This is a genomic window from Mycolicibacterium sp. P4_G11, assembly GCF_056555145.1.
In genome coordinates this window covers 1-107,641 of the sequence record NZ_JBFUJW010000014.1, presented here as the reverse complement: position 1 = coordinate 107,641, position 107,641 = coordinate 1, and the positions used below count along the sequence as shown (strand labels likewise).

General features: G+C 67.2%; 110 protein-coding genes and 1 pseudogene. 53 read left to right on the top strand and 58 right to left on the bottom strand.

Features of this window, described 5'->3' with window-relative positions; translation table 11 throughout:
* Nucleotides 1–109, top strand: a 109-nt coding sequence (locus tag AC1U2B_RS26325; RefSeq protein ID WP_480217911.1) for an IS3 family transposase, incomplete at its 5' end; no start/stop codon positions are given.
* Nucleotides 110–186: 77 nt separating this feature from the next.
* On the opposite strand, the gene AC1U2B_RS26320 is transcribed toward AC1U2B_RS26325, so the two are convergent.
* From AC1U2B_RS26320 to AC1U2B_RS26310, 3 genes are read right to left on the bottom strand one after another with little or no spacing between them, the layout of a single operon-like run.
* Nucleotides 187–1,329 carry a sulfotransferase family protein gene (locus tag AC1U2B_RS26320; RefSeq protein ID WP_480219100.1) on the bottom strand — a complete coding sequence of 381 codons (1,143 nt, stop codon included), beginning with the start codon at nt 1,327–1,329 and terminating at the stop codon, nt 187–189.
* Entirely contained in the window at nt 1,326–2,108 is a 783-nt protein-coding gene (locus AC1U2B_RS26315) for an SDR family oxidoreductase (RefSeq protein WP_071285647.1), read from the bottom strand. The genes AC1U2B_RS26320 and AC1U2B_RS26315 overlap by 4 nt, the downstream gene beginning before the upstream one ends.
* 2 nt (nt 2,109–2,110) lie before the next feature.
* Nucleotides 2,111–3,238: a hypothetical protein gene (locus tag AC1U2B_RS26310; RefSeq protein WP_480219099.1), complete on the bottom strand. Its 1,128-nt coding sequence runs from the start codon at nt 3,236–3,238 to the stop codon at nt 2,111–2,113.
* A 160-nt stretch (nt 3,239–3,398) separates the two neighbouring features.
* Here AC1U2B_RS26310 and AC1U2B_RS26305 point away from each other — a divergent pair, with 160 nt between their 5' ends.
* Nucleotides 3,399–4,295: an IclR family transcriptional regulator gene (locus AC1U2B_RS26305; protein ID WP_480219098.1), complete on the top strand. Its 897-nt coding sequence runs from the start codon at nt 3,399–3,401 to the stop codon at nt 4,293–4,295.
* 59 nt (nt 4,296–4,354) lie between these two features.
* Here AC1U2B_RS26305 and AC1U2B_RS26300 read toward each other — a convergent pair whose 3' ends face one another.
* On the bottom strand, nt 4,355–4,879 hold the full coding sequence (locus AC1U2B_RS26300; RefSeq protein ID WP_480219097.1) for a hemophore-related protein: 525 nt from the start codon (nt 4,877–4,879) through the stop codon (nt 4,355–4,357).
* A 165-nt stretch (nt 4,880–5,044) separates the two neighbouring features.
* On the opposite strand from AC1U2B_RS26300, the gene AC1U2B_RS26295 reads away from it, so the two are divergent.
* Complete coding sequence (locus AC1U2B_RS26295; RefSeq protein WP_480219096.1) at nt 5,045–5,695, top strand: GNAT family N-acetyltransferase; 651 nt, start codon at nt 5,045–5,047, stop codon at nt 5,693–5,695.
* 8 nt (nt 5,696–5,703) lie between these two features.
* On the opposite strand, the gene AC1U2B_RS26290 is transcribed toward AC1U2B_RS26295, so the two are convergent.
* From AC1U2B_RS26290 to AC1U2B_RS26270, 5 genes are read right to left on the bottom strand one after another with little or no spacing between them, the layout of a single operon-like run.
* Nucleotides 5,704–7,803, bottom strand: coding sequence for a RecQ family ATP-dependent DNA helicase (locus tag AC1U2B_RS26290; protein WP_480219095.1), 2,100 nt, complete (start codon nt 7,801–7,803; stop codon nt 5,704–5,706).
* The gene (locus AC1U2B_RS26285; RefSeq protein ID WP_480219094.1) at nt 7,760–8,425 is read right to left on the bottom strand and encodes a TIGR03943 family putative permease subunit; all 666 of its coding nucleotides are present in this window, start codon (nt 8,423–8,425) and stop codon (nt 7,760–7,762) included. Before AC1U2B_RS26285 ends, AC1U2B_RS26290 begins: the two co-directional genes overlap by 44 nt.
* Nucleotides 8,422–9,423: a permease gene (locus AC1U2B_RS26280; protein WP_480219093.1), complete on the bottom strand. Its 1,002-nt coding sequence runs from the start codon at nt 9,421–9,423 to the stop codon at nt 8,422–8,424. The genes AC1U2B_RS26285 and AC1U2B_RS26280 overlap by 4 nt, the downstream gene beginning before the upstream one ends.
* Nucleotides 9,424–9,460: 37 nt before the next feature.
* A complete protein-coding gene (locus AC1U2B_RS26275) occupies nt 9,461–10,216 on the bottom strand; it encodes a glucose 1-dehydrogenase (RefSeq protein WP_480219092.1) in 756 nt (251 codons plus the stop codon).
* Between the two features lie 2 nt (nt 10,217–10,218).
* Nucleotides 10,219–11,016 (bottom strand): SDR family NAD(P)-dependent oxidoreductase, encoded by a 798-nt coding sequence (locus tag AC1U2B_RS26270; protein ID WP_480219091.1) that lies wholly within the window; start codon nt 11,014–11,016, stop codon nt 10,219–10,221.
* A 184-nt stretch (nt 11,017–11,200) separates the two neighbouring features.
* On the opposite strand from AC1U2B_RS26270, the gene AC1U2B_RS26265 reads away from it, so the two are divergent.
* On the top strand, nt 11,201–12,610 hold the full coding sequence (locus AC1U2B_RS26265; RefSeq protein WP_480219090.1) for a wax ester/triacylglycerol synthase family O-acyltransferase: 1,410 nt from the start codon (nt 11,201–11,203) through the stop codon (nt 12,608–12,610).
* 63 nt (nt 12,611–12,673) lie between these two features.
* On the opposite strand, the gene dmpG is transcribed toward AC1U2B_RS26265, so the two are convergent.
* Genes dmpG through AC1U2B_RS26250 form a run of 3 tightly spaced genes read right to left on the bottom strand, consistent with a single transcriptional unit; the run spans nt 12,674 to nt 15,466 of the window.
* Entirely contained in the window at nt 12,674–13,738 is a 1,065-nt protein-coding gene (gene dmpG, locus AC1U2B_RS26260; protein WP_043984584.1) for a 4-hydroxy-2-oxovalerate aldolase, read from the bottom strand.
* Entirely contained in the window at nt 13,735–14,652 is a 918-nt protein-coding gene (locus tag AC1U2B_RS26255; RefSeq protein WP_043398321.1) for an acetaldehyde dehydrogenase (acetylating), read from the bottom strand. Before AC1U2B_RS26255 ends, dmpG begins: the two co-directional genes overlap by 4 nt.
* Nucleotides 14,653–14,680: 28 nt before the next feature.
* Nucleotides 14,681–15,466 (bottom strand): 2-keto-4-pentenoate hydratase, encoded by a 786-nt coding sequence (locus AC1U2B_RS26250; RefSeq protein ID WP_043984583.1) that lies wholly within the window; start codon nt 15,464–15,466, stop codon nt 14,681–14,683.
* A 71-nt stretch (nt 15,467–15,537) separates the two neighbouring features.
* Between AC1U2B_RS26250 and kstD the strand changes: the two genes are divergently transcribed.
* The 3 genes from kstD (at nt 15,538) to AC1U2B_RS26235 (ending at nt 19,380) form a co-directional block, all read left to right on the top strand.
* Nucleotides 15,538–17,220, top strand: a complete 1,683-nt coding sequence (gene kstD, locus AC1U2B_RS26245) for a 3-oxosteroid 1-dehydrogenase (RefSeq protein WP_480219089.1) — start codon at nt 15,538–15,540, stop codon at nt 17,218–17,220.
* A gap of 1 nt (nt 17,221) precedes the next feature.
* Entirely contained in the window at nt 17,222–18,073 is an 852-nt protein-coding gene (locus tag AC1U2B_RS26240; RefSeq protein WP_480219088.1) for an enoyl-CoA hydratase ChsH3, read from the top strand.
* A 113-nt stretch (nt 18,074–18,186) separates the two neighbouring features.
* On the top strand, nt 18,187–19,380 hold the full coding sequence (locus AC1U2B_RS26235) for a DUF1942 domain-containing protein (protein WP_480219087.1): 1,194 nt from the start codon (nt 18,187–18,189) through the stop codon (nt 19,378–19,380).
* Nucleotides 19,381–19,460: 80 nt separating this feature from the next.
* On the opposite strand, the gene AC1U2B_RS26230 is transcribed toward AC1U2B_RS26235, so the two are convergent.
* The 9 genes from AC1U2B_RS26230 to AC1U2B_RS26190 form a co-directional block, all read right to left on the bottom strand.
* Nucleotides 19,461–20,219, bottom strand: a complete 759-nt coding sequence (locus tag AC1U2B_RS26230) for a hypothetical protein (RefSeq protein ID WP_480219086.1) — start codon at nt 20,217–20,219, stop codon at nt 19,461–19,463.
* 16 nt (nt 20,220–20,235) lie between these two features.
* Nucleotides 20,236–21,360 carry a hypothetical protein gene (locus tag AC1U2B_RS26225; protein WP_260936484.1) on the bottom strand — a complete coding sequence of 375 codons (1,125 nt, stop codon included), beginning with the start codon at nt 21,358–21,360 and terminating at the stop codon, nt 20,236–20,238.
* Nucleotides 21,361–21,464: 104 nt separating this feature from the next.
* Nucleotides 21,465–23,288 carry a DUF2339 domain-containing protein gene (locus AC1U2B_RS26220; protein ID WP_480219085.1) on the bottom strand — a complete coding sequence of 608 codons (1,824 nt, stop codon included), beginning with the start codon at nt 23,286–23,288 and terminating at the stop codon, nt 21,465–21,467.
* Between the two features lie 131 nt (nt 23,289–23,419).
* On the bottom strand, nt 23,420–24,574 hold the full coding sequence (locus AC1U2B_RS26215) for a 17-hydroxy-3-oxo-4-pregnene-20-carboxyl-CoA lyase (RefSeq protein WP_192830173.1): 1,155 nt from the start codon (nt 24,572–24,574) through the stop codon (nt 23,420–23,422).
* Between the two features lie 2 nt (nt 24,575–24,576).
* Nucleotides 24,577–24,999 carry a MaoC family dehydratase gene (locus AC1U2B_RS26210; protein ID WP_480219084.1) on the bottom strand — a complete coding sequence of 141 codons (423 nt, stop codon included), beginning with the start codon at nt 24,997–24,999 and terminating at the stop codon, nt 24,577–24,579.
* Nucleotides 24,981–25,946, bottom strand: a complete 966-nt coding sequence (locus AC1U2B_RS26205) for a bifunctional MaoC family dehydratase N-terminal/OB-fold nucleic acid binding domain-containing protein (protein WP_480219083.1) — start codon at nt 25,944–25,946, stop codon at nt 24,981–24,983. The genes AC1U2B_RS26210 and AC1U2B_RS26205 overlap by 19 nt, the downstream gene beginning before the upstream one ends.
* 12 nt (nt 25,947–25,958) lie before the next feature.
* Complete coding sequence (gene fadE29, locus AC1U2B_RS26200; RefSeq protein ID WP_480219082.1) at nt 25,959–27,122, bottom strand: acyl-CoA dehydrogenase FadE29; 1,164 nt, start codon at nt 27,120–27,122, stop codon at nt 25,959–25,961.
* On the bottom strand, nt 27,122–28,126 hold the full coding sequence (locus AC1U2B_RS26195; protein ID WP_043400293.1) for an acyl-CoA dehydrogenase family protein: 1,005 nt from the start codon (nt 28,124–28,126) through the stop codon (nt 27,122–27,124). Before AC1U2B_RS26195 ends, fadE29 begins: the two co-directional genes overlap by 1 nt.
* A 47-nt stretch (nt 28,127–28,173) precedes the next feature.
* The gene (locus AC1U2B_RS26190; RefSeq protein ID WP_043400296.1) at nt 28,174–29,421 is read right to left on the bottom strand and encodes a cytochrome P450; all 1,248 of its coding nucleotides are present in this window, start codon (nt 29,419–29,421) and stop codon (nt 28,174–28,176) included.
* 156 nt (nt 29,422–29,577) lie between these two features.
* Here AC1U2B_RS26190 and AC1U2B_RS26185 point away from each other — a divergent pair, with 156 nt between their 5' ends.
* The 4 genes from AC1U2B_RS26185 to AC1U2B_RS26170 all read left to right on the top strand — a co-directional run bounded on the left by AC1U2B_RS26185 (nt 29,578) and on the right by AC1U2B_RS26170 (nt 33,190).
* Complete coding sequence (locus AC1U2B_RS26185) at nt 29,578–30,729, top strand: steroid 3-ketoacyl-CoA thiolase (protein ID WP_480219081.1); 1,152 nt, start codon at nt 29,578–29,580, stop codon at nt 30,727–30,729.
* Between the two features lie 16 nt (nt 30,730–30,745).
* A complete protein-coding gene (locus tag AC1U2B_RS26180; protein ID WP_043400301.1) occupies nt 30,746–31,240 on the top strand; it encodes a nitroreductase family deazaflavin-dependent oxidoreductase in 495 nt (164 codons plus the stop codon).
* Nucleotides 31,241–31,377: 137 nt separating this feature from the next.
* Nucleotides 31,378–31,662: a transporter family protein gene (locus AC1U2B_RS26175; RefSeq protein WP_480219080.1), complete on the top strand. Its 285-nt coding sequence runs from the start codon at nt 31,378–31,380 to the stop codon at nt 31,660–31,662.
* Nucleotides 31,663–31,810: 148 nt separating this feature from the next.
* Nucleotides 31,811–33,190, top strand: coding sequence for a histidine phosphatase family protein (locus AC1U2B_RS26170; protein WP_480219079.1), 1,380 nt, complete (start codon nt 31,811–31,813; stop codon nt 33,188–33,190).
* A 198-nt stretch (nt 33,191–33,388) separates the two neighbouring features.
* Here the strand turns inward: AC1U2B_RS26170 and AC1U2B_RS26165 are convergent, their stop codons facing one another.
* Nucleotides 33,389–34,294: an SDR family oxidoreductase gene (locus AC1U2B_RS26165; protein WP_043400312.1), complete on the bottom strand. Its 906-nt coding sequence runs from the start codon at nt 34,292–34,294 to the stop codon at nt 33,389–33,391.
* Nucleotides 34,295–34,334: 40 nt separating this feature from the next.
* Nucleotides 34,335–35,099 carry an SDR family oxidoreductase gene (locus AC1U2B_RS26160; protein WP_480219078.1) on the bottom strand — a complete coding sequence of 255 codons (765 nt, stop codon included), beginning with the start codon at nt 35,097–35,099 and terminating at the stop codon, nt 34,335–34,337.
* 57 nt (nt 35,100–35,156) lie between these two features.
* On the opposite strand from AC1U2B_RS26160, the gene echA20 reads away from it, so the two are divergent.
* The 7 genes from echA20 (at nt 35,157) to AC1U2B_RS26125 (ending at nt 40,988) form a co-directional block, all read left to right on the top strand.
* Entirely contained in the window at nt 35,157–35,912 is a 756-nt protein-coding gene (gene echA20, locus AC1U2B_RS26155; protein WP_043400318.1) for a (7aS)-7a-methyl-1,5-dioxo-2,3,5,6,7,7a-hexahydro-1H-indene-carboxyl-CoA hydrolase, read from the top strand.
* Between the two features lies 1 nt (nt 35,913).
* Nucleotides 35,914–36,813, top strand: a complete 900-nt coding sequence (locus AC1U2B_RS26150) for a CoA transferase subunit A (protein ID WP_260936458.1) — start codon at nt 35,914–35,916, stop codon at nt 36,811–36,813.
* Nucleotides 36,810–37,559, top strand: a complete 750-nt coding sequence (gene ipdB, locus AC1U2B_RS26145; RefSeq protein ID WP_480219077.1) for a cholesterol ring-cleaving hydrolase subunit IpdB — start codon at nt 36,810–36,812, stop codon at nt 37,557–37,559. The genes AC1U2B_RS26150 and ipdB overlap by 4 nt, the downstream gene beginning before the upstream one ends.
* 3 nt (nt 37,560–37,562) lie before the next feature.
* Nucleotides 37,563–38,633 carry a (3aS,4S,5R,7aS)-5-hydroxy-7a-methyl-1-oxo-octahydro-1H-indene-4-carboxyl-CoA dehydrogenase gene (ipdC, locus tag AC1U2B_RS26140; protein ID WP_043400327.1) on the top strand — a complete coding sequence of 357 codons (1,071 nt, stop codon included), beginning with the start codon at nt 37,563–37,565 and terminating at the stop codon, nt 38,631–38,633.
* Nucleotides 38,634–38,930: 297 nt separating this feature from the next.
* The gene (locus AC1U2B_RS26135; RefSeq protein ID WP_260936443.1) at nt 38,931–39,065 is read left to right on the top strand and encodes a hypothetical protein; all 135 of its coding nucleotides are present in this window, start codon (nt 38,931–38,933) and stop codon (nt 39,063–39,065) included.
* Nucleotides 39,062–39,895, top strand: coding sequence for a lysophospholipid acyltransferase family protein (locus AC1U2B_RS26130; RefSeq protein ID WP_480219076.1), 834 nt, complete (start codon nt 39,062–39,064; stop codon nt 39,893–39,895). Before AC1U2B_RS26135 ends, AC1U2B_RS26130 begins: the two co-directional genes overlap by 4 nt.
* A 100-nt stretch (nt 39,896–39,995) precedes the next feature.
* Nucleotides 39,996–40,988, top strand: coding sequence for an FUSC family protein (locus AC1U2B_RS26125; protein ID WP_480219075.1), 993 nt, complete (start codon nt 39,996–39,998; stop codon nt 40,986–40,988).
* A gap of 34 nt (nt 40,989–41,022) precedes the next feature.
* Here the strand turns inward: AC1U2B_RS26125 and AC1U2B_RS26120 are convergent, their stop codons facing one another.
* Both AC1U2B_RS26120 and AC1U2B_RS26115 read right to left on the bottom strand, forming a co-directional pair.
* The gene (locus tag AC1U2B_RS26120) at nt 41,023–42,282 is read right to left on the bottom strand and encodes an HNH endonuclease signature motif containing protein (protein ID WP_480219074.1); all 1,260 of its coding nucleotides are present in this window, start codon (nt 42,280–42,282) and stop codon (nt 41,023–41,025) included.
* A gap of 83 nt (nt 42,283–42,365) precedes the next feature.
* On the bottom strand, nt 42,366–44,669 hold the full coding sequence (locus AC1U2B_RS26115; RefSeq protein WP_480219073.1) for an FdhF/YdeP family oxidoreductase: 2,304 nt from the start codon (nt 44,667–44,669) through the stop codon (nt 42,366–42,368).
* 93 nt (nt 44,670–44,762) lie between these two features.
* Here AC1U2B_RS26115 and AC1U2B_RS26110 point away from each other — a divergent pair, with 93 nt between their 5' ends.
* The gene (locus tag AC1U2B_RS26110) at nt 44,763–45,659 is read left to right on the top strand and encodes a LysR family transcriptional regulator (RefSeq protein ID WP_480219072.1); all 897 of its coding nucleotides are present in this window, start codon (nt 44,763–44,765) and stop codon (nt 45,657–45,659) included.
* Here AC1U2B_RS26110 and AC1U2B_RS26105 read toward each other — a convergent pair.
* Genes AC1U2B_RS26105 through AC1U2B_RS26095 form a run of 3 tightly spaced genes read right to left on the bottom strand, consistent with a single transcriptional unit; the run spans nt 45,656 to nt 48,984 of the window.
* On the bottom strand, nt 45,656–46,618 hold the full coding sequence (locus AC1U2B_RS26105) for a cation diffusion facilitator family transporter (protein WP_480219071.1): 963 nt from the start codon (nt 46,616–46,618) through the stop codon (nt 45,656–45,658). The genes AC1U2B_RS26110 and AC1U2B_RS26105 overlap by 4 nt on opposite strands.
* A 20-nt stretch (nt 46,619–46,638) precedes the next feature.
* Nucleotides 46,639–48,171, bottom strand: a complete 1,533-nt coding sequence (locus AC1U2B_RS26100; protein ID WP_480219070.1) for a WS/DGAT/MGAT family O-acyltransferase — start codon at nt 48,169–48,171, stop codon at nt 46,639–46,641.
* Between the two features lie 30 nt (nt 48,172–48,201).
* Nucleotides 48,202–48,984: an SDR family NAD(P)-dependent oxidoreductase gene (locus tag AC1U2B_RS26095; protein ID WP_480219069.1), complete on the bottom strand. Its 783-nt coding sequence runs from the start codon at nt 48,982–48,984 to the stop codon at nt 48,202–48,204.
* Nucleotides 48,985–49,121: 137 nt separating this feature from the next.
* Between AC1U2B_RS26095 and AC1U2B_RS26090 the strand changes: the two genes are divergently transcribed.
* Both AC1U2B_RS26090 and AC1U2B_RS26085 read left to right on the top strand, forming a co-directional pair.
* Entirely contained in the window at nt 49,122–49,697 is a 576-nt protein-coding gene (locus tag AC1U2B_RS26090) for a QsdR family transcriptional regulator (protein ID WP_051955136.1), read from the top strand.
* 65 nt (nt 49,698–49,762) lie between these two features.
* A complete protein-coding gene (locus AC1U2B_RS26085; RefSeq protein WP_480219068.1) occupies nt 49,763–50,002 on the top strand; it encodes a hypothetical protein in 240 nt (79 codons plus the stop codon).
* A gap of 79 nt (nt 50,003–50,081) precedes the next feature.
* Here the strand turns inward: AC1U2B_RS26085 and fadA6 are convergent, their stop codons facing one another.
* On the bottom strand, nt 50,082–51,236 hold the full coding sequence (gene fadA6 / locus AC1U2B_RS26080; RefSeq protein WP_043984562.1) for a steroid 3-ketoacyl-CoA thiolase FadA6: 1,155 nt from the start codon (nt 51,234–51,236) through the stop codon (nt 50,082–50,084).
* A 44-nt stretch (nt 51,237–51,280) separates the two neighbouring features.
* Complete coding sequence (locus tag AC1U2B_RS26075) at nt 51,281–51,883, bottom strand: TetR/AcrR family transcriptional regulator (RefSeq protein WP_260936413.1); 603 nt, start codon at nt 51,881–51,883, stop codon at nt 51,281–51,283.
* A 197-nt stretch (nt 51,884–52,080) separates the two neighbouring features.
* Between AC1U2B_RS26075 and AC1U2B_RS26070 the strand changes: the two genes are divergently transcribed.
* Nucleotides 52,081–52,680, top strand: a complete 600-nt coding sequence (locus AC1U2B_RS26070; RefSeq protein WP_480219067.1) for a hypothetical protein — start codon at nt 52,081–52,083, stop codon at nt 52,678–52,680.
* Here the strand turns inward: AC1U2B_RS26070 and AC1U2B_RS26065 are convergent.
* Genes AC1U2B_RS26065 through AC1U2B_RS26055 form a run of 3 tightly spaced genes read right to left on the bottom strand, consistent with a single transcriptional unit; the run spans nt 52,677 to nt 55,881 of the window.
* Complete coding sequence (locus AC1U2B_RS26065; RefSeq protein ID WP_480219066.1) at nt 52,677–54,200, bottom strand: DUF4153 domain-containing protein; 1,524 nt, start codon at nt 54,198–54,200, stop codon at nt 52,677–52,679. The two genes, AC1U2B_RS26070 and AC1U2B_RS26065, sit on opposite strands and share 4 nt — an antisense overlap.
* Nucleotides 54,197–55,219 (bottom strand): HAMP domain-containing sensor histidine kinase, encoded by a 1,023-nt coding sequence (locus AC1U2B_RS26060; RefSeq protein ID WP_480219065.1) that lies wholly within the window; start codon nt 55,217–55,219, stop codon nt 54,197–54,199. The genes AC1U2B_RS26065 and AC1U2B_RS26060 overlap by 4 nt, the downstream gene beginning before the upstream one ends.
* Entirely contained in the window at nt 55,216–55,881 is a 666-nt protein-coding gene (locus AC1U2B_RS26055) for a response regulator transcription factor (protein WP_480219064.1), read from the bottom strand. Before AC1U2B_RS26055 ends, AC1U2B_RS26060 begins: the two co-directional genes overlap by 4 nt.
* Nucleotides 55,882–56,229: 348 nt before the next feature.
* Here AC1U2B_RS26055 and AC1U2B_RS26050 point away from each other — a divergent pair, with 348 nt between their 5' ends.
* Entirely contained in the window at nt 56,230–57,471 is a 1,242-nt protein-coding gene (locus AC1U2B_RS26050) for a CaiB/BaiF CoA transferase family protein (protein ID WP_043399966.1), read from the top strand.
* Between the two features lie 136 nt (nt 57,472–57,607).
* Here the strand turns inward: AC1U2B_RS26050 and ipdF are convergent, their stop codons facing one another.
* Together ipdF and ipdE1 are read right to left on the bottom strand one after the other, a co-directional pair.
* Complete coding sequence (gene ipdF / locus AC1U2B_RS26045) at nt 57,608–58,396, bottom strand: (5R,7aS)-5-hydroxy-7a-methyl-1-oxo-2,3,5,6,7,7a-hexahydro-1H-indene-carboxyl-CoA reductase (RefSeq protein WP_480219063.1); 789 nt, start codon at nt 58,394–58,396, stop codon at nt 57,608–57,610.
* Complete coding sequence (gene ipdE1, locus AC1U2B_RS26040; RefSeq protein ID WP_043399972.1) at nt 58,396–59,544, bottom strand: acyl-CoA dehydrogenase IpdE1; 1,149 nt, start codon at nt 59,542–59,544, stop codon at nt 58,396–58,398. Before ipdE1 ends, ipdF begins: the two co-directional genes overlap by 1 nt.
* 191 nt (nt 59,545–59,735) lie before the next feature.
* Here ipdE1 and AC1U2B_RS26035 point away from each other — a divergent pair, with 191 nt between their 5' ends.
* From AC1U2B_RS26035 to AC1U2B_RS26015, 5 genes are all read left to right on the top strand, one after another.
* Nucleotides 59,736–60,860 (top strand): acyl-CoA dehydrogenase family protein, encoded by a 1,125-nt coding sequence (locus AC1U2B_RS26035; protein WP_480219062.1) that lies wholly within the window; start codon nt 59,736–59,738, stop codon nt 60,858–60,860.
* Nucleotides 60,861–60,874: 14 nt separating this feature from the next.
* Nucleotides 60,875–61,840, top strand: coding sequence for an acyl-CoA dehydrogenase family protein (locus tag AC1U2B_RS26030; protein ID WP_480219061.1), 966 nt, complete (start codon nt 60,875–60,877; stop codon nt 61,838–61,840).
* A 2-nt stretch (nt 61,841–61,842) separates the two neighbouring features.
* On the top strand, nt 61,843–62,781 hold the full coding sequence (gene ipdE2 / locus AC1U2B_RS26025; protein ID WP_480219060.1) for an acyl-CoA dehydrogenase IpdE2: 939 nt from the start codon (nt 61,843–61,845) through the stop codon (nt 62,779–62,781).
* Between the two features lie 25 nt (nt 62,782–62,806).
* Entirely contained in the window at nt 62,807–63,973 is a 1,167-nt protein-coding gene (locus tag AC1U2B_RS26020) for a pyridoxal phosphate-dependent aminotransferase (protein ID WP_480219059.1), read from the top strand.
* 78 nt (nt 63,974–64,051) lie between these two features.
* Nucleotides 64,052–64,867 (top strand): Abi-alpha family protein, encoded by an 816-nt coding sequence (locus tag AC1U2B_RS26015; protein ID WP_110788953.1) that lies wholly within the window; start codon nt 64,052–64,054, stop codon nt 64,865–64,867.
* 1 nt (nt 64,868) lies between these two features.
* Here AC1U2B_RS26015 and AC1U2B_RS26010 read toward each other — a convergent pair whose 3' ends face one another.
* Genes AC1U2B_RS26010 through hsaA form a run of 4 tightly spaced genes read right to left on the bottom strand, consistent with a single transcriptional unit; the run spans nt 64,869 to nt 68,929 of the window.
* Nucleotides 64,869–66,200, bottom strand: coding sequence for an MFS transporter (locus AC1U2B_RS26010; protein WP_043399982.1), 1,332 nt, complete (start codon nt 66,198–66,200; stop codon nt 64,869–64,871).
* 7 nt (nt 66,201–66,207) lie between these two features.
* Nucleotides 66,208–66,774, bottom strand: a complete 567-nt coding sequence (hsaB, locus tag AC1U2B_RS26005) for a 3-hydroxy-9,10-secoandrosta-1,3,5(10)-triene-9,17-dione monooxygenase reductase subunit (protein WP_043399985.1) — start codon at nt 66,772–66,774, stop codon at nt 66,208–66,210.
* A 46-nt stretch (nt 66,775–66,820) separates the two neighbouring features.
* Nucleotides 66,821–67,723, bottom strand: coding sequence for an iron-dependent extradiol dioxygenase HsaC (hsaC, locus tag AC1U2B_RS26000; RefSeq protein ID WP_480219058.1), 903 nt, complete (start codon nt 67,721–67,723; stop codon nt 66,821–66,823).
* Between the two features lie 15 nt (nt 67,724–67,738).
* Nucleotides 67,739–68,929, bottom strand: coding sequence for a 3-hydroxy-9,10-secoandrosta-1,3,5(10)-triene-9,17-dione monooxygenase oxygenase subunit (gene hsaA / locus AC1U2B_RS25995; RefSeq protein ID WP_133763993.1), 1,191 nt, complete (start codon nt 68,927–68,929; stop codon nt 67,739–67,741).
* A 154-nt stretch (nt 68,930–69,083) separates the two neighbouring features.
* On the opposite strand from hsaA, the gene AC1U2B_RS25990 reads away from it, so the two are divergent.
* On the top strand, nt 69,084–70,145 hold the full coding sequence (locus AC1U2B_RS25990) for a 2Fe-2S iron-sulfur cluster-binding protein (RefSeq protein ID WP_480219057.1): 1,062 nt from the start codon (nt 69,084–69,086) through the stop codon (nt 70,143–70,145).
* A 22-nt stretch (nt 70,146–70,167) separates the two neighbouring features.
* On the top strand, nt 70,168–70,740 hold the full coding sequence (locus AC1U2B_RS25985) for a hypothetical protein (RefSeq protein WP_260971764.1): 573 nt from the start codon (nt 70,168–70,170) through the stop codon (nt 70,738–70,740).
* Nucleotides 70,741–70,793: 53 nt separating this feature from the next.
* Here the strand turns inward: AC1U2B_RS25985 and AC1U2B_RS25980 are convergent, their stop codons facing one another.
* On the bottom strand, nt 70,794–71,252 hold the full coding sequence (locus AC1U2B_RS25980; protein ID WP_480219056.1) for a MarR family winged helix-turn-helix transcriptional regulator: 459 nt from the start codon (nt 71,250–71,252) through the stop codon (nt 70,794–70,796).
* Between the two features lie 37 nt (nt 71,253–71,289).
* Between AC1U2B_RS25980 and AC1U2B_RS25975 the strand changes: the two genes are divergently transcribed.
* The gene (locus AC1U2B_RS25975) at nt 71,290–72,102 is read left to right on the top strand and encodes an amidohydrolase family protein (RefSeq protein WP_480219055.1); all 813 of its coding nucleotides are present in this window, start codon (nt 71,290–71,292) and stop codon (nt 72,100–72,102) included.
* On the opposite strand, the gene AC1U2B_RS25970 is transcribed toward AC1U2B_RS25975, so the two are convergent.
* Entirely contained in the window at nt 72,063–72,551 is a 489-nt protein-coding gene (locus tag AC1U2B_RS25970) for an Rv1443c family protein (protein WP_480219054.1), read from the bottom strand. The genes AC1U2B_RS25975 and AC1U2B_RS25970 overlap by 40 nt on opposite strands.
* Before the next feature lie 83 nt (nt 72,552–72,634).
* Between AC1U2B_RS25970 and AC1U2B_RS25965 the strand changes: the two genes are divergently transcribed.
* Nucleotides 72,635–73,252 (top strand): TetR/AcrR family transcriptional regulator, encoded by a 618-nt coding sequence (locus AC1U2B_RS25965; protein WP_480219053.1) that lies wholly within the window; start codon nt 72,635–72,637, stop codon nt 73,250–73,252.
* A gap of 10 nt (nt 73,253–73,262) precedes the next feature.
* Here AC1U2B_RS25965 and AC1U2B_RS25960 read toward each other — a convergent pair whose 3' ends face one another.
* A complete protein-coding gene (locus tag AC1U2B_RS25960) occupies nt 73,263–74,267 on the bottom strand; it encodes a bile acid:sodium symporter family protein (protein WP_480219052.1) in 1,005 nt (334 codons plus the stop codon).
* Nucleotides 74,268–74,338: 71 nt separating this feature from the next.
* Between AC1U2B_RS25960 and AC1U2B_RS25955 the strand changes: the two genes are divergently transcribed.
* Nucleotides 74,339–75,193 (top strand): LysR substrate-binding domain-containing protein, encoded by an 855-nt coding sequence (locus AC1U2B_RS25955; protein WP_480219051.1) that lies wholly within the window; start codon nt 74,339–74,341, stop codon nt 75,191–75,193.
* A 75-nt stretch (nt 75,194–75,268) separates the two neighbouring features.
* On the opposite strand, the gene AC1U2B_RS25950 is transcribed toward AC1U2B_RS25955, so the two are convergent.
* Nucleotides 75,269–76,612 (bottom strand): hypothetical protein, encoded by a 1,344-nt coding sequence (locus AC1U2B_RS25950; RefSeq protein ID WP_480219050.1) that lies wholly within the window; start codon nt 76,610–76,612, stop codon nt 75,269–75,271.
* A 208-nt stretch (nt 76,613–76,820) separates the two neighbouring features.
* Between AC1U2B_RS25950 and AC1U2B_RS25945 the strand changes: the two genes are divergently transcribed.
* Entirely contained in the window at nt 76,821–77,675 is an 855-nt protein-coding gene (locus tag AC1U2B_RS25945; protein ID WP_480219049.1) for a helix-turn-helix domain-containing protein, read from the top strand.
* Between the two features lie 107 nt (nt 77,676–77,782).
* Nucleotides 77,783–78,772, top strand: a complete 990-nt coding sequence (locus tag AC1U2B_RS25940) for an IS481 family transposase (protein ID WP_029119209.1) — start codon at nt 77,783–77,785, stop codon at nt 78,770–78,772.
* On the opposite strand, the gene AC1U2B_RS25935 is transcribed toward AC1U2B_RS25940, so the two are convergent.
* Nucleotides 78,769–80,886: an acyl-CoA dehydrogenase family protein gene (locus tag AC1U2B_RS25935; RefSeq protein WP_480219048.1), complete on the bottom strand. Its 2,118-nt coding sequence runs from the start codon at nt 80,884–80,886 to the stop codon at nt 78,769–78,771. The two genes, AC1U2B_RS25940 and AC1U2B_RS25935, sit on opposite strands and share 4 nt — an antisense overlap.
* Before the next feature lie 195 nt (nt 80,887–81,081).
* Here AC1U2B_RS25935 and kstR point away from each other — a divergent pair, with 195 nt between their 5' ends.
* Complete coding sequence (gene kstR, locus AC1U2B_RS25930) at nt 81,082–81,747, top strand: cholesterol catabolism transcriptional regulator KstR (RefSeq protein ID WP_043400021.1); 666 nt, start codon at nt 81,082–81,084, stop codon at nt 81,745–81,747.
* A 3-nt stretch (nt 81,748–81,750) separates the two neighbouring features.
* Nucleotides 81,751–82,494, top strand: a complete 744-nt coding sequence (otsB, locus tag AC1U2B_RS25925; protein WP_480219047.1) for a trehalose-phosphatase — start codon at nt 81,751–81,753, stop codon at nt 82,492–82,494.
* On the opposite strand, the gene AC1U2B_RS25920 is transcribed toward otsB, so the two are convergent.
* Complete coding sequence (locus AC1U2B_RS25920) at nt 82,491–83,591, bottom strand: Rv3575c family transcriptional regulator (RefSeq protein ID WP_480219046.1); 1,101 nt, start codon at nt 83,589–83,591, stop codon at nt 82,491–82,493. The two genes, otsB and AC1U2B_RS25920, sit on opposite strands and share 4 nt — an antisense overlap.
* Before the next feature lie 97 nt (nt 83,592–83,688).
* Between AC1U2B_RS25920 and AC1U2B_RS25915 the strand changes: the two genes are divergently transcribed.
* Genes AC1U2B_RS25915 through AC1U2B_RS25905 form a run of 3 tightly spaced genes read left to right on the top strand, consistent with a single transcriptional unit; the run spans nt 83,689 to nt 86,256 of the window.
* Nucleotides 83,689–84,588 (top strand): metal ABC transporter solute-binding protein, Zn/Mn family, encoded by a 900-nt coding sequence (locus tag AC1U2B_RS25915; RefSeq protein ID WP_480219045.1) that lies wholly within the window; start codon nt 83,689–83,691, stop codon nt 84,586–84,588.
* 20 nt (nt 84,589–84,608) lie between these two features.
* A complete protein-coding gene (locus AC1U2B_RS25910) occupies nt 84,609–85,421 on the top strand; it encodes a metal ABC transporter ATP-binding protein (protein ID WP_480219044.1) in 813 nt (270 codons plus the stop codon).
* Nucleotides 85,414–86,256 (top strand): metal ABC transporter permease, encoded by an 843-nt coding sequence (locus tag AC1U2B_RS25905; RefSeq protein ID WP_480219043.1) that lies wholly within the window; start codon nt 85,414–85,416, stop codon nt 86,254–86,256. The genes AC1U2B_RS25910 and AC1U2B_RS25905 overlap by 8 nt, the downstream gene beginning before the upstream one ends.
* On the opposite strand, the gene AC1U2B_RS25900 is transcribed toward AC1U2B_RS25905, so the two are convergent.
* A complete protein-coding gene (locus AC1U2B_RS25900) occupies nt 86,243–87,046 on the bottom strand; it encodes a sulfurtransferase (RefSeq protein WP_480219042.1) in 804 nt (267 codons plus the stop codon). The two genes, AC1U2B_RS25905 and AC1U2B_RS25900, sit on opposite strands and share 14 nt — an antisense overlap.
* A gap of 24 nt (nt 87,047–87,070) precedes the next feature.
* Between AC1U2B_RS25900 and AC1U2B_RS25895 the strand changes: the two genes are divergently transcribed.
* From AC1U2B_RS25895 to AC1U2B_RS25875, 5 genes and pseudogenes are all read left to right on the top strand, one after another.
* Nucleotides 87,071–87,829 (top strand): LamB/YcsF family protein, encoded by a 759-nt coding sequence (locus AC1U2B_RS25895; protein ID WP_480219041.1) that lies wholly within the window; start codon nt 87,071–87,073, stop codon nt 87,827–87,829.
* Nucleotides 87,829–88,764: an MBL fold metallo-hydrolase gene (locus tag AC1U2B_RS25890; RefSeq protein WP_480219040.1), complete on the top strand. Its 936-nt coding sequence runs from the start codon at nt 87,829–87,831 to the stop codon at nt 88,762–88,764. Before AC1U2B_RS25895 ends, AC1U2B_RS25890 begins: the two co-directional genes overlap by 1 nt.
* Nucleotides 88,704–89,885, top strand: a pseudogene (locus tag AC1U2B_RS25885) (SLC13 family permease); the annotation flags it as partial. The gene AC1U2B_RS25890 and the pseudogene AC1U2B_RS25885, both read left to right, overlap by 61 nt.
* Nucleotides 89,886–89,908: 23 nt before the next feature.
* Nucleotides 89,909–90,316 (top strand): nitroreductase family deazaflavin-dependent oxidoreductase, encoded by a 408-nt coding sequence (locus AC1U2B_RS25880; protein ID WP_480219039.1) that lies wholly within the window; start codon nt 89,909–89,911, stop codon nt 90,314–90,316.
* Between the two features lie 90 nt (nt 90,317–90,406).
* Nucleotides 90,407–91,963, top strand: coding sequence for a purple acid phosphatase family protein (locus AC1U2B_RS25875; protein WP_480219038.1), 1,557 nt, complete (start codon nt 90,407–90,409; stop codon nt 91,961–91,963).
* On the opposite strand, the gene rlmB is transcribed toward AC1U2B_RS25875, so the two are convergent.
* The 4 genes from rlmB to carD are packed head-to-tail and all read right to left on the bottom strand — an operon-like array spanning nt 91,960 to nt 95,315.
* Nucleotides 91,960–92,901, bottom strand: a complete 942-nt coding sequence (gene rlmB, locus AC1U2B_RS25870) for a 23S rRNA (guanosine(2251)-2'-O)-methyltransferase RlmB (protein ID WP_260936306.1) — start codon at nt 92,899–92,901, stop codon at nt 91,960–91,962. The two genes, AC1U2B_RS25875 and rlmB, sit on opposite strands and share 4 nt — an antisense overlap.
* A gap of 2 nt (nt 92,902–92,903) precedes the next feature.
* A complete protein-coding gene (gene cysS, locus AC1U2B_RS25865; protein WP_480219101.1) occupies nt 92,904–94,337 on the bottom strand; it encodes a cysteine--tRNA ligase in 1,434 nt (477 codons plus the stop codon).
* On the bottom strand, nt 94,333–94,806 hold the full coding sequence (gene ispF, locus AC1U2B_RS25860; RefSeq protein ID WP_480219037.1) for a 2-C-methyl-D-erythritol 2,4-cyclodiphosphate synthase: 474 nt from the start codon (nt 94,804–94,806) through the stop codon (nt 94,333–94,335). The genes cysS and ispF overlap by 5 nt, the downstream gene beginning before the upstream one ends.
* 20 nt (nt 94,807–94,826) lie before the next feature.
* Nucleotides 94,827–95,315 (bottom strand): RNA polymerase-binding transcription factor CarD, encoded by a 489-nt coding sequence (carD, locus tag AC1U2B_RS25855; protein ID WP_043400059.1) that lies wholly within the window; start codon nt 95,313–95,315, stop codon nt 94,827–94,829.
* A 358-nt stretch (nt 95,316–95,673) separates the two neighbouring features.
* Here carD and AC1U2B_RS25850 point away from each other — a divergent pair, with 358 nt between their 5' ends.
* From AC1U2B_RS25850 to disA, 3 genes are all read left to right on the top strand, one after another.
* Entirely contained in the window at nt 95,674–96,267 is a 594-nt protein-coding gene (locus AC1U2B_RS25850) for a copper chaperone PCu(A)C domain-containing protein (RefSeq protein WP_204354825.1), read from the top strand.
* A 100-nt stretch (nt 96,268–96,367) separates the two neighbouring features.
* Complete coding sequence (gene radA / locus AC1U2B_RS25845) at nt 96,368–97,762, top strand: DNA repair protein RadA (RefSeq protein WP_043400064.1); 1,395 nt, start codon at nt 96,368–96,370, stop codon at nt 97,760–97,762.
* Between the two features lie 30 nt (nt 97,763–97,792).
* Nucleotides 97,793–98,914: a DNA integrity scanning diadenylate cyclase DisA gene (gene disA, locus AC1U2B_RS25840; RefSeq protein WP_480219036.1), complete on the top strand. Its 1,122-nt coding sequence runs from the start codon at nt 97,793–97,795 to the stop codon at nt 98,912–98,914.
* A 2-nt stretch (nt 98,915–98,916) separates the two neighbouring features.
* Here disA and AC1U2B_RS25835 read toward each other — a convergent pair whose 3' ends face one another.
* Together AC1U2B_RS25835 and AC1U2B_RS25830 are read right to left on the bottom strand one after the other, a co-directional pair.
* Entirely contained in the window at nt 98,917–99,714 is a 798-nt protein-coding gene (locus AC1U2B_RS25835; RefSeq protein ID WP_260936290.1) for a hypothetical protein, read from the bottom strand.
* A gap of 95 nt (nt 99,715–99,809) precedes the next feature.
* Nucleotides 99,810–100,427, bottom strand: coding sequence for a carbonic anhydrase (locus AC1U2B_RS25830; protein WP_043400125.1), 618 nt, complete (start codon nt 100,425–100,427; stop codon nt 99,810–99,812).
* Nucleotides 100,428–100,464: 37 nt separating this feature from the next.
* Here AC1U2B_RS25830 and AC1U2B_RS25825 point away from each other — a divergent pair, with 37 nt between their 5' ends.
* The gene (locus AC1U2B_RS25825; protein WP_480219035.1) at nt 100,465–101,352 is read left to right on the top strand and encodes an iron-sulfur binding domain-containing protein; all 888 of its coding nucleotides are present in this window, start codon (nt 100,465–100,467) and stop codon (nt 101,350–101,352) included.
* Between the two features lie 104 nt (nt 101,353–101,456).
* Nucleotides 101,457–101,807: a hypothetical protein gene (locus AC1U2B_RS25820; RefSeq protein ID WP_260936283.1), complete on the top strand. Its 351-nt coding sequence runs from the start codon at nt 101,457–101,459 to the stop codon at nt 101,805–101,807.
* Here the strand turns inward: AC1U2B_RS25820 and AC1U2B_RS25815 are convergent.
* On the bottom strand, nt 101,804–102,778 hold the full coding sequence (locus tag AC1U2B_RS25815) for a helix-turn-helix domain-containing protein (protein WP_043984530.1): 975 nt from the start codon (nt 102,776–102,778) through the stop codon (nt 101,804–101,806). The two genes, AC1U2B_RS25820 and AC1U2B_RS25815, sit on opposite strands and share 4 nt — an antisense overlap.
* 72 nt (nt 102,779–102,850) lie before the next feature.
* Here AC1U2B_RS25815 and AC1U2B_RS25810 point away from each other — a divergent pair, with 72 nt between their 5' ends.
* Nucleotides 102,851–103,051, top strand: a complete 201-nt coding sequence (locus AC1U2B_RS25810) for a hypothetical protein (RefSeq protein WP_480219034.1) — start codon at nt 102,851–102,853, stop codon at nt 103,049–103,051.
* Here AC1U2B_RS25810 and AC1U2B_RS25805 read toward each other — a convergent pair whose 3' ends face one another.
* On the bottom strand, nt 103,052–103,810 hold the full coding sequence (locus AC1U2B_RS25805) for an alpha/beta fold hydrolase (protein ID WP_480219033.1): 759 nt from the start codon (nt 103,808–103,810) through the stop codon (nt 103,052–103,054).
* A gap of 87 nt (nt 103,811–103,897) precedes the next feature.
* On the opposite strand from AC1U2B_RS25805, the gene mhuD reads away from it, so the two are divergent.
* Both mhuD and AC1U2B_RS25795 read left to right on the top strand, forming a co-directional pair.
* Nucleotides 103,898–104,215 (top strand): mycobilin-forming heme oxygenase MhuD, encoded by a 318-nt coding sequence (gene mhuD / locus AC1U2B_RS25800; RefSeq protein WP_043400081.1) that lies wholly within the window; start codon nt 103,898–103,900, stop codon nt 104,213–104,215.
* The gene (locus AC1U2B_RS25795) at nt 104,190–105,539 is read left to right on the top strand and encodes a serine hydrolase (protein ID WP_480219032.1); all 1,350 of its coding nucleotides are present in this window, start codon (nt 104,190–104,192) and stop codon (nt 105,537–105,539) included. The genes mhuD and AC1U2B_RS25795 overlap by 26 nt, the downstream gene beginning before the upstream one ends.
* Here AC1U2B_RS25795 and AC1U2B_RS25790 read toward each other — a convergent pair.
* The 4 genes from AC1U2B_RS25790 to AC1U2B_RS25775 form a co-directional block, all read right to left on the bottom strand.
* Complete coding sequence (locus tag AC1U2B_RS25790) at nt 105,523–106,179, bottom strand: (2Fe-2S)-binding protein (protein ID WP_480219031.1); 657 nt, start codon at nt 106,177–106,179, stop codon at nt 105,523–105,525. The two genes, AC1U2B_RS25795 and AC1U2B_RS25790, sit on opposite strands and share 17 nt — an antisense overlap.
* On the bottom strand, nt 106,176–106,727 hold the full coding sequence (locus AC1U2B_RS25785) for a TetR/AcrR family transcriptional regulator (RefSeq protein ID WP_480219030.1): 552 nt from the start codon (nt 106,725–106,727) through the stop codon (nt 106,176–106,178). Before AC1U2B_RS25785 ends, AC1U2B_RS25790 begins: the two co-directional genes overlap by 4 nt.
* 65 nt (nt 106,728–106,792) lie before the next feature.
* Nucleotides 106,793–107,260, bottom strand: coding sequence for a DUF4334 domain-containing protein (locus tag AC1U2B_RS25780; protein ID WP_043400090.1), 468 nt, complete (start codon nt 107,258–107,260; stop codon nt 106,793–106,795).
* Nucleotides 107,261–107,346: 86 nt separating this feature from the next.
* Nucleotides 107,347–107,641 (bottom strand): mycobacterial-type methylenetetrahydrofolate reductase (locus tag AC1U2B_RS25775; RefSeq protein ID WP_480219029.1); only part of this gene is annotated, 295 nt, incomplete at its 5' end.

Sequence of the window (107,641 nt, the reverse complement as noted above, 5' to 3'; positions counted from 1 at the left end):
CACCACCGCGCTCGAGGGCTACATCCGCTGGTACAACACCGAACGCATCTCGACAAAACTCAAGGGCCTGAGCCCGGTCCAATACCGGGCCCAGGCCCTTAAGTCCTAAGCTCCCAAAGTCAGAGTCCAACTTTCGGGGACCACTTCAATCAAGCGATTTAGGGGGTTTTCACGACTGGTCGGCCACTACAGGTTGACGAAGCGCTCCTTGACCTGCTCCTCGGTCAGCCCGTAGTCGGACAGCGAGTAGGTGTGCTTCGGCGCCCGCGGGCCCTGCTGGCTCTGGGCGTGGCTGTCGACCATCGCCTGCCGCGCGGCGTCGGTGAACTCCAGATCGAAGGTGCGGTAGATGCCTTCGACGGCGCCGACCGGGTCCTTGATGAACTCGAAGTAGTCGACGTCGCAGAACTGTTTGGGATCATGCTTGGCCCGCTCGGCGTCGAACAGTTCCAGTCCGCGCGACCAGGTTTCGAGCGCGTCGTCGCCGATCACCTTGCCGGTGAAGGAGTTCGACCAGCCGGCCGTGGTGTGCTGCGACAGCGAGCACATGGACGCCAGGATGGTCTCCGCCGGCCGGTGGCACTGCACGACGAGCGCGTCGGGGTACACCTTGAACAGCGCCTCGAGGGCGAACAAGTGGCTGGGATTCTTGAGCACCCAACGCTTCTCGGGCTCATTGAGTCCGATCAACTGCAGATTCTGGCGGTGCCGCTGGTAGGACTTGGTCCAGTCCTGACGGGCCAGCCACTGGGCGTACGACGGGACGTGCGCCAGCGTCTCGTACGACACCGAATGCAACGACTGCCGCAGCAGCTGCCAGCATTCCTCGACCTCGTCAGCGGTCATGAAATGCAACCCGGTGTAGTCCGGGTTCTCCTCGTGCGCTTGCTTGAATCGGGCATCCAGCGCACTGAAAACCGGGTTTTCCGACCAGGTTTCACGCGGCGGCCGCGGCTGCGGGAACTCGGCCAGCCACATCTCCAGGCCCTGGTGGGCCGGGTCCGCGGTCAGCAGCCGGTGGATCACCGTGGTGCCGGTGCGCGGCAGGCCCGTGACGAAGATGGGCCGTTCGATCGGCACATCGGCGTGCTGCGGGTACTGCTTGAACGCGGCGTTGGACACCAGCCGCGCCACCAGGGCGTTGCGGGTGAAGAACCGCTGCATCTTGCTGCCGAGCTCGGTCAGGTCGGCTTCGCACTGGTAGGCATCCAGCAGCACGCCAAGGGCTTCCAGGTAGTTGTCGTCGTCGCCGCCGAAATCCTCCAGCCCACAGGCCTTCACGGCCGAGGCGTGCAGGTCCTCGATGGTGCCCACATTGGTGCGTGTCATGCCTTGTACTCCCCGCAGTTCACATCCAGCGCCTGGCCGGTGATGCCGCTGGACAGGTCGCTGGCCATGAACAGGATGGCAGAGGCCACCTCGTCCTCGGTCGGCAGCCGCTTGAGATCGGAGCCGGCGGCCGATGCAGCGTAGATCTGCTCGACGGTGGTGCCGTACTTCTGCGCCTGGTGGCCGAAGTAGCCCTCCAGGGTCTCGCCCCAGATGTAGCCGGGCAGCACCGAGTTGACCCGGATGCCCTTCTCGCCCAGCTCGGTCGAGAGGGTCTGGGACATGGCCAGCAGCGCCGACTTCGCCATCTTGTAGGCGCCGTACTTGGCCTGCGAATGCCGGACGACCATCGAGTTCACGTTCACCACAGAGCCTTTGGCAGCTTCCAGCGCCGGGGTGAAGCCCTGGGTCATGCGCAGCGCACCGAACACCGTCAGCTCGATCGCATCCCGCATGTGCTCGAACGTGGTGTTGGCGAATGGCTTCATGGACGGCACCCGGAACGCGTTGTTGATCAACACGTCTGCCTTGCCGAACTCCTCCTCGGTGCGAGCCACCACGTTGGCGACCTGCTCGTCGTCGGTGATGTCGGTGCCCACAACCAGTGCGCGACGACCCAGCGCCGTCACCTGCTTGGCGACGAGCTCCAGCCGCTCCACGGTGCGGGCGGCCAACACGAGGTCGGCACCGTTCTCCGCACATCGGCGGGCCAGCGTCGTCCCGAGCCCGGGCCCGACACCGCTGATCACCACTACCTTGCCATCGAGCAGTCCGCTCACGGTCAGCCCACCATCCTCTCGCCAATAAGCTTCTGCCGCAGCGCAATCCGCGCGCGCCAATCTTCGTCGGAAATCTTGTTGCTCTCGTAGAAGGGCAGCTTCGACGCCACCTCATCCAGGGTGACGACCTCGCACGTCGGGCCGTCCTCGGCCGTCAGCTCGCGGGACACCCGCTGCCAGCGGAACTGCAGGTAGCCCTTGGCGTGGCCCAGCGTCTCGCACCAGTTGGTCACGCCGGGATTGTTCTCGGACACCACGATCCGGATCTTGCCGTCCGGATCCGCCTGCGCCTGAGTGCCGTTCAGCGACGTCTGGTGATTGATGTAATCCAGCGAGATGTACCAGAGGCTGCCCAGCTGGAAGCCCAGGTACGGCGCGTCCGTCACCGGAAGCGTGATGACCATCGCCTGGTCGGGTGTCATGTCGTAGTGCCCGACAGCCGAGTACTGCGTCGCAAGTCCACCCGGGGTCAGTCGCGGCGCGGTCAGGGTGTTGACCGGCAGGTTGTCGTAGAACCACTTCGGGAACTGCAGCCAGGTCTTGACCCGCTGCACCAGTTGCTTACCGGCGACGGCGTACCGCTTCTCGATCAGCTCACGGGTCAACGGGTCCGGCGCGGTCCCCGCGGTGTCGGTCCGGGAGATGGCGAACGAACCGCGCTGCGCCGACCAGTCGTTGTAGACCTCGCGGATCACCAGCTGCGCCGGGGTGGCCGGCGTGAACCGCCACTCGAACGTGCCGTCGGCGGCGATGTCGAGCTTGCGGTCGTCGAACGCCGTCTCGCTGTCCGGCACGTTGGCGTCGGTGTACTCGCCGCCGAGCAGCTGGAAGCTGACGTCGGTGGTGGTGCCGCGACGCCCGGTGACGACGTATTCATGTCCGGGCTGCACGCGGGTGCCGAAGTACATGGTGTCGGGGTTGTCGAGGCCCATCTTCTCGAAGGGGCCCGTGCCGCTGTGCAGGAACGGATGGTCCTTGTCGAAGTCGAACGCGACGTGCGTGCACGACGCGATACAGCCGGCGAGGTACTGCAGGCCTTCGAGCAGGTCGGCCTCGGTTTCGATGAACAGCGCGGCGGCGACGAGGCGCTCCGCCTCGGCGACGGCGTCGATGAACGACTGCGTAAACATTCGGTAGCACCCTTCCGTTCCAATATTGGAACGTATCGGTAGATATTCCGAATGAAGAGTAGAACGCGTTGCAGTTGTCGTCAATGCCGCGCAGGTCAACAGGCCGACCAAACTCCCTGACACCGGTCCATATTTGGACCGGTGTCGTACATTCCTTGCCATGACTGACATCGGCCGCGCGTCGCCGCCCACCGCCCGCGTCGTGGCGGTGCTGGACTTCCTGGCCCGTCATCCCCAGGAACAATTCGGGCTGTCCGAATTGGCGCGCCGGCTCGACCTCAGCAAGCCCACCTGTCTGGGCATCGTCACCACGCTGGCCGAGGCCGGCTATCTGGTGCGCGACGCGGCCGAGAAGACCTACCGGCTGGGCCCGCGTTTGATCACCCTTGGCCATACCGCTCAGGAGTCCATGCGGATCAGCCCGGCCGCGCGGGCAGAACTGCGTCGGCTGTCGGAGACGTTCAATGCCACAGCGGCGCTGTCGGCGGTGATCGACGACCGCATCACGCTGCTGGAACTCGTTGCGCCGCCGGGCAGTCCGGAACCGGTACAGGTCGGGCAGAGCTACCCGTTCGCCCCGCCGGTCGGCCTCATGTTCGTGCTGTGGGACGAGCGTGCGGTCCGTGATTGGCTGGGCAAGGACCCGACGATCCCCCTGCGCACCGACAGTGCGCGGCTGGAGCGGGTGATTGCCGAGTGCCGCGAATCGGGCTACCTCGTCGAGCGGCTGACGCCCGGTGGCCGGCGGCTGTACGCCATGATGGCCGGCATGTCGAGCAACCTGCCCGACGAATTGCGGGTCCTGCTGGGCGAACTCGTCTCCGACATCGGCGAACGCGTGTACCTGCCCAGTGAGTCGGGCGGGCGATCCAAGCACGACATCAGCGTCATCGCCGCGCCGGTGTTCGACCATCACCAGCGTCAGGTCATGGTGCTGTCACTGCAGATCGGCCGTGCGCTGACCGATGCCGAGATCAGTAAACGCGCCCGTGGGCTGGTGGCCGCGGCCGCGACGCTGACGACACAGCTCGGCGGATCTCAGCCCGGCCGAACGTGAGCTTGTGTGCGAAATCCGTTGGTGGATTGACACATTCGCTCACGTTCGGCGAGTGAGAGCTAGATGCCGTTGAGCACCGCGAGCGCGTCGGTCGGCGCGACCTGCAGGCCGCAGCGATCCTTGAAGGCGGCCAGCGGAGCCTGGATGCCGCGCAGCGCGTCGGCCTGGTCCGGGTGCTCCTTGAAGTAGTTGTCGAACTGGCTCATCGCGGTGAACGCCGGTTGACGGGTGGCGTCGAGCAGCGAGCTGTCGGCATCCGGGTGCGCGGCGAAGTAGTCCGACAGCTGCAGGGTGACCGAACTGATGGTCTTGGCCAGCGTCGCGGTGCTGCAGTCGGCGACGGTCGCGGCCGGCGCCACGGTGGTCGTCGTGGTCGTCGTCGGCGCCGCGGTGGCGGATGTGGTGGACGCGGCCGAGGTGGTCGGCGCAGCCGTCGCAGACGTGGTCGGTGCGGCTGTCGTGGACGGCGTGGGCGTCACCGGCGTCGGATCCGCCGACGCGCGGGGCACGACGAGCGCTGCACAGGCAGCGCCCAGGGCGATGAAGCCGAGGGTGGAACGGCCGAAGGTAACGGCACGAGTCATGGAATCCTCCTTGGTTCTGGCCGCATCCTTCTTCCCCGGCCTCTGGGGGTATTTCGCTCGCTGCGGTACTGCTGTTACACAAGCGCTCAAAGTTGCAGGTCAGCGCGGCTCTGTACAGCAAATATTCGCTTTCCTGGATTAGCTCGGCTGTGTTGCTATTGGGGCATGCAGTATTCGTCCTGGCCGCTGGCGGAACTGGAGGTGATCACTCCGGTCCTGCGGTTGTGCCATGTGACCGATGGCCTGGCCGACGAGCTCGCCCGCCTGGCCGACGAGGGCATCCACGATCCGGCCACCATGCCGTTCGCGGTGCCGTGGACCGACGCGGTCTCCCCCGAACTGGAGCGCAACACCGTCCAGTACTTCCAACAGACCCGCGCCGAGGTATCGACAGAGCATTGGGACGTGCCGATGGCCGTCATCGTCGGCGACGACACCGTGGGCGTGTGCACGGTGACGGCCGACGGCTTCCCGGCCCGACGGACCGTGTCGACCGGCTCCTGGCTGGGCCGTCGTCACCAGGGCCGCGGGTTGGGTCGGGAAATGCGCGCCGCGGCGCTGCAGCTGATCTTCGCCGGATTCGACGCCGAGGTCGCCCGCACCGCCGCGTGGCACGACAACGCGGCGTCACTCGGTGTCACCCGGTCGCTGCCCTATGTGCAGACCGGGTCGTCCCGGCAATCGCGGCGCGGTGTCTTCGACACCATGCTGGAATTCACCATGACCCGCGCACAGTGGGACACCATGCGCCGCAGCGATATCGAACTGCGTGGCGTGGATGCGGCGATCGACCAGCTGGGGCTGCGCCGGAGCTGAGTGACCCGTCAGCTGACGGACGCGATCCCGAACGGCAGCACTGCGGGCGCCCCGGCGGCGCGCAGCACCTGGGTCGCCATGGTCAGGGTCCAGCCGGTATCGACGAGATCGTCCACCAGCAGCACCGGACCGCTGACGTCCAGGTCGGGGACCTCCCACGAATCCACCAGCGCCGCAACCCGATACGCCGAGTTGGCCGCGGTCACCGGGCGCCGCTGTGGCCGATAGTGCAGCGTGCCGAGGTTCTGCAGCCGGCCGAGTTCGGCCAGCCGGGTCACCAACGAGCCGATCAACTGCGGGTGGCTGTCGGAGTCCAGGCCCATCACCGCTACCGGCCGGGTATCCCAGTTCCAGGCCTTCAGCACCGCAACCGCGGCCTGTACCACCTCGTCGGGCGCCTCGCCGTCAGGCCCGTCCAGCAGCTGCCGAAGCCTCGCACCCCAGCCGAGGTCGGTCAGGCGCCCGATCACCCGACCCGGCTCGGCTCCGCCGGAAATCCGTCCGGACAACTCAATTCCCAAGGAACGCAGGCCTGTCGGCCACTGCTTTCGGGTAGCGAGCTCGACGCCGGGTCGCATCAGTTGGTCCCGTACCGCCGACGCGGCGCCGGCGTCGACGTCCGCGGTGTAGTGCGCACCCGCGCAGTTGTCGCAGCGGCCGCAGCCTTGGCCGTCGAGTTCGGGATCGTCGAGTTGGCTGCGCAAGAACACCATCCGGCACTCGGTCGTCGATTGGTAATCCCGCATGGCCTGCTGTTCACGCTGCCGCGCGGCGTCCAGATTCCGGTAGCGCTCCTCGTCGTACGACCACGGTTCGCCGGTACTGATCCAGCCGCCCTTGACGCGACGCACCGCACCGTCGACGTCGAGCACCTTGAGCACCATCTCGAGCCGTGACCGGTTCAGGTCCACCAGCGGTTCCAGCGCCGCGGTCGACAGCGCCCGGTCCATCTCGAGTTCGCCGATCACCTTGCGCACCAAGGCTTCCGACGGGAACGCGACCGAGGCGAAGTACCGCCAGATGTCGGCATCCTCCTTACCCGGCAGCAGGATCACCTCGGCGCTCGAGGTGGCACGGCCGGCACGGCCCACCTGCTGGTAGTACGCGATGGGCGACGACGGGGCACCCAGGTGCACGACGAAGCCCAGGTCCGGTTTGTCGAACCCCATGCCGAGCGCCGAGGTGGCGATGAGCGCCTTGACCCGGTTGTTCAGCAGGTCGGCTTCCAGCTGTTCGCGTTCGGCGGCGTCGGTGGAACCGGTGTAGGAGGCGACGGGATGCCCCTGCTCACGCAGCAGCGCGGCGATGTCATGCGCCTGCGACACCGTCAAGGTGTAGACGATGCCGGAGCCGGGCAGCGAATCAAGGTGCGCCGCAAGCCAAGCCGCGCGTTGCGCCGGTCCCCCGGCGTGCACCACCGACAGCCGCAGCGACTCCCGGTCCAGCCCGCCGCGCAACACCAAGGTGTCGCCGCCGCCGACGCCCAGCTGCGCGGCGACGTCCTGCACCACGCGGTCGTTGGCGGTCGCGGTGGTGGCGAGAACCGGTATGCCCGAACCCAACTCACCGATCAGAGTGCGAATGCGCCGATAGTCCGGCCGGAAGTCGTGGCCCCAGTCGGAGACGCAGTGCGCCTCGTCGACCACGACCAGCCCGGCATCGGCGGCCAATGCCGGCAACACGGTGTCGCGAAAGTCCGGATTGTTCAACCGCTCCGGGCTGACGAGCAGGACGTCGAGGTCGCCCGCGGAGACTCGCTGGTGCACCTCGTCCCATTCGGTGACGTTACTGGAGTTGATCGTGGCAGCGCGGACGCCCGCTCGTTCGGCAGCAGCCACCTGGTTGCGCATCAGCGCCAGCAGTGGCGAGACGATGACCGTCGGGCCGCGGCCGGCCGCCCGCAGCAGCTTGGCGGCGATGAAGTACACCGCGGACTTGCCCCACCCGGTGCGCTGCACCACCAGCGCCCGGCGGCCCTGAACCACCAGTGCCTCGATGGCCACCCACTGGTCGTCACGCAGCACGGCGCCGGGACCGGCGAGCTGTTCGAGTAGCGCCTGTGCGTCAGTACGCGTAGGTGTTGCGGGGCTTGGGGATTGGGTCGGCACTGGTCACTTCCATGGTCGGGACGAAATTCGTGGACGGGCTGGACGTCCCGGGTATCACCTTGCCCTGCACCTTCAGCCAGGTGTCATCCGGGTGCGGACCGACGGCGCCGGTCAGGTGGACGCGGGCCAATTGCGCGTCGGCGGCGCAACACACGATCACGACCCGGGCCAGATCGCCGCCCATCGTGAATCCGGTGACGGTGATGGTCCGTCCCTCAAGACTTTTCGTGGAGTCGGCCGCGGCCCGCAGCACCACCTCCGGCAGCGATACCGCGCCGTCGGCCGGGAGCGGGGGAAACGCCCGCTTCGGCGGGGCCACCGCCGCGGTGACCGTCTCGGCGCCGACCGGGCTCATCGGCGGCACGGCGACGAACGCAGTCAATGCCACCGGCACGAGCAGCAGCCACGCCAGCAGGCCCCGGTGGTGATGCCCGCCCGGCGGCCCGTGGCGCAGGTCCCGCACCAGACACACCAGAGCCAGCGCCACCAGCAGGACGGCGGCCACCAGCAGCCACGGGAACAGCGCCGGTTTCACGAAATTCAGGTAGGTGCCCTTGACTGCGATCAACCCCGTGCTCAGCCCGATCAGCAGCACCAGGATGTTCTGCGTTTCCCGGCTCATCGCACGTCCCCGAGCACCAGCAGCCCGACGGCCGTGGCGCACGCCGCGGCCACCACCAGGGTCACGGGTGCGAATCGCACCGCGAACGGCCGGCCGAACACGCCGGCCTGCATCGCGAACAACTTGACGTCCACCGCCGGACCGACCACCAGGAACACCAGTCGCGGCACCAGCGGGACCATCGTCAGACTGGCCGCGACGAACGCGTCGGCCTCGGAGCACAGCGCCAGCACCACGGCCAAGAGCGCCATCGTCACCACACCGACTGCCAGGTTGCCGGCGACATGCTCGAACACCCACGGCGGCACCGCCGCCCGCAGCACGGCCGCCGCGCCGGCGCCGATCACCAGATAGGCCGCGGACTGCAGGAAGTCGTGCCGGGCCGCCTCGGTGAACACGGTGAATCGGGACGCACCCTCGTCGTGGTGGGTGGGCAGTGTGCGGGTCACCCATTCGGCGCGGCCCCAGCGCTGCCATAGCAGGCCCATCACCACCGCCGTCAGCAGCGACGCCACACACCGGGCCACCACCATCTGCGGCTGGCCGGGAAACGCAACAGCTGTCGCCACCAGCACCACGGGGTTGATCGCCGGCGCCGACAACATGAAGGTCAGGGCGGCCCCGGCCGTCTCGCCGCTGAACAGCCGGCGCGCCACGGGCACCGACCCGCATTCACATCCCGGCAGCGCGGCACCCCCGACACCGGCCACCGCGACGGCGAGCGCGGGCCGGCGCGGCAGCAGGCGGGCCAGCCGTTCCGGGGTGAGATACGCAGCCACCAGGCCACTGACGATGACGCCCAGCACCAGGAACGGCAGGGCCTGCACAAAAACCCCGCAGAACACCGTGGCCGCGGTGGCCAGGCGGGCGTGGTCGGTCAGCAGGCCGCTGACCCAGGAACCCGACAGCGCCAGACCGGCGAGGCCGACGAGCAACAGCTCCATCGACCCGGCCCGCCGTCGGCGCTCCGGCGCCAGCGTTGATTCGTCCTCGGCCATGCGCCCATCTTGCCGGGGAAGTCTGACAAGTCGCTCGCTACGTCGGGACGACCGGGATTCGGCCCGCGCTCGCACCGCCGTCGACCGCCAGATCCGCGCCCGTCATGTACGACGACGCGTCGGACGCCAGGAACGCCACCACCTCGGCTACTTCCTCGGGGGCACCGACCCGGGTCAGCGGTGCGCCCGGGTGTCCGCCGAGGCCACGTTCGATCGGCAGGTGCGCCACCATCGGGGTGTCGATCATCCCGGGGTAGACGGTGTTGACGCGAATTCCCATGGGGCCCAATTCGATTGCTGCGACCTTGGTGAAGCCGCGCAGGCCCCACTTGGAGGCGCCGTAGGCGCTGTACCCGGCCAGCCCCTGCAGCCCGGCCTGCGACGAGATGTTGATGATCGATCCGCCGCCGCTCGCGCGCATGGGCTCGACGACAGCCTGGGTGCCGAGGAACGGCCCGATCAGGTTGACGCGCAGCTGCCGCTCCCACGACTGCGCGGTGTGGTCCATCAGGGGTTCGACGGTGCAGATCGCCGCGTTGTTGACCAGCGCGTCGATCCGGCCGAACTCGCTCAGCGCCAGCTCGACCGTTGTCAGCCAATCACTTTCGCTGCCGACGTCGTGTCGCTGGAAGCGGGCGGCGTCGCCGATCGACGCGGCGACCGCCTCCCCCTCCTCGACCAGGACGTCGGTGAGGACGACCTTCGCGCCGCGGGCGGCGAACAGCCGCGCCTCGGCCTCACCCTGACCGCGCGCCGCGCCCGTGATGATCGCGACCTTGCCGGTCAGGTCCATAGCTAGTCGCTGTCCTGGTCGATACCGGTCAGCATCAGCTCGGAAACCCGGCGCGGGGTCTCCGTGAGGTAGGCCATCGCCGCGATGCGCTTGGGCAGGATGACGTGCTTCTTCTCGTGCTCGACCGCGTTCGCGATGGCCTCGGCGACCATGTCGGCGTCCAGCGGCTCCTGCGGGATCATCCGGAACTTGAGCGACCGCTCGATGGTGCGGCGAGCCGGCCCGAACGACCGGATGTGGTCGATCATGTCGGTCTTGACCTCACCGATCTGCACCAGCGTGGTGTTGACCGGCTTCTGGCGCAGCTCGGAGCGGATGCCGGCGGTGAAATGACTGAGCCCGGCCTTGGAGGCGCCGTACAGGGTGACGCCCGGTCCGGTCGAGATGGCGCCCATCGAGGACACGTTGACGATGTGGCCACGGCCCCGCTTGATCATCCGCGGCATCACCTGACGACACAGCTCCATCGGCGCAATCAGGTTGACCTGCAACAGGTCTCGCACATCCTGCGACGACGCCTCGTAGAAGCGGCCGACCCGGTCGACACCGGCGTTGTTGATGATGACGTCGATGGGACCGTCGGCCTCCACCCGGTCGATCAGCGCTTCGACGGCTGCGGGGTCCATCAGGTCGGTCGGATATGCCTTGCCGCCGAGCTCCTTGGCGAGCTCTTCGAGCTGGTCAGCATTCCGGGCAACCAGCGCGACGTCGGCGCCGCGGCGAGCCATCGCCTGCGCGATGTTCTTGCCCAGACCACGGCTGGCACCGGTGACCAGAACTCGGCTGTTCCTCAGTTGCATATCCCTACTCCATTCAAAAAGCGTGCAGACACGGACCGGCAAAGCCCCCTCCAGCTCCGCGTCGCGACGCCGAGTCAGCTCATGGTGTGCACGCTAAACGGGGTGCGAGCCGAAATTCAGAGGTAGTTCCCAATCAACGAGACAACATGTCCGCTGGCTCACATTTTTGGCCTCATAGTGATGTATGCGACGTTTATCGGGCGAGGACAACAGCTTCCTGGCGTGGGAAAGTGCCGTCCAGCCGCAGCACACCATCAAGGCCGTCGTGCTCGATCCGGCACAGGGCCATGAACCCATCACCTTCGAAGCTGTCCGGGCGGCACTGCCCGGCCTCGTCGACCGCGTCGAGCCCCTGCAGTGGCAGCTGATGTCGCCGCGGTTCGGTGCCGGCCGGCCGTGGTGGGTCACCCGCCCCCGGGGCGACTTGAACTACCACATGAAGCGCGCCACCGCCGCCGCTCCCGGCACCGACCGAGAGCTGGGCGCGGAGATCGCGAAACTCTTCGAAGAGCCCCTCGAGCGGGACCGCCCGGCGTGGCAGATGTGGTACATCGACGGCCTGGCCGACGGCCGCGTCGCCCTCGTGCTCAAAATCCACCACGCCGTCGCCGACGGCATGGCGTCGCTGAACCTGCTCGAGCAGTTCTACAGCCAGGACCCCGCCGACCGGCTGCCCGAGCCGTCGGCCCGCCCGGCGGCCGACGAGCACCGCCCGCCGGCTGCCGAATGGCTGCCGATGGTGGCACGGCAGCAGGTCAAGTCGCTGACCAAATTCCCGAAGGTCGTGGCACGTACGGCCAAGGTCACCCGCACCATCCAGGACCGGCAGAAGTCGGGCAAGCCCGGCTATGCCGAGGCCTTCATCCCGCCGGCTCTGCCGTTCAACGAGCCGCTGACCGCCAACCGCGGATTCGCATTCGTCAACGTCGAGATAGACCAGATCAAGCGGGTGACGAAGGCGTTCGGCGTCAGCGTCAACGACGTCTTCCTGGCCATGTGCAGCACCGTCCTTCGCGAGTACCAGGCCTCGCGCGGCCCGGTCGGCGACGACACCATGACCGCCGTGGTGCCGGTGTCGATGCGCCCGCAGGACGGCGACCGCTGGGGCAACAAGGTGGCCCGCTGGAACGTCGAGCTCGCCACCAACATCGCCGATCCGGTGGAGCGGTTGACGGCAATCTCGGCGAACACCGCCACCGCCCGCGAGGTGCAGAGCGAGCGCGATGCCTGGCTGCAGCACGACTGGATGGAGTACTGGCCGCTGTTCAAGGTCTACTCGCGGGTGCTGCCGACCATCGGGGCGCAGGTCAAGAAGCGTCCGATGTTCAGCATGATCGCGTCGAACATGCGCGGCCCGCAGCAGACGCTGTACTTCGGCGGCGCCCCGGTCGAGAAGCTGATCTCGACCGGCCCGCTGGTCTTCCCGATGGGCATGAACATCACCGGCTGGAGCTACCAAGGCGGCATGCAGATCTGCGTGCTCACCTGCACCGACCAGGTCGAGGATCCGCACGGCATCGCCGACCGTCTGCCGGCGGCGCTGGCCGAGCTGGTCGCACGCTGCGAGACCGCGGCGGACTCCGTCAACAGCTGACCCGGCTACGCAAAACGCCGGCCGCCCCTTTCGGGACGGCCGGCGTTTTCGTGTCTCGGTCGGTCAGGCCTTGCCCTCGGCCCGCTCCCGCTGAATCTCGAGCGCGATGTCGATCAGCTGGTCCTCCTGGCCACCGATCAGCTTGCGCTGGCCGACGCGGAGCAGCAGCTCGTGGGCGGGCACGCCGTAGCGCTCGCCCTGGCGCACCGCGTGCTTGAGGAAGCTGGAGTACACGCCCGCGTACCCCATCACCAGTGCGTTGCGGTCCAGCAGGCACTCGGCCGGCATCGCCGGGGCGACGACCTCTTCGGCCGCGTCGGCGATGTCGAAGAAGTCGATGCCGGTCTTGACGCCGATCTTGTCGAACACCCCGACCAGCGCCTCAACCGGTGCATTACCCGCACCGGCGCCGAACCGGCGGCAGGAGCCGTCGATCTGCTTGGCCCCGGCACGCACGGCCTCGACCGAATTGGCAACGCCCAGACCGAGATTCTCGTGTCCGTGGAAACCCACCTGCGCGTCGTTGCCGAGTTCGGCGACCAGTGCGGCCACGCGGTCGGCGACACCTTCGAGCACCAGCGCGCCCGCGGAGTCCACCACGTAGATGCACTGGCAGCCGGCGTCGGCCATGATGCGGGCCTGCGCGGCCAGCTTCTCCGGGGAGATGGTGTGGCTCATCATCAGGAAGCCGACGGTCTCGAGACCGAGCTCGCGGGCGAAGCCGAAGTGCTGGATCGCGACGTCGGCCTCGGTGCAGTGGGTGGCGATGCGGCAGATCGAGCCGCCGTTGCCCTGCGCGATGCGGATGTCTTCCTTCGTGCCGACGCCCGGCAGCATCAGGAAGGCAATCTTGGCGGTCTTCGCGGTCTCGGCCGCGATGGTGATGAGTTCCTGCTCCGGGGTCTTCGAGAACCCGTAGTTGAAGCTCGAACCACCGAGCCCGTCACCGTGCGTGACCTCGATGACCGGAACGCCGGCGTTGTCGAGCGCACCGACGATCGCGCGGACCTCGTCACCGGTGAACTGGTGGCGTTTGTGGTGCGAGCCGTCACGCAGCGAGGTGTCCGTCATCCGGACGTCCCACGCGGCGTCGAAGAAGATGTCTCCGGGTTCAAGTGCGGTGCTCATGCGTTCGCTCCCACGATTTCCTTGGCAATCTCTTCGCCCACCTTGGTGGCCGCGGCGGTCATGATGTCCAGATTTCCAGCGTAGGTCGGCAGGTAGTCGCCGGCACCCTCCACCTCGACGAAGATGCTGACGACGTGCTGGCCGCCGTTGACCACCGACGGCTCGTCGAACTGCGGCTCGTTGAGCAGCCGGTAGCCCGGTACGTAGGTCTGCACGTCGGCGACCACGTCCTTGACCGACTGGGTGATGGCGGCGTGGTCCGCATCTTCGGGGATGGCGCAGAAGATGGTGTCGCGCATGATCATTGGCGGATCGGCCGGGTTCAGGATGATGATGGCCTTGCCGTCACGAGCCCCACCGATGTTGCGCACACCGGCGCTGGTGGTCTTGGTGAACTCATCGATGTTGGCCCTGGTGCCGGGGCCTGCCGAAGCCGACGACACCGACGCCACGATCTCGGCGTAGGGCACGCCGCCCTGTGCCTCGACGGCACGGGCCACCGCGTAGACCATCGGGATGGTGGCCTGGCCGCCGCAGGTGACCATGTTGACGTTCATCGAATCCAGGTGCGCCCGCAGGTTGGCCGGCGGGATCACGCCCGGGCCGACGGCGGCCGGGGTCAGGTCGATGGCCCGGATGCCGGCTTCCTCGTACCGCGGCGCGTACGCCTTGTGCACGTAGGCGCTGGTGGCCTCGAAGATGAAGTCCGGCTTCTCGCTCTGGGCCAGCAGCCAGTCCGCCCCTTCGGCACTGGTCTCCAGCCCGAGCTTGCGGGCGCGGGCCAGACCCTCGCTCTCCGGGTCGATACCGATCATCCAGCGCGGCTCGAGCCAGTCCGACCGCAGCAGCTTGTACAGCAGGTCAGTACTGATGTTTCCCGAGCCGACGATCGCGACGCTCGCTTTTGACGGCATGCTCACTCCTCTTTTGAAACTTTGGGTATTAGGCGAAAGACAGGTGGACGGAACCCAATCCGGCGAATTCGGCGACGAAGTCGTCGCCCGGCTTGGCATCGAACGCCCGCATGCAGGCGCCGGGCAGCACCACGTCACCGGCCTTCAGGCGCACGCCGAACTGGTCGACCTTGCGGGCCAGCCACGCCACCGCGGTGACCGGGTTGCCGAGCACCGCGTCGCTGCGGCCCTCGCCGAGCACCTCGCCGTTGCACCGCAGGACGGCCGGAATGGCTGTGATATCCACGTCCTTCGGGGACACCCGCTCCTTACCCAGCACCCAGCCGGCCGAGGACGCGTTGTCGGCGATGGTGTCGCACAACTTGACCTGCCAGTTGGTGATGCGGGTGTCGATCAGCTCGATGGCCGGGGCGAAAGCAGCGGTGGCGGCCAGCACGTCGTCCTCGGTGCAGCCGGCCCCGGGCAGATCGTCGGCCAGTACGAACCCGACCTCGACCTCGACCCGCGGCAACAGGTACTTCGAGGTCAGCACGGGCTGGTCCTCGAATACCTGCATGTCGTCGAGGAGGTGCCCGTAATCGGGTTCATCCACATTCATCATTTTCTGCATGGCCTCGCTGGACAGGCCAACCTTGTGTCCCACCACGCGGGCACCTTCTGCGACACGCTGACGAATGTTGAGCAGCTGAATCTCGTACGCGTCGACGACGTCGATGTCGGTGTACGTGTCGGTCATCGGCGACATCGCGACCCGGCTGCGCTCAGCTTGAGCCAGCGAGGCGGCGAGCTCGGCACGCACGTTGTCGGACAGCATTCGTGAATTCCCCTAACTTCATGGACCGGCGCAGTTGTCCACAGGCCGGGCAATTCTATAACGTGTTCTACATGACTGGACAGGAGTACGACGTTGTCGTCGTCGGCAGCGGTGCAGCCGGTATGGTCGCCGCCCTCACCGCGGCCCATCAGGGCCTTTCGACAGTAGTCGTTGAAAAGGCCCCACACTATGGAGGTTCCACTGCGCGGTCAGGTGGCGGCGTCTGGATCCCGAACAATGAGATTCTGCAGCGTGCGGGGGTCAAGGACACCCCAGAAGCGGCCCGCACCTACCTGCACAAGATCGTCGGCGACGTGGTGCCCGCAGAGAAGATCGACACCTATCTGCAGCGCGGCCCCGAGATGCTGTCGTTCGTGCTCAAGAACTCGCCACTGAAGCTGTGCTGGGTGCCCAACTACTCCGATTACTACCCGGAGACCGAGGGCGGCCGCGCCGGCGGACGGTCCGTCGAGCCCAAGCCGTTCAACGCCAAGAAGCTCGGGGTTGACGAGAAGGGCCTGGAGCCGGCATACGGCAAGGTGCCGCTGAACATGGTTGTGATGCAACAGGATTACGTCCGGCTCAACCAGCTCAAGCGCCACCCGCGCGGCGTGCTGCGCAGCCTGAAGGTCGGCATCCGCGCCACCTTCGCCGGCATCACGGGCAAGAACCTGGTGGGCATGGGCCGCGCCCTGATCGCGCCGCTGCGCATCGGCCTGCAGAAGGCCGGCGTCCCCGTCGAACTCAACACCGCGCTGACCGACCTCTACTACGAGGACGGCCGGGTTGCGGGCATCTATGTCCGTGACACGAATGCGCCGGAAAGCGCTGAACCGCAACTGATCCGGGCCCGCAAGGCGGTCATCCTGGGCAGCGGTGGCTTCGAGAAGAACCAGGAGATGCGCACCAAGTACCAGCGTCAGCCGATCACCACCGACTGGACCGTTGGCGCCAAGGCCAACACCGGCGACGGCATCCTGGCCGCCGAAAAGCTCGGTGCGGCACTGGAAATCATGGAAGACGCGTGGTGGGGCCCGACAGTGCCGCTGCCCGACAACCCGTGGTTCGCCCTGTCGGAGCGCAACTCCCCCGGCTCGATCATCGTGAACCTGAACGGCAAGCGGTTCATGAACGAGTCCATGCCGTATGTCGAGGCCTGCCACCACATGTACGGCGGCCAGTACGGCCAGGGCGAGGGCCCGGGCGAGAACGTGCCGGCCTGGCTGCTCTTCGACCAGCAGTACCGCAACCGCTATATCTTCGCGGGTCTGCAGCCGGGACAACGCATTCCGAAGAAGTGGACCGAGGCCGGTGTCGTCGTCAAGGCCGACACCATCGAAGAGTTGGCAGAGCTCACCAACCTGCCCGTCGACGAGCTCAAGGCCACCATCGAGCGGTTCAACGGCTTCGCCCGCGGCGGCGTCGACGAGGACTTCGGCCGTGGCAACAGCGCCTACGACCGCTACTACGGCGACCCCACCAACAAGCCGAACCCGAACCTGGGCGAGATCAAGCACGGCCCGTTCTACGCGGCCAAGATGGTGCCCGGCGACCTGGGTACCAAGGGCGGCATCGTCACCGACATCCACGGCCGCGCACTGCGTGAGGACGGCTCGGTGATCGAGGGGCTGTACGCGTCGGGCAACGCCAGCGGACCGGTGATGGGCCACACCTACCCCGGCCCCGGTGGGACCATCGGCCCCGCCATGACCTTCGGATACCTCGCGGCACTGCACGTGGCAGGAAAGGACTGACATGCCGATCAATCTCGATGAGGCCATCGGAGCCGAACTCGCACCCGTCGAATTCTCGTGGAGCAGCAGCGATGTGCAGCTGTACCACCTGGGCCTGGGCGCCGGCGCCGATCCCATGAGCGAGCGCGAGCTGCGCTACCTGATCGACGACAAGCCGCAGGTCCTGCCGACGTTCGGCAACGTGGCGCAGAGCTTCCACGAGACCAAGGCGCCGTCGGTCAAGTTCCCGGGCATCGACATCGAGCTGAGCCGGGTGCTGCATGCCAGCGAGGCGATCTACACCGACGCTCCGATCCCGCCGTCGGGCACGGGCCGCGCCGTCACCCGGTTCACCGAGATCTGGGACAAGGGCAAGGCGGCGGTCATCTGGTCGGAGACCACGGTGACCACCTTGGACGGCGCTCCGCTGTGGAAGCAGAAGCGGTCCATCTTCGCCCGCGGCGAGGGCGGTTTCGGTGGCGACCGGGGTCCGTCGACCTCGGCGACCGAGCCCGACCGGGCACCGGACCTGCAGATCTCCCTGCCCACGCTGCCGCAGCAGGCGCTGCTGTACCGGCTGTGCGGCGACCGTAACCCGCTGCACTCGGACCCGGCGTTCGCCAAGGCCGCCGGCTTCGACCGCCCGATCCTGCACGGCCTGTGCACCTACGGCATCGGCTGCAAGGCCATCGTCGACAACGTGCTCGACGGCGACGCCGGCCGGGTCCGGTCCTACGGCGCGCGCTTCGCGGGCACCGTGATTCCGGGTGAAACCTTGCAGGCCAACCTTTGGCGCCCAAACGGCGGCCGATTCCGGCAAACTAGGGGCAGCGGCCGGGTCACCGCTGCGGCGTCTGCCTGCATCCACAGCTGACGCTTAACCTGCTAGCTTGCGTAGTAGTCAGTATTTATCCGACTACACGAGACTCAACTTCCGTGGGGGAAGCCGCCCGTCGGACGACTTGGAGACAGAGGAGCCACATCACCATGAATACCCGCAAGATCACCATCGCTGTCGGCGCAGCCGCCGCATTCGGCCTGATCGCCACACCGTTCGCGCTGGCAGACTCCACTCAGCCCGCAGGTGTCGCGCCCGCCCCCACCACTGTGGCATTCGGCGCGGACGGCAAGCTCGTCAACGGAAACACCGTCGGGGAATGGGAGATCAGCAACCTCAAGCCCAGCACCGATGTCCTGTCGGAGCACCTCAACGGCACCCTGTGGGAAGCGACGGCGGAGTACACGGCTGAGCGCGGCAACTCGCAGCCGTTCGTGCCGAACCTGAACGCCCGCACCGCAAGCGGTGACAACTACCGCGTGCTGTGGGGCGTTGCCTCCCCGCAGGGCATCAACCCCGCCGGACTCTCCGAAGGTCAGGAATCCAAGGGCAAGATCTACTTCGACGTGACGGGCGCTGCTCCGACCAGCGTCGTGTACACCGACGGCGACCGCGAAGTGATCAAGTGGCAGGGCACTGAAGCCCCCGCTGCTGCCGCTCCGGGCACCGCACCGGCCCGTGGCGCCACCCCGGTCACCGCCGCGACTCCGGCTGCTGCGCCCACCGCCGCTCCCGCTGCCACCCCGGCAGCTGCTCCCGCCGGCCTCGGCAGCGCCGTGCCCGGCGCCACCCCGGCGGGCACTGTTCCCGCCGCCACGGGTGCGCAGCCCACGGCCGGCACCACCACCGGTGCGGTTCCGGCGGCGACGCCGAACGGTGAGACCCCTGCTGCCACCCCGGCCGGTACCCCGGTTCCTGCCGGTACCCCGGTTCCTGCCGGTACCCCGGTTCCTGCCGGTACCCCGGTTCCCGCTGGCACCCCGGCTCCGGCCGGCACCCCGGCGGTTGCCCCGGCTCCGGCGGGCACCCCGGCGGCTGACGCTCCGGCCCCGGCCGGCGCCCAGGTTCCGGCGGGCACCCCGGCCACGGCTCCGGTCGCGGGCCAGGCTCCGGAAGCTGCTCCGGTTCCCACCGCCGCCGAAAGCGGCCCGGGCACCGCTGCCACTGCCGGTGGCGCCGTTTCGCAGGCTCCGCTGACCCCGGCTCCGGCCCCGGCTCCGAGCCAGGCCATCGCCGGCCAGCCCGCGTCCAGCGCGGGTCAGGGCACCGCCGCCCCGGCCGGCAACCAGCAGGCCGCTCCGGCTGCTGCCCCGGTCATCCCGACCCCGGCACCGGCGTCCTAACGGTCGAACATCGAATTGGGGCCAGTCGCGATCATCGCGACTGGCCCCAATTTCTTTGTCTGGCTTGTTGTTTGGCGTAACTACATCTGACGGCTGACGTCACCGCCACGCTGCGGCGGCGGAGCCACCGGGGCGATCGGCGCGGGTCCCGGGTTGGACGTGCCCGCGCTGGGGCCGGCCGCCGGCGGCTGGACCGGAGCGGACGTGTGCCGACGGGATTCGCGGGCATCCTGCTGGGCCTCGCGCCGATCCTGCTGCGACTGCCGGTTGTCCTGCTGCTGTTGCCGGTTGTCCTGCTGGGATTGCCGGTCGTTCTGCTGGTTCTCCCGGGCGTCCTGCTGCGCTTGACGCTGTTCCGGGGACATCGGTGCGCCGCCGCCGGCCGGGCCACCGGGCTGACCTTCCGAGGGTTCCCCGCCCGGCATGCCGCCTTCCTTGCCGCCGCCCTTGCCCATGGCCTGCTGGATCATCTGGCCGAACTGACCGGCCTGCTGGCCCATCTGTCCCATGCCGCCGCCCTGGCCGGCCATCTGACCCGCCTGCTGACCCATCTGACCGAGCTGGCCGAGCATCTGACCCAGCTGACCGACGCCCTGTCCGCCCTGACTGTCGCCCTTGTCGTATGCCGATTGGGCGGCGTCGACCTTGCCGGAGAACATGCCCTCCTTGGCCTGCAACGAGGCCACGTTGGCGGTCATGTCAGCGGCCATGGCCGGCAGCACGGCAGCGATGGTCGCGCTCATGGCGTCCTCGCCGGGCTGGATCATCGGCATGTCAGGCAGCTCGACGGACGCCGCATTCCAGCTGATGTTGTCCGGTGTCTGCAACGGTGAACCCATCAGATATCCCCCCTAATCACCAGTCGTCGTCGACGTCTTCGTCATATGAGCCATGGTCCAGCGCTTCTGGCACGGCCAGCTGGTTGATCCGACCGCCGCCACCACCACCTTCGCGGTGCCCCATGCCGCCCATGGCACCCATCGCGCCGCCGGCACCAGCGGCGGCTGCGACCGGGGCCAGGCCCCCGGCACCCATGCCGCCTGCCACGCCCGCGGGCATGACTCCGGGTCCGCCAGCACCGGGACCGACCATCTTGGCGAGCAGCGGCGTCTGCACGGAGGCCGCGCCGACACCGCCGCCACCGCCGCCGGGCATGCCGCCCTTCATCAAGCCGGCGCCGGTCGCCGCACCGGAACCGCCGGCCAACGGGTGGTTCGAGAACGCGCCGAACGGCGAGGCGCCGAGTCCGGCCTTGCCTTGGCCACCGCCGGAGAACAGGGAAGTCAACTGCTGCAGCGGCTGCGAAAGTTGTTGCAGCGGCTGCATGGCCTGCTGCGGCAGCTGCCCGAGCATCTGCGGGAGCTGTCCGGCCATCTGCATCATCTGGCCCATCATCTGGCCCATCTGGTCGCCACCCTTGGACGCCGACTCCGCGGTCTTCTGCGCTGTCTCCGCGACCTGCGGCGGCACGCCGGGCGTCGGGATGCTCGGGGGTGCGCCGACGAAGTTGGCCACCTCGGTGGCGCTGGCCGTCACGGCGGCGATGTTCTGGGACAGGCCCATCTTGATCCGGCTCTGGATCAGCTCCTGCACGTTCGGGAACGGCGCCGCTGACAGGGCCATGCACTCCGCCTGGACTTCCTCTGCGGTGGCGTTGACCAGGTTCTTGGTCTTGATGACCGCGGCCACCATGGACTGCAGCTTGGCGGCGATGGCCGCCGCCTGCGCGCCGTTGGCCTCGTGACCGCCGATGATGGTGCCGGCCTCACCTGCCGCCGCCGCAGAAGCCGCGCCCATCCACTGGCCGGTGAGATTCATCAGCTGGCTGGTCTGCTGCGGCACCACTGATCCGGTGATCTTGGTGGCCAGCTTCGTATAGTGCGCGGCCGCTTCTTCGAGCTGCTCCTCATTGACGTTGGGCCACCCCGGCCCCGTCACCGTCTGCGATCCGAACGGACTGCTGTCCGGCTGAATCCCCATAGACACGGCCCCCTTCCCCAGACATACCGCGTCCGTTCGAGCCTACCGCCCTTACGGGCACCTACCCGACGCAAAATGACGGTGTGGTCGTTTGCGCGGGCTGCCTACGGGTTCGGCTGATCCTGTCGGGCGAGCAGCCGGGCGTAGCCGGTCCCCATGGCCAGCAGCACCAGGCCCACGACGATGAACACCGCCACCCGGAACATGCCGTTCAGGGTGCCGAGATCGAACAGGAAGAGCTTGGCCATCGCCGCGGCCACCAATGCCAAGCCGCCGCCGATCGGCAGTGACCGCTGCGCCTTCTGTTGGCGCGCCGCGTACCCGAACAGCGCTGCCGCCACCGCGATCCAGCCGATCGTCGCGACCATGTGGCCGGCGAAGAATCCGCCCTTCACGCCGCCGATCAGTACGCCGGCGGTGACGGTCAGCATGGTGGACGCGTAGGCGGCGACCACGACCGCGCCGGCCCACATCAGCCGGACTTCATCATCGTCACGCTTGCCGGCCCACGACCACACCACTGCCACCACCGCAGCCACGGCCAAGACGCTGGAGATGATCGTGGAAATCGCGCTGCGCGTGCTCAGTTCCACCGCGCGGAACAACAACTCGGGCGGAGAGTAACCGAGGTAGACGGCACCGCCGACGGCGCCGAACCCGGCAGCCACCCAGCGGGCGATCGCGTCACGACGGCCTGCGACGGCCACCACGACGGACATCGCGAGCAGCACCGCGCCGCCGGTCCTGCCGTCGAAGGCCACCAGCACCGCGACCAGCGCGCACACCGCCGACACCGCCGACCAGATCCGTTGCACCACACCGGCGAGCCCGGGCAACCGGTTGCCGGCCAGCACGACCGCGAGGAACAGGGCCGCCACCGCGGCGATGATCGACGCGGCGATCATCGGGCGGACCACCCCGGAGATGAACAGCACCGGCAGCGCACCGCCCGCGGTGGCCAGGGCCAGCAGTGTGCGGTTGGTGGTCTTGGGCAACAGGATCAGCGCGCCGGCGACGGCCAGGACGGCTGCGGCTGCGCAGGCGCCCGCGAGTCCCGGACTGCGGTTGGTGCCGAATGAGGCCGAGGCCAGCGCCAGCAGCAATGGGAAGGTGCAGACCACGGTCCGCGCCACGTACATCCAGACCCAGTCCTTGCCGATTTGCACCGGCAGCGACGCCGCGGACAGCGCCAGCATGAATCCGATCAGCAACAGCGAGACACCGTCGGCCACCACCGGCGCCAGCACAGCCAAGGGCACCAGCACCAACAGCGCGAGCTGCTGGGAGTCCCAGCGCCGGGCCAGGGTGAGACCACCGCCGCCGATCACCGCCGCCAAGACCAAACCGACTGGCGCAGAAAGCCATTCATAGACCGTCGTGACCGCGACGACGTCGATGTACGCGGCGGCGATACCGGTGGCGGCCAGGGCAACAGCTCCCACCGTCCCACCGGGCCGCGTCTTCAGCCGGATCGCCCCGACCACCAGACCGGCGGCCAGCACCGCCCCCGCGCCGACACGGAACTCGGGCCGCAACAGCCCGGCCTGCGCGGCCAGTACCAAAAGCAGGGCGACGCCGATCAGCGTCACCGCGACACCAGCGGCGGCCAGCACCTTGCCGATCCAGCCCTCCGAGCGCTCGGGCCGCGGCCGGGATGGCTGCTGTGGCTGGGGTTGTGGGTACGGCACCGCCGTCGGCGGCTGCGGCTGAGGTGCCGGCTGCGGCGCCGGTGCCGTGACCGGCGCGGCCTGCGCCGGCTGCCAATACTGCTGCGGTGCGGCGTACGCGACGGGCTGCGGCGTCGGCTGCTGGTGCGCCATCGACCGATCGAGTTCGGTGAGGCAGGCCGACACCCAGGCCAAGTGATGGGACATCGCTGCGACATCCTGGGAAAGCCGGGCAACCATCGCCCGCTGCGGTTCGGTCATCGTGACATCATCGCGCCGAGTGACCCCGATCCGGATGAGTAGGACTACCCGACTACCTATTCGTGACCAGACACAAAACTGCCCCTCTTCCGTAGAAGAGGGGCAGTTTTGTGTCTGCTCGTGAAGGGGACTCAGCCCAGGATGAGGCCCGACGTCGGGACGCCGGTGCCTGCGGTGACGAGCACGTGCTCGACATCGGGCACCTGGTTCACCGAAGTGCCGCGCAGCTGGCGGACGCCCTCGGCGATGCCGTTCATACCGTGGATGTACGCCTCACCGAGCTGACCGCCGTGCGTGTTGATCGGCAGCTTGCCACCGAGCTCGATCGCGCCACCCGCGATGAAGTCCTTGGCCTCGCCCCGGCCGCAGAAGCCGAGCTCTTCGAGCTGCAGCAGCGTGTACGGGGTGAAGTGGTCGTAGATCACCGCGGTCTGAATGTCATTGGGCGTCAAGCCACTCTGGCCCCACAGCTGCTTGCCGACCAGGCCCATCTCGGGCAGGCCGAGCTCGTCGCGGTAGTACGAGTACATGGTGAACTGGTCCTCGCCGGCAGCCTGCGCCGCCGCCTCGACGACGACCGGACGCTGCTTGAGGTCCTTGGCGCGCTCGGGCGTGGTGACGACGATCGCGACGCCACCGTCGGTCTCCTGGCAGCAGTCCAGCAGGCGCAGCGGCTCGGCGATCCACCGCGAGTTCTGGTGGTCCTCGATGGTGATCGGCTTGCCGTAGAAGTGCGCCTTCGGGTTGGTCGCCGCGTGCTTGCGGTCGGCCACCGACACCGCGCCGAAATCGGCACTGGTAGCGCCGTATTCGTGCATGTAGCGCTGCGCGACCATGGCCACCGAGGCGGCCGGGGTGCTGAGCCCGTGCGGGTAGGACCAGCTGTACTCGACACCGCGGGAGTCGGCGTTGACCGTCAGACCCGTCATCACCTGGCCGAAGCGGAACTCCGAACGCTCGTTGAAAGCCCGATATGCGACAACGACTTCCGCGATACCGGATGCCACCGCCAGCACGGCCTGCTGGACAGTCGCGGCCGCGGCACCGCCGCCGTAGCCGATCTGGCTGAAGAACTTGAGCTCGCCGATACCGGTGGAGCGGGCCACCGCGGTCTCCAGGTTGGAGTCCATGGTGAAGGTCACCAGTCCGTCGACGTCCTTGGGCGACAAGCCCGCATCGTTCAGGGCGTCGGTGACCGCCTCGGCGGCCAGCCGCAGTTCGCTGCGGCCGGAGTTCTTGGAGAAGTCGGTGGCGCCGATACCGGCGATGACCGCCTTGCCGGAGATGCTCACTGCGCGGCTCCCATCGTGAGCGTGGACGTGGCGATGACGTGATCGCCAAGACTGTTGCTGCCCACCACTTTCAGCGTCACCAGGTCGCCTTCGACAGCGGTGACCTCACCGCGGAAGGTGATGGTGTCGTAGGCGTACCACGGCACACCGAGGCGCAGCTTGATCGACTTGATGATGGCGTTCGGGCCGGCCCAGTCGGTGACGTAACGCCCCACCAGACCGGTGTCGGTCAGGATGTTGACGAAAATGTCCTTGGAGCCCTTGGCCTGTGCCTTGTCCCGGTCGTGGTGCACGTCCTGGTAGTCCCGGGTGGCGATGGCCGTCGAGACGATGAAGGTCGGGTCACCGTAGATGGAGAGCTCGGGCAGCTTGGTGCCCACGGTGGTGCTGACAGTGGCGGTCACTTTGCGGCCTCCCATGCGTACAGGGTCCAGGCCGGACTGATGTCGCTGTCCGGGAAGTCGATAAACGTGGCGGAGACCGGCATTCCGATCTTCACGTCGTCATGCTCGACGCCGCGCAGCTCACCGAGCATGCGCACGCCCTCCTCCAGCTCGACGAGCGCGATGATGAACGGCAGGCTGCGGCCGGGCACCTTCGGTGCGTGGTGCACGACGTAACTGAACACGGTGCCCTGGCCCGACGAGACGACGTAGTCGATCGGGGCGTCCTTGTCCTGCCAGATTGCGGGCACCGGCGGGTGCTGCAGCGAGCCGTCGGGCCGCTTCTGGAGCCGCAGTTCGTGAGCGTTGACGCCGTCCCAGAAGAACTGGGTGTCCCGCGACGACGATGGACGCATCAGCTTGTCCGGGTCCAGATCTGCTGGGATCGAACCGGTTTCGGCAGCGTCCTTGCCCTGCTTGTTGGCGGGCAGGAACTTCATGATGCGCCAGTCCATGTCGGCGACTTCCTCGTCACCGACATGCCAGCGGATCTTCTGGTTGACGAAGTAGCCCTCGCCCAGCGCGGTCTGCTTCGGGCCCACCACATCGGTGACCTCGGCGCTGATGCTGACGCGCTCTCCCGGCTGCAGATAGCGCTGGTAGGTCTGGTCGCAGTTGGTGGCGACGACGCCGACGTACCCGGCGTCGTCGAACAACTTCATGATCCGGGCCAGCGGATCGTCGTCGGACCGGGTGCGGCCCAGGCCCATCATGGTCCAGACCTGGATCATGGCCGGCGGCGCCACGATGCCGGGGTGCCCGGCAGCTTTGGCGGCCTCCTCGTCGACGTAGATCGGGTTCTTGTCGCCGATCGCATCGGTCCAGTGGTGAATCATGGGCTGGTTCACCGGATCTCGGCTCAGGGTCGGCTTGCTGCGCCCGGCGGCGACGATCTCGTCGATGCCGGCCTGAAGATCACTCATCGCTTGTCTCCCTTACCGCGAAACCCGCGGCACCTTGAGGCCCGATGCCGCGATCATCTCGCGCATGACCTCATTGACCCCGCCACCGAAAGTGATGACCAGGTTGCGCTTGGTCATCTTGTCCAGCCACACGAGCAGGTGCGCGGTGTCCGCGTCAGCCGGGTTGCCGTAGCGGCCGACGATCTCCTCGGCCAGCCGTCCGACTTCCTGAATGCGTTCGGTGGAAAAGACTTTCGTGGCCGCCGCGTCGGCGACGGCGATGGTCTCGCCGGAAGACGCGACCTGCCAGTTGAGCAGTTCGTTGACGCGCCAGATCGATTTGATCTGGGCGAGCAACCGGCGCACCTCGGCATTGTCGATCGGCGTGACGCCGTTCGACCCGGGCTTGGAGGCCCAGGAGTGCACCTGGTCGTAGATGCCCGCGACGCGACCGGAGGGCCCCAGCCCCACCCGCTCGTGATTGAGCTGGGTGGTGATCAGCTTCCAGCCACCGTTCTCCCCGCCGACCAGCATGTCGGCGGGCACCCGCACGTCGTTGTAGTACGTCGTATTGGTGTGGTGGGCACCGTCGGACAGGATGATCGGGGTCCACGAGTAGCCCGGGTCCTTGGTGTCGACGATCAGGATCGAGATGCCCTTGTGCTTCGCCGCGGTCGGGTCGGTGCGGCAGGCCAGCCAGATGTAGTCGGCGTCATGGGCGCCGGTGGTCCACATCTTCTGACCGTTGACGATGAACTCGTCGCCGTGCCGTACCGCAGTGGTCCGCAGCGAGGCGAGGTCGGTACCGGCCTCGGGCTCGGAGTAACCGATCGCGAAATGGATTTCACCGGAGAGGATTCCGGGCAGGAACTTCTTCTTCTGTTCCTCGGTGCCGTACACCTGCAGGGTCGGGCCCACGGTCTGGAGGGTGACCAGCGGCAGCGGGATGTCGGCCTGGTTCGCCTCGTTGATGAAGATCTGCTGCTCGATGGGGCCGAAGCCCAGGCCGCCGTATTCCTTGGGCCAACCCACGCCGAGCTTGCCGTCGGCGCCCATCCGCTTGATAACGGCCCGGTAGGCGTCGTTGTGCCGGTTGGCCTCCATCGCCGCCGCCTCTTCGGGCCTGATCAGCGTCGAAAAGTATTCGCGCAGTTCAGCTTGCAGCTTGCGCTGCTCCGGAGTCAGTTCGATGTACATCAGGCTCCCACCAGGTCCAGACGGTGCGACGGACCACCCAGCAGACGGGTCAGGTCCTTGATCGACGAGTAGTAGCGGTCCATCGGGTAGGTGATGTCCATGCCCATGCCGCCGTGCAAGTGGTGGCACAGTCGCATGGCCGGCGCGGCCTGCGAGGTCAGCCAGTACCCGAGAATCTCCAAGTCCTCGGCGGCATCCAGCCCCTCCGAGAGCCGCCACGCCACCGACGTGGCGAGCAGATCGATTGTCCGCGAGGCGATGTAGATCTCGGACAGCTGCGCCGCCACGGTCTGGAATGTCGACAGCGGCCGGCCGAACTGCTCCCGGGTCGCGACATAGTCGGCGGTCAGACGCAGCGCACCGGCCACCAGACCGGCGCCGAACGCGCCGATCATGGCCAGCGCCAACTGATTCACCCGCGTAGCCGTTGCGCCGGCCAGGACGTCCTCGTCGGGCACCACGACGTCGGCGAAGGTCACGACGTACTCGTCGGAACCGTTCGCCGTCGGGGTCGCGGTCACAGTGACACCGGCGGCTTGCGGTGACACCACGACCACACCGCTGTCGGTGGTGACCAGCAGCCACTGCGCGGTTTCGGCATAGGCCACACCGATTTTGGTGCCGTTGAGCTTGCCACCGGCAAAGCTGGTCGACGGCGCCTCGGGCAACTGGGCACCGGGCTCGTCCAGTGCGGCCGAGATCACCGCACCCTTGGCCACCCCGGCCAGGTACCGGTCCTGCTGCGCGTCCGTGGCCAGTTCCAGCAGCGGGACCAGGGTGAGCCCGATGGTGGCCAGCGCCGGCCCGGTGACGCCGCGCCGACCGATCTCGGTCAGCGCGGTGGCCGCCTCCAGCAGCCCGAGCCCGTCACCGCCCAGCCGATCGGGCACCGCAAGCGCCACGACGCCACCGGAAACCAGTGCGTCCCAAGTGTTTTCCCGCTCCAGCACGGATGTCACCACGTCGGCGACAGCCTGCTGCTCCGGGCTCGGTGTGAAATCCACCCGAATCCTCCTTGATTCGTGTTACCGGGCTACTCGCTCAGTTGCCGTCAGTGCTGGACGGGGCACTTGCCCGTGTAGTCGACCTGCCAGTGCTTGATGCCGTTGAGCCAGCCCGACTTCAGCCGCTCGGGCTCGCCGATCGAGACCAGGTCGGGCATGTTGTCGGCGATGGCGTTGAACATCAGGTTGATGGTCATGCGCGCCAGGTTGGCGCCGATGCAGTAGTGCGCACCGGTGCCGCCGAAGCCGACGTGCTGGTTCGGCGTACGCATGATGTTGAAGCTGTGCGGGTCCTCGAACACCTCGTCATCGAAGTTGGCCGAACGGTAGGACATGACGACCCGGTCACCCTTCTTGATCGTCACGCCACCGAGCTCGGTGTCCTCCAGAGCGGTGCGCTGGAACGCGGTAACCGGTGTGGCCCAACGGACGATCTCGTCGGCTGCGCTCTCCGGGCGTTCCTTCTTGTAGAGCTCCCACTGCTCCGGGTTCTGCGCGAACGCGATCATGCCGTGGGTGATCGAGTTACGGGTGGTCTCATTACCGGCGACCGCCAGCATCACCACAAAGAAGCCGAACTCGTCATCGGACAGCTTCTCGCCGTCCAAGTCCGCCTCGATCAGCTGCGTGACGATGTCGTCGGTCGGGTTCTTGGCCCGCTCCGCGGCCATGTTCATGGCGTACGTGATCAGCTCGAACGAGGACGCAGCCGGGTCGATGTGCGCGTACTCCGGGTCCTCACCGGCGGTCATTTCGTTGGACCAGTTGAACAGCTTGTCGCGGTCTTCCTGAGGCACACCGAGCAGGCCGGCGATGGCCTGCAGCGGCAGTTCACAGGAGACCTGCTCGACGAAGTCGCCGGTACCGGAAGCGGCCGCGGTCTCGGCGATCTTCTGGGCCCGCTCGTTCAGCTCGGCCTGCAGCCGGCCGATGGCGCGCGGGGTGAAACCACGCGAGATGATCTTGCGCAGCCGGGTGTGCTGCGGGGCGTCCATGTTGAGCAACACCGCGCGCTGCACATCGACGGCGTCGCGGGTCATGGCCTGCGGCCAGACCGGAATCGCACCATCGGGCGCGCTGCCGAAGATATCGTTGCGCTTCGACACCTCTTTGACGTCGTCGTACTTGGTGACGATCCAGTAGCCCTTGTCGCCGAAGCCGCCGGTGCCGCCGGGCACGTCGACCCAGTGCACCGGCTCGGACTTGCGCAGCTCGGCGAGCTCCTCGACGGGCAGTCGCTCGAGGTTCAAGTTGGCGTCCAGCAAGTCGAGATCGGACGGAATCGGGCAGGGCATGGTGTCTCCTTGGGGAATCCAACGCCTCAGAACTGGGTTCCGAGACAAATCCTTCTAGTTCCTGTTGCGACCATTGAAACATGCCTTCACCGCAGATCAAAGGCCCAACCCAATCGTTGCTTGTCAGACTAATGAAACGTGTTCTAGCCTGAGCTCATGGGTAATCCTGTCATCGTTGAAGCCACTCGCAGCCCGATCGGCAAGCGGGGAGGTTGGCTGTCCGGCCTGCACGCAACCGAGCTTCTGGGCGCGACGCAGAAGGCTCTCGTAGAGAAGGCCGGGCTCGACGCCGGCGACATCGAGCAGCTCATCGGCGGCTGTGTCACGCAGTACGGCGAGCAGGGCAACAACATCACTCGGCAGTCCTGGCTGGTCGCCGGATTGCCCGAGCATGTCGGTGCCACCACCATCGACTGCCAGTGCGGCAGCGCCCAGCAGGCCAACCACCTGATCGCGGGCCTGATCGCCACCGGCGCCATCGACATCGGCATCGCCTGCGGTATCGAGGCCATGAGCCGGGTGCCCCTGGGCTCCAACGGCGGCGGCGCCCGCGCCGCATCGTGGGACATCGACCTGCCCAACCAGTTCGACGCGGCCGAGCGCATCGCGAACCGCCGGGGCATCACCCGCGCCGACATCGACGCACTGGGCTTCGCCTCGCAGGCCAAGGCCAAGCAGGCCTGGGCCGAAGGCCGCTTCGACCGCGAGATCTCGCCCATCGAGGCACCCGTCATCGACGAGAACAAGCAGCCGACCGCCGAGCTGAATCTGGTCAGCCGCGACCAGGGCCTGCGCGACACCACCCTGGAGGGCCTGGCCTCGCTGAAGCCGGTGATCGAGGGCGGCATCCACACCGCGGGCACCTCGTCGCAGATTTCCGACGGTGCCGCCGCGGTGCTGTGGATGGACGAGGACAAGGCCAAGGCGCTCGGCTTCAAGCCCCGCGCCCGGATCATCGCGCAGGCCAACGTCGGCGCCGAGACCTACTACCACCTGGACGGCCCAGTACAGTCCACCGCCAAGGTGCTCGAGAAGGCGCGCATGTCGATGGCCGACATCGACCTGGTCGAGATCAACGAGGCCTTCGCGTCCGTCGTGCTGTCCTGGGCTCAGGTGCACAAGGCCGACATGGATAGGGTCAACGTGAACGGCGGCGCCATCGCGCTGGGCCACCCGGTCGGTTCGACCGGCTCGCGGCTCATCACGACCGCGCTGCACGAGCTGGAACGGACCGGCAAGTCGACCGCGCTGATCACGATGTGCGCCGGCGGTGCGCTGTCCACCGGCACGATCATCGAGCGCATCTAGGAGCAGGGTCGCCACCATGGCCGACGGGGAAATGAACGACAGGCAGCTGAAGATCCTGAATTCCAAGGGGATGCAGGTCGGCTTCAAGTGGATGTCGCGGATCAACACCTGGGCGTTCCGCGCCACCGACGGCCGCATCGGCGCCAAGTGGCGGCTCGGCTCCAAGCCTGTCGCCACCCCTCCACCGGTCGGCATCCTGACGACCATCGGGCGCAAGTCGGGCGAGCCCCGCGACAGCCCGCTGCTGTACCTGCGTGAAGGCGGTCGGATCGTCGTCGTCGCCTCACAGGGCGGCCGCGACACCCACCCGATGTGGTACCTGAACCTGGTTGCCAACCCGAGCGTGAAGTTCCAGGTGCGTGGCGAAAAGCTGCAGCTGACCGCCCGCGAAGCCACCGACGCCGAACGTGACGAGTACTGGCCCAAGCTCGATGCCATGTACCCCGACTTCGTCGACTACCGCTCGCACACCGACCGGAAGATTCCGATCATCCTGCTCGATCCGGCCTGATCACAGCCCCGAAAAGCTCCCCTGGACCGCATTCGCGCCAGGGGAGTTTTTGGTTTCGCAACAAGGTTGCCGGCGCTGAACCGGCCAGGCCTGGCGATCGTGGTCTACAGAGGGGACTTTCACGATCGGAGAAACTCATGGAGCGCTCGATCATCCTGCCTTGCCTGGTCACCGCGTTTGTCGCGCTGACGCCCGCCGGCATCGCACTCGCCGACAACCCGCACGCCCCCGGCACCACCGGCCAGCCGGGCAAGGAAGCCAGCGACGACCCCGCCCTGAAGCCGCCGGGCTTCAGCAGCAAGGGGTTCGCCAATGCCGAACAGCACTACGCGGGCAGCGCATTGAATCCGAACCGGGGCAACACCGACAAAGCCGTGAGCCAATACGACGTCGCCGGCTTCCAGTGGGAGCAGCACCACTAGCCGCGACGGTCTGGTGCTCAGCAAATTTCCGGGGCTAATTAACGGCTGAGACTAGACAGATTCGCAGATGTGTACATAGTGTGGCGTGGCGCACGTGCAATGCCGCATGTGCGCCCACGCACAGCCTGAGCCACATCTGGAGCCGTCTATGTCATCAACGTTCCGCACGGGGATTCCCCACACTCGAACCCTCAAGCGCGCAGGACAGGCTGTGGCGGTCGTCGTCACCGCGGCCTTCATGTTCCTGGCCTCGGCGTTCTCCGCCTGGGCCGCGACCAACATCACCATCACATTCGTCCGCCACGGCGAATCCCAGGGCAACGCCTCGGGCCTCATCGACACCAAGATCCCGGGCCCCGACCTGACCGCGACAGGTCAGACCCAGGCCCAGACCGTGGCAGGCGTCCTCGCCAACGACGGCCTGGCGCACGACGCCATCTTCGCCTCCGACATGGTGCGTACCCAGCAGACCGCGGCGCCGTACGCCACCGCGACCGGCATGCCGGTGACGGTGCTGAGCGGCCTCCACGAGGTCCAGGCCGGCATCTTCGAAGGCCAGTCGCAGGACTCCGGCTTCGCCCGCATCCTGTACGCGTTGATCCCGCTGTCCTGGGCCACCGGCAACCTCCTGATGCCGATGCCCGGTTCACCTGACGCCAACGGCGCGGTCTTCCAGGACCGGTTCAACGGCGCGGTCGACGACATCTACGCCAGCGGCGCACAGAACCCCGTCGCGTTCGCACACGGCATGTCGATCATGGCCTGGACCTTGATGAACGTGGAGAATCCCGACCTCACGCTGATGCTCAAGCACCCCCTGGGCAACACCGACATCGTCAAGGTGACCGGCAACCCCGAGGACGGTTGGACCCTGGAGAACTGGGGCGGCGTCGCCGTCACGCAGAATCCTGCGCTGCCCACCAAGCTGTTCGTCAACGTCCGTGACACTGTCAAGGTGCCGCAGATGGCGCTGTACAACGTGACGAAGGCCCTCGGCACCGGCAATATCTCCAACATCGCCAACGCCATTCGCGACGGCGTGTTCGACACGGCCAAGGCCGTGGTGAATCTGCCGATCAATGTGGTCAAGAGCGTCGTGAAGTCGGTCCAGACCGGCACCGTCTTCAAGGCGGCGCCGCCGCCGGCGTCGGTGCAGGCCGTCACGCCCAACTCTGCCGCCGCGGCGAAGGACACCGACAGCGCCGACAAGCCCTCGGTGACGCCGACGATCACCAAGCAGGTCTCCGCCCGGAAGCCTGCCGTGACCGGCGCCAAGGACAAGACGGTCAAGGCCACCGAGGAAACCAAGGTCGACACCACCAAGGTCGACGACGCCAAGGCCGGCGACACCAAGACCGAGGACGCTCCGAAGCCGAACGCCGGCGACAAGGGTGCCGAGGGCAACGACACCAAGGTCAAGAAGGACAAGCCGAAGAAGGACAAGTCCGAGACGGCCGACAAGCCCAAGGTCGAGAAGCCCAAGAAGCAGAAGAAGGACAAGGCCGCCAAGGCCGACTCCGCCAAGTAGCCGCAGCAAAAAAGCTCCCCCAGAACGAGATTCGTTCTGGGGGAGCTTTTTGCAGTGTCTGTCTGGTGGCAGGGTGACGCCCTGGTTTCCAGATCAACGCGGTGCGCCGTCATTGGCGAGTTCACTCTGAACTCATGGCGGTGGTTACTCGATGTTTTGCGCCGCCAGTTCCGAGTCAACGCAGATGGGCACCCGCGGTCAGCTGCCGTAGACCGGAACCGGCGGACGCTCCTTCGTGAGCAGATCGGCGACCACGGGGCCCAGCTCGGCCGGGTCCCACTTGGCACCCTTGTCGATCTCGGGGCCGTGCGCCCAGCCCTCGGCGACGCGGATCTTGCCGCCCTCGAGCTCGAACACCTTGCCGGTGACGTCGCGCGACTCGACGCTGCCCAGCCACACCACGAGCGGCGAGATGTTCTCGGGGGCCATGCTGTCGAACGCCTGGTCCTGGGTGTTCATCGCGTCGGCGAAGACGGTCTCGGTCATGCGGGTACGGGCCGACGGCGCGATGGCGTTGGCGGTGACGCCGTAGCGGCCCATCTCGGTCGCGGCGACCAGCGTCAGCGCGGCGATGCCCGCCTTGGAGGCGCTGTAGGTGGCCTGGCCGACGCTGCCCTGCAGGCCGGCGCCCGAGCTGGTGTTGATGATGCGGGCGTCCACGGTCTCGCCGGCCTTGGCCTTGGCCCGCCAGTACGCCGCGGCGTGCTTCATGGTGGCGAAGTGCCCCTTGAGGTGCACCGCGGTGACGGCATCGAATTCCTCTTCGGTGGCGTTGGCGAACATGCGGTCGCGCACGATGCCGGCATTGTTCACCAACACGTCGAGCGTGCCGTAAGTGTCGACGGCCTGCTGGATCAAGGCCGCGGCCTGCTCCCAGTCGGCGACGTTCGAGCCATTGGCCACGGCCTCGCCACCGGCCGCGACGATCTCGTCGACCACGTTCTGCGCGGCGCTACCGCCACCGGCGGGCGAACCGTCCAGGCCGACGCCGATGTCGTTGACCACGACGCGGGCGCCTTCGGCGGCGAACGCAAGCGCGTGCTCACGCCCGATTCCGCCACCGGCGCCCGTCACGATGACCACGCGGCCGTCGAGCAATCCCATTGATCTCTCCTACTGTGGTTGTTTACGGGCGCTGTCCGCCCTACTTGTTGGCGCTTGACGTTTCCAGGTACTGCGGCGGCTCGCCGCCGCCATGCACTTCGAGTGACGCACCGCTGACGTACGACGCGGCCTCGGAGGCCAAAAATGCTGCGGCCCAGCCGATATCGGCCGGCTTGGCCAGCCGCTTGAGCGGAACGGTCGCAGCGACGGCGGCCACCGACTCGGCATCGCCGTAGAACAGCTCGGACTGCTCGGTCTCGACCATGCCGACGATCACGGAGTTGACCCGGACCTTGGGCGACCATTCGACGGCGAGCGTCGTGGTCAGGCTGTCGATGCCCGCCTTGGCAGCGCCGTAGGCGCCGGTGCCGGGGGTCGGCCGATGCGCGCTGACACTGGAGATGTTGACGATGACGCCGCCCTCGGACTGCTGCTGCATCACCGCATTGGCGTGGGTCGAAACCAGCAGCGGCGCAATCAGGTTGAGCTCGATGATCTTGGTGCTGAACTTGGCCGACGCATCAGCGGCGAGCGCGAACGGCGAGCCACCGGCGTTGTTGACGACGACGTCCAACCGACCGTGATTGGCGACGATGGCGTCGATCATCGCCTTGACCGCCGCGTCGTCACGAACGTCGCAGGCGTGGAACTCGTAGGGCAACCCCTCGACCTCGCGCCGCGCGCAGGTGATGACGGTCGCGCCCTGCTCGGCGAACACCGCGCTGATACCGGCTCCGACACCGCGCACACCGCCGGTGACCAGCACCACGCGCCCGGCCAATTGCAGATTGATTCCAGCAGTCACTGTGCTAGCGTACCAAGCAAGTGCTTGCTTAGGTACCCGTCCCCCAGGAAGTGACTGATGACCATCACCACCAAAACAGTCGAACCGGGCATCGTCTCGGTCACCGTGAACTACCCGCCGGTCAACGCCATCCCGTCGGCAGGTTGGTTCGAGCTGGCCGACCAGATCACTGCGGCCGGGCGCGACAAGAGCACCCACGTGGTGATCCTGCGCGCCGAGGGACGTGGCTTCAACGCCGGCGTCGACATCAAGGAAATGCAGAACACCGAGGGCTTCGGCGCGCTGATCGACGCCAACCGCGGCTGCTACGAGGCGTTCCGCGCGGTGTACGAATGCCAGGTCCCGGTCGTCGCGGCGGTCAACGGTTTCTGCGTCGGTGGCGGCATCGGCCTGGTCGGCAACGCCGACGTCATCGTCGCTTCTGACGATGCCAAGTTCGGCCTGCCCGAGGTCGAGCGCGGCGCCCTGGGCGCGGCGACCCACCTGTCCCGCCTGGTCCCGCAGCACATGATGCGCCGGTTGTTCTTCACCGCCGCCACCGTGCCCGCGACGACGCTGCAGCACTTCGGTTCGGTACACGAGGTCGTCCCGCGCGAAGAGCTCGACGAGGCTGCGCTGCGCGTCGCCCGCGACATCGCCAGCAAGGACACCCGCGTCATCCGCGCCGCCAAGGAGGCGCTGAACTTCATCGACGTGCAGCCCGTCAACGCGCGCTACCGCATGGAGCAGGGCTTCACCTTCGAACTGAATCTGGCCGGCGTGTCCGACGAGCACCGCGACGAGTTCGCGGGGACCAACAAGGGAGCCAAATAGAATGGCAGACAAGACAACAACTCTCGAAGCCGCAGTCGCCGAGATCGAAAGCGGCATGACCATCGGCATCGGCGGCTGGGGTTCCCGCCGCAAGCCGATGGCGTTCATCCGCGCGCTGCTGCGCACTGACGTGACCGACCTGACCGTCGTCACCTACGGCGGCCCGGATCTTGGATTGCTGTGTGCCGCAGGCAAGGTCAAGCGCGTCTACTACGGCTTCGTGTCGCTGGACTCGCCGCCGTTCTACGACCCGTGGTTCGCCAAGGCCCGCATGAGCGGCGCCATCGAGGCCCGTGAGATGGACGAGGGCATGCTGCGCTGTGGCCTGCAGGCTGCCGCACAACGTCTTCCGTTCCTGCCGATCCGCGCCGGCCTCGGCAGCGACGTCCGCGCCTTCTGGGGCGACGAGCTCAAGACCGTCACCTCGCCGTACGAGACCGACGGTGCGCACGAGGAACTCGTCGCCATGCCGGCGCTGAACCTCGACGCCGCGTTCGTGCACATGAACCTCGGCGATGTGAAGGGTAATGCCGCCTACACCGGCATCGACCCCTACTTCGACGACCTGTTCCTGATGTCGGCCAAGCGCCGCCATCTGTCGGTCGAGAAGATCGTCTCCACCGAAGAGCTGGTGAAATCGGTTGTGCCGCAGCAGCAGGTCATCAACCGCATGATGGTCGACACCGTGGTCGAGGCCCCGAACGGCGCCCACTTCACCACCAACGAGCCCGACTACCGGCGCGACGAGAAGTTCCAGCGCCACTACGCCGAAGCCGCCGGCTCGGAGGAGACGTGGGCCGAGTTCGTCAAGACCTACCTGTCCGGAACCGAAGCCGACTACCAGGCCGCGGTCCGTAAGTTCGCCGAGGCTCAAGCAGCCCAGAAGGAGGCCGCCAAGTGAGTGACGCAACCCGCGCCGAGGTCTGTGCCGTCGCCTGTGCCGAATTGTTCCGTGACGCAGGGGAAATCATGGCCAGCCCCATGACGACCGTCGTGCAGATCGGGGCCCGGCTGGCCCGGCTGACCTTCTCCCCCGACATCGTGATCACCGACGGCGAGGCCCGCATGCTGGCCGATACCCCGGCGATCGGCGCCCCGTTCGCCGTCGAGGGCTGGATGCCGTTCAACCGCGTCTTCGAGACCCTGGCCTGGGGCCGTCGCCATGTGGTCATGGGCGCCAACCAGATCGACCGCTACGGCAACCAGAACCTGTCGGCCTTCGGCCCGATCCAGCAGCCGACCCGCCAGATGTTCGGTGTCCGCGGCGCACCCGGCAACAGCATCAACCACGCCACCAGCTACTTCGTGGGCAACCACACCAAGCGCGTGTTCGCCGACTCGGTCGACATCGTCTCCGGAATCGGTTGGGACAAGGTCGATCCGGCCAACCCGGCGTACCGCTTCCTGAACGTCTACCAGGTGGTGTCCAACCTGGGTGTGTTCGACTTCAACGGCCCCGAGCACCAGATGCGCGCGGTGTCGCTGCACCCGGGTGTGACGGCCGACGAGGTCGCCGACAACACCTCATTCGCGGTGCACGGCCTGGACGCCGCCGGCGAGACCCGCCTGCCGACCGCCGATGAACTGCAGCTGCTGCGCGAGGTCATCGACCCGAAGTCGCTGCGGGACAAAGAAGTCAAGGCCTAGGTCATGTCCAAGCTCAAGACCCCGCTGACCGAGTTGGTCGGCATCGAGTACCCGGTCGTGCAGACCGGCATGGGCTGGGTGGCCGGTGCGCGTCTGGTCGCGGCCACCTCCAACGCCGGTGGTCTCGGCATTCTGGCGTCGGCGACGATGACGCTGGAAGAGCTGCAGACCGCCGTCGCCAAGGTCAAGGCGGCCACCGACAAGCCGTTCGGCATCAACATGCGTGCCGACGCCGGCGATGCGGCTGCCCGCTGCGACCTCCTGATCCGCGAAGGAGTCAAAGTCGCCTCCTTCGCCCTGGCTCCCAAGCCCGAGCTGATCGCCAAGCTGAAAGACGCAGGCGTCGTGGTGATCCCGTCGGTCGGCCTGGCCAAGCACGCCAAGAAGGTGGCGAGCTGGGGTGCCGACGCGGTGATCGTGCAGGGCGGCGAGGGCGGTGGCCACACCGGCCCGATCGCCACCACGCTGCTGCTGCCGTCGGTGCTCGACGCGGTCAAGGACACCGGCATGCCGGTGATCGCCGCGGGTGGCTTCTTCGACGGCCGTGGCCTGGCGGCCGCGCTGTCCTACGGCGCCGCCGGCGTCGCGATGGGCACGCGGTTCCTGCTCACCTCGGACTCGACGGTGCCCGATGCGGTCAAGCAGCGGTACCTGGACGCCGCGCTGGACGGCACCGTGGTGTCGACCCGCGTCGACGGCATGCCGCACCGCGTGCTGCGTACGGGCCTGGTGGAGAAGCTCGAAAGCGGCTCCCCCGTGCGGGGTTTCGCCGCCGCGATCGGCAACGCCCAGAAGTTCAAGAAGATGTCCGGCATGACCTGGCGGTCGATGGTCAAGGACGGCCTGGCCATGCGCCACGGCAAGGACCTGACCTGGTCGCAGGTCGTCATGGCGGCCAACACCCCGATGCTGCTGAAAGCCGGTCTGGTGGAAGGCAACACCGAAGCGGGCGTGCTGGCCTCGGGCCAGGTGGCGGGCATCATCGACAGCCTGCCGTCATGCGCCGAGCTGGTGCCCCAGATCGCCGCCGAGGCCATCGAGCATCTGCAGGCTGCCACCAGCTACATCGTGTAGGTCAACTTCTCTGCGCGAGCAGACATAAAACTGCCCCTTTTCAAGCGAAAAGGGGCAGTTTTATGTCTGCTGGCGGGATTACTCGCGGGACCCGTCGGCCACCAGCAACGTTCCGCCGGTGCGTCAACTGCTGGGGATCGCGTTGGCTTCTCGCGACAACATATCCGCGAAATAGCGCCAGATCTTCGGCCGCTGGGGATGTCGCCGCCACCCTCCGGCCTCCGTAACGTAGCCATCGACCACAGCGGCAAGGTTCCTACCTGCACAGGCTCGACATCCGCACCAGAGAGGCGTCGCATGACTGTCATCGGCGGTGTGGCCTACGTCGTCGTCACCTTGCTCCCCGTTTTGACCCTTGCCGCGATCAACGCCATGGTCCGCGCGATCGGTAGGCGCCGCGGACGGCCAGACCCCGCAAACGAGGACTCATGACCACGCTGACCGCCGCCCCCAACCCGGCCGCCGCCCCGAGCGTCCCCAACCCGACCTTCATGCGGTATGTCCAGAACCCGATCTGGAACTTCCTGTGTGACCACTATTTCCGGCTCGAGGTCGACGGCTGGCACAAGGTGCCCGACGAGCCGTCGCTGCTGATCGGTATCCACTCCGGCGGCTCCCTGACCATGGATGCCTGGACCCTGGTGCATTCCTGGTACCGGCATTTCGACGGGCAGCGGGTCCTGCACGGCACCGCGCACGACGTGCTGATGGGCGCGCCCGGTCTCGGTGACTACTTCCGCGCCGTCGGGGTCATCCCGGCTTCGCGCGACGGTGTCACGGGCGCTTTGGCCGCCGGCCGTGACGTCGTGGTGTGGCCCGGCGGCGAACTCGACGCCATGCGCACCTGGCGCGACCGCGACAAGGCGGTGCTCGCCGGCCGCAAAGGCTTTGTGAAGCAAGCGATCCGGTCCGGTGTGCCGATCGTGCCCGTCGCGACGATCGGTGGCCACGACACCGTCTTCGTGTTGAACGAAGGCAAGTTCCTCGCCAAGTGGAGCGGCCTCGGCAAGCGCTTGCGCGGCGCCAACATGCCGATCATCGCCGGCTTCCCGTTCCCGCTCGCCATCGAAATCCTGCCCGCGCATCTGCCACTGCCCGCGAAGATCCGCACCGAACTGCTCGACCCGATCTACGTCGACACCGACCCCGAGCGGGCGAACGATGCCGCGTACGTCGACAAGGTGTACGACGAAGTGCAGTTCGCGATCCAGTCCGGCATGGATCGGCTGGCCAAGCGCCGCAGCTTCCCCGTGCTGGGGTAATAGGCGCAACCGATCAGTTGCTCGGAACTTCCACTTTGACGGTCACTCCCCTGGTACGACAACCTGATTGAGTCAGTCGTTCATCGATCGGAGTGGGCCCATGCGCACGGTCTATACGCGCGTGCGCAGGGCCATGACCCCGCCGATGGAGGACCACCGCCCGGCCTTGCGGGTGGCGCTCGGTCTGGCTATCCCCGGCATCGCCCTGCTGGCAGCCGGGCGCCCCGACCTGATCATCTACGCGGTGTTCGGTGCGATCACCGGCATGTACGGCCGCACCGAAACCCGCGGCCGCCGGTTCGCACACCAGACGCAGGGCGCGGTGATCCTGGTCCTCGGCGTGGCCATCGGGGTGGCGCTGGCCAATTCCCATGTGCCACCGGCGGTCCTGGTCATCGCCGCCGTGACATTCGCGTCCGTCGGATCGGTGGTGACCGACTACCTCGCGCTCAAACCGGAGGGTCCGTTCTACGGCGTCTTCGCGCTTGGCGCCATCGCCACGGTGCCGGCCGGCCGGGTGGCGCCGGCGTCCGCGATATTGCTCTGTGCTGCAACAGCTCTACTGTCTGTCCTGCTCGGCGTTCTCGATGCGCCCCGCGCAGCGGAGCCGGTGACCCGACTGGCGTTGCCGAACCGTCGCGACGTGCTGATCCACGCGGGCCGCTACGCGCTCTCCATCACAGCGGCGGGTACCGCCGGCCTGGCTCTGGGTGTCGACCATGCCAACTGGGCCATTGCAGCGGCAGCCGGGCCGCTCGCCGCGGCGGATGCCAGCGGTCGCATCAGGCGCGGAATCCACCGCCTCGGCGGCACTTTCATCGGCCTCGCCGTGGCGGCCGCGCTACTCGTGCCCGGGCCCAGCGAGTACGTGCTGGCCATCTGTGTCATGGCGCTGCTGTTTCCCACCGAATTGTTCATGGCCCACCACCATGCGGTCGCGCTCGGCTTCTTCACGCCCTTGATCATGCTGATGACCGATCTGGCCGTGCCCACCGAGCCGCTTGTGCTGCTGGCCGATCGCGGCATCGACACCATCATCGGCGTCACCGCCGCGATCGCTGTATCGATGCTGCTGCCCGGCACCCGCGAATAGGCGTCGCGCGTGGCCAGTTCCGTTGGCGCTCCGCCTAGTTGGTCGACGGTGTTGGTGGTGGTTCGAATGGTTGATACCACCACCATTGCGCGCGTTCCCCGGTCGGTCCGGGGCACGGCGGAACATCGGGCGGCGGTGTGGTGGGTGGCCGGGCCAGTGATCGGTTGCTCAAGGGCCGTCCGGCTGCGTCGGTCACGACCAGCCCGTCGGCAGGGCCCCTGATGGTGATGCCACCCCGGTGGTGCAACCGGTGATGGTAGGGACACACCAACACCAAATTGTGCAGTTCGGTGACCCCGCCGTCCTCCCAATGAATGACGTGGTGCGCGTGCAAACCCCGGGTGGCCCCGCAGCCCGGAACCACACAGCAGCGGTCGCGATGCTCCAGCGCCCGGCGCAGCCGTCGGCTGATGGTGCGGGTCGTGCGGCCCGCACCGATCGGCTGCCCGTGGCGCTGCAGCCATACCTCGCATGTCGCATCGCACAACAACAGCCGACGTTCCTCATCGGTGAGCACCGACCCCACATGCAGAGCGGCCGAGCGCTGTTCGATGTCCAGGTGCACCACGACGGTGGTGTGCTGCCCGTGCGGCCGACGTTCCACATCGCTGTCCCACCCGGATTCGACCAGGCTCATGAACCCGTCCACCTGATTCGGGAACGGCGGCGCCGCCTCCGACACACCCTCGTCGTTCTCGTGGTCACGTTTCCAGTCCGCGACCAACGCATCCTGGTGCGAAGCCAGCGCGGCATCGAACTTCGCCGCCTCCAGCTTCGGCAACCTGACCGTGTACGTCGTCGACCCGTCATCGTGGGTGGCCTTCTTGATCGACCGCTCGGGTTCGGGCGTCGACTCCGACTCCGGCTCCGGGCACGGCTCGAGCTTCACGGCCTTGCGCAACTGGGTGACGGTGGCACTTTCTGCGAACTGGGCGTAGTGCTCATCAGAACCGTCCGCGGCGTGTTCGGCGACGACGCCGACCTGATCCAACGACAACCGGCCCTCGCGCATCGCCTCAGCGCACCGCGGGAACTCCTCGATGCGGTGCGCGACCGCCACCATCACCTCCGCATTGCGCGGCGACACCCCGGTTTTCCACGCCATCAACGCCGTGAGCGACCGGGCTCCGGTGGCGCCCCACAACCCATCGCGGTCGATCTCGGCCGCAATCTCCACCAGGCGCGCGTCGATCGCGTTGCGCTGCCCGGTCAGCTCACCGATCTCATCGAAGTACGCATCCATACGCTCACACGGCGACGCCTCAACATCGAAAGCCGTTGCGGTGCTGGACATGACACCATCAAAGCAGAAGGCACCGACAAGTTTTCGCTCTTGAAAACACCCCGGGCGTGAAGCCCGGATGCGCCGAGAAGCTTCTAGTCTCCCGCCGACTTCGTCACCGTCACCTTGACGTTCTTCATGATGGGCTGATCGCTCTGCGTGCTGAAATCGCCGATGGCGCACAGCACATTCATCTCGGGCATGTACCCGGCTGCGTTGCCGCGCGGGATGCCGTACGGCACCGCCTTGTAGCGGCGCAGCGAGCGGACGCTGCCGTCACGCGCCGTCGCGACGATGTCGACGTCGTCGAATTCTTTGATCCCGCGGTCGCCCATGTCCCGCTCGTTCATGAAGATCAGCGTGCGCAGGTTCTTGATGCCGCGGTACCGGTCGTTGTCGGAGTAGACGGTGGTGTTCCACTGATCATGCGACCGCAGCGTCGCCAGGATCAGGGTGCCTTCGCTGACGGTGTCGTCGGGCAACTCGACCGCGGAGAACTCGGCGCGGCCGGACGGGGTGAGGAAGATCAGCTCCCGCGCGGGCTGCTTGATCCGGAAGCCCAGCGGCAGCCGAACCCGACGGTTGAAGTCCTCAAAACCGTTGAGCACCTTGGCCATGGTGTCGCGGATGCGGTCGTAGTCCTCGACATACCAGTGCCACGGCGTCTGGCTCTGCGGCAGCGCGGCCGCGGCGATACCGGCGATGATCGCCGGCTCGGACAGCAGGTGCGGCGATGCCGGCTTCTTCATGCCGACCGACAGGTGCACCATGCTCATCGAGTCCTCGACCGAGGTCGACTGGATGCCCTCCTTCTGGTGGTCTTTCTCGGTGCGGCCCAGGCACGGCAGGATCAGGGCCTGCCGACCGTGAATCACGTGGCTGCGGTTGAGTTTTGTGCTGACCTGCACGGTGAGGTCGCATTTCTGCAGCCCCTCGAAGGTGTACGCGGTGTCGGGTGCCGCGCTGGCGAAATTGCCGCCCATGCCGATGAACACCTTGACGTCGCCGGTGTGCATGCCCTCGATGGTGTGGACGGTGTCGAGGCCGTGCGCGCGGGGTGGATCGATGCCGCAGACCTCACCGAGCCGCTCCAGGAAGGCCTCGGCCGGCCGGTGGTCGATACCGCAGGTGCGGTTGCCCTGCACGTTGCTGTGGCCGCGCACCGGCGAGGGGCCGGCGCCCTCACGGCCCAGATTGCCGCGCAGCAGAAGCAGATTCACGATCTCCCGGACGCTGTCGACGCCGTGTTCGTGCTGGGTGACACCGAGGCACCAGCTGATGATGCTGCGGTCGGCGTCGCGGTAAATCTTGGCGGCCCTGCGGATATCGCGCTCCGACACCCCGGACTTGTAGACGATCTCATCCCACGAGGTGGCCTCGACCGCGGCCCGGTAGGCCTCGAACCCGGTGGTGTACCGCTCGATGAACTCGATGTCGAGCGCCTTCGGATCCGTTTCCGACTGTTCCAGAACAACTTTGGCGATGCCACGGATCAGGGCCATGTCCCCGCCGATCCGGGGCTGCAGGTTCAGCGTGCTGGTCTTGGTGGACTTGAACGTCGCCATCCGCAGGAAGTCGTGCGGGATGATGGTCTTGGTGGCACCGGCCTCGACGAGCGGGTTGATGTGCACGATCTGCGCGCCGCGGCGGTAGGCCTCCGACAGCGCGGTGAGCATGCGCGGCGCATTGGAGGCGGCGTTGACTCCGATGACGAACAGGGCGTCCGCGGCCTCCCAGTCTTCGAGATCGACGGTGCCCTTGCCGGTGCCCAGCGACGCCTGCATGGCGCGGCCGCTGGCCTCGTGGCACATGTTGGAGCAGTCGGGCAGATTGTTGGTCCCCAACTCCCGGGCCAGCAGCTGATAGAGGAACGTCGCCTCGTTGCCGAGCCGGCCCGAGGTGTAGTACGACGCCTGGTTCGGGTCATCGAGATCGGCCAGGGCCCGGCCGACGAGATCGAAAGCGTCGCGCCAGCTGATGGGCTTGTACCGGTCGGTCGCGGCGTCGTACACCATCGGCTCAGTGAGCCGGCCCGTGTCTTCGAGCGCGAAGTCACTCCACTCCGCCAGTTCCGAAACCGTGTGCTGGGCAAAGAATTCCGGCCCGCAGCGCTTGTGCGTCATCTCCCACGTGACGTGCTTGATGCCGTTCTCGCAGATGTCGAGCTTGAGGCCCTTCATGTCGTCGGGCCAGGCACAGCCGGGGCAGTCGAAGCCGCCGTCCTCGTGGTTCATCTTCATGATCGCGTGTGGCCCACTGATGGGCTCGCGCTCGCGGGCCAGGAACTTCGTGACGCTGATCGCCGCGCCCCAACCGGCGGCGGGATGGTGATAGGGCTTGAACTCAGGTTCGCCGTGCTCGTCTGACTCGGTACGCTGCTCAGTGCTCCGGTCGGTCATGGGCTCAAGTCTGCTCGGCAGAGGACGCCCACGTCCAAGGGCAATTTCCGTGAGTCTGATAGGCGCCGCCTATCAGACGTGGTCGAATAGTCCATGCTCTTCCGCCAGCTCGAATATTTCGTGGCGCTCGCCCGCGAGAAGCACTTCGCGCGCGCGGCTGCGGCCTGCTACGTGTCGCAGCCGGCACTGTCCGAAGCGATCCGCAAGCTCGAGAACGAGCTCAAGGTTCCGCTGGTGCGGCGCGGGCAGAACTACGAAGGTCTGACGCCCGAAGGCGAACGGCTGGTGTTGTGGGCCCGCCGGATTCTGGCCGATCACGACGCGCTCATCCACGAGGTCGCCGCGTTGCAGACCGGCCTGACCGGCGAGCTGCGGCTCGGCGTCATCCCCGCGGCCTCCGGCACCGTGGCACTGCTGACCGATCCGTTCTGCCTCGAACATCCTTTGGTACGAGTGCAATTGGAGAGCAGCCTGCGTTCGGCGGGCATCGTCGAACGCATAGGCCGCTTCGAACTCGACGCTGGAATCATCTACCCAGACGGCGTCGACACCGCGGGCCTGACGGTGACGCCGCTGTACGAGGAACGACAGGTGCTCATCGCCGGCGCCGACCTGCTTGCCGGCCAAGCTGATCCGGTCACCTGGGCCGACGCCCTCGAATTGCCACTGTGTCTGTTGAACACCGGGATGCGGGGCCGTCAGCTGCTCGACGACGCGCTGTCCGCCCACGGCTTGACCGCGACGCCGCGACTCGAGGCCGATTCGGTGGTGTCCCTGCTGGCCCACGTCAGCGGCGGCCGGTGGGCGAGCATCATCCCGCAGACCTGGCTGCACACGCTGCGAACGCCGGACGGAGTGCGGACGGTGCCATTGGACGATCCACAGGTGACGGCGACGGTCGCGCTGGTCACCAGTGCCGCCGAACCCGGCTCGGTGCTGGCGCGCGCGCTGGTCGCGACCACGCGCCGCGCAACGATCAACCCCGACTAGCGATACCAATCGGGCAACTGGACGGGGCGCAGATCCGTCGTGTCACCCGGGCGGGTCAACGTCAGCACGGCCCGCACGATCTCGGGGCGAGCAGCCAACGCGTCGGCGACGAGGTTGAGCTGGGCGGCCACGTTCGATTCGGCCGCGTCGCCGACGAGGTCGACGGCCGCGACGAGATAGATCCGATCCGCGCCAACCCATTCCATGTGCAGATAGCTGACCCGCTCGATATCCTCATGGTCCAGCAGGGCACGCAGTGCATTGTTGCGGGCGAGCGGGGTGACACTCTCCCCCGTCAGGAAATCCATGTTGCGCCCGATGAGAAACAGCGCGACGGCGCCGAGCAGTACACCGACCAGGATTGAGCCGATGGCGTCCCAGACCGCATTGCCGGTGAGCTGGTGCGCCAGGATGCCGCACGTCGCGATGACGAGGCCGATGAGGGCCGAGAGGTCCTCGGCGAACACCGCGCGCAGCATGGGGTTCGACGTGACACGGATATAGCGCAGCGGATGGATTCGTCGCTCGAGCGCGCCAGACTTGGTCTGCGACAACGCCTGCAGGAACGAGGATCCCTCCAGCACGAAGGAGACCGCGAGCACCGCATAGGCCCACCCGTAGGACGTCGCCTCGGCCTCGCCGTGCAGCGACTGGATGCCGTGCGAGATCGACACCACGGCGCCCACGGTGAACAACCCGAAGGCCGCGAACATCGACCAGATGTATCCGGCTCTGCCGTAGCCCAGTCGATGCTCGGCGTCGGCCGGCTTGTCCGACTTGCGGGTGCCGATCAGCAGGAACACCTCGTTGCCGGTGTCGGCCCAGGAATGCGCTGACTCGGCGAGCATCGAGGCGCTCCCGGTGACGACGGCCGCGGCGGTTTTCGACACCGCGATCAGAGCATTGGCACCGAGCGCGACGACGACTGTCAGGAGACTCTCGCCGCCCGAATCACTCATGCCCTGAACAGTAGAGCCCGTCAGTAGGCGTCGCCGGGCTGAACAGCCCGGACCGGTCCGCGGCGCGGTGCCGCGGGCTGCGGCTCCTGCGCCCACTGCGCACCGCTGGCCTCCATCAGCCGGCCGATCTCGTCGATGTGCATGTCCGCCAGGTCCCACACGTCGGGCACCAGTTCGCGGTCGACGATGAAGCCGAAGTCCAGGCGGTCCAGGTAGCTCACCACGGTGATGTTGAGCCCCTGCCCTTCGGTGACGATCGACACCGGGAACTGATTGACCAGCTGCGCCCCCGCGAAGTACAGCGGCTTTCGCGGACCGGGCACGTTCGAGATCACGAGGTTGAACGGCGTAGCGGCAATCCGGTGGGCCAGTCCGAAGCGGGACGCCAGCCGCATCGCGGATGTCGACAGCACCGGGGCCGAGACCTGCGCCATGTCGCCGAGCTGACTGGCGGGCACGAGATCCAGCAGCCGCTTCGCGTCGAGCATCGCCTCGCGGCAGCGGGCCACGCGCTCGAGCGGGTCCTCGCAGTCGGTCGGCAGTTCGGGGAAGATCGCCGAGACCCGGTTGGTCCACGGGTCCTCCTCGTCGCCGGTGCGGATGGACACCGGCACCATGGCGCGCAACGGTCCGTCCGGCAGTGCATCGTGGGCCAGGAGGTACTGGCGCAGAGCACCTGCACAGATCGCCATCACGATGTCGTTGACCGTGCCACCGGTAGCGGTCTTGAGCTGCTTGACGTTCTCGAGCGACGCCGTGCGCATGGCGAAGCGCCGGTGTCCGGTGATGGTCTTGTTCCACGGCGTGGGAGGCGCGGATGAGGTCGGCAGCGGGATCTTCGGCCCATCTTCTTTGCCAAGGCGGGCAAGGGATTTGATGGCCGAGCCGGCCTTGCTGGCAGCGCTGCCGACACTGTCGATGCCGGCCGCGTCGGCGAGCTGACCGACCAACCGCGTCTGGAACCGCAGCGCCTTGGCGGGATGACCGGCAAGGTTGATGACGGCCTTCCGCAAGAGTTCGATGCTGCCGGGCACTGCCTCGGCTTCCCAATCGGGGCCCGGTCCCGGCGGGGCTGCGTCGGGCACCGTATCGGTGAGGGCGTTGAGCATGATCTGCCCGGCGGCGCCGTCGATGGTGGCGTGATGGTACTTCGTCAGCATCGCCCAGTTCCCGGTGTCGAGCCCGTCGATGACGTACACCTCCCACAGTGGCCTACTGCGGTCCATCGGTCGCCCGACGATGCGGGACACCTGGTCGGCCAACTGGTCGACCATTCCCGGTCGCGCCAAATGGATTTCGCGGACGTGGAAGTCCAGGTCGAAGTTCGGGTCGTCGATCCAGTACGGATGGTCCAGCCCGAGCGGCACCTCCACGAGCCGCCGCCGCAGCGGCGCGAGCTCGCCGACCAACGACCCGAACTTCGCGTGCACCGCGGCGTAGGGGTCGAACTCCTCGTTGGGCCGCTCGAAGATCATCAGCCCGTTGACGTGACCGAACGTCGTCGGCGTCTCCAGGTACAGGAACGTGGCGTCGAGGCCGCTGAGCTGCTTCACGAGTGTTCTTCTCCTTGATGGGTTTTGGGCTCAGCTGGTGAGCAGTCCACCCTCGACGGGCAGGGTGATTCCGGTGACGTAGCTGCTGGCATCGCTGGCCAGGAAGATCAGTGCGGCGCTGAGTTCCTCTGTGCGCCCGAGCCGTCCGGCCAACGTCCGCGGCAGGATGGTCGTCTCGAAGTAGTCGTCCTCGTACTGCTCGGTCATCTCTGAGGCGAAGAAGCCCGGCGCGAGGGCGTTGACGCGGATGCCCTTGCGGCCCGTCCACTGCTGCGCGAGGTCGCGGGTCAAGCCGATCAGCCCGGCCTTCGACGATGCGTAGGCGGCCTGCGGAAGTCCGGCGGTCGTCAGGCCGAGGATGCTGCTGACGTTGATGATCGAGCTGCCCGGCCGCATGTGCGCGGCACATGCTTGCGCCATCCAGTAGCACCCGTTCAGGTTCAGGTCGACGACCGACCGGAACTGCTCGGGCGTTTCGCGCGTCGCCGGGACGGCAGTGCCCACTCCCGCATTGTTCACCAGAATGTCGACGCGCCCGAAGGAATCGACGGCGGCCTGGACCAATGCCTTGCAGTCGTCGGGGTCGGTGACGTCGGTGCGCACCGCGACAGCCTTGCGACCTGCGGCTTCCACCAGCGCCTTGGTCTCGGCGAGACGGTCTTCGCGTCGTGCACCGAGTACGACGTCCGCGCCCGCCTGGGCCAGTGCCTGCGCGAATCCGACGCCGAGGCCACTCGAGGCACCGGTGACGACGGCGACTCGGCCGTCGAGGCGGAAGAGATCAAGGATCGAAGCTGCGTCACTCTGGGTCACTCGTGCATCATATCCAGATATGTTGCATACGCGAGACTGATCGAGATATATCTCACTCGAACATCAACGGCTACCATGATGCGAGGTGCCCGCGACGACACAGGAGGTGCGGTATCACCGAGACACCGCTGGGACGCATGCTCGCGTCGACCGACCGACGCCCCGACCCGATCGAGGCGTTCCGCATCGCGCGCCGCTGGTTCCTCGAGGGTCGTCGCATCGAAATGCAGGAACTGGCAACCGAACTCGGCATCAATCGGGCCACCCTGTTCCGCTGGGTCGGCGGCCGCGACGAACTGCTCGCCGAAATCCTGTGGTCGCTGGCCGAACCCACCCTGCGGGCCTCCATCGACGCGGCACCCGGGCACGGCGCCGCACACATCGCGCGGGCCGTCGGCCACTACGCCACCGTGATCGACGAGTCCGGGTTCTTCCAGGCCTTTCTGCGGCGCGAACCTGAACGTGCGCTGCGGATTCTGGCCACCCGCGCCGGGACCTTCCAAGGCAGGTTGGTCGCGGCGATCGAAGAACTGCTCAACGACGAGATCGCCACGGGTCAGCTCGACCCGCCACTCCCGTCGCGCGATCTCGCGTTTCTCATCGTGCGCATCGTGGAGTCGTTCGTCTACGCCGACATCATCACCGGCGAGCCACTGGAGGTCGGCAAGGCCGAGCAGGCCATCGGCGCGCTGCTGGGTCACCGACCCGCGTAGCCCCTCACCGTCGAGGACCGACATCTCCCATTCCCGGAGGGGCGGGAATCCCCGGCGGCGGCGCGGTGACTGTGACGGTTGCGGTGGCGGTGCTGGCCCGCGTCGACGGGGTCGTCGCCGGCGTCGACGGACCGACCGGAACTCCCGGGATGATCTCCGTTGAGGTCACCGTCGTGCTCGTGCTCGACGTGGGCTTCGACGGCGGCGGCGACTCTTGCGAACAGGCACTTGCACCGAGGACGGCGGCTGCCACGGCCATGAGAACGACGGGTTTGAACATCCTTCCCGAATGCCCGCTCAACTGAGCGCGTAAACAATCTGGCCAGACGCAAAACTGCCCCTCTCCATAAGGAAAGGGGCAGTTTGTGCCTGCGAGCACAGGTATCAGAGGCGCTCGATGATGGTGACGTTGGCGGTGCCGCCACCCTCGCACATCGTCTGCAGGCCGTAGCGACCGCCGGTGCGCTCCAGCTCGTTGAGCATGGTGGCGAACAGCTTGGCACCCGTGGCGCCGAGCGGGTGGCCCAGGGCGATGCCGCCGCCGTTGGGGTTCACCTTCGCCAGGTCGACATTGAGCTCCTTGGCCCACGCCAGCACGACGGACGCGAAGGCCTCGTTGATCTCGACGACGTCGATGTCGTCCATGGTGAGGCCGGTCTTCTCCAGCGCGTACTTGGTCGCGGGGATGGGGCCGGTCAGCATCTTCACCGGGTCGTCGCCGCGGCAGCTGATGTGGTGGATCCGGGCGCGTGGCTTGAGGCCGTGAGCCTTGACCGCCGCCTCCGAGGCCAGCAGCGTGGCCGACGCGCCATCGGAAATCTGGCTGGCCAGCGCGGCGGTCAGCCGGCCGCCCTCGACCAGCACCTTCAGCGAGGCCAATTTCTCCAGGGTGCTCTCGCGCGGACCCTCGTCAACCTTGAAGCCGTCGATCGGGATGATCTCGTTGTCGAAGCGGCCCTCGCGGATCGCGGCAAATGCCCGCTGGTGGCTGTTGAACGCGAACAGCTCCATGTCCTCGCGGGAGATGTCCCACTGCTCCGCGATCATCTCGGCGCCGCGGAACTGCGAAACCTCCTGGTCGCCATAGCGTTCCACCCAGCGCTTCGACTCGTTGGTCGGCGAGGTGAAGCCGAACTGCTCGCCGACGATCATGGCCGAGCTGATCGGAATCTGGCTCATGTTCTGGATACCGGCAGCCAGGATCAGGTCGGCGGTGCCGGACATGATGGCCTGCGCGCCAAAGGAAATGGCCTGCTGCGAGGAACCGCACTGCCGGTCGACGGTGGTGCCGGGCACGCCCTCGTCGTAGCCGGCGGCCAGCCAGGTCAGCCGGCCGATGTTTCCGGCCTGACCACCGATGGCATCGACGCAACCGACGATGACGTCGTCGAACGCGGCGGGGTCGATGTCGTTGCGGGCGAAGATGCCGCGGTACGCCTCCACACCGAGGTCGATCGGGTGGTAACCGGAGAGGCCACCACCTTTCTTGCCGACGGCGGTGCGCACAGCGTCGATGACGTACGCCTCAGATGCGGCCATTTCTCATCTCCTTCTTTGGGTGAAACTCATTTGACGGCAAGGTGTTACGGCGTTACCGCGACACCGCCGAGCACAATGTTCAGGTAGTGCCGACCCACGTCCTCGGCGGTCAACTTGCCGCCCGGCTGGTACCAGCGCACCGAGACCCACGTGGTGTCACGGATGAACCGGTACACCAGGTCGACGTTCAGGTCGGACCGGAAAACGCCTTCCGCCATTCCCTGCTTCAGGACGTCGACCCACATCTTGCGCTGCTCGCGATTGCGCTCGTCGACGAAGCCGAACTGCGGCAGGATGCCCAGCCGCTTGGCCTCGTCCTGGTAGATGACGACCTGCGCGTGCCGGTGCTCGATGGCGTCGAAGGACGCCATGAAAAGACCTTTGAAGCGCTCCAGCGGATCAGGCTCGGTGGCGATGATCTGCTCGTACCGGGTGAACAACCAATCAAGGAAGTCCCGCATGACCTCTTCGACCATCTGTTCCTTCGATTTGAAGTGATGGTAGAGACTGCCTGACAGGATGCCGGCCGAGTCTGCGATGTCCCGGACAGTGGTTGCCTTCAGCCCACGCTCAGCGAACATCGCCGCGGCGAGCACGAGAAGCTCGTCGCGCCTGCTCGCGGGCTGACTGGGCGGTGAAGACGCCATCCCGACAGCATAGCAACCAAGCGCTTGTTAGGTCGATTGTGGTGGCGAGTGAGTGTCACCACTGCGTGGGACAGATTCTCCCCCACCAACCCCGTTCCCCGCCGAACGTGAACTTGATGGCCAAAAATCGCCGAAATCTCGCCAACTTCCTCACGTTCGGCGAGGTAGCGGGGCCATAGGCTGACGAGGTGGGGGACGTGGCTTTCGGGGTGGCTGTTATCGGGCTTGTCGTCATGGCCTTCGCCGCCTTCCGAGACGACAAGGATTACGCACGTCCGACCTTCTGGACCGGCGCGGCGATCACTACTGCGGCCGCTATTGCCATCGGCCTACCGCGGGGCTGGACTGAAACCCTCGGTGGGATCGCATTCTCAGCGGGCTGCATCTGGTTCATCGCGTACATCCACACGCGCTTCATTACATTCGGCGGCAGAACCTGGACGTTCTACAGCGAGGAACGTCAGCCCTACGGCTCGCACGTCAGCACGCCGAAGATGTGGTGGGTGTTTGTATTGGCGGCAATCGTCTTCTCGTATCCGGTATATGCCTTCGCAAATAGCCGCGGCCACGATTGGGAATTGGTTGCCTATGTCGCGATCGCGCCACTCGCGGGCGCACGCTTCGGCTACCTCGACCGACTTCTGAACAACCCAGTAGCCGCTGGCCAATACCTACAGTTCGCGTTTCTCTCGATCCTGACGGTCGGACTCTTCCCCGCCGGCTACCTGGCGATGTACTACGGCGGGCGGCGCTTCATCGCGAAACAACAAGAGCACGGCCGACATTCGCGCCGCTAGTCGCGGTATGACCAGTACTGGTCGCAGTAATCGGGCAGGTCGGTGCCGACCGGCCTGTCCGCGTTCGATCGGGAGAGGTTGAACAGGTACCACGGGTCGTCGTGCGCGCGGTCTGCTCGCACGCAGGCGCGGAAACGCTCGGGCAATCGGTGCAGCGCGGGATCGATGTCCGACGACAGCCGGGACAGGTACTCGGCATCGAGTTGGCCGGTCTGCTCGAAGCGGTCGATGTTGCGATCAGCGACGAGGCGCTCGGGATTGAGTGCCGCCAACCCCAGCAGCGCCACGACCCCGGCCGCCAGCACGGCGTGCGGCAACCAGCGTCCAGACATTCGCACTCCCGCCACGGCGACCAGTAGGAACACGGCACCCAACCAGAGTTCGATGGTGATCACCATCAACCGGTCGGTGCTGAATCCGTAGGCCTGCTGATACAGCCACATCCGGTGGATCGCCGAGATCACCACGACAACCGAAGTGGCGCAAAGGATTCCGGCCAACACCCGAAGAACGCGGCGGTCACCGGCGGTCACGCGCCCCGCGACCCGGATCACCACGCTCAGCACCAACAGGGTCAGCGCCGACACCCACAACAACTGCCAGAAGCCCTGCCGCGCGTACTCGGCGTACGTCAGCCCCTCGGTTTCCAGCACGTGGGTATGACCGCCGAACAGCACCGCGGCCTGCACCGCCACGAACGCGATGAACAGCGCGTCGAGCACCCCGAGCGGCACCGCCCACTCCCAGCGCGGCACCGGCTTCATCGGCTTGGGTGCGAGGACATCCAGCCGCGGCGCGAACCGCGTCAGATAGGCGCCGCCCAGGACGAACGCCGCCACCATGCCGAAGACCACGATGCGGGCGACGACGTCGACACCGTCGAAGCGCGGCACCAGCTTGCCCACCAGATGCGCGAAAGCGGCGTCCGCCGAGGCGAACAGCGCACCGAACACCAATGTCAGCAGCACGGTGAGCCCGATGACGGCGGCAACGCGAACCGGGTTGGCGATACCTACCCGGCCCGACACTCCGCGTCGCGCCCAACCGAGGACGCGAACCGGCAGCGCCCATGCCAGGAACGGGCCGGTCACGACGGCGGTCCAGGTGCGCCCACCGAACAACGTGCACCATCCGACGATCCAGGCCGCCATGATGCACAGCACGCCCAGCCAGTCAGCGGCCAGTAGCGCGGGCACTGCAAGTAGCGCCAGGGTCAGCGCCACGCCGACCCACTCGGTGCGCGTCGGGCGACGCCCGGCAGTGCCGTACACGACGGCGAAGACCATCACGCCAACGACGAGGTAGCCGATGCTCAGCGACGACGGCCGCCACAACGCGGTGCCGAGCAGACCGGCCACCACGGCAAGCAGGACGACCCGATGTGGCGCTGCCGCCAGCGGGCTGATCGGCCAGACCCGCCGCGGCAACATCGTCCAGCCGGGTTCACCGCGGCGTGGCAGCGCCGGCCCGATCAGCGGCGGAACCATCGGCTGCCCTGGGTAACCCATCAACGTCGTCATGCCGACTGCTCCTCTGATTCCGGAATGCTCACCCTGAAGCGGCATCCCACTTTCGTCTCCGCCACGTCGATGACGCCGCCGTGCAATTCGACTGCCCAGCGGGCGATCGCCAGGCCCAGACCGGTGCCGCCGTCAGAGGTGGCACCGCGGGTGAATCGTTCGAAGACCCGCTCGCGCTCCGCCGACGCGATACCCGGGCCTTGATCGGCCACCTCGAGCCGCAAGTCTGATGCCTCGCGGGTCGCGCGCACCGTCACACTGCCGCCTGCCGGGCTGTGCCGAATCGCGTTGTCCACCAGGTTGACCACCACCTGCCGTAACCGTGCCGGATCAGCCAGTGCCGTCAGCCCCGGCGGAGACACCTCGACCACCACCGGCACGTCACCCGCCGATACCGACACGTGCTCGACAGCCGCGCGCAGGAACGCGTCCACATCAAACCGACTGATCTGCAATGGAATTGCCCCGCCTTCAAGCCGGGACAGGTCCAGCAGATCGGTCACCAGTTCGCCGAGGCGCTCGGTCTGAGACAGCGCCAACCGCATGGTCTGCGCGTCGGGTTCGACCACCCCGTCCACCACGTTCTCCAGCACCGCCTGCAATGCGGTGATGGGCGTGCGCAGTTCGTGGGATACGTTGCCGATCAGCCCGCGCCGGTACTCGTCGGCGGCGCCGAGATCAGCTGCCATCTGATTGAATGCCGTTGCCAGCTGGCCGATTTCATCGCGTGAGGTGGCTCGGACCCGAATGCTGTAGTCGCCCTTGGCCATTGCTCGGGCCGCGGCGGTCATCTGCCGCAGCGGAGAGGTCATGCCGTGCGCCAGAAACTGGGTGAACAGCAGTGAGGTCAGCAGTGCGGACAGCAGCGCGTACCGGAACTGCCAACTCGCGCCGATCCAGAAGGTGAACGAAGCCAACAGGATTGCCCCACCCACCAGCAGGCCCATCTTGACCTTGAAGGACGCGAACGGGTCCAACGGTCTGGGTAGTCGGTCCCACAGTTCGCCAAGGGCGCTCACCGCGGCACCTCGAGGGCATAGCCAACTCCGTGGACGGTCCGGATCAGTTCCGCACCGAGCTTGCGGCGCAACGCCTTGACGTGGCTGTCGACCGTGCGTGTCTCGGCCCCCGACCCCCAGCCCCAGACGTGTTCCAGCAGCGTCTCCCGGGCCACCGCGGCCCGGGGACGTCCGGCGAGGAAGGCCAGCAGATCGAATTCGGTTCGGGTGAGATGGATTTCGGTGTCTCCCTGGTGCACGCGACGCTCGGCGAGATCGATTCGGTACTCCCCCACTGACAGCGGCTGGTCTCCGGTTGCCCGGTCCACGCGACGCAGCAACACCCGCACCCGCGCAACCAGCTCGCGCATGCTGAACGGTTTGGTCAGATAGTCGTCGGCTCCGATCCCCAGACCGATCAACATGTCGGTCTCGTCGGTGCGCGCGGTCAACATGAGCACCGGCACCGGACGCCCCGCCTGGATGCGCCGGCACACCTCCAGCCCGTCAAAGCCGGGCAGCATGACATCCAGCACCACCAGGTCGGGCTGCGTCGCTGCCGCTGCAGCCACCGCCGAGGGCCCATCGACGGCCGTCTCCACCTGGAACGATTCGGCACGCAGCCGGGTCGCGACCGAGGACAGGATGGTCGGCTCGTCGTCGACCACCAGGATTCGCTTCACGCTTTACGACTGTAAGCGCGGTTTGTGGGGCTTACCGGCAGCGATTGTGAAGAAACTGTGCAGATATATAGCGAGTGCTGGCGATTCAGACGCCATCGCAACAGCGTGGAAACCAAGCGCTTGCTAGGGTAGGTCGGGCCGGTGTTGACTTGGCCACCACGTACACAAAGATCGACTGCTCACAGGGGTCGCGCACGTTGAGGCGATCGCGGCCCTGAGAGCGGGCGAGGTCACACGCGCGGTTCTCGACCGCGACCGATAGATGGGGTGCGTAAAGCGTCGGGCGCTTCGATTCGAGCCCTATGCTTGCGCGCAGCACGACTTGAAATGGATGAGTAGCAGGAGATCATGAGCACGACACAGCGTGCCCTGGAGGGTATCCGGGTCATCGACATGACCCGCGTCTTCGCCGGCCCGATCAGCGCGCAGATACTGGGCGACCTCGGCGCTGACGTCATCAAGGTGGAGCGACCGGGCAGCGGTGACGAAGGGCGCGGTTACGGTCTTGCCTCGGTCGAGGGCAAGGACGGCAAGGACCTTCGCCAGTCCGGCTTCTTCACCGCGTCGAACCGCAACAAGCGGTCGATCACGGTCAACCACTCCAAGCCGGAGGGGCAGGACATCCTGCGTGCCCTGGTCAAGACCGCGGACATCCTGATCGAGAATTACAAGGTCGGCGACCTCAAGCGGTTCGGGCTGGACTACGAGAGCCTGAAGGCGATCAATCCCCGCCTCATCTACTGCTCGATCACCGGCTTTGGCCAGACCGGGCCAATGGCGGCGCGCGCGGGCTACGACGGGTTGTTCCAGGCGAGCGGCGGCATGATGGCCGTGACCGGCATCCCCGAAGGCCAACCCGGCGCGGGGCCAGTGAAAGCCGGTCCCAGCCTCGTCGATTTCGTGACCGGCCACAACAGCGCCATCGCGATCCTCGCCGCGCTGAACCATCGCAACAACACCGGCGAGGGCCAGCACATCGACATGGCGCTGCTCGACAGTTCCGTGGCGATGATCTGCCACATCATGCAGGACTATCTGATCAGCGGCGTCCAGGCGGAGCGTCTGGGCAATGGCGGCAACGGCGGCGGCCCCGCCGACCTCATCCATGCGCGCGACGGCATGACGTACATCACGGCCGGGAGCGACGCTCACTGGCGGCGCATGTCGGAGTTGATGGGCCAGCCCGAGCTCTACGCCGACCCGCGCTTCGACACCAACGCCAAGCGGGCCAAGATCAATCGCGCGGAGTTGATCGACATCATCAACGTGTGGAGCCGGCAGTTCACGACGGAGGAGCTCCAGGCGAAGTTCGACAGCGTGGGCATCCCGGCCGCGCGCTATAACGATCTGGCGGAGGTCTGGGAAGATCCGCAGGTGCAGCACCGGGGCCTGCGCGCGACGACGCCGCATGCATGGGCCGCCGCCGGATCGGTCGACCTGATCGGCAGCCCGCTGGCGGGTATGGGTGCCACGCCAGCGACGATCCGCCTCGCGCCGCCAGTGATCGGCGAGCACAACGCGGAGATACTCGGTGAACTGGGCTATGACGCGGCGCGGATCGCGGGCTTGCAGGAGCAGGCGATCATCTGATCGAGAGGGTCCGCCACCACGTCAGGCTCGCGAGATCGCGAGCCAGCCGCACATGAAAATGCCCGCCTAATTGCGGCAACATTGTCGCAATCGGGCGGGCAAGTGCATATATCCGAACCTCGCGGCCGGATGAAAACTACGCCCGCTGGCTCGACACCGAAATGATCTCGCCGGTCAGGTAGCTGGAGTAGTCGCTGGCCAAATACGCGATGGTGGTGGCGATTTCCCACGGCTCGGCGGCACGGCCGAAGGCCTCGTCGGAGGACAGCCGGTTCAGCAGCTCGGCATCGGCCGACTTCTCCAGGAACTTGTGCCGCGCGATGCTCGGGGACACCGCGTTGATCCGCACCCCGTACTCGACGGCTTCGATTGCGCTGCAACGGGTCAGCGCCATGACGCCGGCCTTGGCCGCGGCGTAGTGCGACTGCGAGTGCTGCGCGCGCCAACCCAGCACGCTGGCGTTGTTGACGATCACACCGCCGTGCTCGACGCCGCGGAAGTACCGCAGTGCCGCACGGGTCGCCCGCATCACCGAGTTCAGGGTGACGTTGAGGACGCGGTCCCACTCGTCGTCGGTCATGTCGACCAGCGGGGTCTCCCCGCCCAGGCCGGCGTTGTTGACCAGCACATCCAGCCGGCCCATCTTCTCGACGGCCGCGGTGATCAGGGCGTCGACGGCCTCGGTCGAGGTCACGTCGCAGACGACGGCCTCGACCTTGCCCAGGCCGAGTGCGGCCAGTTGGTCACGCGTTTCGTTGAGGCGACGCTCGTGGTAATCGGACACCACGACATCGGCGCCTTCCAGCAGCGCCCGACGGGCGGTGGACGAGCCGATGCCGGTGCCGGCGGCTGCCGTCACGAGGACGACCTTGCCCTTCAGGAGGCCGTGGCCCTCAACCTCGGTGGGAGCGATTGACAGATCCATCAGCCCTTGGCCTCTCGGGGTAGGCCGAGCACGCGCTCGGCGATGATGTTGCGCTGGATTTCGTTGGACCCGCCGTAGATGGTGTCCGAACGCGAGAACAGGTACAGGCGCTGCCACTCGTCGAACTCGCCGCCGGGCAGCGTCAGCCCGGCCATGCCCTGCACGTCCATGGCGATCTCGCCGAGCTCGCGATGCCAGTTGGCCCACAACAGCTTTGACACGTTGTCCTGACCGGGCTGCTCGACGTCCATGGTGGCCATCGCGTACGACCGCATGGCCTGCAGGCCGGTCCACGACTCGGTCAGCTTGTGCCGGATCAGCGGGTCATCGATGACGCCGGACGACTTGGCGACGCCGATCAGGCCTTCGAGTTCACGCTTGTAGCGGATCTGCTGGCCGAGCGTTGAAACACCGCGCTCGAAGGTCAGCGTCGCCATCGCCACGCCCCAGCCCTGACCGGGCTCACCGACGACCAGCGACGCGTCGCAACGGGCGTCGTCGAAGAACACTTCGTTGAACTCGGAGTCGCCGGTCAGCTGAACGATCGGACGGATCTCGACGCCCGGCTGGTCCAGCGGCACCAACAGGTAGGACAGGCCGTGGTGACGCTTTGAGCCCTTTTCGCTGCGCGCCACGACGAAGCACCACTGCGCCCAGTGCGCCAGCGAGGTCCACACCTTCTGGCCGTTGATGACCCATTCGTCGCCGACGAGTTCGGCCGAGGTCGAGACGTTCGCCAGGTCGCTGCCGGCGCCGGGCTCCGAATAGCCCTGGGCCCACAGTTCGGTGACGTTGAGGATGTTCGGCAGGAAGCGCTTCTTCTGCTCCTCGGTGCCGTACGCGATGAGCGTCGGGCCGAGCAGTTCCTCACCGAGGTGGTTGACCTTGTCCGGGGCGTCCGCCTTGGCGTACTCCTCATAGAAGGCGACGCGGTGCGCGACCGACAAGCCGCGGCCACCATGCTCCTCCGGCCAGCCCAGGCAGGTCAGGCCCGCCGCGGCCAGGTGCTGGTTCCACGCGCGTCGCTCTTCGTAAGCCTCGTGCTCCCGACCGGGGCCACCAAGGCCTTTCAGAGCTGCGAATTCACCGACGAGGTTGTCGGCAAGCCATTGCCGGACCTCAGCCCGGAACGTCTGGACCTCTATCACCCTTGTAGGCTAACCTACCAAGCACTTGCTTTGTTAGAGGGAGTTCCGATGAGTGGGTCCGACGGCACCCAGCAGCCTGGTCGGCAGACCCCACCGGAGACCTACACCAAAGAACATTTGGCTAACTTCAAGGCTCCGCGGTCAGGGCGAGCGAAGCGACGGGAAAGACAAACGGAGAGACGAGCCGGTAAATGGATCTGACATTCGACGACGAAACCGAGGAATTCCGGGCCGAGGTCCGCGACTTCTTGGCGTCCAACAGGGACAAGTTCCCCACCAAGTCCTACGACATCCGTGAAGGCTTCGAGCAGCACCGGGTCTGGGACAAGGTGCTGTTCGACGCCGGCCTGTCGGTCATCGCATGGCCCAAGGAGTACGGCGGCCGCGACGCCACCATGCTGCAGTGGGTGGTGTACGAGGAGGAGTACTTCAAGTCCGGCGCTCCCGGCCGGGCCTCTGCCAACGGCACCGCGATGCTGGCGCCGACACTGTTCGCGCACGGCACCCCGGAGCAGATGCAGCGGGTCCTGCCGAAAATGGCCTCCGGCGAAGAGATCTGGGCGCAGGCCTGGTCCGAGCCCGAATCCGGCAGCGACCTGGCCTCCCTGCGCTCGACTGCGACCAAGGTCGAGGGCGGCTGGAAGCTCAACGGCCAGAAGATCTGGAGCTCACGCGCTCCGTTCGGCGAGCGCGGCTTCGGCCTGTTCCGCTCCGACCCAGAAGCCCAGCGGCACAAGGGCCTCACCTACTTCATGTTCGACCTGAAGGCCGAGGGCATCACGGTCCGTCCGATCGCCCAGCTGGGCGGTGAGACCGGCTTCGGTGAGATCTTCCTCGACGACGTGTTCGTCCCCGACGAGGACGTCATCGGCCAGGTGCACAACGGCTGGACCGCCGCCATGAGCACGTCGAGCAATGAGCGCGGCATGTCGCTGCGCAGTCCGGCGCGCTTCGTCGCCCCTGCCGAACGCCTTGTCGCGCAATGGAAGGTCGACCAGAACCCGGCCTATGCCGAGCGCGTGGCCGACGCCTGGATCAAGGCTCAGGCCTATCGTCTGCACACCTTCGGCACCGTCACGCGGCTGGCCAGCGGTGGCGAACTGGGCGCCGAGTCCTCGGTGACCAAGGTGTTCTGGTCCGAGCTGGACGTCGCCCTGCACCAGACCGCGCTCGACCTGCGCGGCGCCGACGCCGAGCTGTACGACCACTGGACCGAGGGATTGCTGTTCGCCCTGGGCGGCCCGATCTACGCCGGTACCAACGAAATTCAGCGCAACATCATCGCCGAGCGCCTGCTGGGCCTGCCCCGCAAATAAGAGAGATTCAGACCGTGTTCTTTGAATTGGACGAATCGCAGCGCGATTTCGCTGCGAGCATCGATGCCGCGTTGGGTGCCGCCGATGTCCCCGCCGCGGTGCGCGCGTGGGGCGGGGTCGAGAAGGCGGCCGACGCCGCCCCCGGCCGCAAGGTCTGGTCGACGCTGGCCGACCTGGGCGTCACCGCACTGAACGTGCCGGAGGAATTCGACGGCATCGGCGCGCATCCGGTGGATCTGGTTGTCGCCCTTGAGCGTCTGGGCTACTGGGCCGTGCCCGGTCCGGTCGCCGAATCCATTGCGGTGGCCCCGGTGCTGCTGGCATCGGATAAGCGTTCGGAAGGGCTGGCTTCCGGTGAGCTCATCGCCACGGTGGCCCAGCCGCCGCTGGCCCCGCGGGCCGTCGATGCCGACACCGCCGGCCTGATCCTGCTGGCCTCCGATGGTCAGGTGCAGGACGCGACCATCGGTGCTGAGCACCAGTCCGTCGACCCGGCCCGCCATCTGTTCGACGTGACCGCCACCGGCGAGGCCCAACCGGCCGACACCGCAAAGGCTTTCGAGTTCGGTGCGCTGGCCACCGCCGCGCAGCTGGTCGGCGCCGGTCAGGCGATGCTCGACATGGCTGTCGAGTACGCCAAGCAGCGCACTCAGTTCGGCACCGTGATCGGGTCGTACCAGGCCATCAAGCACAAGCTGGCCGACGTGCACATCGCCGTCGAGCTGGCCCGTCCGCTGGTCTACGGCGCTGCCCTGGCCCTGGCCGACGGCTCGCCCACACTGGCCCGCGACGTGAGCGCCGCCAAGGTCGCTGCCAACGAGGCCGCGCTGCTGGCCGCTCGCTCGTCGCTGCAGACCCACGGCGCCATCGGTTTCACGCAGGAACACGACCTGTCGTTGTTGCTGCTGCGCACCCAGGCGCTGCGTTCGGCGTGGGGCGATTCGACGTGGCACCGGACCCGCGTGCTGGAAGGACTGTGATTGTGAGCGAAGAACGGGAGATGCTGCGCGCCACCGTCGCAGCGCTGGTCGAGAAGCACGCGGGCCCTGAAGCGGTCCGGGCCGCTATCGAGTCCGAGAAGGGCTACGACGAGAACCTCTGGCAGCTGATGTGCGAGCAGGTCGGCGCCGCGGCGCTGGTCGTGCCCGAGGAGCTCGGCGGCGCCGGTGGCGAATTGGGCGACGCCGCAGTCGTGCTCGAGGAGCTGGCCAAGAACCTGGTCCCGACGCCGCTGCTCGGCACCACGCTGGCCGAACTGGCTCTGCTCACCGTCGGCGAGGAAGAGCCGCTCGAGGGCCTGGCCGAGGGAACCTCCATCGGCACAGTCGTTTTCGACGCCGGTTACGTCATCAACGGCGACGTCGCCGACGTGGTGATCGCCGCGCAGGACGGCCAGCTGATCCGCTGGACCGACAACACCGTCACCCCGGCCACCGCGATGGACCCGACCCGCCGGCTCGCCGCCGTGTCGCCCGGCAGCACCGCCGTCCTCGGTGCCGACCCCGGCCTGGCGGACACCGCGGCCATCCTGATGGCCGTCGAGCAGGTGGCAGCCGCGAGCCGCTGCCTGGACCTGACCGTCGCCTACTCCAAGGACCGCGTGCAGTTCGGCCGCCCGATCGGCAGCTTCCAGGCGCTCAAGCACCGGATGTCGGACCTGTACGTCAAGGTGTCGGCCGCCCGGTCGATCGTCAACGACGCCATCGCCGACCCGACGCCCACGAGTGCATCGCTGGCCCGGTATATGGCCACCGAAGCATTCAATGCCGTTGCCGGCGAAGCGATCCAGATGCACGGCGGCATCGCCATCACCTGGGAGAGCGACATCCAGTTCTACTTCAAGCGGGCGCACGGCAGTGCCCAGCTGCTCGGGTCGTCGCGGGAGCACCTGCGTCGCCTCGAAGCCGAAGTTCTGCTCTGACGTCGCCCTGCTTTAACGTCGAAGCATGACCAATCCGGTAGCTCTGCGCGCAGGCATTCCACCGTTCTATGTCATGGACGTGTGGCTGGCCGCGGCCGAGCGCCAGCGCAGCCACGGCGACCTGGTGAACCTGTCGGCGGGACAACCCGCCGCACAGGCACCGGCGCCCATCCGGGCCGCTGCCGCCGAGGCGCTGGCCAACGACAACCTCGGATACACCGTCGCCCTGGGCATTCCGGAGCTGCGTGAGGCGATCGCCAAGTCGTACCTCGACCGGTACGGCGTCGAGGTGGAACCGGACGCGGTCGTCATCACCACCGGGTCCACCGGCGGCTTCCTACTCGCGTTCCTGTCGTGCTTCGACGTCGGCGACCGCGTCGCGGTGGCCAGCCCGGGCTATCCCTGCTACCGAAACATCCTGTCGGCCTTGGGCTGTGAGGTCGTCGAAGTGCCCTGCGGCCCCGAAACCCGTTTCCACCCAACCATTTCCATGTTGGAGCAGCTGGACCCGCCGGTGAAGGGGCTGATCATCGCCAGCCCCAACAACCCGACGGGCACCGTGCTGCCGGCCGAGGATCTGGCCGCCATCGCCACCTGGTGCGACGACAACTCCGTGCAGTTGATCAGCGATGAGCTCTACCACGGCCTCATCTACGACGACGCGCCCGCGACCAGCTGCGCCTGGGAGACCTCGCGCAACGCCATTGTGGTGAACAGTTTTTCGAAGTACTTCGCCATGACCGGCTGGCGGCTGGGGTGGCTGCTGGTACCCGAGCCGCTGCGCCGGGCCGTCGACTGCCTGACCGGCAACTTCTCCATCTGCCCACCGACGCTGCCGCAGTACGCGGCCGTCGCGGCGTTCACGCCGGAGGCCATCGCCGAGGCCGACGCCTTGGTGCACCACTACGCGGAGAACAGGGCGCTGCTACTCGCCGGGCTGGCCGAGGTGGGTCTCGACAAGCTGGCACCGGCAGACGGCGCGTTCTACGTGTACGCCGACATCTCGAAGTACTCCACGGACTCGCTCGCGTTCTGCGAGAAGCTCCTGGCCGACACCGGTCTGGCGATCGCACCGGGCGTCGACTTCGACACCCAGCACGGCGGCTCGTTCGTGCGGTTGTCATTCGCCGGACCGAAGTCCGACATCGAAGAAGCGCTGCGCCGCCTGGGGCCCTGGCTCGCCGCCTCCTGACGTGCCTGTTGCCGGCCGCTGAGGCGTTTGCCACACAACCACCGAGATCAGACGGCAGCCCGGTACCATCGGTCCGCAATGTCCCAGGAAACCGACAACCCAGAACCGGAAGTTACTGACGACTTACCGGTGAACCGCGAGGGCCTAGAACGGCACGGCATCAAGCTGTCCACGCCCATCGGGGAGATCGCCATCGCGATCTCGACGCCGCGCGGTGGTTTGGCGATCCCGAAGCGATTCGATCCGCTCGGCCTGGCCAACCGCGCCCTCGGCGTCGCGAAGTTCGGTTTCAAGCTGGCGGCCTGGGGCGGCGAGCAGATTGCGATCGCGACCAAGACCACCGTCGAAGCCATCGAGATGTCCCCGGACCGCACCCCGGCGCCGGCGCCGCAGAAGCAGCAAAAGCAACCCGCCACCCAGTCACTGCACGGCAAGCTCGGCGGCCTGCTCGACCGCGCCCTGGATCAGAGCACTTCCGACGGTAAGACCGAGCTCTATCACCGACTGCTCGATCAGCTGGTGGCCGACGAGGCCCGCATCATCGGCGCGCTGTCCGACAACGAGTCGTCACCGCTGGTGAACATCTACCCCCGGAACCGCAGTGTCGCGACGCTGGAGAACGCGTGCCTCATCGGCCGCACCGCCAACGTCGCCCTGCCCCTGATGGTGCCGCAGTACGTCAGCCACCTGCTGGCGCTCGGGTTGGTCGAGACCGTCCCCGAGGACCCGGATCTGAAGGCCGACTACGAAATCCTCAGCGCGGAATCGATGGTGCTGAAGGCCATCAAGGACGCCTCGCGCGGCCCCTTCCCCGCGCGCGTGGAGAAGCTCGCGCTGCGACTGTCGGAACTGGGCCGCGGGCTGTGGGAAGCCGCGATGCAGGACGGGTCCTAGCTCACCCGACCACTGCTCGCTCGCTGTCGGCGCGGTCGACGTCGGCCAGATCGATCCCCTTGGTCTCCTTGGCGAACGCCAGCGCGACCAGCGTCACCACGCAGGCCCCCGCCAGATACAGCGCGATCGGCACCGATGAGTGGAAGTCCTTCAACAACCGCACCGCGATGATCGGCGCGAGTGAACCGGCGAAGATCGCCGTCACCTGATAGCCAAGGGACACACCGGAATAGCGCATCCGAGTCGGGAACATCTCGGACATCAATGCGGGTTGCGGCGCATACATGAAGGCGTGCGCCACCAGGCCCGCGGTGATCGCGCTCATGATGACGAAGTAGTGCTTGCTGTCCATCATCGGGAACGCGACGAAGCCCCAGACCGCGGTGAGCAGCGTCCCGATCAGGTACACGGGCCGGCGGCCGATGCGGTCGGAGAGCTTTCCCACCAACGGGATTGCCACCAGGTGCGCCGCGTGAGCCACCAGCAGGTACCACAGGATCAACGAAGTGCTCACGCCCGCATGCACTTTCAGATAGGTGATCGAGAACGTGACCACCAGGTAGTACATGATGTTCTCGGCGAACCGCAGACCCATGGCGGTCAGCACCTTGCCCGGGTAGTACCGGAGCACCTCCACCACGCTCAATGACGATGCCTTGAACGCCTCGGCTTCCTGTTGCGCCGCAACGAAAATCGGCGCATCGGTCACCTTGGTCCGGATGTAGTAGCCGACCAGCACCACCACCGCCGACAGCCAGAACGCCACCCGCCAGCCCCAGGACAGGAACTCCGATTCGGGCAGCGTCCCGGTCAGCGTCAGCAGCACGACGGTCGCCAGGATGTTGCCCACCGGCACCCCGGCCTGCGGCCAGCTGGACCAGAATCCCCGGCTCTGCGCGGGACTGTGCTCGGCGACCAGGAGCACCGCGCCGCCCCATTCGCCGCCGACCGCGAAGCCCTGAATGAACCGCAGTACCACCAACATGGTCGGCGCCCAATAACCGATCTGCCCGAAGGTCGGCAGGCAGCCCATCAGGAAGGTGGCCGAACCGACCAGCAACAGCGAGAACTGCAGCAGCGTCTTGCGGCCGAACTTGTCACCGAAGTGACCGAACACCACACCGCCGAGCGGGCGCGCGACGAAGCCCACCGCGTAGGTGACGAAGGCCGCGAAGATCGCGTCGAGATCGCTGCCGCTCTGCCCGAAGAACACCTTGCTGAACACGATCGTGGCAGCGGTGCCGTACAGGAAGAACTCGTACCACTCCACGACGGTGCCGGCCATGGAGGCCAGGACAACCCGCCGCAATCCGGACCGGATCGGCGCGCTCATGGCGCGACTATAGCCAGGTGTCCTCGGTTGTCGTGGTCAAGAACGCTTCCAAATCATCGCGCCATTGCGCCGGGGTGTTCTTGTCCGGCTCGATGCCGGTGTACTCGCCGCGGTAGAACAGCAGCGGACGGGGCTTGACCGCCGGGGGCTCAGACATCGACTGCACCGCGCCGAACACCACGAAGTGGTCGCCGCCGTCGTGCACGGAGTGCACCTCGCAGTCGATGTGCGCGAGCGTGCCGTCGAGCACCGGGGAACCCAATTCCGAAGGGCTCCAACCGATTCCGGCGAACTTGTCCTCGGCCCGGGAACCGAACTGCGCCGACACGTGCTGCTGGTTCTCGTGCAGCATGTTGACGCAGAACTTGCCGCTGGCCTCGATGGCTTTCCAGGCCCGCGAGTGCTTCGTCGGGCAGAACAGGACCAGCGGGGGATCCAGCGACAGCGCGGCGAACGACTGGCAGGCGAAACCGACCGGCACACCGTCATGCACGGTGGTGATGACGGTGATGCCGGTACAGAACTGCCCGAGCACATTTCGGAATGTGCGGGGGTCGATCTGGGTGTCGCTCATGTTCGATGCTCCTCGCGCAAGCGCTCGTCGCTCATGCCGCGCGAGCCTACTTGAACCCGACGCTGAAGTCGTGGCCCCACAGGCTGATGCCGACGCTCTCGCGGGCGATCCAGCTCTCGTCCTCGACTTCGAGTCCCTCGCAACCGAATTCCATGTCGAAGCCACCCGGCGTCTTCATGTAGAAGGACAGCATCTTGTCGTTGATGTGCCGACCCAACGTGGCCGACATCTTGACCTTCTTGCGGTTGGCGCGGTCCAGGCAGAGGCCGACGTCGTCGGAGTTCTCCACCTCGACCATCAGGTGCACGATGCCCGTCGGGTTGGGCATGGGCATGAACGCCAGCGCGTGGTGACGCGGGTTGCAGCCGTAGAAGCGCAGCCACACCGGGTCGCCATCGGCCGGGCGGCCCGCGATCTGCGGCGGCAGCCGCATCGAGTCACGCAGCCGGAAGCCCAGGACGTTCTGGTAGAACGCCTGAGCCGCGGCGTCGTCGTCGCAGGTCAGGACGACGTGCCCGAGGCCCTGCTCGGCAGTGACGAACTTGTGGCCGTAGGGGCTGACGAAACGACGACCCAGGTACTGGATGCCGTAGAACACCTCGAGGGTGTTGCCGGCGGGATCCTGGAAGCTGATCATGCCCTCGACCTTGCGGTCGAGCAGCTCGTCCTTGGTGCCCTCGGAGAAGGCGACACTATTCGCGGTCAGGGTTTCCTTCAGCTGCTCGAGGGCAGGCGCATCGGCGACCTCCCAGCCCGAGGCCAGCAGGCGGTCCTTCTCGCCCGGCACGATCACCAGGCGAGCCGCGACGTCGTCCATCCGCAGATAGAGAGCGTCAGGGTTGGTGCCCTCGCCCTCCATCATGCCGAGCACCTTGAGCCCGAACTCGCGCCAGGCCGCCATGTCGGTGGCCTCGATGCGCATGTAGCCGAGGGCCTTGATCACAGTCATTGACCGAATATCCCCTTAGACCATGGTGTCTGCGGGCGGCAGACCGAATTCGTTGTTGCCGAAGATCAGGTACGCCCGCTCGGGCTCGTTGGCGGCGTGCACCCGACCGGCGTGGGCGTCACGCCAGAAGCGCTGCAGCGGAGTGCCGTTGGCGAGCGCGGTGGCGCCGGCCGCCTCGAAGAGCCGGTCGACGGACGCGATGGCGCGGCCGGTGGCGCGCACCTGGTCGCGACGGGCGCGGGCCCGCAGCTCGAACGGAATCTCCTTGCCGGCGACCAGCAGGGCGTACTCGTCCGCGACGTTGCCGATCAGCTGACGCCACGCGGCGTCGATGTCGCTGGCGGCCTCGGCGATGCGGACCTTGGCGAACGGGTCGTCCTTGGACTTCTCACCGGCGAACGCCGCACGGACGCGCTTGCCCTGGTGCTCGACATGCGCGTCGTAGGCGCCGTAGGCCATACCGACGATCGGCGCCGAGATGGTGGTGGGATGCACAGTGCCCCACGGCATCTTGTAGACCGGGGCGGTGTTGGTCTGGTAGCCGCCGGCGGTGCCGTCGTTCATCGACTTGTACGACAGGAAGCGGTGGCGCGGCACGAAGACGTCCTTGACGACGACCGTGTTGCTACCGGTGCCACGCAGGCCGACCACGTTCCACACGTCGTCGATGGTGTACTCGGTGCGCGGGATCAGGAAGCTGCCGAAATCGACCGGGCGGCCGTCCTTGATCACCGGGCCGCCGAGGAACGCCCAAGTGGCGTGCTCCGAACCCGAGGACCAGTTCCAGGCGCCGTTGACGATGTAGCCGTCACCGGTCTCGGTCACGACACCCGCACCCATCGGCGCGTACGACGAGGAGATGCGGACGGTGGAGTCGTCGCCCCAGACGTCTTCCTGGGCCTGCTGATCGAACAGTGCCAGGTGCCAGTTGTGCACGCCGATGATCGACGCGACCCAACCGGTGGAACCGCAGGCGCTGGCGATGCGGCGGACCGCCTCGTAGAACTGCGTGGGATCGGCTTCGAGGCCGTCCCACTGGGCGGGCTGCAGCAGCTTGAAGAAGCCGATGTCGTTCAGACTGTCGATAGACTCCTGCGGCACCTGGCGCAGGTCTTCGGTCAGCTGTGCGCGCTCGCGCAGCACCGGCAACAGGTCGTCGATACCGGCCAGCACGGCCTGCACGTCGCGTTGTTCAATTGACGTCACGGATTGCCTCCCGGGGAGTGGTCATCTAGACAGAAGATTAGAACACGTTACGATTTGTGTCGAGCACGGCTCTTCTACAGCAGGTAGACCCGCAAAAGTGGGCTTCTATAACCTGTTCTAGTTACTGACCGTGGGCTGGCTTGAAAGAAGGGTGATGGTTGTGGACGAGCCGCTGGGCAGCCACGTGCTGGAACTTGTGGTGGCCGACGTCGTCGCAGAGACCGCCGACGCACGCGTGTTGGTGTTCAAGACGCCTGACGGCAGCGACATCCCGGCAGACCGGCTGAAGTACTCCCCCGGTCAGTTCCTGACCCTGCGCGTCCCCAGCACCCGCACCGGATCCGTCGCCCGCTGCTACTCGCTGTGCAGCTCGCCGTACTCCGACGAGGCGCTGACCGTCGCGGTCAAGCGCACCGCCGACGGCTACGCGTCGAACTGGCTGTGCGACAACGCGCACGTCGGCATGCGGATGCACGTGCTGGCGCCGTCCGGCACCTTCGTCCCCAAGAATCTGGACGCCGACTTCCTGCTGCTGGCCGGCGGTAGCGGCATCACCCCGATGCTGTCGATCCTCAAGTCCGCGCTGTCCGAGGGCACCGGCAAGGTGACGCTGTTCTACGCCAACCGCAATGAGAACTCGGTGATCTTCGGCAAGGCGCTGCGCGAGCTGACCTCGCTGTACCCCGACCGGCTGTCCGTCGTGCATTGGCTGGAGTCGGTGCAGGGGCTGCCCAACCCGACCATCCTGGCCACCCAGCTGGCGCCCTACGTCACGCGCGAGGCCTTCATCTGTGGCCCGGCGCCGTTCATGGCCGCCACCGAGGAAGCGCTGCTCAAATCCGGCGCCGACAAGAGCAATGTCCATCTCGAGGTGTTCCAGTCACTGGACTCCGACCCATTCGCAGCTGTCGTGCTCGCCGAAGATGACAGCGATGAGGGCCCAGCCACCGCAATCGTCACGCTCGACGGCGAGACGCACGAGCTGCGTTGGCCGCGCAATGCCGTACTGCTCGACGTGCTGCTCGACAAGGGACTGGACGCACCGTTCTCCTGCCGCGAGGGGCACTGCGGAGCGTGTGCGGTGCTGATGAAGAAGGGCGACGTCGACATGGCCATCAACGACGTGTTGGAGCCGTCCGACCTCGAAGAGGGCCTCATCCTCGGATGCCAAGCGGTGCCCAAGACGGATTCCGTCGAAGTCACCTACGACGAGTAGCGAACGGATTACTTTCTTGACTGTGAACCGGCTTACTGCAGCAAGCGCGGCCGCTGTGCTGACCGCGACCGCCCTGATGTCCCCCGTGACGGCTGCTGCCGCAGTCAACTCAGCGGACGCCTTCGTGCCGGTCGACGACGGCACCAAGATTCAGATTCACGTGACCGCGCAGTGCTCGGGAGGTGCGTGCACCTTCAACACCGCCACGAATCTGGTGGTCGGTGGCAATCCGGTTCCGCTGCCGCCTAATACCTGGGCGCGCGAGAACATCACGCTGCGCAGCGCCAACCGCGATGTGTACCAGGACGTCTCGTACAGCGCACCGACCGGCGCACCACCGATCAACCGCGGCTCGTGGAACGGCCCGGTGAACTCGCGGCAGCTCAAGTCCCACAACAGCGCGCTCGTGTCGGTGACCTTCAACGGTGGCGGCACGTTCGAAGAGTTCGCCGTCGATGGCACCTCGCTGCCGCTCGATGTCCGGACCGGTAGGCCGAACACCGAGGCCAATTTCATTGCCTGCGCGGACATTCAGGTCACCTACCCAGGGGTGAACCTCACCACGCCGACGGCCTGCGCCACCACCCACTTCTGAGTCGCCGAACGTGAAGTAGATCGCGAACTTTCGCGAGTTCTTCGCTATCTACTTCACTCTCGGCGGTCGGATTCGAGCAGCTTGCTCAGCCGTTGCAACGCGTCGACGACGCCATCGACATCGTCGACACCGATGGCCTCGTCGATGTAGCCGTTGACGGTCGCCAGCGCGGCATCCAGCCGGCGCAGGGCATCCGCGCCGGCGTCGGTGGGCCACAGTTCCCAGGCGCGGCCGTCGCTCTCGCTGGGACGGCGTTCGACGAACCCCGCCTTCTCGAGGCGTCCGACCATCGCGGTGACCGCCGACTCCCGCTGGCCGAGCTGCGCGGCGACGAGCGACTGCCGACACCCGGCATGGCTCGCGATCAGCATCAGCGCGGCAGCCTGCGCTGTGGTGATGCCGGCCTCTTCGACGAACAGCCGGTCGGCGGTGGTGCGCAGCCGCTGCGCGACGGTCTGCAGCTGGAAATACGCGCGCCGCCTGCCGGCCGGCGACCTGTTCTTCGAATTCACCCTTGCATTATTACTTCACTAGTGAAGTAATTGAGCGATGACACGAGTGATCGACGCGTGGTCCCAACAACCGAACGAGTTGTTCATGCGCCAGCCATGGCTGCAGCCGCTGCTGCGCTGGACGCGCCAAGAAGATCTACCGGCCCTGCCCATCGATGTCACGCTGAAAGCGATGGACGACGCCGGCGTCGAGAAGTCGCTGTTGTGCGCGTGGGTCGGGCCGTACGGCGCACTCATCGACAACGACGAGACGGCGGCACACGTCCGCGCGCACCCCGACCGATTCGCGGGCGTCGCCTCCGTGGACCTCACCCGTCCGGTCGAGGCGGTCCGTGAATTACGGCGTGCGGTAACCGATCTGGGCATGGTGGCCCTGCGCGTCGTCCCGTGGTTGTGGAACCTGCCACCGAACGACCGCCGCTACTATCCTCTGCTGCAGACCTGCGTCGAACTCGGCATCCCGTTCTGCACGCAGATCGGACACACCGGCCCACTGTGCCCGTCCGAGCCCGGCCGGCCGATCCCCTATCTGGAGACGGTGCTGCTCGAATTCCCGGAACTCGTGGTCATCGGCGGCCACGTCGGAGCACCGTGGATCGACGAAGTGTTGTTCCTGGCCAAGAAGTTTCCGAACTTCCACATCGACACCTCGGCCTACGCCGCGCACCGCCTGCCCCCGGCACTGGTGGACTACCTGAGCGGATCCGGCCGCACCCGAGTGCTTTTCGGGACCAACTGGCCGATGCTGTCCGCGCAGCGCTGCCTGGAACGACTCGACGAGTTGAACCTCGACGCCGAGGCGCGCGAACTCTATCTCGGCGGGAATGCGGCCCGGATTTTCGGCGTCTGATTCGTCGCCTGAGACCGAATCAGCTTGTGCCACCGGCGATGCCGGTAGCGGAAGATGCCGGCCGCGCCCAGCGCGACCACACCGGTGAACCACCCGGCATCGATGTCGATGGTGTCGGCGTACCGGCACCGCCGCGGGCCGATCGGCTCGGCGTGCAGGGTGTGATTCCACGACCTGATCCGCCCGCCGTACTCGTGGGTGCGAATGGTGTGTGTCGCCTCGTCGACCGACAACACCTCGATGGTGTGCCGGTAGGCGGGCAGCACGTGAAATGCCATGAGCCAGCCGGTCCCGCGCTCCCCCGCGTGTAGCGGATCGGTGCGGCCGGCGAGCGCCGGCACCCCGAACAGACCGCGGCACAGGTACAGGAAGGTCGCCGGCAGCTGCATGTCGCGCCATACGCGATCCAGGTCGGCGGCCAGCTCGGACTCGATGTACACCGTCTTCACGATGACGCTCCTTTGAGTTAGGGTCACCTAATCATCGACCGGCGAGATGCCGGTGACTACTCGCTTTCCGCGCGGAGGTGACCGTGGCACCACCGGATCGGTTTCGCGCCCGCAAGCAGCCGAAACAACAACGGTCTGCCGAGACCCGACAACGGATCCTCGATGCGGCTGCTCGCGTTTTCGCCGAGTTCGGCTACCGCGGCGGCACCACCAATCGCATTGCCGAGGCCGCGAACATCTCGATCGGCTCGCTCTACCAATACTTTCCGAACAAGGACGCGATCCTGGCCGCGCTCACCGATGCCCACATCGATGCCGGGGCGGCACTGCTGACGGCACGGGCGGCGGCGGGGGTACCACCCGCGCTCGAGGACCAACTTCGGCTGTTCACGCGCGCGACCATCGACAACCACCGGGACGATCCGCATCTGCACCAGGTGTTGTTCGCGGAGGCACCCCGGTCACCCGCGCTCCTGGCCCGGCTGCGCGATGCCGAAGAAACCGCGGTGGCGGCCGCATACGCTCTGCTCACCCGGCATCCCGAGGTTCACGTCCCCGATCTGAAATTCGCGGCCCGGATGACGGTCGCGACCATCGAGTCGCTAACCCACCGGCTCATTGCCTGCGCGCAGCCCGCCGACGCACAGCAGTTGGAGGATTCAATCGTCGCGATGCTCGCCGCATATCTGCGGGGCGACTGACGATTTCGGTTCAGCTCCGCGCGGCCGCGAGATCCTGTTCCGCCGCCGCGGCGTCGGCCTGACGTCCCCACCGAGCGGCCAATGTCGCGCAGGTGATGAGCTGAATCTGATGGAAGATCATCAGCGGCAACACAATCAGGCCCACCGGGTGGCCGGCGAACAGCACGGTGGCCATCGGTAACCCGGTCGCGAGGCTCTTCTTCGATCCACAGAAGATGATCACGATGCGGTCGGCGCGGTCGAACTTCAACAACCGCGCCACCCCAGCGGTGATGCCGAGCACCACCGCAAGCAACACCACGCTGACGGCGATCACCGCGAGCACATTGGTGACCTTCATTCCCGTCCAGATGTGTTCGGCCATACCGGCGCTGAACGCCGCGTACACGACGAGGTAGACCGAACCGCGGTCGACGACCTTCGAGAGGGTGGTGTGAGACAGCACCCGGTGCAGCTTGGACCGCAGCAGCTGACCGGCGAGGAACGGCAGCAACAGCTGCACGACGATCTCCAGGACGGAGTTCGCCGACACCGTGGCAGCGCCGGTGGTCTGCATCAGCAGGGTCACCAACAGCGGGGTGAGGAAGATGCCCAGCAGGTTCGAGGCCGATGCGCTCACGACAGCCGCCGCGACATTGCCACGGGCGATCGAGGTGAATGCGATGGACGACTGCACCGTGGACGGCAGCAGACACAGATACAGCATGCCGGTGTAGAGCTCGTCGGTGAGCACCGACGGCACCAGCAGCTTCATCGCCAGCCCGAGCAGCGGGAACAGGACAAAGGTCGCGGCCAGCACCGTGGTGTGCAGCCGCCAGTGCTTCAGCCCCTCGAGCGCCTCACGCGGGTGCAGGCGAGTGCCGTACAGCAGGAACAGCACGGCGATCGCGACCTTGGTCGCCGTCTCGACTGCCTGACCTGCGTCACCACGGGCCGGCAGCAGCACGCCGATGGCCATCGCCGCGAACAGCCCGAGCAGGAAGCCGTCGATGCGGAGCTTGGCGAGCAGGTTCACGGAAAGAACGTACTGCTCTGTCAACTCATAGCACTAGGCGATAGATCTGATATCTCTAACCGGATATCGTGATGAATGTGTTCGACCCCGAACTGCTGCGCACCTTCCTCGCAGTCGACCGCGCCGGCGGATTCACTGCCGCCGGCCACCTGCTGGGGCTCCGTCAATCAACGGTGAGCGGCCACATCGCAAGGCTGGAGCAGGCCGTCGGCCGCGAGCTGTTCCGGCGCGATACCCGCAATCTGGCGCTCACCGCCGACGGCGCGGCGATGGTGGGCTTCGCGCACGACATCCTGGACGCACAAGCGAAAGCCGACCGCTATTTCTCCGAATCGCAACCCACGGGCCTGATCCGGCTCGGCGCCTCCGATGATCTGGTCGGCCGGATGCTCTCCGACGTGCTGGTCGAGTTCAGGCGGTCCTATCCCAGCGTCGACCTGGAGCTGGTGGTGGGCCTGAGCGAGAACCTCAAAACCCGAATGGCCGCAGGCGAATTGGACCTGATGGTGGCCAAACGGCTGCCCGGCGAGCAACACGGCGAACTGCTGTGGCGAGACCGCCTCGTGTGGGCCGGCCGGCCCGGCCTGACCGACATCACCGACCCGGTACCGATCGTGACCTACCCACCGCCGAGCCTGACCCGGCACGTCGCACTACGCGAACTGGAACGCGAGCGCCGCAGCTGGCGCATCGCGTGCGTCAGCGACAGCCTGCTCGGCCTGCAGGCCGCGGCACTTGGCGGACTCGGCATCATCGCCCATTCCGAATCGGTTCTGCCGCCAGGGCTTCAACCGCTCACCGACAGCCGACTGCCGAATCTCGGCCATCTGGAATTCGTCCTACTACACCGGCGCAGCACGCCGTCCGAAGCCGAGGTCGCGCTGCACGACGCCATCGTCGCCGGCGCACATCGCATGCGGCGCTGAAGAACTCGGCCGAGATCGACGAAATGGTCGCTTACCGAACGGCTTTCGCAACCATTTCGCCGATCTCGCCCCCGATCAGCCGGCGTTGGCCGCCTGATGCGTCGACGACGCCGCCTTCCCCTGCTTACCGGTCTTCGCGACCTTCGGGGTCTTCGGCGCCTTCTGTGCTTTCTCGGCCTTCTCGGCCTTCTTAGCCGGCTTGTCCGTCTTGCCTGCCGAATCGGAGTCCGACGAGGTTGCGCCCGACGGCTTGGTGCCGGGTTCGGACTTGGTGCTGTCCTGGTGAACCGGTTTCGTGGTCTCGACCTTGGCCGGTTCGGCTGACACCGGTTCCGCAGCGGGAGTGGACGTGTCGACCTTCGTCGGCTCCACAACCTTCACCGGCTGCGTTTCCGGAGTCTCGGTCACGACCGGGGTCGCAGGCTTCGGATCCTCCTTGGTCACAGACGCTTTCGACTTCGCCGGACTCGCCGACACCTTGTCGGCATCGCCGGCCTTGACCGCCGCGGTGGCCGCCGGCTTGATGGCCGGCGCCAGGGCGTTACTGGCCATATCTGCCGAGGCAGGCACTGCGGCCGGGCCGTCGACTGTCGCCGCGACGGGGGTGTTCGGGGCCGGAGGCTTGATCGCGTTGGCGATTGTTTTGAGAGCATTGATGACCTGAGCGACAAACCCGTTGGTTCCGAAAACGCCGGACTGACCCTTGAACGGTCCATATCCGTTCAGCACTGCATTGACCATGGTCGCCGGAAAGTTGATCACCTCGCTGACGGCCGTGGCCCCGTCTCCGGCCTTGACGGCGTCGAGGAATTTCTGGCCAGTGTCGGCGAACGCCTGCACTCCCTGACCCATCGTCGACAACGCGCCAACGGCCAGTTGCACGCCGACCGAGCTGAGACTGCCGATGACGTTGGTGACGTTCTGGGCGATCTTCTTTGGAATATCGAACTGCAGCAGGGGGAACATGACGCCGAACACCCCGCTGAGCGCCAAGCCGTAGAGGCCAGTCACTCCGTTGTAGAACTGACCCGAGGCCAACTGCTGCAAAGCCGTCCGGAACACCCCCGGCGCGCGGTTTGCCCAGAAGCGCAATCCATTGCCCATCTGCTGACCGATCGACATGATCTGCTGCGCGTAGCCGACCTGATTGGCAATGACCTGACGAACAATCGGGAACGGGTCGGCGGCGTACGCCTGACCCAGTTTCCCGATGTCACCGACCGTAGTTGTCAGCACGTCGCCCCAAGCCGCGATCGGGTTGACGAACGCGGTGAGGTCGACGGTCCGCGTCGACACCAAGCTCGACGGTGCCGCCACATGAAGTTGTGGCAGCGGGACCGTCAGTGGACTGATGGCGATGACGCCGGCGGTCGCGACTGCGATTCCCGCCGTCGAATATCGGCGCAACTCGAATGCCATAGATTCTCCTTGGACTCTGGGGTGTCAGCACTTCTGGCCGCGCAGACGGTAGTGACCAAGCCGAAAACAAACATTCGGAATCTGCAACAAGTTCTAATTTCTATTGACGGGCTCGCAGGTTTTACACAGAATCTTTCGAGAAAGCCGTCACGAGCCGACAAATCACGGCGCATGATCGTGGCCAAGCTGGATACCCCGGAGGTTCGGCGTGGCCCTCAAGCCATGGAACGACGACCGGCCCATGACGCCTCGCATCGTGGTCGGCGAGAGGTCCGTCGACAGTCGCGGTATGTCGCTGCGGTTCGCGACCGAGCGGATCGAGCGCACCACCGACTGGTGCTGCCATGATTCGAGTCGGCACCTCATCTACATCCACCGGCACGGTGAACTCCGGTCGATGGAGGCCAATCTCGACTGGGGTCCGACCGACCGCACGCTGCCGCGCATCGGCGATACCTGGGTGGTGCCTGCGGGCGTGCGCTGCACGTCGGTTGTCACGGGCGACATCTCGGGCTTCTGCGAAATCTCGATACCCGAGAACGCACTGGGCGAGGTCGTGCACGTGCCCCGGCGCAAGCATCACGATCCACTGATGCTGGCGTTGGTGACCAAGATGCGCAGCGTCGCGGGCCGCGACGACGCGCTGGCCCGGCTACTGCTCGATTCCGCCGGCGAGACACTGCGATTGCTGATCCGGGACACCTACACGGTCGAGCCACCGCCGGACGCCGAACGCGACGCCCTGCCCCCGTCGACGCGGGCGTCGATCATCGAGTTCCTGGAAGGCAGCCTCGAATCCGATATCAGTCTGGAATCGCTTGCGCGCCTTGCCCAGATGTCGGTGGCAACGTTCATCAAGGCGTTCCGGGCCGCGTTTCACACGACGCCGTACCAGTTCCTGCTCGACCGCCGCATCGACCGCGCGAAGACGCTACTGTCCTCGACGCGGCTGTCGATCACCGAAATCAGTGCCGCGGTTGGGTTTTCGACACCCAACCACTTCGCCACCACATTCCGGCAGCGCGTCGGCCTGACCCCGCGAGACTTCCGCAGGGGCCGCTAGCTGTACTGACCACGGACGTTAGGTACGGCGTGGCGTGGTGACATGAAGAAGACCTCCGAGTGAAGTGCGAGCTGTCTAGGAACGCACCAACCCTCTCGGAGGTCTTCGTGTCACACCGTAATGCCCCGCTGTCAGAAACTGGTCGTCTGCGATTGGCCCGTTGTGTCGTCGATGAAGGCTGGTCGCTGCGCCGCGCAGCCGAGCGATTCCAGGTCGCGGTCACCACAGCGGCACGCTGGGCAGGCCGCTACCGCGAGCAGGGCCCGGCCGGCATGGTCGATCGCAGCTCACGTCCACAGCGAAGCCCCAACCAGACACCGACTCGTACCGAGCGCCGGATCATCAAAGTGCGGGTCATCCGGCGTTGGGGGCCAGCACGAATCGGGTATCTGCTAGGAATCCATCCCTCGACCGTGCACCGGGTACTCACCCGCTACGGAGTGGCCAGACTGCGTTGGCTCGACCGACCCACCGGCACGGTGATCCGCAGAATTCACGCCGCACAACCCGGCGAGTTGGTGCATGTTGACGTAAAGAAGCTGGGCAAGATTCCTGCCGGCGGGGGATGGCGGATGCTGGGCAGAACCGCAGGCAACCACAACACGCGCGCCGATAAGAGTTCTGGCCGCATCAGCAAGCACGGTCACCCGATCAAGGGCCATCACTTCCTGCACACCGCAATCGATGCATACTCACGGCTGGCCTACTCCGAGCTCCTTGCCGACGAGCGCAAGGAGACCGCATCGGCGTTCTGGGCCCGGGCCAATGCATGGTTTAACCAATGCGGGTTCACGGTATCGAAGGTGTTGACCGACAACGGATCCTGCTATCGATCTCACGCGTTCCGTGACGCACTCGGGGCCATCGAACACCGCCGAACACGTCCCTACCGGCCCCAGACCAACGGCAAGGTAGAGAGATTCCACCGCACCTTGGCCGATGAATGGGCCTACGCCCGCCTCTACACCAGCGACGCCGAACGCTGCGCCGAGTACCCCCAATGGCTACACACCTACAATCACCACCGCGGCCACACCGCACTCAACGGTCAACCACCCGCTACCCGCGTACCCAACCTCTCAGGTCAGTACAGCTAGCGCGGCAGACCCAGCAGGCGCTCGCCGGCCACGGTCAACAGAATCTGTTCGGTGCCACCGGCAATCGAGAGGCAGCGGGTGTTCAGGAAGTACCGGACGTCCGGCGAATCCTCGATACCCGCACCGTCCTGGGCATCCATGATCGTCTCGGCCAGGGCCTGGCGGTAGCGCACACCGATCAGCTTGCGCACGCTCGACGGGGCACCCGGGTCATGGCCGCCGACGGCCATCTGCGCCGTCAGCTGATCCAGCAGCGAACCGACCTGGGCCGCAACGATCAGTGCGCCAAGGCGTTCCGCGTCGGCGGCGTCCAGCTCGCGGTCGCCGAGCACGTCCAGCAGGTGCTCCATGCCCTTGTCCAGCGCGCCACCGGCCGCCATGGCGACGCGCTCGTTGGCGAGCGTGGTGCGGGCCAGCGCCCAGCCGCCGTCGACGGGGCCGATCACGCAGTCGTCCGGCACGAACAGGTCGTCCAGGAACACCTCGTTGAACAGCGCCTCGCCGGTGATCTCGCGCAGCGGACGGATGTCGATGCCGGGCGAGCTCATGTCGACGACGAAGTAGGTGATGCCCTTGTGCTTCGGCGCATCAGGGTTGGTGCGCGCCAGGCAGATTCCCCAGTTGGCGCGGTGCGCGTTGGAGGTCCAAACCTTCTGGCCGGTCAGCTTCCAGCCGCCGTCGACCTTGACGGCCTTGGTCCGCAGCGCCGCCAGGTCCGAGCCGGCGCCGGGCTCGCTGAACAGCTGGCACCAGTACACGTCGCCGGTCAGGGTGCCGGGGATGAAGCGGTCGATCTGCTCAGGAGTGCCGTGACCCAGAATGGTCGGCGCGGCCCACCAGCCGATCGAAATGTCCGGGCGCACAACACTTGCGGCACTGAGCTCGTCGTCGATCACCAGCTGCTCGCCCGGCGACGCGGCGCGACCGTACGGCGCGGGCCAATGCGGCGCCATCAGTCCGGCCTCGGCCAGCGCGGCCTGGTGCTTCTCGACGGGCAGCGCGGCGATCTGGGCCACCGCGGCGGCGATCTCGGGACGGGTCAACTCAGCTTCGCCGGTGTCGACGTGCAGCTGGCGGCGCAGTCCCGAGCGGGTCAGCGCGGCCACCCGGCGCAGCCAGGTGCCGTGGCCGCCGAGGATCTGCGCGGTGGCGTACGAGCGCCGCAAGTACAGGTGAGCGTCGTGCTCCCAGGTGAAGCCGATGCCGCCGAGCACCTGAATGCAGTCGCGCCCATTGTGTTTCGCGGCGTCGATGGCGGCCGCGGCGGCCACCGCCGCGGCGATGGACAGCTGCGTGGCATCACCGTCGATAGCGGCCTCGGCGACGTCGCTCGCGGCGACCGCGACCTGCTGCGAGCGCAGCAGCATCTCGGCGCACATGTGCTTGACCGCCTGGAAGCTGCCGATCGGCTTGCCGAACTGCTCACGCACCTTGGCGTAGTCGGCAGCCGTCTGCAGCTGCCAGCGGGCCAGACCGGCGGCCTCGGCGGCCAGCACGGTCACGGCCAGGTCGGCCACCGGCGCGTCGATGACGGTCGCCGCGGCGCCGTCCAGCTCGACCCGGGCCAGCGGGCGGGAGAAGTCGGTGGCCGCGAGCGGCGTGACGGTGACGCTGGGCGCGGTGGCGTCCACCAGGAGCCAGACGTCGCCGGCGGGCAGGATCAGCAGGCCGTCGGGCAGGGCGCCCAGCACGAACTTGGCGGTGCCGGTCGCGGACTGGCCGTCGAAGGCGATGTCGGAGCTCAGGGCCAGGCCGGCGGTGCGCTGCCCGGAGGCCAGCGCCTCCAGCAGCGCGGCGTCGGTGATCACCAGAGTTGCCAGAGCGGTCGTGGCCACCGGACCGGGCACGAGTGCGGCGGCGGCTTCATCGACCATCACGCACAGATCCGCGATCGATCCACCGGCGCCGCCGAGGTCCTCGGACACCGCGACGCCGAAGGTCCCTAGTTCGACCAGACCGTCGTACGGGCCACGCCAAGAAGCTCCGGAATCCCCCGCCCCGCCTTCCAAAGCCCGGACCGCATCAATGGAACCCGACGCGACAGCCCAGCTACGGACCATTTCGCGGACCTCGGCCCGCTCCGAGTCGATAGTTGTGGAAGTGATGGACACCATGCGCTCCTAGCGTTTGGGCGAGAAGAACACGCTTCTCACTAGAACGTGTTCTAATGGTGACAGCAATCAGACGTCAAGTCGATCGCCATTACAGCAGGACACTCGGGTGTCCCGGGGCGCCTGGAGGTGGGAAATTACCGCACACTTTGCGTATCGTTTTCACCCAATGCGCTACCCGAAGGAGCTGACCGCCGCATGCCGACGCCAGCAACACCTGAATCCGATTCCGCCGTTCGCCCGAGGGAGGTGACGACCATGGCTGTACTCGCCGAATCCGAACTCGGATCCGAAGCGCAGCGCGAGCGCCGCAAGCGCATCCTCGACGCCACCTTGGCAATCGCCTCAAAGGGCGGTTACGAGGCTGTTCAGATGCGTGCGGTGGCAGAACGCGCCGATGTCGCGGTGGGCACGCTGTACCGCTACTTCCCGTCCAAGGTGCACCTGCTGGTGTCCGCGCTGGGCCGCGAGTTCGAGCGCATCGACGCCAAGACCGATCGCGCCGCGCTGACCGGCGGCACGCCGTACCAGCGGCTCAATGCGATGGTCGGCAAGCTGAACCGGTCGATGCAGCGCAATCCGCTGCTGACCGAGGCCATGACACGCGCATTCGTGTTCGCTGACGCGTCCGCGGCCGGTGAGGTTGATCACGTCGGCAAGCTGATGGACTCGATGTTCGCCCGCGCCATGAGCGAGGGCGAGCCCACCGAGGACCAGTACCACATCGCCCGCGTCATCTCCGATGTCTGGCTGTCGAACCTGCTGGCCTGGCTGACCCGTCGCGCGTCGGCCACCGATGTCAGCAAGCGGCTCGATCTGGCGGTGCGCCTGCTGATCGGTGACGGGGAGCAACCTAATATCTGACCGGTGCTCCCGGCTGATCTGATCGCGGCGCTCGACACCGTCGCCGCGACACCCCGACTGCTCGTCACCTCCGATTTCGACGGCACCCTGTCGCCGATCGTCAACAACCCTGCCGACGCGCGCGCGTTGCCTGCCGGGTCTGCCGCCCTGCTCGCGTTGGCGGACCTGCCGCACACCTTCGTCGCGCTGGTGTCGGGCCGTGCGCTGGAGGTCCTGCGCGAACTCTCCGGTATGCCCGCGTCGGTGCATCTGGTCGGCAGCCACGGCGCGGAGTTCGACACCGGGTTCACCCAGACAGTCGACGGCACGCTGCTGGCCCAGATCGTCGATTCGCTCACCGAGATCGCAAGTCGGTACCCGGGCGTGAATGTCGAGACCAAACCCGCCAGCGTCGCCCTGCACGTGCGCAACGCCTCGGCTGACGACGGCGCCGCGGCGCTGGCCGCCGCGCGGACGGCCGGCACGCAATGGACCGCCGAAGCCACCGAGGGCAAGGCGGTGCTGGAGTTCGCGGTGATCACCACCAACAAGGGCTCGGCCATCGATGCGCTGCGGGAGCGCGACGACGCGACCGCCGTGGTGTTCCTGGGCGACGACGTCACCGACGAGAAGGCCTTCGCCCGGCTGCGCGACGGCGACGTCGGGGTGAAGGTCGGTCCTGGACCGTCGGCCGCGCAGTACCGCATCGACTCCCCCGAGGACGTCGCGGAGGCGCTGGCGTACCTGGCGGGGCGCCGCGCGCGTTAGGCCGGTGGGCCCGAGGTGCGGCCGCGGACCAGCTCGGTGCCGAGCACCTCGATCGCCGGGATCCCCGACCGCGGCGGATTGTTCAACAGGTATCCGGCGCGCCGGCCCTTCTCCAGGCTCGGCTGGGCCACGGTGGTCAGCCCGCGGGCCAACGCCTCGGGGACGCCGTCGAATCCGGTGACGGTCATCTGGCCCGGCACGTAGATGCCTCGGGACCGGAGGTGGTCCATCGCCGAGAGGGCCAGCACGTCGGCGGTGCACATCAATGCGGTGATGCGCGGATTGGCTTGCAGCGCAACAGCGGCAGCGGACCCGCCGGAGCTCGGTAAGTGCTCGTAGGTCTCCACCACGGTCAGGGCATCGGGGTTCAGCCCGGCGCCCGCCATCGCGTCGCGGACACCGAGAATCCGTTCGCATTGCACGTGAAAATGCTGCGAGGTGAGCCGCTCCGGGTCCGCGACAGCCGACTGCGCATCGCCGTGCGGCCAGTGCCGTCCCAGCCGCATCGTCAGCAGGCCGATCTCCCGATGACCAAGTCCCACAACATATTCGGCGATCCCGCGCATCGCCGCTCGGTCGTCGATGCAGACCCGGGAGGCCCCCTGGACGTCCTTGGGCTGGTCGACGATGACGATCGGGACGCCGCGCTGTTGCACCACCGCCAGGTAGGGATCGTCGTCGGAGGCGGCGTAGACCACGAACCCGTCGACCCCGGCGGAGAGCACTGCCGCGGCGCCCTCCTCGACCGACCGATTCGGGCCGGCCGCCACCAGCAGCAGGCCCTGCCCGGCCTCCTCGCACGATTCGGCAAGCCCGGCAACGAAATCCAGCGCCGCCGGGTCGCGGAACGAGTAGTTGAGCGACTCGGTGATGATCAGTCCGAAGGCGCCGGCCTTTCGGGTGCGCAGGGAGCGTGCGACCGGGTCGGGGCCGGCGTAGCCCATCTCCTTGGCCGCGGCGAGCACCCGCTCGCGCAAGTCGGCGGAGAGCTGGTCGGGCCGGTTGTAGGCATTGGAGATCGTGGTGCGCGAGACCTTCAATTCGGCAGCCAGCGAGGCCAGGGTGGCCCGACGCCTCGGGTTGGGACTCCTCGGCATCTTTGTGACGCTAGCGCATCCGATTCGCGCCGCAAGGCAACGGTGCACTAGATTTATTGCAAACGGTTTTCATTAACACTAGCCCGCAGGAGCCGCCATGACCCGGACCAGCCTCATCGCCCTGTCCGCCCTCACCGCGCTGACCATCGCCGCCTGCGGGTCGCAAGGCGACTCCGCCCGTTCGGCGAAGGTCGTCGCCACCACCAACGTGTGGGGCAGCGTCGCCACCGCGGTCGCCGGCGGGCATGCCGACGTCAAGGCGATCCTCACCAACGACGCCGCCGACCCGCATTCGTTCGAAGCGAGCCCGGCCGACGCCGCAGCCATCGCCGACGCCACCTTGGTCGTCATCAACGGCGGCGGCTACGACCACTGGGCCGACGACGTGTTGAAGAACCACAAGAACGTCACCACCGTGGATGCGTACTCGCTGCTGCCGCACAGCGCGGCGGGCGAGGCCAACGAGCACGTCTTCTACAACATGGCGGTGGCCAAGGCCGTCGCCACCAAGATCGCCGACGACCTGGCCGGGGCCGATCCCGCGCACGCCGACGCCTACCGGGCCAATGCCGCGGAATTCGGCAAGAAGACCGACGAGATCGCCGCGACCGAGCACGCCATCGGGCAGAAGCATCCCGGCAGCGCGGTGGTCTCCACCGAACCCGTCGCGCACTACCTGCTGTCCGCCGCCGGCGTCGTCGACCGCACCCCGCACGGGTTCGCCGCCGCCGCCGAAGAAGGCCACGACCCCGCCCCGGCCGACGTGGCCGCCGTGCTCGACCTGATCAACGGCCACCAGGTCGACGCGCTGGTGGTGAACAAGCAGACCGAGACCGCCGTCACCAAGCAGCTGCAGGATGCCGCCCGCAAAGCGGCACTGCCCATCGTCGAGGTCACCGAGACGCTGCCCGCCGGACAGGACTTCCTGACCTGGCAGCGCCAGACCGCCGAGGCACTGGCACACCAGTTGGATACCGCACCCGTTGCGGCGCGATAAGCCGCGATAATTTGTAACCCGTGCCTACTGATCCCTCGTCCGCCACGGCGGTCGCCGAACTGACCGGCGCGCGGCTGTCATTCGGTGACCGCGTGCTGTGGGACCGGCTGGATCTGACGGTGCGCCGCGGCGAGTTCATCGCGGTGCTCGGCCCGAACGGCACCGGCAAGACCTCACTGCTCAAGGTGCTGCTGCGCCAACAGCTGCTGACGGCCGGCCGGATGACCACCACCGGCGCCATCGGTTATGTCCCCCAACACCGCTCGCTGGACACCGGGCTGACGCTGCGCGGCCGCGATCTGGTCGGGCTCGGCTGCGACGGGCACCGCTGGGGTTTCGCCGGCCCACGGAAGCGGGCACAGCGGCGCGCCGTGGTGACCCAGGCCCTGGGCCAGGTCGACGGCGCCCGGCTGGCCGACGTCCCGGTGTCGGTGATGTCCGGCGGCGAACTACAGCGAGTCCGCATCGCTCAGGCCCTGGCCTCCGATCCCGCGCTGCTGCTGTGCGACGAACCGCTGCTCAACCTCGACCCGGCCAACGCGAAGCTGGTATCGGGCCTGATCGACCAGCGCCGCAAGGACGCCGGCACCGCCGTCTTGTTCGTCACCCATGAGGTCAATCCCGTGCTGCAGTACGTGGACCGGGTGCTGTACCTGGTCGACGGCCGCTTCCGGATCGGCACCGTCGAGGAGGTCATGACGTCCGAGACGCTGTCCGCGCTGTACCGCGCCGACATTCAGGTCGCGCGGATCGGCGGCCAGTACGTCGTGGTCGGCCAGGACGGTGCGGGCGTCGACAACTCCGAGCATGCGAGCGGGCATTGTCATGAATGAGGCTGTGAATGCCTTTTGGAACCCCGCGCTGACCGCGGACCTGCTGAGCCGTGACTTCGTCCAGCAGGCGGTGCTGGCCGCGGCGCTGCTGGCGTTGCTCGGCGGCCTGATCGGTCCATTCATCGTGATGCGGCAGATGTCGTTCGCGGTGCACGGTTCCAGCGAGCTGTCCCTGACCGGCGCCGCGTTCGCGCTGCTGACCGGGCTCAACGTCGGCCTCGGCGCCCTGGTCGGAAGTGCCCTGGCGGCAATCCTTTTCGGCATCCTGGGGCAACGGTCGCGGGAACGGGACTCGGCCATCGGCGTCGTGCTGGCCTTCGGCCTGGGCCTGGCCGTGTTGTTCATCCACCTCTATCCCGGCCGGACCGGCACCAGTTTCGCGTTGCTCACCGGGCAGATCGTCGGCGTCGGCTATTCGGGTCTGACGCTGCTGGCCGTGGTCACCGTGCTGGTGGTCGCGATCCTCGCGGCCTGCTACCGGCCGCTGCTGTTCGCCACCGCCGACCCGGAAGTGGCTGCCGCCCGCGGGGTTCCGGTGCGGGCGCTGGGCATCGTGTTCGCCGCACTGGTCGGCGTCGCGGCTGCCCAGGGCGTGCAGATCGTCGGGGCACTGCTGGTGATGTCGCTGTTGATCACTCCCGCCGCCGCCGCGGGCCGGGTGTTCAGCTCCCCCGTCACCACGATGGTGGCGTCGGTGGTGTTCGCCGAGATCGCCGCAGTCGGCGGCATCGTGCTGTCACTGGCGCCGGGCGTCCCGGTGTCGGTCTTCGTGACGTCGATCTCGTTCGGCATCTACCTGCTGTGCTGGGGCGCGGGACGAGTCAGTCGCCGGTAGCCACTGCTCGGCCCGGCTCGTTACTCCACTGCGACCACGAGCCGGGGAACAGCGCCACGTCCCGGCCTGCGGCCGCCAGCGCGGCCACCGCCACCGCCGCGGTGACGCCCGATCCGCAATAGACAGCGTCCACGTCGGCGCCGTCGGTGCGCAGCGTGCCGTCGGCGGCCAGCACGCTCGGCAGATTGACCGCGCCCGGAATGTGCCCAGCCACGGGATCGAGGGGTTCGACGTCGCCGCGGAACCGTTCCGGCGCGCGGACGTCACCCAAACGCGGCCCCAGCGCAGCGGCCTCATCGGCGGTCAAGGTGGGCATGGCACCGGCGTAGAGGTCCTGGTGCGTGACGGTTACGTCGCCCGGTTCCGGTTCGACGTCGCCACGGTCCAGCGGCCCGCCCGAGGTGGTCCACGCCGCCAGCCCGCCGTCCAGGATGCGGACGTTCTCGATGCCCGCGGCGCGCAGCACCCACCAGGCGCGAGCCGAGCCGGCGCGGTTCCAGTCGTCGTAGATGACGGTCGGCACGCCCTGGCGCACACCCCACCGGCGCCCGGCCTCCTGCACCGCGGCACCCGACGGCAGCGGATGACGGCCCCGCCCTGTCACGGTGTGGTCGGACAGCTCGTCCTCCAGCGAGACGTACACCGCGTCGGGAATGTGCCCGGCCAGGTAGTCGTCGCGGCCGTCGGGCTTCGACAGCTGCCAGCGCACGTCGAGCAGCGTCACGTCGCCGGCGGCGATCAGCTGGGCCAGACCGAAGGCGGTGATGAGAACGTCGTCACGAGTGGACATGGCGGCAAGCCTAGGCTGGCAGACATGTCAGCGGTGGACCTCAATGCCGATCTCGGCGAAAGCTTCGGGGTGTGGCGCCTTGGTGACGACGACGCGATGCTCGATCTGGTCACCAGCGCCAACATCGCCTGCGGGTTCCACGCCGGTGACCCGGCCGGGCTGCTGCGGGTCTGCCGGGCCGCTGCCGAGCGCGGGGTTCGGATCGGCGCGCAGGTGGGCTATCCCGACCTGGCGGGCTTCGGCCGCCGCCACATCGACGTCGCCGCCGAAGACCTGACCGCCGACGTGATCTACCAGATCGGTGCCTTGCAGGCCCTGGCCCAGGTCGCCGGGTCGACCGTCAGCTACGTCAAACCCCATGGCGCCCTGTACAACACGATCGTCACCGACCATGCGCAGGCGCGCGCGGTGGCCGCCGCGGTGCATGCCGTGGATCCTTCGCTGCCGGTGTTGGGGCTGGCCGGCTCGGCATTCTTCGCCGCCGCCGGCGAGCTCGGATTGCGCACCGTGCCCGAGGCTTTCGCGGACCGCTCGTATCGCCCCGACGGACAACTGGTGCCGCGCACGGGGCGCAATGCGGTGCTGCACAACGTTTCGACCATCGCCGATCGGGTGGCCTCCATGGTGACCGCGGGACGGGTTGCCGCCGTCGACGGCTCCACCATCAAGATCACCGTGAATTCGATTTGTGTCCACGGCGATTCGCCCGGCGCCGTCGACATCGCCCGCGCGGTCCGCGAACGCCTGACCGCAGAGAACGTACAGATCGAGGCCTTCTGCTGATGCGACTAAAACTTGGCCGGCCCGACCTGGCCTCCTATAGCCGCTACTTCGATCAGCCTGCCGCAGACGTCGGCTCGCCGCTGACCGTCACCTGGGCGGGCGTCACCACGATGCTGGTCACCGCGACGGATCCGGCCGGTTCGACGTCAGCCCTATTGACCGACGGATTCTTCTCCCGGCCGAGTCTGCTATCGGTGGGGTTGGGCAAGTTGAGCCCGGCACTACCTCGCATTGATGGCTGCCTGCACCGGCTCGGCATCGACCGACTGGACGCGGTGCTGCCGGTGCACACCCATTTCGACCACGCCATGGATTCCGCAGCCGTCGCAGCGCGCACCGGCGCGAAACTGGTCGGCGGCACCTCGGCCGCCTTCATCGGCCGCGGCGGCGGGCTCACCGACTCCCAGCTGACCGTTGCCACCCCCGGCGAGTCGATCGCCTTGGGCGCCTTCGACGTAACACTGTTCACCGGTCACCACTGCCCGCCCGACCGGTTCCCCGGGACCATCACCGCCCCGGTGGTGCCGCCGGTGCGGGCGTCGGCGTACAAGTGCGGCGAGGCCTGGTCGACGCTCATCGCGCACCGCACCAGCGGGCGCAGCCTGCTTGCCGTCGGTAGCGCCGGGTTCGTGCCGGGCGCCCTGGCCGGGCAGCACGCCGACGTGGTGTACCTCGGGATCGGGCAACTCGGCCTGCAGCCCGAGCAGTATCTCCTCGACTACTGGAACGAGACGGTCCGCACCGTCGGCGCGCGCCGCGTGGTGCTGACGCACTGGGACGACTTCTTCCGCCCCCTGCACGAACCCCTGCGCGCCCTGCCCTACGTGGGCGACGACCTGGACGTCTCGATGCGAGTGCTGGGCCGCCTGGCCGCCGAAGATGGCCTGCCCCTGCATCTTCCGACCCTCTGGCAACGCGCCGACCCCTGGCTGTGAACACCGCTCTGCAGGAGGTCGGCCGACTGCTGCCCGTGGTCGGATTCCTGGCCGCCGTCCTGGTGCTCGCCAAACTCTGCGACGACGAAGGGCTGTTCCACGCCGCCGGCGTGTACATGGCCCGGCACAGCTGGGGCGCAGGACAATCCGCGGCCCGGCGGCTGCTGGTCACCGTGTTCCTGATCGCGGCCGGGACCACCGCCGTACTGAGCCTCGACGCCACCGTCGTACTGCTGACGCCCGTCGTACTGTCGACCGCACGCACGCTCGGGGTGCCGGCGCGGCCACACGGCTATGCCGCGGCGCACCTGGCCAACACCGCGTCGCTGCTGCTGCCGGTGTCGAATCTGACCAATCTCCTGGCGTTTACGACCGCGGGCCTGAGCTTCACCAGGTTCACCGCAGCGATGACGCTGCCCTGGCTGGTCGCCGTAGCGGCCGAATTCGTGTTGCTGCGGTGGCTGTTCCGGCGTGAGCTACGGGTCGCCATGGTCGACCGGCCGGCCCCMCCCCCGCCGGAGATCCCGTACTTCGTCCTGACCGTGTTGATCCTGACGCTCATCGGCTTCGGCGCGACGTCGCTACTCGGATTGGCGCCGGCGTGGGCCGCGTTCGCCGGCGCCGCGGTGCTCGCGATCCGGGCCGTCGTCCGCGGTCACGAGACGGTCTTCGGCATCGTGCGGGCAGCCAACGTGCCTTTCCTCGTCGCAGTGCTGGCGCTGGGTGTGCTGGTGAGCGCGGTACTCGACCTCGGCCTGGGTGACGCGGTGTCTGCGCTGCTGCCGCACGGCACCACGCTGCCGGCGCTGCTCGGCATCGCCGCGGTGGCGGCGGTGCTGTCGAATCTGATCAACAACCTGCCCGCGGTGCTGGTGCTGCTGCCCCTGGTCGCCGCCGGCGGCCCGGTCGCGGTGCTGGCGGTGCTCATCGGGGTGAACATCGGCCCCAATCTGACCTACCCCGGATCGCTGTCGAACCTGTTGTGGCGCAACGTGGTCCGCCCAGAGATGACCGCGCGGGCCCGGGAGTTCACGGCCGTCGGGCTGGTCACCGTGCCGGTCACGCTGGTTTTGGCCGTGACCGGATTATGGTTGGGCTGTTCGTTGTTGGGGATGCACTGACTACCGGAAGGGCTTGGCAGATCATGGCCGACAGCTGGAACCAGCAGATCATCGATGAATTCCGCGCCAACGGCGGCAAGGTCGGCGGCCAGTTCGCGAACCTGACGCTGCTGGTCCTGCACACCACCGGCGCCAAGAGCGGTCAGCCGCGGGTGAACCCCGCGGCCACCTTCGACAGCGACGGCAAGCTGTGGATCGTCGGCTCCGCCGGCGGCGCGGACGCCGACCCGGCGTGGGTGCACAACCTGCGGGCAAATCCCAACGCCCACATCGAAATCGGCACCGACGAATACGACGTCGTGACGCGTGAACTGCCCCGTGCGGAGCGCGACGCCGCCTATGCCCACATCGTCGAGCGCGCGCCCGGATTCGCCGAGTACGAGAAAAAGACCGACCGCCTCATCCCGGTGTTCGAGTTGCAGCGGCGCTGAATCAGCGCGGTTACCTGAACGAGAACAGCGCGCGTCGATTCGTAGCCGGGCGGCGTTGCGGCCGAGCGGGCCAGGCGCTTCGTAGGCAAGATGGCTGTCGTGGACGTGAGCCGCAGAACGCTGATTGTGGGAGGTACGTCGGCTCTCGTCGGCGCAGGCGTCGGAGCCGGCACCACCGGGTACTTCACCACCAAGCGCACCGGCCCGGTGCTGTGGCGGCGCGCTGACCGCAGCGGCGCACCACCGGTCACGGGATTGCACACCCAGTTCGGCGCCGACGCAGCCACCGAGGCCGTGGTGTCCTGGCACACCGCCGCCGCGGTCAAGAACCCCCGCATCACGGTGGGCACCCCCGACGGCGGGTTCGGCAATGCCGTCGCAGCCGAAACCGTCACCTACCGAGACGCGGCCTCCCGCACCGAGATTCGCGTCCACCATGCACGGTTGACCGGCCTCGCACCCGACACCGACTACGTCTACGCCGCCGTACATGACGGCGCCGGTCCCGAGCTGGGCACGGTGCGTACCGCACCTCGGGGCCGGGCGCCCATCCGTTTCACCAGCTTCGGCGATCAATCGACCCCCATGCTGGACGCCAAGGTGGCGGCATCCTTCGGCAGCGACCACGTCGGGTCCCCGGCCGCGGGTGACATCACGACCGCCGTCGAGCGGGTGGCCCCGCTGTTCCACCTGGTCAACGGCGACCTCTGCTATGCCAACCTCGCTCACGACCGGGTCCGCACCTGGTCGGAGTGGTTCGAGAACAACACCCGGTCCGCGCGGTATCGACCGTGGATGCCGGCGCCGGGAAACCACGAGAACGAGTTGGGCAACGGCCCGATCGGCTACGGCGCCTACCAGGCCTATTTCGGGCTGCCGGACTCCGGTTCCGATCCCGAACTCCGCGGCCTGTGGTACGCCTTCACCGCCGGCTCGGTCCGCGTGATCATCCTGGCCAACGACGACGTGTGCTACCAGGACGGCGGCAACTCATACGTGCGCGGCTACTCGGGCGGAGCCCAAAAACGTTGGCTGGAACAAGAACTCGCGCGGACTCGGAGCAACAAGGAGATCGACTGGGTCGTGGTGTGCATGCACCAGACAGCGGTCTCCACAGGCAACAAGACCAACGGCGCCGACCTGGGCATCCGCGAGAACTGGCTGCCCCTGTTCGACCGGTTCAACGTCGATCTCGTGGTCTGCGGGCACGAGCACCACTACGAACGTAGCCATGCACTTCGCGGCACCTTACCGACCGACACCCTGACGCCGAATCCGGTTGATGCACAATCTGGTTCGATCGATACCAGCAAAGGCACAGTACATCTGGTCATCGGCGGCGGTGGCACGTCGATTCCGTCGAACGCGATGCTCTTTCCCGAGCCGCGATGCCGCGTCCTCATGTCCGTGGGCGAGGCGAACCCCGGCACCGGAAGAAAGACGCCGAACTACACCGAGGAAGCGGCGCCCTGGTCCGTCTTCCGGGACCGGGAAAATCCTTGCGGCTTCGTGGCTTTCGATGTCGATCCCGGCCAGCCTGGCGGCAATACGTCGATGGACGCCACCTACTACGCGGTGAGCGGTCCGTTCGGCGAGGTCCGGGCGGTCGACAAATTCACCCTCACGCGGCCCCGCACCGACCGCTAGTCCCTTCGCTGCCGCGCGATTTCGGCGAGCACCACACCGGCTGCCACCGACGCGTTGAGCGACTCGGTGGGTCCGGCCATCGGGATCGAGACGATGTGGTCGCAGTTCTCCCGCACCAATCGCGACAGCCCCTTGCCCTCGGAGCCCACGACGACGACCATCGGTCCGGAGGCGTCCAGCTCGTCCAGCGTGGTGTCGCCGCCGGCATCGAGCCCGACGACCGTCAGGCCGGCATCGGCCCAATCCTTCAGCGTCCGATTCAGATTCGTGGCCCGTGACACCGGCAGCCGGGCCGCCGCGCCGGCGCTGGTGCGCCAGGCCACCGCGCTGACCGACGCCGAACGCCGCTGCGGGATCACCACGCCGTGCCCGCCGAACGCCGCCACCGAGCGCACGATGGCGCCCAGGTTGCGCGGGTCCGAGATGTTGTCGAGCGCGACCAACAACGCCGGCATGGAGTCGGTGGTCGCGGACTTCAGCAGATCGTCCGGATGTATGTACTGGTACGGCGGCACCTGCAGCGCGATGCCCTGGTGCATGCCATTGCTGGTGATGCGGTCCAGGTCGTGGCGCTGCACCTCGAGGATCGCGATGCCGGCATCGCCTGCCCGAGTGACGGATTCGGTCAGCCGCTCGTCGGCTTCGGTCCCGAGCACGACGTAGAGCGCGGTGGCGGGCACGCCGGCCCGCAGGCACTCCACCACCGGGTTGCGGCCGACCACGACCTCGACGTCGTCGGTCTTCTTGTGCCGCCCCTGATTCGAGCGGGCGGTCTTCTGCGCGACCTTGTACGCCTTGTGGTTCGGGCGCTGGTCGGCGCGCGGAGTTGCGCCCTTGCCCTCGAGACCGCGACGGCGCTGCCCGCCGGAGCCGACGGTCGGACCCTTCTTGGTGCCGTCTTTACGAATTGCGCCGCGGCGCTGGGAGTTTCCAGCCATCGTCAGGCCCCATCAGTCAGGGCCCATTGCGGGCCATCAGCGGTATCGGTGACCTCGATGCCGGCCAGCTTCAGCTGGTCGCGGATCGCGTCGGCGGCGGCCCAGTCGCGGTTCTCGCGGGCCTCGGTGCGGCTCTTGAGCGCCCACTGCACCAGGGCGTCAACAGCATTCAGTGCGGCGGACGTCTCGTCGCGGGTTTCCCAGCGCTCATCGAGCGGATCGCAGCCCAGGATGCCCATCATGGCCCGGATCGACGATGCAGCCTCCATCGCGCCGGTGTGATCACCGGCGTCTAGTGCCCGGTTGCCATCGGCGCGGGCGGCGTGCACCTCGGCCAACGCCGCGGGCACCGCCAGGTCGTCGTCCAGTGCGGCCGCGAACTTCTCGGTCCAGGTACCGACCTCGACGGTACCCACCCGGGTGCGCACCCGGTGCAGGAATTCCTCGATGCCGGTGTAGGCCTTGGCCGCGTCCTGCAGCGAGTTCTCGGAGAACTCCAGCATGGACCGGTAGTGCGCGCTGCCCAGGTAGTAGCGCAGCTCGGCAGCCCGAACCCGTTGCAGCACAGCCGGAATCGCCAGGACGTTGCCCAGCGACTTGCTCATCTTCTCGCCGCCCATAGTGACCCAGCCGTTGTGCAGCCAGAATCGCGCGAACTCGTCACCGCAGGCGTTGGCCTGGGCGGTCTCGTTCTCGTGATGCGGGAAGATCAGGTCCATACCGCCGGCATGGATATCGAACTCGGAGCCCAGGTACTCCTGGCACATCGCGACGCACTCGGTGTGCCAGCCGGGGCGGCCCCGGCCCCACGGTGTCGGCCACGACGGCTCGCCGGGCTTGGCGCCCTTCCACAGGGTGAAGTCCCGCGGGTCGCGCTTGCCGGTCGCCACGCCCTCGCCCTGGTGCACGTCGTCGATGCGGTGGCCCGAGAGCTTGCCGTAGTCGGGCAGGCTCAGCACGTCGAAGTAGACGTCGCCATTGGCGGCGTAGGCATGCCCGCGCTCGATCAGTTTCTCGATGACCTCGACCATCTGGGTGATGTGTCCGGTCGCCCGCGGCTCAGCCGACGGCGGCAGCACCCCCAGCGCGTCGTAGGCGGCCGTGAAGGCCCGTTCGAAGGTGGCGGCCCACTCCCACCACGGCCGGCCGGCGTCGGCAGCCTTGTTGAGAATCTTGTCGTCGATGTCGGTGACGTTCCGGATGAACGCGACGTCGTAGCCCTTGGCCGTCAGCCAGCGCCGCAGCACGTCGAACGCGACGCCGCTGCGCACATGGCCGATATGGGGCAGGCCCTGCACAGTTGCGCCACACAGGTAGATGGATGCGTGTCCGGGCCGCACCGGGGTGAAGTCCCGCACGGCACCGGTCATGGTGTCGTAGAGCCGTAGGCCCTCGAGACGGTGTTCGGTCACGACGGGCCAGCTTACCGGCCTAATCGGGCGAGACCACCAGCGCCGTCGCAATCGCGGCCAGACCCTCGCCCCGGCCGGTCAGTCCGAGGCCGTCGGTGGTGGTCGCCGAAACCGAGACAGGAGCGTCCAGCAGCGCCGACAGCACCTGCTGCGCCTCTTCCCTGCGGGGAGCGATTTTCGGGCGGTTACCGATCACCTGGACCGCCGCATTGCCCACGCGGAAACCGGCAGCGGCCAGCAGCGTGGAGACATGTTTGAGCATGTCGGCGCCAGTGACGCCGCGCCATTCGGGACGGTCGGTGCCGAAGACACTGCCCAGGTCGCCGAGGCCGGCCGCACTCAGCAGAGCATCACAGAGTGCGTGCGCGGCCACGTCGCCGTCAGAGTGCCCAGCACAGCCGTCAACACCTTCGAATGACAGGCAGAGCAGCCAGCATGGCCGCCCTGCCTCGATGGGATGTACGTCGGTACCGAGACCGATACGGAAGTTCACTGCTCCGTTGGGACTGGCGTTCAGGACGCCGCGGCGAGAACCTCGTCCAGGATGGTGGAGGCCTTCGCGTCATCGGTGTTCTCGGCCAGAGCCAGTTCACCGACCAGGATTTGACGAGCCTTGGCCAGCATGCGCTTCTCGCCGGCGGACAGACCGCGCTCCTGATCACGACGCCACAGGTCGCGAACGACCTCGGCAACCTTGTTCACATCACCGGAGGCCAGCTTCTCCAGGTTCGCCTTGTAACGACGGGACCAGTTGGTCGGCTCCTCGGTGTGCGGGGCGCGCAGCACCTGGAACACCTTGTCGAGGCCTTCCTGACCCACCACGTCGCGAACACCGACGTATTCAGCGTTTTCTGCGGGTACTCGAACGGTCAGATCGCCCTGCGCAACCTTGAGGACGAGATATTCTTTCTGCTCGCCTTTGATGGTCCGGGTTTCAATCGCCTCGATCAATGCTGCACCGTGGTGTGGGTAAACGACGGTGTCTCCGACCTTGAAAATCATCAGATTCGGGCCCCTTTCACATAGCAATGTTAGCACGGGCGTCGGACACCCGCGGATCAACAATGCAGGTCAGGGGCCATGCAGATGCGTGAAAGGGGTTGACAGCACGGCATTTACGTGCAGTGGCGAGGGCCACATTACGGCCGAATTGCACCCGATTCACGTCCCATTCACCGGTCATTCGCGGCCGGAAATACGCCCGAACCAGGCCGATAGCGGGCCTCCGCTACCGCCGCCCACGGCCACCTACTACTCTGCATAGTCGAACGCCGGACCAGTCCGGGGAGCACAGCAGACATACCCAAGGCCGTCACGCGCATCGCCGCTGGCGCCCAAGCAGGAGGCTTGAGTGAACCGCATGAAATCGCGCACTTCTGCCGTCACGCTGGCCGCCTTCGGGCTGGCCACCGCGGTGACGCTCACCGGCTGCAGCGCTGGCCAGGTCTCGCAGAGCGCGAACCAGCTGCCTGCGGTCAACGGCACCGCCACCAGCATCGGTGACGAGAAGGCCGGTGTGGACCTGCGCAACGTGTACCTGCGCGCCCCGCAGACCCGCGACTTCGTCAAGCCCGGCACCATGGTCGAGCTGCTGTTCGTCGCCACCAACAAGTCGCCCGACAACCCCGACAAGCTGGTCGGCATCACCTCGGACACCGGTGAGGTGCTGGTCAACGGCGGCACCACGGTGCCCGCCGGCGGCGTGCTGCTGGTCGGCACCCCGGACGGCCAGAAGCAGACCCTGCCGCGTTCCGAGGACGCCACGACCTCCATCGCGATGGTGGCGCTGACCAAGCCCATCTCGAACGGCCTGAACTACAGCTTCACGTTCAAGTTCCAGAACGCCGGCGAGAAGACCATCGAGGTCCCGATCTCCGCCGGCGAAGCCCCGCGCCGCGAGGCCGGTGGCGAAGCTGCTCCGGCACCCGCCGGCGGCGGCGAGGGCCATCACTAACCTCGCGTCGTTCCTCGCAGCCACCTCCGGTCGCGCTGCGGGAAGCACCCACACCGCCGGCCTGACGCAATCTGTCGGTACCAACGACTAAGTTCGCGGCATGGCCAGAACCGGTTCGAAAGTACGTTCGCAGTTTCGGTGCTCGGAGTGCCAGCACACCACGGCCAAATGGGTGGGGCGCTGCCCGGACTGCGGCACCTGGGGCACGGTCAATGAAGTAGCGGTGCTGAGCTCGCTGACGCCCGCGACGCACCGCGCTGTCGCACCCACCTCCCCTGCCGTTCCGATCAGCTCGATCGATCCGGGCACCACCAGGCACTTCCACACCGGGATCAGCGAATTGGACCGGGTGCTGGGCGGCGGTGTGGTGCCGGGTTCGGTGACGCTGCTGGCCGGCGATCCCGGCGTCGGCAAGTCGACGCTGCTGCTCGAAGTCGCACATCGCTGGGCCATGTCCGGGCGACGTGCGCTCTATCTGTCCGGCGAAGAATCGGCCGGGCAGATCCGGCTGCGCGCCGAGCGCACCGGTTGCACCCACGACAACGTCTACCTGGCCGCCGAGTCCGACCTGCAGACCGCACTCGGCCACATCGAGGCGGTGCAGCCCACTTTGGTGGTGGTGGATTCGGTGCAGACCATGTCGACCGCCGAGACCGACGGCGTCACCGGCGGCGTGACGCAGGTCCGCGCCGTCACCGCCGCGCTCACCATGGCCGCCAAGACGACGGGCATCGCCATGGTCCTGGTCGGCCATGTCACCAAGGACGGCGCCATCGCCGGGCCGCGGTCACTCGAGCACCTGGTGGATGTGGTGCTGCACTTCGAAGGCGACCGCGCCTCGACGCTGCGCATGGTCCGCGGCGTCAAGAACCGCTTCGGCGCGGCCGACGAGGTCGGCTGTTTCATGTTGCACGACAACGGAATCGAGTGCGTTGCCGACCCGTCGGGGCTGTTCCTCGACCAGCGTCCGGCCCCGGTGTCCGGCACCGCGGTGACGGTCAGCCTGGACGGCAAGCGGCCGCTGATCGGCGAGGTGCAGGCACTGATCGGATCGCCGTCGGCCGGCTCCCCGCGCCGCGCGGTCAGCGGAATCGACTCGGCCCGCGCGGCCATGATCACCGCGGTGCTGGAGAAGCGGGCGCGCCTGCCCGTCGGTACCAACGACATCTACCTGTCCACGGTCGGCGGTATGCGGTTGACCGACCCGTCATCGGATCTGGCGGTGGCACTCGCCATCGCGTCGGCGTACACGGACCTGCCGCTGCCGGCCACTGCGATCGCCATCGGCGAGGTGGGTCTGGCCGGCGATCTGCGCCGCGTCACCGGCATGGACCGCAGGCTCGCCGAGGCCGCCCGACTCGGCTTCACGACGGCCGTGGTGCCCACCGGAACCGAGTCGCCACCGCGCGGTCTTCGGGTCCTGCCGGCCGAGAACATCACCGCGGCGTTGCGGGTGTTGCGCAAGATCACAGAGAATGTGGACCGGACCGGGTAGAGCCCGGCCGGAAACCCGAGGAGTACACCGATGTCGGTGAAATCGGCCAATCGGTCCGGACGGGGCAACGTCGTGCACCTGGCCCGACCGACGCTGCGCGAGACGTTGGGCAAGCTGGCGCCCGGAACGCCGCTGCGAGACGGTCTGGAGCGGATCCTGCGTGGTCGTACCGGCGGGCTGATCGTGCTGGGCTACGACGACAGCGTCGAGGCCATCTGCGACGGTGGCTTCCCGCTGGACGTCCGGTTCGCACCGACCCGGCTGCGCGAGCTGTCGAAGATGGACGGCGCCGTCGTGCTCTCCAGTGACCTGACCCGGATCCTGCGGGCCAACGTGCAGCTGGTGCCCGACCCCTCCATCCCCACCGACGAGTCCGGCACGCGGCACCGCTCTGCCGAGCGCGCGGCCATCCAGACCGGATTCCCGGTGGTGTCCGTCAGCCACTCGATGAGCATCGTGACGGTCTACGTGGCCGGTGAACGCCACGTCGTACCGGAAACCCCGACCATCCTGTCGCGCGCCAACCAGACCATCGCGACCCTGGAGCGCTACAAGTTCCGGCTCGACGAAGTCAGCAAGCAGCTGTCGATGGCCGAGATCGAGGATTTCGTGACACTGCGCGACGTCATGACCGTCGTGCAGCGCATGGAGATGGTCCGCCGGATCAGCCTGGAGATCGACGCCGACGTCGTCGAGCTCGGTACCGACGGGCGTCAGCTCAAGCTGCAGCTCGACGAACTGGTCGGCGACAACGACGCCGCCCGCGAACTGATCGTCCGCGACTACCACGCCAACCCCGATCCGCCGGCCGCCGAGCAGGTGACCGCCACGCTCGAGGAACTCGATGCGCTGAGCGACAACGAACTTCTCGACTTCACTACGCTGGCAAGGGTTTTCGGCTATCCGTCGACGCCAGAGGCACAGGATTCAGCGATGAGCTCGCGCGGCTACCGCGCGATGGCGGGCATCCCGCGCCTGCAGTTCGCACACGTCGACCTGTTGGTGCGCTCGTTCGGATCGCTGCAGGGCCTACTGGCCGCCAGCGCCGACGACCTGCAGTCGGTGGAGGGCATCGGGTCCATGTGGGCCCGCCACATCCGAGAGGGTCTGTCGCTGCTCGCCGAATCGACCATCGCCGACCGGCTGGCCTGAGATCAGTTGGCGGGTCCGGGCAGCGTCGGCTCGCCGGGCGCCGGTGCAGCCGGCGGCGGCGGAGCCTCGCCCGCAGGCGGCGCACCCGGTCCGGGCTGTTGGGCCTCGGACAGCACGAACGGCACCGGAGCCGACCGTAGGTTGCCCAGCTGGACCACCAGGTTGTAGGTGCCCGGCCCGATCGCCTGCCGCGGCAGCGGGCAGTTGGGCGCCGAGCCCATGCCGGTCCAGGTCACCTCGGTGGTCACCTGCTCGCCAGGCTTGAAGGCGCGGACCAGGGTCTCGTTCGACGGCGCGCAGTCCAGGTTGGACCACAGCCGGTTGTTGTCCAGCGAGTAGACGTACGCGGCCAGCACAGCGGCACCGACGTCACGCTTGCATTCGACCAGCCCGATGTTGGTGACCACCATCGTGAACTTCGGTTGATCGCCGATCACGTAGTTCGGCTGGTTGGTGATGCCCTTGGCCGCGAGCGTGGTGTCCGGGCAATCGTCGCCTGCCTTGAGCACCGGCGGCGGGGTGACGGCGGTGGTCGGGGTCGGCGTCGGTGCGGGAGACGCGTTCGGCGGCGGCTCGATCGGACTCTTCACCCCGGGCGTCTCGCCGGGCAGCGGCGTCGCGGATGTCGACGTCTTCGCGGTGGACTGAGTCTGCTTGGAGTCGCCGGTGCTGTTGCTGAAGACCACGACCCCGATGATCACAACCAGGAGCAGGACGACAGCGCCCACACCGATGGCCAGCATCCGCCGTCGCCAATAGATTTGGGATGGCAGCGGGCCATGCGGTTCTAGATCCGGCACATTGTCACGGTAAGGGCACGAAACGTGGTGCGCCCTGACCCGGTGCGGCGTGTCGCCTGTGAACTGCGGTGTTGTTCGCCACGTCGGCCGGCCGACTACTCGCCGATGTCACCGACGTGGTCGCGCTTGGTGACCCGACCCTCGGCCAGGTGATAGGTCGCACCGACGATGGCGACCTTGCCCGATGCCAGCCGTTCGGCGATCATGTTGGACCGCTCGCTCAGCAGACGCACCGTTTCGTTTACGTGCTTGGCTTCGAGCTCGTCGACCTCGGTCAGCCCTTCGCGGCGGCCGACGAGGATCGACGGGGTGACGCGCTCGACGATGTCGCGGACATACCCGCCGGGCACCGCACCGTCGTCCAGCGCGGTGATGGTGGCCTTCACCGCGCCACAGCTGTCGTGGCCGAGGACCACGATCAGCGGTACTTCGAGGACTACGACGGCGTATTCGATGGACCCGATGACCGCGGAATCGAGGACGTGGCCGGCGGTGCGCACCACGAACATGTCGCCGAGGCCCTGATCGAAGATGATCTCGGCGGCGACGCGGCTGTCTGCACAGCCGAACAACACTGCAGTGGGCTTCTGACCACCGGCCAACTGCGTCCGACGCTCGATGCTCTGGCTGGGATGCGCTGGTTCACCGGCAACGAATCGCTCGTTACCCTCTCTCAGTGCTTTCCAGGCGTTTATCGGGTTCGAGTTGGGCATGCCGCCCATTGTGCCCTCAACACATAGACGCCGCGCAATGAGTTCAGGGCAAATTCTCATCCCCGCCGACGAGCTCCTGAATTGGTACCGGACGGCACAACGCGACCTGCCGTGGCGCGCCCCGGACGTGACTGCCTGGCAAATTCTGGTAAGCGAATTCATGTTGCAGCAGACCCCCGTGTCGCGGGTCGAACCGATCTGGCGGGACTGGATCGCGCGCTGGCCCACCCCGTCCGCGACCGCCGCGGCCGGCGCGGCGGACGTACTCCGGGCCTGGGGCAAGCTGGGTTATCCGCGCCGCGCCAAGCGATTACACGAATGCGCAGAGGTCATCAGCACCGAGCATGGCGACGTGGTGCCCCGCGACGTCGAGACCCTGCTGACGCTGCCGGGCGTCGGTGCCTACACCGCGCGGGCCGTCGCCTGTTTCGCGTATCAACAGGACGTCCCCGTGGTCGACACCAATGTGCGCCGGGTGGTGGCCCGCGTGGTGCGCGGCGTGGCCGACACCCCGGCGCGCACCCGCGACCTCGACGACGTCGCGGCACTCCTGCCGAAAGACGGTACGGCGCATGTGTTTTCGGCGGCACTCATGGAGCTCGGTGCGATCGTCTGCACTGCCCGCAATCCGAAATGCGGCGTATGCCCGTTGACGACGTGCGCCTGGCGGAGCGCAGGTCATCCGGAGATGGACACGCCGACGCGTCCGGTGCAGAAATACGCCGGCACCGATCGCCAGGTTCGCGGCCGGCTACTGGATGTGTTGCGCGGCAGCGCAACACCGGTGACCCGTGCGCAATTGGATGTGGCCTGGCTCACCGATACCGCGCAGCGTGACCGGGCACTGGACTCACTGCTGGTCGACGGCCTGGTCGAGCAAACCGCCGATGACCGATACGCGCTGGCCGGCGAGGGCGAGAACTGACCCCGCTCGCGGGTTTACATGAGAACGGCATGAAATCACGCGCTTTCCGATGAGAACGGCATGAGTCAGTACCACACGCCGTGATCCTCGGATAGAACGGAAGCATGACCGCATACCGAATTTCAGGTGAACAGAAAGTTAACAACCGTCGTCGCGGCCTCGTCATCGCTGGAGCCGCGGCAGCCGCCTTTGCCGCAGTGGCCATCTCGCCCGCAGTGGGCACGGCGTCGGCGCTGCCGACCGGCGGAGGGTCCGCCGTCGACACCATCAACGAGCTGCAGTCCCGCGGCTACCACGTCCAGGTCAACACCAGCACCTCTGGGCCGCTGTCCGCGTGCTCGGTGACCGATGTGCACGGGTTGTCCGGCTCCAACGTCGACAACCGGGGCCAGCGAATCAACTCCGGCCAGTTCGACACCGTGTACGTCAACGTGCAGTGCCGGCCGCAGGGCTAGCCATCCCGTTGTGACGCAAGCCCGATCGGGCAGGAGAACCGTCGACGGTAATCCGACGGATTGACGCCGACAACGCGCCGGAAATGGTGCCGCAGCAGAGTTGCGGTACCAAATCCGGCCTTGTCGGCCACCCGGTCCACATCGAGATCCGTCTCCTCCAGCAGCCTGCGGGCATAGAGGACACGCTGGTCGGTGACCCACTGCATGGGCGTCCGCCCTGTCTCCTCGACGAAACGTCGCGCGAACGTACGCCCCGACATGCTCGCCCGTTTGGCCAGGCTGTCCACCGTGTGCGGGACACGCAGGTTGGTCAGAATCCAATCCAGATGGGGCGCAAAGCCTTCCGAGCACCGCACCGGGATCGGCTGCTCGATGAACTGACGCTGCCCGCCGTCACGCTGCGGCGGCACGACCATGCGCCGCGCGATCTTGTTGGTGATCTCGCTGCCCAACTCGCGGCGCACCAGATGCAGACAGGCGTCGATGCCTGCCGCGGTCCCCGCGCTGCTGATCAGATTCCCGTCGTCGACGAACAGGACGTCGCGATCGACCCGCGCGGTCGGGTATTGCCGGGCCAGCCGGTCCGAGTGCATCCAGTGCGTGGTGCAGGCCCGACCGTCGAGCAGTCCGGCAGCGCCTGCGACAAAGACTCCTGAGCAGATGGTCAGGATGATCGAACCGGAGTCCGCGGCGGTGCGCACGGCATCCAGCGCCGACTGCGGATAGTTGGGACCCGCCACCGCCGGAATGGCGACCAAGTCGGCCCCCAGGAGCTGGTCGATGCCGTGGTCGGGAATCAACGATGCACCGACCGACGTTCGTACTGGCCGCCCGGCCTCCGGTCCGCACACCTTGAAATCGAAGTTGGGCACACCATCGCCCGATCGGTCGATGCCGAACACCTCACACACCACGCCGAACTCGAACGGCGCGACCCCGTCCATCACCAGGACCGAGACACTGTTGATCATGGCAGCATTTTATCGAATGCCGTCCGAACTGCCACTGTTTATTCGGTTGCCCCCGATTCGACAATTGTTGACATGAACACCGTCCTGACCCTGGTCGCGATGGTCGCGATCATGGTCGCCCCATTCGCACTCGGCGCCGCGCTGAGCGCCATCACCCGAAATCCCGGTGCACGCAATGGTTTCGGCAACTTCAACTGGACCGACGTCGGCGACAGCCGCGACCTGGACCGCGCCGCGCACGACCTCGACGCGGTGCGTTCCCGATTCGACTAGTCAGACGGACGCGAGAAAATCCTCGACCGCACGGCGGTACGCGTCCGGATCGTCGTCGTGCACCAGGTGCCCGGCGCCAGGAACCTCCAGATATGTTGTCCGGTAGCCGATCTCGGCCATCTTGCGCATCTGCCCCGGCGGTGCGACCGAGTTCCCGGCCTCGATGAGCAGCGTCGGCACCCGCACTGCCGCCCACTGCTGCCAGTAGTCCCGGGTGCCCCATTCGGCGGCGATCGCCACCCAGTGCCCGGCCTCGCCGTGCAGCCGCCAGCCGGTCTCGGTGCGGTCGAAGGCGTCCAGGAAATACTGGCCCGCGATCGGGCCGAACAGGTCCAAAACCTGTTGCGCCGAATTGAATTCGGCCGGAATGGAGTGGGTCCACGGATCCCAGGCACCGATGGTGAAGCCGACGAAGTCCGCGGCCATGTCCTCGACCACCAGCGCGGTGACCAGTTCCGGATGCGCCGCAGCCAGACACCAACTGTGCAGCCCACCCATCGAATGTCCGACCAACCGCGCCGGGCGCCCCAGCGAGCCGACCGCGTCGGCCAGGTCGGCGACGAACCGTTCGGTGCTGATCGGCTCGGAATCGTGGACGCCGCGGCCGCGATGCCACGGCGCGTCGTAGGTGTAGACCTCGCCCAGGTCGGTCAACCACGGCAACTGCCGGTCCCACGTCGTCCCACGGCCCATCAATCCGTGCACCAGCACAATCGGCTCGCCGGTACCGCCTCGGGCGGTGAGCAGGTCGGTCGTCATAGCCCTATATTGCCTGGCGGCAGCGCCCCTGTTGCCTGCCGGCAGCGGCCCGCCCTGCCTGCGGGCCAGCGCGGTAACCTGAACCACATGCCTGTGGTGAAGATCAATGCGATCGAAGTTCCGCCCAACGCCGGTCCGGAATTGGAGAAGCGGTTCGCGAACCGCGCTCACGCAGTGGACGGCCAGCCCGGCTTCCTCGGGTTCCAGCTGCTGCGCCCGGTCAAGGGCGAGAACCGCTACTTCGTGGTGACGCAGTGGGAGTCCGACGAGGCGTTCCAGGCCTGGGCCACCGGCCCCGCCGTCGAGGCACACGCCGGGCAGCGGGCCAACCCCGTCGCCACCGGAGCATCACTTCTCGAATTCGAGGTTGTGTTGGACGTTGCCGGTTCCGACCAGCAGTCGTAAGACCCGCACTGCGCTGGCCCTGGCCGGCGCAATCATCGTGGTACTGGGTGGCTGCAGCACGCCTGCAGCCGCCCCGCCGTTGTCGAGCGCTGCCTACGGCGCGCTGATCGACATGACCACGCCTCAGGGCATGCGGTCCAGGCAGACGATGGACATGCTCAACTCGGACTGGTCCATCGAGCCCGCCGGGGTCAAGACGCTCGCGGCGCCCGACCAGGTGGACGACATCACCTACCGGATGAAGTGGATCTGGTGGGACCGCCCGTTCAAGCTCACGGGCATCGACATCGGCGCCGGGCATTCGACCCTGCACGTCACCAACTCGTACGGCGTGAACCAGGACATCGAGCTGCACGTCGACAGCAAGGGCACCGTCGACCGCATGGAGGTCTCGCTGCGTCCGCCGCCCGTCAAGTCCTGGGCCGACGTCGACACGCAGATCGCGAAGTCCGGCGCCCACTACTCGTATCAGGTCGCCAAGGTCGTCGACGGCAAGTGCGTCAAGGTCGCAGGCACCAATGTCGACGAACCGATGCCACTGGCCTCGATCATGAAAATCTATGTGCTGCTTGCCGTTGCGCGCGCGGTGTCAGCCGGCACCCTCAGCTGGGACGACAAGGTCACCGTCACCGCCGAGGGCAAGAAGCTCGGTTCTGCCGGCCTGGACAACCTGGCCCCTGGCACGCAGGTGACGGTGCACGAGGCCGCCCAGCAGATGATCTCGGTCAGCGACAACATGGCCACCGACATGCTGATCAACAAGGTGGGTCCGGCCGCGGTGGACGAGGCGCTCGTCGTCGCCGGGCATCACGACCCGGCGAGCCTGACGCCTTACCCGACCATGCACGAGTTGTTCTCCATCGGCTGGGGCAAGCCCGACGTCCGCGACCAGTGGAAGAACGGCACCAAGGAGCAGCGCACGGCCCTGCTGCAGCAGGTGAGTTCGCGCCCGTACGAGCCCGACCCGTACCGCACCCGCACGCCGGCCTCCAGCATCGGGGCCGAGTGGTACGGCAGCGCCGCCGACATCTGCCGCGAGCACGTCGCGGTGCAAGCGGCCGCGGTCGGGCCCGCCGCGCCGGTACACGACATCATGTCCAAGGTCGCCGGCATCGACCTGGACCGGGCCAAGTGGCCCTACCTCGGCTCGAAGGGTGGCAACCTGCCCGGCGACCTCGGCTTCAGCTGGTACGCCGTCGACCACACCGGCCAGCCATGGGTGGTGAACTTCCAGCTGACCTGGCCGACGTTCAAGGGTCAGACCGCGGCGCAGTGGCTGCTGAGCATCATCAAGCAGGCGTTCGATCTCATCCCGGTGCGGTGAGCACACAGTCGCCGCAGTAACCGCCCGCGCCGTCTGCCAATTGGTAGATCAGGCAGCAGCTGTTGCGGCGGAATGCGGGCCCTGACCGCAGCACTCCCCCGTCGACCCTGGAGTCTGCGAGCACGGCGTCGGCCGCCTTTCCGGCCGGCCCGGTCAGGTCCGGCCGGGCCTGGATGATCTGCTTGGCCGCACTGTTGGCCGCCGATCCCACGTTGCCCCACAACACTTTTGGGCTGACGCCGAATGGTGCGAACGCTTCGGTGATGGCCTCTACCGCGGGCGGGCCCGCGCTGGCCGACGTCGACACCGCGAGCGGGTAGGGCCCGCCCAACTGGTCCTGCCAGGACAGGTCGGCCAGCGACCACGACACCGATTCGCCGAGAGCGGCAGTACCGATCATCGGGGCGATCAGCCGCGCCACCAGCCCGAGGTGCGCGACCGACGCAGCGACGCGGCCGTCGATCTGCTCGGGCCGGCGCAGTCCACTGGCCGCCAGCGCCGACCGGACGCGGTCCACTCGCGCCGCCAAGACGCTGGGACTGTCGGCGAGCTCGGCCATCGGCCGCCACGGTGCCGCCGGTGAATCCTCGTGCCGCACAACGCCGAAGAAGGGGCCGAACGCGGCCAACTGGTCGTTCACTGTTCGGGGTGCAGAACCAGCCGGCGAGCAGCTTCGGCGGCAGCGGCCCGGCGCACGGCGGCGGTTTCCGGCGACATCGGCTGATCGACGATGCGGTCGATCCCGAATCCGCCCGCGGCCAGCGCGTAGGTCATGTCGTTGAGCAACATCAGCAGGTCGATCGGGCGCCAGGACGCGTCGATGACCCCGTTGCGTTGCGCTTCGGCGATGCGATCGAGCTTGGACTGGAAGATGCGGCGCAGCACGTGGTCACCGAACATCCCGCCGGCCGCCTCCAACTCGATCCAGCGCTGCAGACGCGCCCCGACCGGATCGGCCACCATGTAGTCGAAGAGCGCGACGGTGTACGCCGGGACGTCGTCGGGTTTGAAGATCGCGTCGTACGGCGCGTCCTGAATCCACTGCTCGACGACTGCCTCGAAGAGGTTCTGCTTACTCTGGAAGTAGCTGTACAGCCGCTCTTTGCTGGCATTGGCCTCGGCCGCAATGCGATTCAGCCGGGCGCCGGCAAATCCGAGGGCGGAGAACTCCGCTTTGGCGGCAGCCATGATGCGCTCACGCGTTGCATGTCCGGCCGCCCTCATAGCAATCGCCAGGGTAACAGCCAGCTACCTCACTGGTCACGTTCCAACAAGAAGTACAGGAACTTGTCGCCGGTCCGCTGGCGCTTGCCATTCATGATGCCCATCAGCGTGTCGTCATCGACCCGCTTGAAATGATCGAACACCGGCTGGCCGTCGTAGACCATGGTCCCCGTGACCTCGCCGCGAAACTCGATGTCCCACAAGGATGCTCCGCCGCGGCTCAGGTCGCGGTTCGAAAACAGCTGCCCCGCTTCGTCGTAGCAGACGATGGGCTCGACGTCGTTGACCGATTTGAAGATCTTGCCGTACCACCGGGCGGCCTGGAGCTGGCCGTTCATCTTGTGTCCCGTGTCGAACTCGTCGCCCTTCCAGTTGCCGACGATGTCTTCGGCACGGACCGGCTGCAGCGAGGCCCAGATTTCGTCCAGCTCGGCCGAATCGACATGGGCCTGGCCCCGCAGTTCGGTGAAACGAGCACGAGCGGTATCGACGTCCACAAGGACCTCCCGAGTCAGTTGGTTCGGAAACTGACTGTAATCCCGAACCAACCGGTTCGGCAAGCCCCGGTTCGGCGGGGAAAAGGCTAGGGCTGGTCGGGTGCCCAGTAGTCCAACATCGCGGCGAACGTCTCGAACGCCGGCTTGGACACCCCGTACGCCGCTTCCAGATGGATGCTGATCGGGAAACCCAACTCACCGACCCCATCGATGACCCGCTTGTACAGATCGAGCATCAGCGTCCGCTTGACCGCCGGTTCCTCACCCGCCAGCCGCGTCACGAACTCCTGCTCCGCGGCCACCAACGGATTACCCGGATCCTGGATCAGCCAGTTGATCAAACCGACCTTGGACTCCATCTTCGGCACAAACCCGAACGAC

What these genes read in the sequence shown, in the direction of transcription:
- AC1U2B_RS25935 (WP_480219048.1), bottom strand. Translation starts at nt 80,886, where the DNA reads ATGGTGTCCATCACTTCCACAACTATCGACTCGGAGCGGGCCGAGGTC.
- AC1U2B_RS26275 (WP_480219092.1), bottom strand. Translation starts at nt 10,216, where the DNA reads ATGGACCTGACCGGCAAGGTCGCGATCATCACGGGCGCGGCGCGCGGT.
- ipdF (WP_480219063.1), bottom strand. Translation starts at nt 58,396, where the DNA reads ATGGATCTGTCAATCGCTCCCACCGAGGTTGAGGGCCACGGCCTCCTG.
- AC1U2B_RS25815 (WP_043984530.1), bottom strand. Translation starts at nt 102,778, where the DNA reads ATGATCAACAGTGTCTCGGTCCTGGTGATGGACGGGGTCGCGCCGTTC.
- AC1U2B_RS26090 (WP_051955136.1), top strand. Translation starts at nt 49,122, where the DNA reads ATGCTCGCGTCGACCGACCGACGCCCCGACCCGATCGAGGCGTTCCGC.
- AC1U2B_RS25990 (WP_480219057.1), top strand. Translation starts at nt 69,084, where the DNA reads ATGGTTGTGGACGAGCCGCTGGGCAGCCACGTGCTGGAACTTGTGGTG.
- AC1U2B_RS26285 (WP_480219094.1), bottom strand. Translation starts at nt 8,425, where the DNA reads ATGAGCCGGGAAACGCAGAACATCCTGGTGCTGCTGATCGGGCTGAGC.
- AC1U2B_RS25805 (WP_480219033.1), bottom strand. Translation starts at nt 103,810, where the DNA reads ATGACGACCGACCTGCTCACCGCCCGAGGCGGTACCGGCGAGCCGATT.
- AC1U2B_RS26125 (WP_480219075.1), top strand. Translation starts at nt 39,996, where the DNA reads ATGCGCACGGTCTATACGCGCGTGCGCAGGGCCATGACCCCGCCGATG.
- ipdC (WP_043400327.1), top strand. Translation starts at nt 37,563, where the DNA reads ATGTCCAAGCTCAAGACCCCGCTGACCGAGTTGGTCGGCATCGAGTAC.
- AC1U2B_RS25950 (WP_480219050.1), bottom strand. Translation starts at nt 76,612, where the DNA reads ATGGCATTCGAGTTGCGCCGATATTCGACGGCGGGAATCGCAGTCGCG.
- AC1U2B_RS25905 (WP_480219043.1), top strand. Translation starts at nt 85,414, where the DNA reads ATGAATGAGGCTGTGAATGCCTTTTGGAACCCCGCGCTGACCGCGGAC.
- AC1U2B_RS26150 (WP_260936458.1), top strand. Translation starts at nt 35,914, where the DNA reads ATGGCAGACAAGACAACAACTCTCGAAGCCGCAGTCGCCGAGATCGAA.
- AC1U2B_RS26235 (WP_480219087.1), top strand. Translation starts at nt 18,187, where the DNA reads ATGAATACCCGCAAGATCACCATCGCTGTCGGCGCAGCCGCCGCATTC.
- AC1U2B_RS26015 (WP_110788953.1), top strand. Translation starts at nt 64,052, where the DNA reads ATGTCCCAGGAAACCGACAACCCAGAACCGGAAGTTACTGACGACTTA.
- AC1U2B_RS26300 (WP_480219097.1), bottom strand. Translation starts at nt 4,879, where the DNA reads ATGACTCGTGCCGTTACCTTCGGCCGTTCCACCCTCGGCTTCATCGCC.
- AC1U2B_RS26110 (WP_480219072.1), top strand. Translation starts at nt 44,763, where the DNA reads ATGCTCTTCCGCCAGCTCGAATATTTCGTGGCGCTCGCCCGCGAGAAG.
- AC1U2B_RS26270 (WP_480219091.1), bottom strand. Translation starts at nt 11,016, where the DNA reads ATGCAACTGAGGAACAGCCGAGTTCTGGTCACCGGTGCCAGCCGTGGT.
- AC1U2B_RS26010 (WP_043399982.1), bottom strand. Translation starts at nt 66,200, where the DNA reads ATGAGCGCGCCGATCCGGTCCGGATTGCGGCGGGTTGTCCTGGCCTCC.
- AC1U2B_RS26250 (WP_043984583.1), bottom strand. Translation starts at nt 15,466, where the DNA reads ATGCTGTCCGACAACGTGCGTGCCGAGCTCGCCGCCTCGCTGGCTCAA.
- AC1U2B_RS25810 (WP_480219034.1), top strand. Translation starts at nt 102,851, where the DNA reads ATGAACACCGTCCTGACCCTGGTCGCGATGGTCGCGATCATGGTCGCC.
- hsaB (WP_043399985.1), bottom strand. Translation starts at nt 66,774, where the DNA reads ATGAGCGACACCCAGATCGACCCCCGCACATTCCGAAATGTGCTCGGG.
- AC1U2B_RS25975 (WP_480219055.1), top strand. Translation starts at nt 71,290, where the DNA reads ATGACACGAGTGATCGACGCGTGGTCCCAACAACCGAACGAGTTGTTC.
- AC1U2B_RS26130 (WP_480219076.1), top strand. Translation starts at nt 39,062, where the DNA reads ATGACCACGCTGACCGCCGCCCCCAACCCGGCCGCCGCCCCGAGCGTC.
- AC1U2B_RS26210 (WP_480219084.1), bottom strand. Translation starts at nt 24,999, where the DNA reads ATGGGAGGCCGCAAAGTGACCGCCACTGTCAGCACCACCGTGGGCACC.
- radA (WP_043400064.1), top strand. Translation starts at nt 96,368, where the DNA reads ATGGCCAGAACCGGTTCGAAAGTACGTTCGCAGTTTCGGTGCTCGGAG.
- AC1U2B_RS26135 (WP_260936443.1), top strand. Translation starts at nt 38,931, where the DNA reads ATGACTGTCATCGGCGGTGTGGCCTACGTCGTCGTCACCTTGCTCCCC.
- AC1U2B_RS26170 (WP_480219079.1), top strand. Translation starts at nt 31,811, where the DNA reads ATGTCATCAACGTTCCGCACGGGGATTCCCCACACTCGAACCCTCAAG.
- AC1U2B_RS25880 (WP_480219039.1), top strand. Translation starts at nt 89,909, where the DNA reads ATGGCCGACAGCTGGAACCAGCAGATCATCGATGAATTCCGCGCCAAC.
- AC1U2B_RS26105 (WP_480219071.1), bottom strand. Translation starts at nt 46,618, where the DNA reads ATGAGTGATTCGGGCGGCGAGAGTCTCCTGACAGTCGTCGTCGCGCTC.
- AC1U2B_RS26020 (WP_480219059.1), top strand. Translation starts at nt 62,807, where the DNA reads ATGACCAATCCGGTAGCTCTGCGCGCAGGCATTCCACCGTTCTATGTC.
- AC1U2B_RS26295 (WP_480219096.1), top strand. Translation starts at nt 5,045, where the DNA reads ATGCAGTATTCGTCCTGGCCGCTGGCGGAACTGGAGGTGATCACTCCG.
- hsaC (WP_480219058.1), bottom strand. Translation starts at nt 67,723, where the DNA reads ATGACTGTGATCAAGGCCCTCGGCTACATGCGCATCGAGGCCACCGAC.
- AC1U2B_RS25900 (WP_480219042.1), bottom strand. Translation starts at nt 87,046, where the DNA reads ATGTCCACTCGTGACGACGTTCTCATCACCGCCTTCGGTCTGGCCCAG.
- AC1U2B_RS26305 (WP_480219098.1), top strand. Translation starts at nt 3,399, where the DNA reads ATGACTGACATCGGCCGCGCGTCGCCGCCCACCGCCCGCGTCGTGGCG.
- mhuD (WP_043400081.1), top strand. Translation starts at nt 103,898, where the DNA reads ATGCCTGTGGTGAAGATCAATGCGATCGAAGTTCCGCCCAACGCCGGT.
- AC1U2B_RS25825 (WP_480219035.1), top strand. Translation starts at nt 100,465, where the DNA reads ATGAGTTCAGGGCAAATTCTCATCCCCGCCGACGAGCTCCTGAATTGG.
- AC1U2B_RS25890 (WP_480219040.1), top strand. Translation starts at nt 87,829, where the DNA reads ATGCGACTAAAACTTGGCCGGCCCGACCTGGCCTCCTATAGCCGCTAC.
- AC1U2B_RS25830 (WP_043400125.1), bottom strand. Translation starts at nt 100,427, where the DNA reads ATGCCCAACTCGAACCCGATAAACGCCTGGAAAGCACTGAGAGAGGGT.
- AC1U2B_RS26050 (WP_043399966.1), top strand. Translation starts at nt 56,230, where the DNA reads ATGAGCACGACACAGCGTGCCCTGGAGGGTATCCGGGTCATCGACATG.
- carD (WP_043400059.1), bottom strand. Translation starts at nt 95,315, where the DNA reads ATGATTTTCAAGGTCGGAGACACCGTCGTTTACCCACACCACGGTGCA.
- kstD (WP_480219089.1), top strand. Translation starts at nt 15,538, where the DNA reads ATGACTGGACAGGAGTACGACGTTGTCGTCGTCGGCAGCGGTGCAGCC.
- AC1U2B_RS26065 (WP_480219066.1), bottom strand. Translation starts at nt 54,200, where the DNA reads ATGACGACGTTGATGGGTTACCCAGGGCAGCCGATGGTTCCGCCGCTG.
- kstR (WP_043400021.1), top strand. Translation starts at nt 81,082, where the DNA reads ATGCCGACGCCAGCAACACCTGAATCCGATTCCGCCGTTCGCCCGAGG.
- AC1U2B_RS26205 (WP_480219083.1), bottom strand. Translation starts at nt 25,946, where the DNA reads ATGAGTGATCTTCAGGCCGGCATCGACGAGATCGTCGCCGCCGGGCGC.
- AC1U2B_RS26240 (WP_480219088.1), top strand. Translation starts at nt 17,222, where the DNA reads ATGCCGATCAATCTCGATGAGGCCATCGGAGCCGAACTCGCACCCGTC.
- fadA6 (WP_043984562.1), bottom strand. Translation starts at nt 51,236, where the DNA reads ATGGCCGCATCTGAGGCGTACGTCATCGACGCTGTGCGCACCGCCGTC.
- AC1U2B_RS26115 (WP_480219073.1), bottom strand. Translation starts at nt 44,669, where the DNA reads ATGACCGACCGGAGCACTGAGCAGCGTACCGAGTCAGACGAGCACGGC.
- AC1U2B_RS26035 (WP_480219062.1), top strand. Translation starts at nt 59,736, where the DNA reads ATGGATCTGACATTCGACGACGAAACCGAGGAATTCCGGGCCGAGGTC.
- disA (WP_480219036.1), top strand. Translation starts at nt 97,793, where the DNA reads ATGTCGGTGAAATCGGCCAATCGGTCCGGACGGGGCAACGTCGTGCAC.
- AC1U2B_RS26265 (WP_480219090.1), top strand. Translation starts at nt 11,201, where the DNA reads ATGCGACGTTTATCGGGCGAGGACAACAGCTTCCTGGCGTGGGAAAGT.
- AC1U2B_RS25875 (WP_480219038.1), top strand. Translation starts at nt 90,407, where the DNA reads ATGGCTGTCGTGGACGTGAGCCGCAGAACGCTGATTGTGGGAGGTACG.
- AC1U2B_RS26220 (WP_480219085.1), bottom strand. Translation starts at nt 23,288, where the DNA reads ATGACCGAACCGCAGCGGGCGATGGTTGCCCGGCTTTCCCAGGATGTC.
- AC1U2B_RS25850 (WP_204354825.1), top strand. Translation starts at nt 95,674, where the DNA reads ATGAAATCGCGCACTTCTGCCGTCACGCTGGCCGCCTTCGGGCTGGCC.
- AC1U2B_RS26190 (WP_043400296.1), bottom strand. Translation starts at nt 29,421, where the DNA reads ATGCCCTGCCCGATTCCGTCCGATCTCGACTTGCTGGACGCCAACTTG.
- fadE29 (WP_480219082.1), bottom strand. Translation starts at nt 27,122, where the DNA reads ATGTACATCGAACTGACTCCGGAGCAGCGCAAGCTGCAAGCTGAACTG.
- AC1U2B_RS25785 (WP_480219030.1), bottom strand. Translation starts at nt 106,727, where the DNA reads ATGGCTGCCGCCAAAGCGGAGTTCTCCGCCCTCGGATTTGCCGGCGCC.
- AC1U2B_RS26310 (WP_480219099.1), bottom strand. Translation starts at nt 3,238, where the DNA reads ATGTTTACGCAGTCGTTCATCGACGCCGTCGCCGAGGCGGAGCGCCTC.
- AC1U2B_RS25920 (WP_480219046.1), bottom strand. Translation starts at nt 83,591, where the DNA reads ATGCCGAGGAGTCCCAACCCGAGGCGTCGGGCCACCCTGGCCTCGCTG.
- AC1U2B_RS26175 (WP_480219080.1), top strand. Translation starts at nt 31,378, where the DNA reads ATGGAGCGCTCGATCATCCTGCCTTGCCTGGTCACCGCGTTTGTCGCG.
- rlmB (WP_260936306.1), bottom strand. Translation starts at nt 92,901, where the DNA reads ATGGCTGGAAACTCCCAGCGCCGCGGCGCAATTCGTAAAGACGGCACC.
- AC1U2B_RS25955 (WP_480219051.1), top strand. Translation starts at nt 74,339, where the DNA reads ATGAATGTGTTCGACCCCGAACTGCTGCGCACCTTCCTCGCAGTCGAC.
- AC1U2B_RS26280 (WP_480219093.1), bottom strand. Translation starts at nt 9,423, where the DNA reads ATGGCCGAGGACGAATCAACGCTGGCGCCGGAGCGCCGACGGCGGGCC.
- AC1U2B_RS26320 (WP_480219100.1), bottom strand. Translation starts at nt 1,329, where the DNA reads ATGACACGCACCAATGTGGGCACCATCGAGGACCTGCACGCCTCGGCC.
- echA20 (WP_043400318.1), top strand. Translation starts at nt 35,157, where the DNA reads ATGACCATCACCACCAAAACAGTCGAACCGGGCATCGTCTCGGTCACC.
- AC1U2B_RS26075 (WP_260936413.1), bottom strand. Translation starts at nt 51,883, where the DNA reads ATGGCGTCTTCACCGCCCAGTCAGCCCGCGAGCAGGCGCGACGAGCTT.
- AC1U2B_RS25820 (WP_260936283.1), top strand. Translation starts at nt 101,457, where the DNA reads ATGACCGCATACCGAATTTCAGGTGAACAGAAAGTTAACAACCGTCGT.
- AC1U2B_RS26255 (WP_043398321.1), bottom strand. Translation starts at nt 14,652, where the DNA reads ATGCCGTCAAAAGCGAGCGTCGCGATCGTCGGCTCGGGAAACATCAGT.
- AC1U2B_RS25915 (WP_480219045.1), top strand. Translation starts at nt 83,689, where the DNA reads ATGACCCGGACCAGCCTCATCGCCCTGTCCGCCCTCACCGCGCTGACC.
- AC1U2B_RS26230 (WP_480219086.1), bottom strand. Translation starts at nt 20,219, where the DNA reads ATGGGTTCACCGTTGCAGACACCGGACAACATCAGCTGGAATGCGGCG.
- AC1U2B_RS26180 (WP_043400301.1), top strand. Translation starts at nt 30,746, where the DNA reads ATGGCCGACGGGGAAATGAACGACAGGCAGCTGAAGATCCTGAATTCC.
- AC1U2B_RS25895 (WP_480219041.1), top strand. Translation starts at nt 87,071, where the DNA reads ATGTCAGCGGTGGACCTCAATGCCGATCTCGGCGAAAGCTTCGGGGTG.
- AC1U2B_RS26225 (WP_260936484.1), bottom strand. Translation starts at nt 21,360, where the DNA reads ATGGGGATTCAGCCGGACAGCAGTCCGTTCGGATCGCAGACGGTGACG.
- AC1U2B_RS26185 (WP_480219081.1), top strand. Translation starts at nt 29,578, where the DNA reads ATGGGTAATCCTGTCATCGTTGAAGCCACTCGCAGCCCGATCGGCAAG.
- AC1U2B_RS26120 (WP_480219074.1), bottom strand. Translation starts at nt 42,282, where the DNA reads ATGTCCAGCACCGCAACGGCTTTCGATGTTGAGGCGTCGCCGTGTGAG.
- AC1U2B_RS26165 (WP_043400312.1), bottom strand. Translation starts at nt 34,294, where the DNA reads ATGGGATTGCTCGACGGCCGCGTGGTCATCGTGACGGGCGCCGGTGGC.
- dmpG (WP_043984584.1), bottom strand. Translation starts at nt 13,738, where the DNA reads ATGAGCACCGCACTTGAACCCGGAGACATCTTCTTCGACGCCGCGTGG.